Origin of the sequence: Enterococcus sp. SB12 (assembly GCF_030910025.2) — a bacterium.
Taxonomy (GTDB): Bacteria; Bacillota; Bacilli; order Lactobacillales; family Enterococcaceae; genus Enterococcus_B; species Enterococcus_B faecium.
The window spans coordinates 1,183,381-1,298,723 of sequence record NZ_CP175675.1; the positions used below are offsets into that span (position 1 = coordinate 1,183,381).

109 protein-coding genes, 1 tRNA gene, 18 pseudogenes and 1 riboswitch (2 of these 129 only partly in view) are annotated in these 115,343 nt (G+C 35.6%); of the genes and pseudogenes, 83 read left to right on the forward strand and 45 right to left on the reverse strand.

Annotated features, from left to right (window positions below; translation table 11 throughout):
- From RBL01_RS05800 to RBL01_RS05875, 16 genes and pseudogenes are all read left to right on the forward strand, one after another.
- Positions 1–68 carry the end of a minor capsid protein gene (locus RBL01_RS05800; RefSeq protein ID WP_125028458.1) on the forward strand. 325 nt of this gene lie to the left of the window's left edge, so 68 of the gene's 393 nt are visible here — the last part of the coding sequence; its start codon lies beyond the left edge, outside the window; the stop codon is at positions 66–68.
- Positions 69–80: 12 nt separating this feature from the next.
- On the forward strand, positions 81–548 hold the full coding sequence (locus RBL01_RS05805) for a phage tail tube protein (protein ID WP_307780990.1): 468 nt from the start codon (positions 81–83) through the stop codon (positions 546–548).
- Between the two features lie 20 nt (positions 549–568).
- On the forward strand, positions 569–805 hold the full coding sequence (locus RBL01_RS05810) for an Ig domain-containing protein (protein WP_307780991.1): 237 nt from the start codon (positions 569–571) through the stop codon (positions 803–805).
- A 61-nt stretch (positions 806–866) separates the two neighbouring features.
- The gene (locus RBL01_RS05815) at positions 867–1,301 is read left to right on the forward strand and encodes a hypothetical protein (protein ID WP_125028457.1); all 435 of its coding nucleotides are present in this window, start codon (positions 867–869) and stop codon (positions 1,299–1,301) included.
- A 4-nt stretch (positions 1,302–1,305) separates the two neighbouring features.
- Positions 1,306–1,926: a Gp15 family bacteriophage protein gene (locus tag RBL01_RS05820; RefSeq protein ID WP_002318698.1), complete on the forward strand. Its 621-nt coding sequence runs from the start codon at positions 1,306–1,308 to the stop codon at positions 1,924–1,926.
- A gap of 12 nt (positions 1,927–1,938) precedes the next feature.
- On the forward strand, positions 1,939–6,429 hold the full coding sequence (locus RBL01_RS05825; RefSeq protein WP_307780992.1) for a tape measure protein: 4,491 nt from the start codon (positions 1,939–1,941) through the stop codon (positions 6,427–6,429).
- Complete coding sequence (locus tag RBL01_RS05830) at positions 6,422–7,249, forward strand: phage tail domain-containing protein (RefSeq protein WP_307780993.1); 828 nt, start codon at positions 6,422–6,424, stop codon at positions 7,247–7,249. Before RBL01_RS05825 ends, RBL01_RS05830 begins: the two co-directional genes overlap by 8 nt.
- Positions 7,250–7,257: 8 nt before the next feature.
- Positions 7,258–8,277, forward strand: coding sequence for a phage tail protein (locus tag RBL01_RS05835; protein ID WP_138314842.1), 1,020 nt, complete (start codon positions 7,258–7,260; stop codon positions 8,275–8,277).
- Positions 8,278–9,309 carry a hypothetical protein gene (locus RBL01_RS05840; protein ID WP_307780994.1) on the forward strand — a complete coding sequence of 344 codons (1,032 nt, stop codon included), beginning with the start codon at positions 8,278–8,280 and terminating at the stop codon, positions 9,307–9,309. It abuts the gene before it with no gap.
- A pseudogene (locus tag RBL01_RS05845) lies at positions 9,309–9,947 on the forward strand (hypothetical protein); the annotation flags it as partial. The gene RBL01_RS05840 and the pseudogene RBL01_RS05845, both read left to right, overlap by 1 nt.
- 713 nt (positions 9,948–10,660) lie before the next feature.
- Entirely contained in the window at positions 10,661–10,993 is a 333-nt protein-coding gene (locus RBL01_RS05850; RefSeq protein WP_307780997.1) for a hypothetical protein, read from the forward strand.
- Positions 10,993–11,106, forward strand: a complete 114-nt coding sequence (locus RBL01_RS05855) for a CD1375 family protein (protein ID WP_265177199.1) — start codon at positions 10,993–10,995, stop codon at positions 11,104–11,106. The genes RBL01_RS05850 and RBL01_RS05855 overlap by 1 nt, the downstream gene beginning before the upstream one ends.
- A 37-nt stretch (positions 11,107–11,143) precedes the next feature.
- Positions 11,144–11,269, forward strand: coding sequence for a CD1375 family protein (locus tag RBL01_RS05860; RefSeq protein ID WP_253274951.1), 126 nt, complete (start codon positions 11,144–11,146; stop codon positions 11,267–11,269).
- A 50-nt stretch (positions 11,270–11,319) separates the two neighbouring features.
- Positions 11,320–11,613, forward strand: a complete 294-nt coding sequence (locus RBL01_RS05865) for a hypothetical protein (RefSeq protein ID WP_053109053.1) — start codon at positions 11,320–11,322, stop codon at positions 11,611–11,613.
- Positions 11,610–11,834 (forward strand): phage holin, encoded by a 225-nt coding sequence (locus tag RBL01_RS05870; protein ID WP_137022736.1) that lies wholly within the window; start codon positions 11,610–11,612, stop codon positions 11,832–11,834. Before RBL01_RS05865 ends, RBL01_RS05870 begins: the two co-directional genes overlap by 4 nt.
- Positions 11,831–12,847 (forward strand): N-acetylmuramoyl-L-alanine amidase, encoded by a 1,017-nt coding sequence (locus tag RBL01_RS05875; RefSeq protein WP_307780998.1) that lies wholly within the window; start codon positions 11,831–11,833, stop codon positions 12,845–12,847. The genes RBL01_RS05870 and RBL01_RS05875 overlap by 4 nt, the downstream gene beginning before the upstream one ends.
- Positions 12,848–12,927: 80 nt before the next feature.
- Here RBL01_RS05875 and RBL01_RS05880 read toward each other — a convergent pair whose 3' ends face one another.
- The 8 genes and pseudogenes from RBL01_RS05880 to RBL01_RS05915 all read right to left on the reverse strand — a co-directional run bounded on the left by RBL01_RS05880 (position 12,928) and on the right by RBL01_RS05915 (position 20,717).
- Positions 12,928–13,371 carry a preprotein translocase subunit SecB gene (locus RBL01_RS05880; protein ID WP_275399511.1) on the reverse strand — a complete coding sequence of 148 codons (444 nt, stop codon included), beginning with the start codon at positions 13,369–13,371 and terminating at the stop codon, positions 12,928–12,930.
- On the reverse strand, positions 13,371–13,658 hold the full coding sequence (locus RBL01_RS05885; RefSeq protein WP_307780999.1) for a hypothetical protein: 288 nt from the start codon (positions 13,656–13,658) through the stop codon (positions 13,371–13,373). The genes RBL01_RS05880 and RBL01_RS05885 overlap by 1 nt, the downstream gene beginning before the upstream one ends.
- Before the next feature lie 16 nt (positions 13,659–13,674).
- A complete protein-coding gene (locus tag RBL01_RS05890) occupies positions 13,675–14,223 on the reverse strand; it encodes a hypothetical protein (RefSeq protein ID WP_307781000.1) in 549 nt (182 codons plus the stop codon).
- A 791-nt stretch (positions 14,224–15,014) separates the two neighbouring features.
- The gene (locus tag RBL01_RS05895; RefSeq protein ID WP_025479954.1) at positions 15,015–15,317 is read right to left on the reverse strand and encodes a DUF5960 family protein; all 303 of its coding nucleotides are present in this window, start codon (positions 15,315–15,317) and stop codon (positions 15,015–15,017) included.
- 1,796 nt (positions 15,318–17,113) lie between these two features.
- Positions 17,114–17,416: a hypothetical protein gene (locus tag RBL01_RS05900; RefSeq protein ID WP_002326201.1), complete on the reverse strand. Its 303-nt coding sequence runs from the start codon at positions 17,414–17,416 to the stop codon at positions 17,114–17,116.
- A gap of 420 nt (positions 17,417–17,836) precedes the next feature.
- A complete protein-coding gene (locus RBL01_RS05905) occupies positions 17,837–18,016 on the reverse strand; it encodes a hypothetical protein (protein ID WP_002322938.1) in 180 nt (59 codons plus the stop codon).
- Positions 18,017–18,070: 54 nt separating this feature from the next.
- Positions 18,071–19,249, reverse strand: coding sequence for an IS256-like element ISEfm2 family transposase (locus RBL01_RS05910; RefSeq protein WP_410779646.1), 1,179 nt, complete (start codon positions 19,247–19,249; stop codon positions 18,071–18,073).
- Positions 19,250–19,591: 342 nt separating this feature from the next.
- Positions 19,592–20,717 (reverse strand): annotated as a pseudogene (locus RBL01_RS05915) (IS3 family transposase).
- A gap of 139 nt (positions 20,718–20,856) precedes the next feature.
- Here RBL01_RS05915 and RBL01_RS05920 point away from each other — a divergent pair.
- Positions 20,857–21,072, forward strand: a complete 216-nt coding sequence (locus RBL01_RS05920; RefSeq protein WP_002298666.1) for a hypothetical protein — start codon at positions 20,857–20,859, stop codon at positions 21,070–21,072.
- Between the two features lie 262 nt (positions 21,073–21,334).
- Entirely contained in the window at positions 21,335–21,532 is a 198-nt protein-coding gene (locus tag RBL01_RS05925; protein ID WP_002293041.1) for a cold-shock protein, read from the forward strand.
- A gap of 391 nt (positions 21,533–21,923) precedes the next feature.
- On the opposite strand, the gene RBL01_RS05930 is transcribed toward RBL01_RS05925, so the two are convergent.
- The gene (locus tag RBL01_RS05930) at positions 21,924–22,715 is read right to left on the reverse strand and encodes a MurR/RpiR family transcriptional regulator (protein ID WP_002319174.1); all 792 of its coding nucleotides are present in this window, start codon (positions 22,713–22,715) and stop codon (positions 21,924–21,926) included.
- 126 nt (positions 22,716–22,841) lie between these two features.
- On the opposite strand from RBL01_RS05930, the gene RBL01_RS05935 reads away from it, so the two are divergent.
- The 5 genes from RBL01_RS05935 to RBL01_RS05955 all read left to right on the forward strand — a co-directional run bounded on the left by RBL01_RS05935 (position 22,842) and on the right by RBL01_RS05955 (position 29,283).
- Complete coding sequence (locus RBL01_RS05935) at positions 22,842–24,341, forward strand: fructose-specific PTS transporter subunit EIIC (RefSeq protein ID WP_307781008.1); 1,500 nt, start codon at positions 22,842–22,844, stop codon at positions 24,339–24,341.
- Between the two features lie 21 nt (positions 24,342–24,362).
- Positions 24,363–24,812 (forward strand): PTS sugar transporter subunit IIA, encoded by a 450-nt coding sequence (locus RBL01_RS05940; RefSeq protein WP_025477638.1) that lies wholly within the window; start codon positions 24,363–24,365, stop codon positions 24,810–24,812.
- Positions 24,813–24,814: 2 nt separating this feature from the next.
- Positions 24,815–27,421 carry a glycoside hydrolase family 38 C-terminal domain-containing protein gene (locus tag RBL01_RS05945; RefSeq protein WP_058128822.1) on the forward strand — a complete coding sequence of 869 codons (2,607 nt, stop codon included), beginning with the start codon at positions 24,815–24,817 and terminating at the stop codon, positions 27,419–27,421.
- Between the two features lie 139 nt (positions 27,422–27,560).
- Positions 27,561–28,574, forward strand: a complete 1,014-nt coding sequence (locus RBL01_RS05950; RefSeq protein WP_374047759.1) for an MFS transporter — start codon at positions 27,561–27,563, stop codon at positions 28,572–28,574.
- Complete coding sequence (locus tag RBL01_RS05955) at positions 28,555–29,283, forward strand: ROK family protein (protein ID WP_002327871.1); 729 nt, start codon at positions 28,555–28,557, stop codon at positions 29,281–29,283. Before RBL01_RS05950 ends, RBL01_RS05955 begins: the two co-directional genes overlap by 20 nt.
- 285 nt (positions 29,284–29,568) lie before the next feature.
- Here the strand turns inward: RBL01_RS05955 and RBL01_RS05960 are convergent, their stop codons facing one another.
- From RBL01_RS05960 to RBL01_RS05980, 5 genes and pseudogenes are all read right to left on the reverse strand, one after another.
- The gene (locus tag RBL01_RS05960) at positions 29,569–29,829 is read right to left on the reverse strand and encodes a hypothetical protein (protein WP_002322258.1); all 261 of its coding nucleotides are present in this window, start codon (positions 29,827–29,829) and stop codon (positions 29,569–29,571) included.
- Positions 29,830–29,965: 136 nt separating this feature from the next.
- Complete coding sequence (locus RBL01_RS05965; RefSeq protein ID WP_002299276.1) at positions 29,966–30,379, reverse strand: Hsp20/alpha crystallin family protein; 414 nt, start codon at positions 30,377–30,379, stop codon at positions 29,966–29,968.
- A 456-nt stretch (positions 30,380–30,835) separates the two neighbouring features.
- A pseudogene (locus RBL01_RS05970) lies at positions 30,836–31,237 on the reverse strand (hypothetical protein); the annotation flags it as partial.
- A 51-nt stretch (positions 31,238–31,288) separates the two neighbouring features.
- Positions 31,289–32,458, reverse strand: coding sequence for an IS256 family transposase (locus RBL01_RS05975; protein ID WP_002300314.1), 1,170 nt, complete (start codon positions 32,456–32,458; stop codon positions 31,289–31,291).
- A gap of 337 nt (positions 32,459–32,795) precedes the next feature.
- Positions 32,796–33,011: a DUF378 domain-containing protein gene (locus RBL01_RS05980; protein WP_002289418.1), complete on the reverse strand. Its 216-nt coding sequence runs from the start codon at positions 33,009–33,011 to the stop codon at positions 32,796–32,798.
- Between the two features lie 222 nt (positions 33,012–33,233).
- On the opposite strand from RBL01_RS05980, the pseudogene RBL01_RS05985 reads away from it, so the two are divergent.
- Positions 33,234–33,626, forward strand: a pseudogene (locus tag RBL01_RS05985) (SDR family NAD(P)-dependent oxidoreductase); the annotation flags it as partial.
- A gap of 41 nt (positions 33,627–33,667) precedes the next feature.
- On the opposite strand, the pseudogene RBL01_RS05990 reads toward RBL01_RS05985, so the two are convergent.
- Positions 33,668–34,793: pseudogene (locus tag RBL01_RS05990) on the reverse strand (IS3 family transposase).
- A gap of 179 nt (positions 34,794–34,972) precedes the next feature.
- On the opposite strand from RBL01_RS05990, the gene RBL01_RS05995 reads away from it, so the two are divergent.
- The 11 genes and pseudogenes from RBL01_RS05995 (at position 34,973) to RBL01_RS06045 (ending at position 42,414) form a co-directional block, all read left to right on the forward strand.
- On the forward strand, positions 34,973–35,530 hold the full coding sequence (locus tag RBL01_RS05995) for a PRD domain-containing protein (protein ID WP_410779647.1): 558 nt from the start codon (positions 34,973–34,975) through the stop codon (positions 35,528–35,530).
- A 35-nt stretch (positions 35,531–35,565) separates the two neighbouring features.
- Positions 35,566–35,787, forward strand: coding sequence for a hypothetical protein (locus RBL01_RS06000; protein ID WP_002319294.1), 222 nt, complete (start codon positions 35,566–35,568; stop codon positions 35,785–35,787).
- Between the two features lie 104 nt (positions 35,788–35,891).
- The gene (locus tag RBL01_RS06005) at positions 35,892–36,242 is read left to right on the forward strand and encodes a PTS sugar transporter subunit IIA (protein ID WP_229205521.1); all 351 of its coding nucleotides are present in this window, start codon (positions 35,892–35,894) and stop codon (positions 36,240–36,242) included.
- Entirely contained in the window at positions 36,235–36,726 is a 492-nt protein-coding gene (locus RBL01_RS06010) for a transcriptional regulator GutM (protein WP_002299268.1), read from the forward strand. Before RBL01_RS06005 ends, RBL01_RS06010 begins: the two co-directional genes overlap by 8 nt.
- Positions 36,714–37,268: a PTS glucitol/sorbitol transporter subunit IIC gene (locus RBL01_RS06015; RefSeq protein ID WP_002319296.1), complete on the forward strand. Its 555-nt coding sequence runs from the start codon at positions 36,714–36,716 to the stop codon at positions 37,266–37,268. Before RBL01_RS06010 ends, RBL01_RS06015 begins: the two co-directional genes overlap by 13 nt.
- Positions 37,269–37,285: 17 nt before the next feature.
- Positions 37,286–38,281, forward strand: coding sequence for a PTS glucitol/sorbitol transporter subunit IIB (locus RBL01_RS06020; RefSeq protein ID WP_058128848.1), 996 nt, complete (start codon positions 37,286–37,288; stop codon positions 38,279–38,281).
- Positions 38,282–38,298: 17 nt separating this feature from the next.
- Positions 38,299–38,664: pseudogene (locus RBL01_RS06025) on the forward strand (PTS glucitol/sorbitol transporter subunit IIA).
- The gene (locus tag RBL01_RS06030) at positions 38,648–39,343 is read left to right on the forward strand and encodes a fructose-6-phosphate aldolase (protein ID WP_002299263.1); all 696 of its coding nucleotides are present in this window, start codon (positions 38,648–38,650) and stop codon (positions 39,341–39,343) included. The pseudogene RBL01_RS06025 and the gene RBL01_RS06030 overlap by 17 nt, the downstream one beginning before the upstream one ends.
- Before the next feature lie 715 nt (positions 39,344–40,058).
- Positions 40,059–41,184: pseudogene (locus RBL01_RS06035) on the forward strand (IS3 family transposase).
- 42 nt (positions 41,185–41,226) lie between these two features.
- Positions 41,227–41,408, forward strand: a pseudogene (locus RBL01_RS06040) (LPXTG cell wall anchor domain-containing protein); the annotation flags it as partial.
- Positions 41,409–41,412: 4 nt separating this feature from the next.
- Positions 41,413–42,414, forward strand: a complete 1,002-nt coding sequence (locus RBL01_RS06045; protein WP_002376576.1) for an alpha/beta hydrolase — start codon at positions 41,413–41,415, stop codon at positions 42,412–42,414.
- 201 nt (positions 42,415–42,615) lie between these two features.
- On the opposite strand, the gene RBL01_RS06050 is transcribed toward RBL01_RS06045, so the two are convergent.
- Both RBL01_RS06050 and RBL01_RS06055 read right to left on the reverse strand, forming a co-directional pair.
- A complete protein-coding gene (locus RBL01_RS06050; RefSeq protein WP_058128731.1) occupies positions 42,616–42,822 on the reverse strand; it encodes a DUF3955 domain-containing protein in 207 nt (68 codons plus the stop codon).
- A gap of 644 nt (positions 42,823–43,466) precedes the next feature.
- On the reverse strand, positions 43,467–44,315 hold the full coding sequence (locus RBL01_RS06055) for a MurR/RpiR family transcriptional regulator (RefSeq protein ID WP_002298689.1): 849 nt from the start codon (positions 44,313–44,315) through the stop codon (positions 43,467–43,469).
- A 136-nt stretch (positions 44,316–44,451) separates the two neighbouring features.
- On the opposite strand from RBL01_RS06055, the gene gnd reads away from it, so the two are divergent.
- From gnd to RBL01_RS06070, 3 genes are read left to right on the forward strand one after another with little or no spacing between them, the layout of a single operon-like run.
- Positions 44,452–45,354, forward strand: coding sequence for a phosphogluconate dehydrogenase (NAD(+)-dependent, decarboxylating) (gene gnd, locus RBL01_RS06060; RefSeq protein WP_002298688.1), 903 nt, complete (start codon positions 44,452–44,454; stop codon positions 45,352–45,354).
- Between the two features lies 1 nt (position 45,355).
- Positions 45,356–46,357, forward strand: coding sequence for a D-isomer specific 2-hydroxyacid dehydrogenase family protein (locus RBL01_RS06065; protein WP_002325732.1), 1,002 nt, complete (start codon positions 45,356–45,358; stop codon positions 46,355–46,357).
- Positions 46,358–46,365: 8 nt separating this feature from the next.
- Positions 46,366–47,133 (forward strand): HAD family hydrolase, encoded by a 768-nt coding sequence (locus tag RBL01_RS06070; protein ID WP_002298686.1) that lies wholly within the window; start codon positions 46,366–46,368, stop codon positions 47,131–47,133.
- Between the two features lie 206 nt (positions 47,134–47,339).
- Here RBL01_RS06070 and RBL01_RS06075 read toward each other — a convergent pair whose 3' ends face one another.
- On the reverse strand, positions 47,340–47,489 hold the full coding sequence (locus RBL01_RS06075) for a hypothetical protein (RefSeq protein WP_307780929.1): 150 nt from the start codon (positions 47,487–47,489) through the stop codon (positions 47,340–47,342).
- Between the two features lie 383 nt (positions 47,490–47,872).
- On the opposite strand from RBL01_RS06075, the gene RBL01_RS06080 reads away from it, so the two are divergent.
- A complete protein-coding gene (locus RBL01_RS06080; protein ID WP_002293303.1) occupies positions 47,873–48,073 on the forward strand; it encodes a cold-shock protein in 201 nt (66 codons plus the stop codon).
- A gap of 1,192 nt (positions 48,074–49,265) precedes the next feature.
- Here the strand turns inward: RBL01_RS06080 and RBL01_RS06085 are convergent.
- The 4 genes and pseudogenes from RBL01_RS06085 to RBL01_RS06100 form a co-directional block, all read right to left on the reverse strand.
- Entirely contained in the window at positions 49,266–49,631 is a 366-nt protein-coding gene (locus tag RBL01_RS06085; RefSeq protein ID WP_058128729.1) for a TIGR02328 family protein, read from the reverse strand.
- 75 nt (positions 49,632–49,706) lie between these two features.
- A complete protein-coding gene (locus RBL01_RS06090; RefSeq protein ID WP_002298680.1) occupies positions 49,707–49,952 on the reverse strand; it encodes a helix-turn-helix domain-containing protein in 246 nt (81 codons plus the stop codon).
- A 69-nt stretch (positions 49,953–50,021) separates the two neighbouring features.
- Positions 50,022–50,275, reverse strand: a pseudogene (locus tag RBL01_RS06095) (hypothetical protein).
- 163 nt (positions 50,276–50,438) lie between these two features.
- Positions 50,439–50,762 (reverse strand): annotated as a pseudogene (locus RBL01_RS06100) (hypothetical protein).
- A gap of 186 nt (positions 50,763–50,948) precedes the next feature.
- Here RBL01_RS06100 and RBL01_RS06105 point away from each other — a divergent pair.
- Positions 50,949–51,022, forward strand: a tRNA-Ile gene (locus RBL01_RS06105).
- A 264-nt stretch (positions 51,023–51,286) separates the two neighbouring features.
- Here the strand turns inward: RBL01_RS06105 and RBL01_RS06110 are convergent.
- Entirely contained in the window at positions 51,287–51,784 is a 498-nt protein-coding gene (locus RBL01_RS06110) for an isochorismatase family cysteine hydrolase (protein WP_307780928.1), read from the reverse strand.
- A gap of 39 nt (positions 51,785–51,823) precedes the next feature.
- Positions 51,824–52,633 (reverse strand): Cof-type HAD-IIB family hydrolase, encoded by an 810-nt coding sequence (locus tag RBL01_RS06115; protein WP_058128727.1) that lies wholly within the window; start codon positions 52,631–52,633, stop codon positions 51,824–51,826.
- A gap of 333 nt (positions 52,634–52,966) precedes the next feature.
- On the opposite strand from RBL01_RS06115, the gene RBL01_RS06120 reads away from it, so the two are divergent.
- The 9 genes from RBL01_RS06120 to RBL01_RS06160 all read left to right on the forward strand — a co-directional run bounded on the left by RBL01_RS06120 (position 52,967) and on the right by RBL01_RS06160 (position 59,035).
- Positions 52,967–53,824, forward strand: coding sequence for a glycosyltransferase family 8 protein (locus RBL01_RS06120; protein ID WP_002298675.1), 858 nt, complete (start codon positions 52,967–52,969; stop codon positions 53,822–53,824).
- Positions 53,817–54,719: a glycosyltransferase family 8 protein gene (locus tag RBL01_RS06125; RefSeq protein WP_307780927.1), complete on the forward strand. Its 903-nt coding sequence runs from the start codon at positions 53,817–53,819 to the stop codon at positions 54,717–54,719. The genes RBL01_RS06120 and RBL01_RS06125 overlap by 8 nt, the downstream gene beginning before the upstream one ends.
- 31 nt (positions 54,720–54,750) lie before the next feature.
- Complete coding sequence (locus RBL01_RS06130; protein ID WP_002298673.1) at positions 54,751–55,101, forward strand: iron-sulfur cluster biosynthesis family protein; 351 nt, start codon at positions 54,751–54,753, stop codon at positions 55,099–55,101.
- A 48-nt stretch (positions 55,102–55,149) separates the two neighbouring features.
- Positions 55,150–56,073 carry a magnesium transporter CorA family protein gene (locus RBL01_RS06135; protein WP_002376595.1) on the forward strand — a complete coding sequence of 308 codons (924 nt, stop codon included), beginning with the start codon at positions 55,150–55,152 and terminating at the stop codon, positions 56,071–56,073.
- A gap of 77 nt (positions 56,074–56,150) precedes the next feature.
- Positions 56,151–57,044, forward strand: coding sequence for an SDR family oxidoreductase (locus tag RBL01_RS06140; RefSeq protein WP_002298671.1), 894 nt, complete (start codon positions 56,151–56,153; stop codon positions 57,042–57,044).
- Positions 57,045–57,081: 37 nt separating this feature from the next.
- Positions 57,082–57,645: an alkaline shock response membrane anchor protein AmaP gene (gene amaP, locus RBL01_RS06145; RefSeq protein WP_307780926.1), complete on the forward strand. Its 564-nt coding sequence runs from the start codon at positions 57,082–57,084 to the stop codon at positions 57,643–57,645.
- 12 nt (positions 57,646–57,657) lie between these two features.
- Complete coding sequence (locus RBL01_RS06150; RefSeq protein ID WP_002291274.1) at positions 57,658–57,846, forward strand: DUF2273 domain-containing protein; 189 nt, start codon at positions 57,658–57,660, stop codon at positions 57,844–57,846.
- Positions 57,847–57,858: 12 nt separating this feature from the next.
- Complete coding sequence (locus tag RBL01_RS06155; protein WP_002298670.1) at positions 57,859–58,761, forward strand: Asp23/Gls24 family envelope stress response protein; 903 nt, start codon at positions 57,859–57,861, stop codon at positions 58,759–58,761.
- Between the two features lie 31 nt (positions 58,762–58,792).
- Positions 58,793–59,035 carry a GlsB/YeaQ/YmgE family stress response membrane protein gene (locus tag RBL01_RS06160; protein WP_002291278.1) on the forward strand — a complete coding sequence of 81 codons (243 nt, stop codon included), beginning with the start codon at positions 58,793–58,795 and terminating at the stop codon, positions 59,033–59,035.
- Between the two features lie 268 nt (positions 59,036–59,303).
- Here the strand turns inward: RBL01_RS06160 and RBL01_RS06165 are convergent.
- From RBL01_RS06165 to RBL01_RS06180, 4 genes and pseudogenes are all read right to left on the reverse strand, one after another.
- A pseudogene (locus RBL01_RS06165) lies at positions 59,304–59,674 on the reverse strand (hypothetical protein).
- A gap of 635 nt (positions 59,675–60,309) precedes the next feature.
- The gene (locus RBL01_RS06170) at positions 60,310–60,537 is read right to left on the reverse strand and encodes a helix-turn-helix domain-containing protein (protein ID WP_002295139.1); all 228 of its coding nucleotides are present in this window, start codon (positions 60,535–60,537) and stop codon (positions 60,310–60,312) included.
- Between the two features lie 8 nt (positions 60,538–60,545).
- Complete coding sequence (locus RBL01_RS06175; protein WP_002295138.1) at positions 60,546–61,019, reverse strand: DUF2975 domain-containing protein; 474 nt, start codon at positions 61,017–61,019, stop codon at positions 60,546–60,548.
- Between the two features lie 641 nt (positions 61,020–61,660).
- Complete coding sequence (locus RBL01_RS06180; protein ID WP_002291299.1) at positions 61,661–61,834, reverse strand: hypothetical protein; 174 nt, start codon at positions 61,832–61,834, stop codon at positions 61,661–61,663.
- Positions 61,835–61,960: 126 nt separating this feature from the next.
- Between RBL01_RS06180 and RBL01_RS06185 the strand changes: the two genes are divergently transcribed.
- From RBL01_RS06185 to RBL01_RS06205, 5 genes are all read left to right on the forward strand, one after another.
- A protein-coding gene (locus RBL01_RS06185; protein WP_410779648.1) for an IS3 family transposase occupies positions 61,961–63,087 on the forward strand; the annotation gives its coding sequence in 2 pieces (ribosomal slippage) (positions 61,961–62,189 and positions 62,189–63,087; 1,128 coding nt in all).
- Between the two features lie 414 nt (positions 63,088–63,501).
- Positions 63,502–64,068 (forward strand): alkaline shock response membrane anchor protein AmaP, encoded by a 567-nt coding sequence (amaP, locus tag RBL01_RS06190; protein WP_002297459.1) that lies wholly within the window; start codon positions 63,502–63,504, stop codon positions 64,066–64,068.
- Between the two features lie 12 nt (positions 64,069–64,080).
- Complete coding sequence (locus tag RBL01_RS06195) at positions 64,081–64,269, forward strand: DUF2273 domain-containing protein (RefSeq protein ID WP_002290682.1); 189 nt, start codon at positions 64,081–64,083, stop codon at positions 64,267–64,269.
- Between the two features lie 12 nt (positions 64,270–64,281).
- Positions 64,282–64,839: an Asp23/Gls24 family envelope stress response protein gene (locus RBL01_RS06200; protein WP_002295944.1), complete on the forward strand. Its 558-nt coding sequence runs from the start codon at positions 64,282–64,284 to the stop codon at positions 64,837–64,839.
- Between the two features lie 31 nt (positions 64,840–64,870).
- A complete protein-coding gene (locus RBL01_RS06205; RefSeq protein ID WP_002290686.1) occupies positions 64,871–65,113 on the forward strand; it encodes a GlsB/YeaQ/YmgE family stress response membrane protein in 243 nt (80 codons plus the stop codon).
- Between the two features lie 244 nt (positions 65,114–65,357).
- Here RBL01_RS06205 and RBL01_RS06210 read toward each other — a convergent pair.
- A pseudogene (locus tag RBL01_RS06210) lies at positions 65,358–66,536 on the reverse strand (IS256-like element ISEf1 family transposase).
- Positions 66,537–66,799: 263 nt separating this feature from the next.
- On the opposite strand from RBL01_RS06210, the gene RBL01_RS06215 reads away from it, so the two are divergent.
- The 12 genes and pseudogenes from RBL01_RS06215 (at position 66,800) to RBL01_RS06270 (ending at position 81,205) form a co-directional block, all read left to right on the forward strand.
- Positions 66,800–68,014 carry an ammonium transporter gene (locus tag RBL01_RS06215; RefSeq protein ID WP_307780966.1) on the forward strand — a complete coding sequence of 405 codons (1,215 nt, stop codon included), beginning with the start codon at positions 66,800–66,802 and terminating at the stop codon, positions 68,012–68,014.
- Between the two features lie 30 nt (positions 68,015–68,044).
- Positions 68,045–69,472, forward strand: a complete 1,428-nt coding sequence (locus tag RBL01_RS06220) for an amino acid permease (RefSeq protein WP_002297463.1) — start codon at positions 68,045–68,047, stop codon at positions 69,470–69,472.
- 22 nt (positions 69,473–69,494) lie between these two features.
- Positions 69,495–70,421 carry a glutaminase A gene (gene glsA / locus RBL01_RS06225; RefSeq protein ID WP_002297464.1) on the forward strand — a complete coding sequence of 309 codons (927 nt, stop codon included), beginning with the start codon at positions 69,495–69,497 and terminating at the stop codon, positions 70,419–70,421.
- A 207-nt stretch (positions 70,422–70,628) separates the two neighbouring features.
- On the forward strand, positions 70,629–72,089 hold the full coding sequence (locus tag RBL01_RS06230; RefSeq protein WP_002297465.1) for a hypothetical protein: 1,461 nt from the start codon (positions 70,629–70,631) through the stop codon (positions 72,087–72,089).
- Positions 72,090–72,309: 220 nt separating this feature from the next.
- Positions 72,310–74,073, forward strand: a complete 1,764-nt coding sequence (locus RBL01_RS06235) for a 1-deoxy-D-xylulose-5-phosphate synthase (protein ID WP_307780965.1) — start codon at positions 72,310–72,312, stop codon at positions 74,071–74,073.
- 83 nt (positions 74,074–74,156) lie between these two features.
- A complete protein-coding gene (locus tag RBL01_RS06240; protein WP_002297467.1) occupies positions 74,157–74,615 on the forward strand; it encodes an ASCH domain-containing protein in 459 nt (152 codons plus the stop codon).
- A gap of 108 nt (positions 74,616–74,723) precedes the next feature.
- Positions 74,724–75,407: an N-acetylmannosamine-6-phosphate 2-epimerase gene (locus tag RBL01_RS06245; RefSeq protein WP_002287767.1), complete on the forward strand. Its 684-nt coding sequence runs from the start codon at positions 74,724–74,726 to the stop codon at positions 75,405–75,407.
- Between the two features lie 146 nt (positions 75,408–75,553).
- Positions 75,554–76,168, forward strand: coding sequence for a flavin reductase family protein (locus RBL01_RS06250; protein ID WP_038809934.1), 615 nt, complete (start codon positions 75,554–75,556; stop codon positions 76,166–76,168).
- Between the two features lie 14 nt (positions 76,169–76,182).
- Positions 76,183–76,389 (forward strand): hypothetical protein, encoded by a 207-nt coding sequence (locus RBL01_RS06255; RefSeq protein ID WP_002287763.1) that lies wholly within the window; start codon positions 76,183–76,185, stop codon positions 76,387–76,389.
- A 223-nt stretch (positions 76,390–76,612) separates the two neighbouring features.
- Positions 76,613–76,779, forward strand: a riboswitch (M-box (ykoK) riboswitch).
- A gap of 124 nt (positions 76,780–76,903) precedes the next feature.
- Entirely contained in the window at positions 76,904–78,067 is a 1,164-nt protein-coding gene (locus tag RBL01_RS06260; RefSeq protein ID WP_038809584.1) for an FtsW/RodA/SpoVE family cell cycle protein, read from the forward strand.
- Between the two features lie 91 nt (positions 78,068–78,158).
- Positions 78,159–79,043 (forward strand): annotated as a pseudogene (locus RBL01_RS06265) (LCP family protein).
- A 125-nt stretch (positions 79,044–79,168) separates the two neighbouring features.
- Positions 79,169–81,205 (forward strand): penicillin-binding transpeptidase domain-containing protein, encoded by a 2,037-nt coding sequence (locus tag RBL01_RS06270; protein ID WP_002298470.1) that lies wholly within the window; start codon positions 79,169–79,171, stop codon positions 81,203–81,205.
- Positions 81,206–81,313: 108 nt separating this feature from the next.
- Here RBL01_RS06270 and RBL01_RS06275 read toward each other — a convergent pair whose 3' ends face one another.
- The 8 genes and pseudogenes from RBL01_RS06275 to RBL01_RS06310 all read right to left on the reverse strand — a co-directional run bounded on the left by RBL01_RS06275 (position 81,314) and on the right by RBL01_RS06310 (position 89,353).
- A complete protein-coding gene (locus tag RBL01_RS06275) occupies positions 81,314–82,465 on the reverse strand; it encodes a cation:proton antiporter (RefSeq protein WP_002298469.1) in 1,152 nt (383 codons plus the stop codon).
- 24 nt (positions 82,466–82,489) lie between these two features.
- On the reverse strand, positions 82,490–83,449 hold the full coding sequence (locus RBL01_RS06280; protein ID WP_002293280.1) for an IS30-like element IS6770 family transposase: 960 nt from the start codon (positions 83,447–83,449) through the stop codon (positions 82,490–82,492).
- A 274-nt stretch (positions 83,450–83,723) separates the two neighbouring features.
- A pseudogene (locus RBL01_RS06285) lies at positions 83,724–85,015 on the reverse strand (ISL3-like element IS1251 family transposase).
- Between the two features lie 177 nt (positions 85,016–85,192).
- Positions 85,193–85,720: a DUF308 domain-containing protein gene (locus RBL01_RS06290; RefSeq protein ID WP_002298468.1), complete on the reverse strand. Its 528-nt coding sequence runs from the start codon at positions 85,718–85,720 to the stop codon at positions 85,193–85,195.
- 98 nt (positions 85,721–85,818) lie between these two features.
- Positions 85,819–86,169: pseudogene (locus tag RBL01_RS06295) on the reverse strand (DUF2200 domain-containing protein).
- A gap of 275 nt (positions 86,170–86,444) precedes the next feature.
- Positions 86,445–87,974 (reverse strand): annotated as a pseudogene (gene ahpF, locus RBL01_RS06300) (alkyl hydroperoxide reductase subunit F).
- A gap of 9 nt (positions 87,975–87,983) precedes the next feature.
- Positions 87,984–88,547, reverse strand: a pseudogene (gene ahpC / locus RBL01_RS06305) (alkyl hydroperoxide reductase subunit C).
- A gap of 143 nt (positions 88,548–88,690) precedes the next feature.
- The gene (locus tag RBL01_RS06310) at positions 88,691–89,353 is read right to left on the reverse strand and encodes a GntR family transcriptional regulator (protein ID WP_002298465.1); all 663 of its coding nucleotides are present in this window, start codon (positions 89,351–89,353) and stop codon (positions 88,691–88,693) included.
- 183 nt (positions 89,354–89,536) lie between these two features.
- Here RBL01_RS06310 and RBL01_RS06315 point away from each other — a divergent pair, with 183 nt between their 5' ends.
- A complete protein-coding gene (locus RBL01_RS06315; protein ID WP_002324065.1) occupies positions 89,537–91,183 on the forward strand; it encodes a mannitol dehydrogenase family protein in 1,647 nt (548 codons plus the stop codon).
- Positions 91,174–92,256, forward strand: a complete 1,083-nt coding sequence (gene uxuA, locus RBL01_RS06320) for a mannonate dehydratase (protein ID WP_002327896.1) — start codon at positions 91,174–91,176, stop codon at positions 92,254–92,256. The genes RBL01_RS06315 and uxuA overlap by 10 nt, the downstream gene beginning before the upstream one ends.
- A gap of 107 nt (positions 92,257–92,363) precedes the next feature.
- Here the strand turns inward: uxuA and RBL01_RS06325 are convergent.
- Positions 92,364–93,917 (reverse strand): annotated as a pseudogene (locus RBL01_RS06325) (helix-turn-helix domain-containing protein).
- Between the two features lie 147 nt (positions 93,918–94,064).
- Here RBL01_RS06325 and RBL01_RS06330 point away from each other — a divergent pair.
- On the forward strand, positions 94,065–95,090 hold the full coding sequence (locus RBL01_RS06330; protein WP_047629366.1) for an LPXTG cell wall anchor domain-containing protein: 1,026 nt from the start codon (positions 94,065–94,067) through the stop codon (positions 95,088–95,090).
- Between the two features lie 125 nt (positions 95,091–95,215).
- Here the strand turns inward: RBL01_RS06330 and RBL01_RS06335 are convergent, their stop codons facing one another.
- From RBL01_RS06335 to RBL01_RS06355, 5 genes are all read right to left on the reverse strand, one after another.
- Positions 95,216–96,295: an AI-2E family transporter gene (locus tag RBL01_RS06335; protein ID WP_073984784.1), complete on the reverse strand. Its 1,080-nt coding sequence runs from the start codon at positions 96,293–96,295 to the stop codon at positions 95,216–95,218.
- A gap of 108 nt (positions 96,296–96,403) precedes the next feature.
- A complete protein-coding gene (locus RBL01_RS06340; RefSeq protein ID WP_002301992.1) occupies positions 96,404–96,844 on the reverse strand; it encodes a MarR family winged helix-turn-helix transcriptional regulator in 441 nt (146 codons plus the stop codon).
- A 56-nt stretch (positions 96,845–96,900) separates the two neighbouring features.
- Entirely contained in the window at positions 96,901–97,311 is a 411-nt protein-coding gene (locus RBL01_RS06345) for an organic hydroperoxide resistance protein (protein ID WP_002288163.1), read from the reverse strand.
- Positions 97,312–97,490: 179 nt separating this feature from the next.
- Complete coding sequence (locus RBL01_RS06350) at positions 97,491–97,925, reverse strand: VOC family protein (protein ID WP_002301993.1); 435 nt, start codon at positions 97,923–97,925, stop codon at positions 97,491–97,493.
- 99 nt (positions 97,926–98,024) lie between these two features.
- Complete coding sequence (locus tag RBL01_RS06355; RefSeq protein WP_002303243.1) at positions 98,025–98,873, reverse strand: YitT family protein; 849 nt, start codon at positions 98,871–98,873, stop codon at positions 98,025–98,027.
- Positions 98,874–99,260: 387 nt separating this feature from the next.
- On the opposite strand from RBL01_RS06355, the gene RBL01_RS06360 reads away from it, so the two are divergent.
- The 14 genes from RBL01_RS06360 to RBL01_RS06425 all read left to right on the forward strand — a co-directional run bounded on the left by RBL01_RS06360 (position 99,261) and on the right by RBL01_RS06425 (position 114,175).
- A complete protein-coding gene (locus RBL01_RS06360) occupies positions 99,261–101,027 on the forward strand; it encodes a glycoside hydrolase family 13 protein (RefSeq protein ID WP_002318366.1) in 1,767 nt (588 codons plus the stop codon).
- Positions 101,028–101,128: 101 nt separating this feature from the next.
- Positions 101,129–102,388: an extracellular solute-binding protein gene (locus tag RBL01_RS06365; RefSeq protein ID WP_038809376.1), complete on the forward strand. Its 1,260-nt coding sequence runs from the start codon at positions 101,129–101,131 to the stop codon at positions 102,386–102,388.
- Positions 102,389–102,534: 146 nt separating this feature from the next.
- Positions 102,535–103,836 carry a carbohydrate ABC transporter permease gene (locus RBL01_RS06370; RefSeq protein WP_002318365.1) on the forward strand — a complete coding sequence of 434 codons (1,302 nt, stop codon included), beginning with the start codon at positions 102,535–102,537 and terminating at the stop codon, positions 103,834–103,836.
- Between the two features lie 2 nt (positions 103,837–103,838).
- Positions 103,839–104,690 (forward strand): sugar ABC transporter permease, encoded by an 852-nt coding sequence (locus RBL01_RS06375; protein ID WP_307780918.1) that lies wholly within the window; start codon positions 103,839–103,841, stop codon positions 104,688–104,690.
- A 12-nt stretch (positions 104,691–104,702) separates the two neighbouring features.
- Complete coding sequence (locus RBL01_RS06380; protein WP_002301999.1) at positions 104,703–105,518, forward strand: maltodextrose utilization protein MalA; 816 nt, start codon at positions 104,703–104,705, stop codon at positions 105,516–105,518.
- Positions 105,519–105,668: 150 nt separating this feature from the next.
- Positions 105,669–106,835: an SAM-dependent methyltransferase gene (locus RBL01_RS06385; protein WP_002302000.1), complete on the forward strand. Its 1,167-nt coding sequence runs from the start codon at positions 105,669–105,671 to the stop codon at positions 106,833–106,835.
- A 229-nt stretch (positions 106,836–107,064) separates the two neighbouring features.
- Complete coding sequence (locus RBL01_RS06390; protein ID WP_002298449.1) at positions 107,065–107,712, forward strand: PepSY domain-containing protein; 648 nt, start codon at positions 107,065–107,067, stop codon at positions 107,710–107,712.
- A gap of 83 nt (positions 107,713–107,795) precedes the next feature.
- Positions 107,796–108,740 (forward strand): dihydroorotate oxidase, encoded by a 945-nt coding sequence (locus RBL01_RS06395; protein ID WP_002295918.1) that lies wholly within the window; start codon positions 107,796–107,798, stop codon positions 108,738–108,740.
- Positions 108,741–108,874: 134 nt separating this feature from the next.
- A complete protein-coding gene (locus RBL01_RS06400; RefSeq protein ID WP_058128501.1) occupies positions 108,875–110,326 on the forward strand; it encodes an amidase in 1,452 nt (483 codons plus the stop codon).
- A 20-nt stretch (positions 110,327–110,346) separates the two neighbouring features.
- A complete protein-coding gene (locus tag RBL01_RS06405) occupies positions 110,347–111,183 on the forward strand; it encodes a transporter substrate-binding domain-containing protein (RefSeq protein ID WP_002298445.1) in 837 nt (278 codons plus the stop codon).
- Positions 111,183–111,842 carry an amino acid ABC transporter permease gene (locus RBL01_RS06410; RefSeq protein WP_002321153.1) on the forward strand — a complete coding sequence of 220 codons (660 nt, stop codon included), beginning with the start codon at positions 111,183–111,185 and terminating at the stop codon, positions 111,840–111,842. Before RBL01_RS06405 ends, RBL01_RS06410 begins: the two co-directional genes overlap by 1 nt.
- A 125-nt stretch (positions 111,843–111,967) precedes the next feature.
- Positions 111,968–112,657, forward strand: a complete 690-nt coding sequence (locus tag RBL01_RS06415) for a hypothetical protein (RefSeq protein WP_002325714.1) — start codon at positions 111,968–111,970, stop codon at positions 112,655–112,657.
- A gap of 5 nt (positions 112,658–112,662) precedes the next feature.
- Positions 112,663–113,619 (forward strand): sce7725 family protein, encoded by a 957-nt coding sequence (locus RBL01_RS06420; RefSeq protein ID WP_002302005.1) that lies wholly within the window; start codon positions 112,663–112,665, stop codon positions 113,617–113,619.
- Between the two features lie 43 nt (positions 113,620–113,662).
- Positions 113,663–114,175, forward strand: coding sequence for a GNAT family N-acetyltransferase (locus RBL01_RS06425; protein WP_002318361.1), 513 nt, complete (start codon positions 113,663–113,665; stop codon positions 114,173–114,175).
- Between the two features lie 255 nt (positions 114,176–114,430).
- On the opposite strand, the gene RBL01_RS06430 is transcribed toward RBL01_RS06425, so the two are convergent.
- Together RBL01_RS06430 and RBL01_RS06435 are read right to left on the reverse strand one after the other, a co-directional pair.
- Entirely contained in the window at positions 114,431–114,979 is a 549-nt protein-coding gene (locus RBL01_RS06430) for a guanylate kinase (protein WP_002318360.1), read from the reverse strand.
- An 88-nt stretch (positions 114,980–115,067) separates the two neighbouring features.
- A protein-coding gene (locus tag RBL01_RS06435) for a NupC/NupG family nucleoside CNT transporter (protein WP_002302011.1) crosses the window boundary here: on the reverse strand, positions 115,068–115,343 show its end. 906 nt of this gene lie beyond the right edge of the window; the window shows 276 of its 1,182 coding nt (coding positions 907–1,182); its start codon lies beyond the right edge, outside the window; the stop codon is at positions 115,068–115,070.

Consider the following 115,343-nt stretch of genomic DNA (forward strand, 5'->3'; position numbering starts at 1 on the left):
AGGACGTGCAAGGGAACTCAACTTATTTATTAGGTATCAAAATCACCATTCATCAATTCAAAAATTAGGAGGAAATTTAAATGGCAGAAAATAGTAAAGAATTTTTACTAAACTTTAAAAACAAATTGGAAATCGATACTTCAGGAAGTACAGATTTAGATAAAATCGCATCGGCTAAATTCGCACCATTAGCAGCAGGGATCACAACTATTACTCCGGCTGCAGCGGACACTACTGATGCTGCTGCTTACTACGATAATGAAGGATTCACTGATTCAACTGTAACTGGTAAAAATATCACGTTCCAAGTTGCGGGACACCGTGTATTTGGAGATCCAGCTCAAGATTATGTAGCGTCTAAATTCTTGTCAATCGGAGATGAATTACGCACGTTAGCACAATGGACTGATGCCAAAGGGAATAAGGTTCAAGCGGTCGTTACACTGACTTCTATTGTACCGTTTGGCGGTGCAGCCAATGCTAAACAAACCTTCAGCTTCACAATGGCATTCAATGGGAAACCTAAAATGGTGAAAGCGGGGGAGTAATTAGCCCTACCAGTGTAGCGTTGAATAAAACAACGTTATCGCTTGCAATTGGGGCAAACGAAACCTTAACAGCTACCGTTTTACCGGCAGACGCAACAGATAAAACAGTGACATGGAAATCAAGCGATGCAACTATTGCAGGTGTTGATTCAACAGGGAAAGTAACTGGTGTGAAAGCTGGAACAGCTGATATCACAGTGACTACTAAAGATGGTAGCAAGACTGCTAAATGCACAGTAACCGTTACAGCTGCATAAAAAAAGATTGAGAATGTATAACTAGAGGCTATGAAGCCTCTGGTTATTAGGAGGAAAACAAATGGCTATTAACAATATTATCGACTTAGATGCTAAATTATCGCTAACAAAATCTATGAAAATCGCAGGGAAAGTATATGAAGTTCAAATTTCAGATGAAATTGACAAAACTTTAACCGATTTAACGAGTATTGATATTCCAGATCAATTAAAAAATATGACTTCAAAACTTGAAAAAATGGATGAAGATGATAATGGAGCTAAAGAATTCAAAGAATTTACTCAATCTGAAATGGATGAATTAAAAGATAAAGCTGTAACTACTCTAGATGTGATTCTTGGGAGTGGTGAAGGTAATCGCGTTTATAATTTTTACAACAAAAGTACAAAAGCCCTTTTCACAATTATTGGATTGCTTGAAAAAGAGTTGGGGGAAGTTATTTCTGAACGTAGTAAAACAGCAAAAAAACATTACAAAAATAATCGTAAGAAGTGATTAGATGTTTGATCTAACGAGAAAACCAGAAACAACAGTGATTATTTCAGGTAATGAGTATCAAATTGATTTGTCTTTTGACACTGTTATTCGATTCTATGAACTAATTGACGATAAAAATTTGGAGTCTATAGAAAAAATAATTCTTGGGTTCAAATTGTTTTATATCGATTCAAAAAAAGCAGAAGATACATTCACTTTTGAAGAAATGCAACAAGCTATTAACGACATAGTTGACTATATTCAATCGAATCCATATGGAAGCATTGGAAGTGAAGGAGAATCGACTGGTCAGGATTCAAATATGAATTATTCGTATTCTCAAGACGCTGGAGCTATTTATTCTTCGTTTATGGCAGATTACAAAATCGATTTGTTAAATGAGCAAGGTTCAATGCATTATCTAACTTTCAAAGCGTTGATGTCTGGTTTAAGCGAAGACACTCAATTTCAGCGGATACTAGCGATTCGGTCAAGAAGCATAGCTGGTTTAGAAGGCGAAGAACTAAATAGCTTATTAGAACTGAAAAATTATTATGCTCTTGATTCTGAAAAAACAGTTAACAGTCTTGATGATCAACTAGGCGATATGTTTTCTATGTTAGCAGCACAAGCCAAATCATAAGGAGGTGAGTGTTTGAGCGCAGATGCAACAATAAATATTGATGTGATGCTGTCGAATTTACCTAAATTTAAAACAGACGTTAGTTTTGTTGATGACGTATTAACAAAATTGGGAATGAATACAGGATCAAAAATTGATGATTCATTTAAAGCCGAGACAGCAAAAGTTACAACAATTGCCAAATCAACAAAAAAAGATGTCGATCAAACTTTTGATAAACCAGTTAAGTTCACAATCAAGGCTGATAATTCGGATGCTGAAAAAGATGTCAAAGAGACAAAGGCTTTTTTAAAAGGCATACCGAAAAGCAAAATAACTGAACTGAAGGCGGATAATGACGGAGCATCACTGAAAATAAAAGCTACAAAAGAGGGTATAAGCAAGATACCTAACAGGAAAGAAACAAAACTTAACGCAGATGCTTCACAAGCAAAAACAGAAACAAAAGACCTCGGTGATACTGCTGAAAAAACCGAATCTAAGTTTATCAGCTTGAAAGATAAACTATCCATTGGTGCGATTGCTGGTGCTTCTTCACAAGCACTGCAGATTTTAACAGGTAGTTTTTCAGATTTAATCGGTGAAACTACTCAATCATCTGACGCAATGGATAAATTCAAATCTACGATGCAGTTTGCTGGCTTTACAGAAAAAGAAACAAAAGAAGCTGCTAAATTTGTAAAAAAATATGCAGATGACACAGTATATGAATTGTCCGATATCTCGAATACTACAGCACAACTAGCAGCAAATGGTATTGGGAATTATCAAGAGTTAACAGAAGCAGCAGGGAACTTAAACGCTGTAGCAGGTGGTAATGCTGAAACATTTAAATCAGTAGCAATGATGCTTACCCAAACGGCTGGTGCAGGGAAACTAACTACAGAAAACTGGAATCAATTGGCTGATGCCATTCCCGGTGCATCAGGTAAAATGCAAGAAGCGATGAAAAACAACGGTGCTTTCACTGGAAACTTTCGTGATGCGATGGAAGAAGGTCAAATATCAGCTGAAGAATTTAGTAAAGCGATTGTTGACTTAGGTATGACTGATGTAGCTGAAGAAGCTGCAAAATCTACCAAGACTTTTGAGGGCGCAATGGGCAACCTTCAAGCGAATATCGTTACTAAAATGAACGAGATTGTTGACGGGATTGGTAAAGATAAGCTTACAGATATCATCAGCTTCATATCAGACAATACTACTAAACTATTTGATTCTATTTTGAAAGGCATAGATTATTTAAACGATAATCAGGATAAATTATCGAGTATCTTTGATAATTTGAAAAAGATTTCTAAAATATTTTTCGGTGCTGCATGGGATGCGGTTCTTGATATTATTAAAAAACTCACTGATAATTTTAGTTTACTTTCAAAAGAAACTGGCAAAACGAAAGACCCCTTACAACGATTTGATAATGTCTTAAGTGCTTTGTCAAAACATAAAAAGGGAATAGCACTTCTAGGTAAAGCATTAGCTACTTTATTTATTGCTAAAAAAATTGTTGGTGTAGTTACAGCTTTTGGGAAATTACTTGATATATTTGGTGGAACGGCATTACTTGCTAGTCCAATTTTTCTTATACCTGCAGCAATTGCAGGAATTGGATTTGCGTTTTATAAAGCATATAAAACAAGCAAGCCATTTCGCGAGTTCATAGATGGAATTGTTGATGCAGTAAAAAACTTTGTAGAGGTATCTTTGAAGAAAATAAAATCATTTTTTAAAAATGTATCAGAAGGATTTATTGAATTTAAAGAGTCGGTTACAGAGAAAGTTACTAGCATCAAAAAAAGTATCAAAAAGGTTTTTAATTCCATTATCGATTTCTTCAAAGAAGACTGGAAAGAAGTATTAACATTCATTCTAAATCCAATTGCAGGTACAGTTGCTCTATTGTACAAACACAATAAGAAGTTTAAAAAGTGGGTAGATGATTTACTTGATACTATCAAAGATGGATTGAAAGCTTTTAAAAAGAAAGTTCTTGATCCACCATACGATGCAATTACAGATTTGATTGATAAAATAGCTAAAACTTTTTCAAAATGGATGGGCAAAATAGAAAAAGCCCTAGAAAAAGCGGGTAAGAACCTTGGAAAAGCTGCAGAGGTAATTTTTTGGCTTATCTATGGTCCAATACGACTAGTCGGCAGAAAAATAAAAAAAGGGTTCGATGAAGTTGTTGAATGGGTAGAAGACAAACTTGAAAAAGCAGGGAAAGCAGTTGGAAAGGTTGTCGATAAAATCTCTTCAACAATAAAAAAAATCTTTAATTCTTTATCAAAATCAGTAAAAAAATCAATGGAATTATTTACTGAATATGTTATTGAGCCTGTGGATTCAGTTCGAAAAAAAGTCGTTAAAACAATTAGTAACTTAGTAGATAAAGTGGTCGATTTCTTTGTTGATTTAGTCAATATTACAAAGCACAAATGGAGAGAAATAAAATCCTCGATGGAGAAACCGGTTGATGATGCTAAAGAAAATGTCTCTAAAACCATCAGCAAATTAAAAGAAAAAATAGCTGAAATTTTTGACCGTATCAAATCAACAACTAAGAGTGCGTGGAATACAATTAAACGCTATACAATTGAACCGATAGAGGATGCCTATGAAAAGGTAGTAAAAAAAGTTGGAGAGATTTACTCTGGTGTAACAAAATATTGGAATGATCTAAAGGACAAAACCAAAGAAAAATTCGATGAAATCGTTGATTATGTTAAAAAAGTTCCTGGTCGAATTGGTGATGCTTTTAGAGATGGAAAAGAAGCAATCGGCGATGGTATTAAAGCTGCAGCGCAATACATGGTTGATATTTTAGGTAAGGGAGTCAATGGCGTAATTAAAGGTATCAACTGGGTACTGGAAAAAGTTGATGCACCAGATTCTGTTCGAGTTGATAAATGGGATGTTCCTAAATTTGCTACAGGTGGTATTCACCAAGGTGGATTGATGCTTGTTAACGATGGCGAAGGAGATGAATTGGTTCGACATCCTGATGGAAGAATGGAAATTCCAAAAGGGAAAAATGTTTTGATGCATGCGGAAGCTGGTACTCAAGTATTGAATCATAGCCAAACAAAATCGTTTGCTGAAGCTTTTGGTATTCCAATGTACGCAAAAGGAAACGTAAGCAATCTAGGTGATTTCTTCAAGTCTGCGTGGAATGGAATAAAAGACATTGGTTCTGATATTTTAGATGCAGTTCAACATCCAGTGGAGTTTGTTAAAAAAGCTATTTCGGAACATGTGAATTTTGATGCTACTCATCCAGTATTTGATATTGCAACAGGTGGTGTCAAGAAAGTAACGAATGGCGTTATGGATTGGATCAAAGATAAAATAGCAAGTTTTGGCTCTATTGGTGGAAGTTTTGATGGAGCAATGGCTGATAATGTTTATAAATATTTAGTCGATATTGCAAATCAGACCGTAAGTAAATTTGGTATGAGTGGAATAACTTCGGGGTATCGACCAGGAGACCCTTACTACCATGGAAAACACCAAGCGATTGATATTGCTTATCCTGCTGGAATGAATGGTTCAAGCAAGTATTTTGACCCTGCAAACTGGGTATTTGAACACTTTGCTGATAAGGTTGGCTATGTTATTACTCAAGGTAAAGTTCGAGATAGAACTGGACAATCGGGTCAACCAGCAACTGGTTCATGGGAACCATGGCCAGATAACGATCACTACGACCATTTGCATATTACAGGTAAGCTTGGCTCTGGTGATATTTATAAAGCAGGCGAAGGTGGCGGAAAAGGTTCGCCTACAGGTTCTGGCGTTGCAAGGTGGACTAGCCAATTAAAAGAAGCCTTGCGAATGAATGGATTACCAACCACTGCTTCGTATGTCAATGCTTGGTTAAGGCAAATCGAAACTGAATCAGGAGGCAATGAGCGTGCTGTTCAGCCTGGAATAGACCCAGATGGTGATGGCTCTGGTCCAGCAATGGGACTAATACAAGCTAAGAAAGGAACATTTTTAGCAAATGCGTTTCCTGGCCACGGAAATATTTTTAATGGTTTTGATAGCATGCTTGCTGGTATTAGATATGCACTGAAAAGATATGGTCCTGATATGCTCGCAGTCATTGGTCATGGTCATGGTTACTCAAATGGGGGAGAAGTATTTGGACCAGAGTTAGCTATGTTTGGTGAAGACCCTGCTTATCCATATGAAATCAACATCAATCCTGCAAAACCAAGTGCAGATATGCTGATTCAAAAAGCGATTGTTGCAAGAGAGAGATACAAACCAGCCGTACAAACAAATCAAGCAGTTTATTCAAATCAACATCCAAGTGGCGGAAATGAGCACAAAACGATGAGTAAAAAAGATATTGAAACAATCGTTCAAGCGTTAAATGAAAGACCAGTGCGTGTCGAAAGTATTCTAGACGGTAAGAAAGTCAGCAAAAGTGTAGATGAATATACTGGTTCATCATTAGCAAGAAAACTATATATGAGAGGAAAGAATTTCAATGGATGATAAAACATCAGTATTTCTCCAATTTAGTACAGGTAAATTTGACTTACTAGCAAATTACCGAATAAAAATCATTGATATAAAAATTGGGATGCCAGTACCTAAAAATGAATTATCTTCTTATGCAGGTTCAGTAGGAAAAAAGCTGCTGACACACTCATTTGATTCTTTTCCTATTACTTTTGAATTTGATTATTTTGCAGACAATCTAAATGATCTTATTTTGACTGAAACAGAATTGAGAGAACTATTTAATAAAGAAGCTGAATACTACTTTATCTATACGAAAGAACCTGGTAAAAGATACCCAGTGATCGTTGAGAGTATGACTGTAACCAAAAAGGCATATTTTAAAGGAAATTGCGTTGTATCATTTTCTGCCTATAAAGGATATTCTGAATCGATGGCAACGACTTTATCTGATTTCAGTTTGGATGAGGATTGGCAGTTTTCTCAAGGTCTAGTTTCTGAAGATTTTAGTTATACACACAATACTAGTTTCTTTAAGATTTTTAATGCTGGCAGTTTTGAAATTGATCCGAGAGAGTCAGATTTACGTATTACCCTCGAAGGAGAATCAGAAGGAAATGTGACTATTTTCAATAAGACCACAGGCGATCGTTTCATTTATCATCCTTCTCTCTCAACTAATTTAGGGCAGACGTTAGTTTTGGATGGTGTATACCCAAAATTGAATGGTGTAAGTTGTGGTATTGATACAAACCATGGACTAATCACTTTAGCTGAAGGGGTCAATGAAATCGAAATTCAAAATATTACTAGAGTGAAATCTTCTTGGGATTTCCGTTTCTTGTATAAGTAGGTGATACTTTGAAAAACATATTAATACGTAATTATGAAGAAACGAAAGAGGAAATCCTTATTAACTACGATAAGGATTCTTTTTCTGTCTCGTGGCAACAAAATGAAACGTGGGAGTTATCTGTGACTGTACCAGAAACAAAAAGGAATCAAATAACCTTTGATTTAATTGACTATGAAAACTATGTTGTTTTTGATGGTCAGCAGTATTCAATCAAGCAGATGAGACCATATGCTTCTGGTAGCCAAATCTATAAAGATGTAGTAGCAACTCATGTCTATTACACTATTCAAGATGGATGGCAATATGACACCATATCTGGAACAAAATCAATCAATGATCTTCTGACTCATATTTTTAAAGCAGGAAATCGTGGATTCAGTTGGGAAGTTGTAGATCCCAACAATGTATTTTTAAAAAAGGAACAGGAGAACTTTGGAAATGATAATTATTTAAATCTTATTAATGAAATTTTGGAAGATTACGGTGCCGTTGTGATACCAAACAATAAGCACTTAGTATTTTATCCCATTTCAGAATATGGAAATATAACTGAGCAACAAATCCGATATAAATATAATACGGATGAAGTGTCGTTTGATATTGATACTTATGCTTTGAAAACACAAATTAAAGGATTTGGTAAGAAAAAAGAAGACGACTCATATTATTTTAATCCAGTTACTTATACTAGTCCCGAATCACAGAAATGGGGAATCAGGATACAAGACCCAATAGAAGACGAACGTTACACTATCCAAAATAATATGATTGAATATCTAAAACAGCAGTTACACGACTATCCAGATGTTTCAGGATCCGTAACACTAAAATGGTCCGTATCTCTTAACAAAGGGGATAAGGTCCTTTTTGTTTATGAACCTTTGAATATAAGTACCTACATTCAAGTTGTGGGAATTACTGATTATCCAGCTATCCCTAATAAAGCGCCAGAGATTGTATTATCAAATACCAAGAAAACAATCACTTCAATACTGGCAAATCTTGCTAAGAAAGGACTGATGTAGATGGGGCTTGTTAAACTAATATCAAATAATATCGCTTTAAAGTGGAAACAAACATTCAATGACAATGTGGACTACTTAGAAAATTTGGAAAAAAATTTAGACGAGCAGCACAAATCAACGAATAGTCGTATTGATAATCTCGTGCTTCATTCAGGAGGCGAATCGCCGAATGAAGTGGTTGATGCACGAGTTAACAACAAAGGGGAAGTTTTTGACACACTGCATGGCAGACTATTAGAACATGAAAATCTGTCGGATGAACAAATTAGCGAACTGAATACAAACATGGATAGTCAAAAAGAGCAAGTTCAACAATTGAACAAGTCTGTCCAACAGATTATTGGTGGGTATAGTGAGCCAATAAATATGTACGTTTCAAAAAACGGTAGCGATATTTCTGGTGATGGATCTGAAGAAAAGCCATTTCTTACCATCCAAACAGCAGTCAATAATATTCCTCTGATTACAACAGGTTCTATTACGGTTTGGATTGATAGCGGAGTTTACTTGGAGGATGTGATGATTCAGAATCTAAATTTTACATCCTTTTTGATTCGTCCCATAGATAATTTCAATGCTGTTGATCCCTCAAAAACAGATTTACCTGTCAAAGTTCGATCCATTTGTTTCACTGCTTGCAAAGGTTATTGTCAAGTTGCTGGAATGCAAATTGTGGATACAGCAAACGGAGCAGACTATGGAATCAAAAATGAGCAAAGTGGCTATATGGCAATCAATAGATGTAAATTCGCAGAGAACACAAAAACACTTGCAAGATATAATGCAGTTTATGTCGGCGGAACATCAAAGATTAATATGTACGGAGACACGACGTTGATTAACCAGAAAGTGGCAATTTACGCTGTATTGATGGGGGAAATTTTTGTCAGTGCGTTTGGTTCAGGAAATGACGTAGGAATTTTGTGTGAGAATGGCACTGTACGAGGAACTGTATCAACTTCTTTTGCGACTACACCAACCAAAATTTCTGGTTATGGACTAGTTATCACGAAAGGCACGGTGTTGTCTTAATGGTATACAAAACAAATGAATCGATCATTGTGATTCAAGCAGAAGGCATTAATCCAAACAGGACAGATGTTGTTTTTTGGTCGCATGATCGAGGAACAGCTAAGCTTAGAATGAAGTTAGTTCGGAAAAACGGAATCCCTCAAAGCTTGCCCGAAGGAACAACCGTTCCAATTCGTCTGATGTTCCGTTCTGCAACAGCAGAAGGCGGATATGGGAAACATGACTATCTCGCCGCCATTGAAGATCGTGTAAATGGTATTGTGTCCATTGTGCTGGAAGATAATATTTTAGGCTATGTTGGAATAGTCGAGGGTAGTGTTTATATTGATTTCCCAAATGATCAGTCGTTAGACACGGCTGGTCGTTTTACTTTTGACATCAAACGCAGTCCAATCGATGATAGTACTCCAGAACTAGAAAATTATTATTTCAATGGTTTTAGCCAGACAATTGATAAAGTTGAAAAAATTATTTCTGATGCAAAGACAGAAATTGATACTAAAGTGGCTGGGACAAAAAAAGAGTTTGATACAGAAGTTGAAAAAATTAAAACGTCAATCGGAGAAGCAAACCAATCTCTTACAACTCTGAATGGCGATATGACTGCACTTAGCGAAAAGATTACAGAAGCGGATCAACACTTTATAAATAAGGAAAGCGTTGAAGTAGGTCCTTTGATTTTCAAAAATACAACGATAACTACTCAAGATTGGAATAATATCACTGAAAGTGGTGTTTATTATTGTGCAGGTTCTTCGGGAATTAATGCACCATACACGGGCAAACTTTATGGATTACTAACTGTTTATAGTGAACAAGCAGTCACTATACAAAAATACGAATTTCAGAATTCTATTTACATGCGTACGTTTGCTGGTAATCCCGCAGCATGGGGAAATTGGAAAAAAGTTGCTTTGTCTAGTGAGGTGATGAATCTTACAGATCCGCAGACCGCACTTGGAGTAAAGAATTTTACGGATGGGATTCAAATAGACGGTGATCAAGTAGTTAGTGAAAATGAACATACTATATATAAACTAGATAAGTCAAATAGCAACTCTTTTATTGATGGCTACGCTACATTCATCAAACATGGGAAAATAGTAATCGTTAATGGAACAGTAAAGTTCAAAAAAGCTTATGCCTATGGTGTACCACTTGATGATGAGGTTCCCGAAGAATTTATTGCAAGAGGAGTTAATGGAATGATAATCGGAGCATCCGGTACTTCCAATAGCGCAAAAATGTTATACGTAAAGCAAGGCTTTAAATCGATAATGACCAATAGTGAATTTGCCATTAATGAGTGGTTTACATTTAATGGTATTTACTGGGTTGGGGAGGAATAACTATGAAAACAATTTGGCAGTACGGTCGGACAGGTGGAAAAGAACTAGAGGTATCAGATGATTTTCCTATCCAAGTCCCATTTACAGATGTAGCACCGCTAAAAGATATTAAATTGGAAGATCAATTCTTTATTCCATCAGAAAATCGATGGAAAGAAATCATCAACGGACTTGATCGAGAAAAAATAGATAATATTGATTCGCTTTTTGCTGTTTTAGAAAAACAAAATTCAGTGTTAGAAGAGCGGACGAATAGCTATAGCACACAATTAACTGATACTCAGTTAGCTTTGACAGAAGTATATGAAACGGTGATCGGAGGTGAAAAAAAATAATGGGTCATATCTACGCAGATTTAATTATCAAGGGGCTGAAAACGATTGATGATGTTCCTGAAAGGCACAAAGAAGAAGTCCAAGCAATCTTGTCTCAATCAAACGAGGGATAAGATTGCTTTTTATTTATTAAGAAAGGAGGTCAAAACGATGGTAGTAGTTTATGCAACTTTGATTATTAAAGGAAAGAAAACAATTGGAGATATACCAAGCGTGATCCAGCAACAAGTAAAAGATGTTCTTATCGATATGGACTTGCCAGAATTAGCGGAATAGGTGAAGCGTACTCGGACGAGTTTTTTTATTTTAGGTAAAGGAGTTGTCACATGATTAATTTAGGGGAATGGGGAACAATCGCAGGATCAATCACTGCGATTGTTTCTTTGATTTTATTAGTAATAAGACCAGTCACTGCATCTTTCTCGAAGATTACTGAAACTCTTTCAAAAGTAAGCCACAATTTAGATTTGCTAACAAAAGATTTAGAAGCCAGCAAAAATGATCGACTTACGCTACACGAAGAACTGAAAAGTCACGATGAAAGATTAGATAAGCATGCAGAAAAATTGGCGGAACACACGCAACAAATCAAAACTTTGTTTAGGGAGAGAAGAAAATGAATAATAAAACGTTCGAAGTACTAAAATGGTTCGCACTGGTAATTATTCCCGCACTAGCTACTTTCGTGGGGTTAGTTGGTAAAGCGCTCAATTGGCAGTACACAGATATCTGTGTTGTCATCATTACTGGTTTTGGCACGTTTTTAGGGAGTGTGTTGGGTGTATCAAATCGAACCTACAAAATGTTCTCGGCTGAAAGCGAAGAAGGAGTGACCAAATGAAAAAGAAAATAGTATTGTCATTGAGCCTTTTAATGGCTCTTTTTTTGTTGCCAGTAAATGGATTTGCCTACACGATTAATAATGAGTTTAACTTGGCATCTAACCAGGGCGATTCTCGATTAGCTTATCAAAACTATATTCTGATCCATGAAACTGCGACACTTGCTCCTGCGCGTAATGTAGCAACTAATATGAAGAATAATTATAATGGTATTAGGCCTTATACAACTGATGTTGTTGGAGACGGAGGGATTGTTTACCGAGTAGGAGAACCAGGCTATGTTTCTTGGGGTGCACTGAATGCGAATCCATATGCTCCTGCACAAATTGAATTACAGCATACTTACGATCGTAACCTGTTTGAAAAGAATTATCGTGCTTACGTAGAATTAATTCGTGATTACTGTAATCAGTTTAATATTCCTAAAACTTTAGATACTCCATATCCAAATAAAGGTGTTAAATCACATTTATGGGTAACGAACACTTATGGTGGAGATCACACCGACCCTTATGGTTATCTTTCTGAAATGGGCGTAAGTAAAGAAAAATTAGCATATGATTTAGCTCATGGATTTACCGATGAAAATCCGACAACTTCAGATGATAAACCAGTCATTGATACAACAAGAGCAGGCGCTGCAAATCCTACGTTGACAGATGGAACAAATTACGCCCACATTGATCAGTTTGGAGAAATAGAAAACGCAAACTTGCACGTTGCTGGTTGGCATATTGCTAACTACCAATATGAGTATATCTTCATCATGGACTATAATACTGGCAAAGAGTTAGCACGAGTAAATGCTAATGGCGTTTCACGTCCAGATGTAAACCAATCTTATAGTACTTCTGGAAACGTTGGCTATCATGTATCTTTCAATATGCGTAATTTTCCTAATAAGAAAGTCTATGTAATGATGCGTGCGACGAATGATCCAGAAGGGAACACTAAAGGTGGAGCACAAGATTTTCATGATAAACGCTGGTATTTAAATATTCCGAAACGATAAAAAATAGCCCCCTCTTTGAGGGGCGGTACATATAATATAACGTATAATAAAAAAATAAGATCATTTTTAGTGAAATGATCTTACTCTTCATTTTCATATTCAATTTGAATATTATTTTCTTTAACTAATTTCGCAACATTTACTACAGGAAGGATATAGTTAGGAAACTTATTTCCGCGGGAAATTATATCAGATACTGTAGGCCGTATAAATGACCACAGGATAGATATAGTACTCTCCTTTATAAAAGTTTCAAATTCAATTCCATAACTATTGATTTCATCTTCATCGTACGTAAATGTACCTACTATTTCAATAGAAAGTATAAATCCAGCATCTTCAGATTCTAAATTTCCTAATGTAATTCCTAACTTAGTATAAATCTCAGATGAAATTTTAGAAATTTTAATTCCAAAATCCAAGGTAGGTGTAATATCAATTTTAGTTGTTTCTGGATTAAAGTGTGGATTTAGTTCATACTTTAATTTATTGATAGAATAATCTTCAAATCTGATACTAGTCATTAAGCAACTAACCCCCGAGAATCAGAATAAAGAATACTTTGACTTGATTTTGATTTGTAATTAGAAGTATAACTTCTTGCTGATAAACTTTCTGTGATTGGCAATTTTTTTATAGATGAAGTTTTAACTTTGGTTACTTTAGATTCTTCAATATCATTTAAATATAAATCGGATGTCCATTCTACGACTAATTCTTCTACACATAAGCCCGGAGTGGTTGAATCAAATTCAACTTCGTATCCCATATCATCGAAAATATTTTTTAGTAATTCTCTATTTAATGACATACATATCACGCCCTTTCTAAATATATTCTACACTTAAATTATCAAAATTAATAATAGATTGATCTATAATGTTTAATTGTATCCCATTATTTTGGATTTTATCTGGATAAGTATCATCTTTATTTAAATTCTTATACTGTATTTTATCGTCTGTAAATGTATATTTAACTGCTTGTTTACTGAAATATTTTACATACACATCTATTAATAAACATCTTAATTCTCTACTATCAGAAGCTCCGTTAATTTTTTTTACTTGAATACCTTCTTTTTTTAGATCTCTAGCAAAATCATTTAGAAGCTTTCTATCTTCTTCTTTGTCCAAGTTTAAAAGTTTATCAGTTTCTATATTAACACTAATCTGTATGATACATTTATTTTTGTCCTTATTTCTTCGATCCGCTGATGTAAACCACCTAGCTTTTTCTTTATCTTCTATAAAAAAATATACACCCTGTCCAAGCCAGTGGTTTTCTCGTTTGGTATAAGTGAATTTTTTTTGTGTTTGTATAAGATTATAGTTGTCTACCGTAGTTCCATGATAACATTCATTGTAAATTAACAAGATTTATTCTCCTTGTTGTTAATTTTATTATTTCATTGCTTTAAAAATTAATCAATAGGGAACTTTCGTTCGATGATGTTTTGATTTTTATAATATTAAATTTCATGCCATTATTACAAAGTATTCTAACCAACTAAAATATTATCATTTAGTGCAATCCACGTAAAGTTTTTTTATATTTTTACTATTATTTATGCAATAATAAATTGGTCATCACAACATGAAGAATGAAACCCATTATTATCTAGTCTATGTCCATTCTTTTTGTTTGCAGTAGTTGTGATAGCTTTCCGTAACCTTAGCTCAGTTGGTTAGAGCAGACGGCTCATAACCGTCCGGAGCTTTTCTCCATTGTCACTCAAATGAGTGGCTTTTCTATGTATTCTTTTATGGATTAATGAAAGGATGTTTCACATAGTTATACTTCTGTATATTTGAAAAGTTTTACTTTGACTTTTAAAATAGAAAGACATTTGGGTTAAATTGTGAGATAATAATAAAGAAGAGTTTAAAGCGCACCCCAAACCACTTCCCCATAAGTGTGTTACGCTTTAAACTCTTTTATATTTGAAGCTATTAAAAAGTATACCATATAACTGTAAAAAATAACGGGAAAAAGGCTTACAATTGGAGTGGTAGTTAATTAGTGACTTATTTTTGATTTTATAGCACTGATACTATAAAATATAGATATCATCATATTACACAATCTTAATACTAACTTAAAAATATCTCCTTTTATAAGTATGGTGATAAAATCCGTTCCGGGCTACCTTTTTAGGTAGCCTACTTTAATCTTTATACCTTTCTGGATCAACGAAAGTATACTTTATATAGTCATAACGCCGATGATCGCTACGTGCGTCCGGCACGTCAGTCACCACATCAAACAAAAAGTATACATCCTTCTTCATTCTCGTTTTCGCAGCAGGAATTTTAAAGTAGTTCTTATTGGAATAGTAGAGATTAATTAATAAGCTATCTTCGATTGCTAAAAAGAAAACTTCTGAATCCCATACTTTATAAAAATCTTTGACAAATCTATTCGAAGGATCAAATTTAAACCATAATTGTGTCTTTCCTTCTATTAAAATATCTTGGTTATACGCATCTTCTTTGAAATTTAAGGTAATTGATATGTATCCCGACCAAATATTAGGGTTGTTAGAAATTAAAGATCCTAGTCCTAGTGATAATAAAATACCAGATAATTATACAGCGCAACAGTATATTGAAGATATTTACAATGTTAGATCTGAAATACAAAGAGTTCTAGATAGAATTGAAAATGAAATTGGTAAGATAATGATGGAAATGGAAAGATCGTGATAAAGTTTTTGTTACTATTTTTAATAATGCAGCAAAAAAATATTGCCACCATTTTGCCACCGATGACTGAGGTTTTCTCAGGTGTTTTGAAATGACCTAAAGATAGAAGGGATTATTTAGTTCCTTTATAACCTTTAATACTAGAAGCTTAGAGACTATCTTAGATTAATAGAGAATAGTACAGTTAGATTATTGCGAAAAGAAGCCTTCATGGCCGTTCTGAAGATGGATGAGGAAGAAAGTAAGAAGTAGCAAGGAATTTAGGAGTTTCTTAGCTTTCAAAATTTGTGAAATTCAAAAATATTCGCCCTATGTTCGCCCAAGTTTTTACTTGGGCGATTTTTTTGCATTTTAAATCAAAGATCTTTTCAGACGTTGGGCGAAAATATCAACAGCTTCATTTTTCATTTTTTTGGTTACATGTGCGTAAGCATCCATAGTAGTAACTAATCTAGAATTACCAACTCGAGCCTGGATTTCTTTTGGGTTTGCCACCGGATTGTTACCGGTGGCTTTTTTTGGTAAAATTCAAGAATTTTTTCTTAAATTCTCCATGATATCTATCGTTTCAGTTTTTATCTTATTTGTCACATGAGAATAGGTGTACATCTAATAATGCTTTGGATACCTTGGAATCAGTGGATGAGTTGGAAACAACTTTGGATTAATCAAAAGAATCCATGTATAAACTGAGTTATGCCGTTTAAGTTAGCGCAGAATCCCTAGCTATTTAAAAAATGGTTTGGCTAAGATCTCTCAAAAAGAGTATTTATTCAAATAACTTTTTAGAAAAATAATTAGGCTAGAAACAAAAGAAGCCAGCTACAAGAGCTGGAAAAGTTAATTTTTTGTATTCAGATGAATTAATATACAAATAAAAAATACTATCGAAAACACTAACCCAACTAAATAATTGGATAAAAAAAGGGGATCAGAATCTGAATCATCCCAAATCTTGATCATGAAATAGATAAATGGGAGGAATGAGACGACCAATAAACAATCTTTTTTACGCCATATTTTCAAACAACTTAGAACAATAATTTTATATGCACAAGTAACCCAGAATAAGATTTTACTAATAAATAATAAAGTTATATCCCCTTTATTTTTTCTCTTTCCCAATATATTTATTTTATCACTATTTATTTATTATGATAAAAAAATGAGACTAAGGGGAGAAGTCACAACAAAGTTTCTGAAGAAGAAGTATATAAAATGGCAAATCGGCGTGTTGTTAATGCGAGTGAGGCTATTCGTAAGTTTGGATTTCTATATTAGATAATGATCGTCAATGGGAGGGAACGGAATAAAAATAAAAGGCAGATTTTACGATAGTAGTCATGGTATTGATGGTTAAATACTAGATATGCCGATAAAGTACCCTAATTAATTCGGATTGAAAGAATGATGAAATGCGATAGACAGCAACGGTTGAAAAATAGTAAGAACAATTAGGAAGAGTTGAAATTCACATCCTTGTTTTTACTATTTCCGTTGCTGTCTATCAATTTATAAACATCAAAGTTATGTTTACTTAAAATATATCAATTGCTTATTGTCAAAGATAAATATAATACGCATCAGCTTTCGAAGTAACAGAATTTACCTTATGGAGTCCTTCTAATTTGATGTGGAGTTCATTGGCAACTTCTTCAATATATTTGTTAAATATCCTATTTTCTAATTTTAAACAATTAGCAATCTCTATAGAAATAACTTTTTTACGTTCTTTTCCTATAAACTGAATATTAAAATTCCTTATAACGTTGTTTCTATCACTTTCATTAGGAAAGCTACTTCTCATTGATACATATTCTTTTATAGATGCAAGAGTGCTTTTTATCATTTGAAATTCATCCATAACTTCACCTTCTCTAATTATTTTAATTTTAATTTAATTATACATGATACTTCTGTTTTTAGCCATTTTTTTGCTGAAGAGAAGATTGAGGTCATTATGCAGGAGAAGAATGAAGAGGCAGCTAATTAGTCAAATGAAAAATTTGATAAAACAAATCAAACACAGATTACAATAAATGGTCGTTTTTGCAGTTTGATCGTGTAAGATTTGTAAAATAATAAAGCTAAGATAAGCACAGCGGTTTCTAGTAAGGCGTATTATGAATTGATCCACAACAAGATAAATCAGAATTTTATTTAAATGAGTAAAAAAAGAGAAAATAAGGCACTTAAAGTCTAGCGACTACCGTTAGGGGAAAAGATAAACAGATTCTTTTCATATTTTTTAGTTACATAGACATTCAGAAAAAAAGACAATCAACTAGTGATTGTCTTTTAGAAAATTTCCAATTATTTTTGTGATATTACTAGAAAATGAGACAAGAGCAAGACCTAAAATATTTATGAAAAAATTGAAATCTAAAAAAATAGCATTAAGTATAACAAGAATCATTCCGGTGTATAAAAATATATTAGCATTAAGTTTGTTGATAAGCGTCATTTGGGAGCGTCAATAATTTTGTGTAAATAACTCGTCCTTCTGCAAAATAATGGGTTACTCAGTAAACATTGAAGCTAATGTATCCGTCACTTGTTGGAAGCCTTTATGGCTTCTATTTAAGAATTTTTGATTGTATGTATCAAAGATGGATACTAGGAAACGCTCTAGTGATTCTTCATTTTGAAACTGATCTTTTCTGCGGCTGTATTTCTTGATTTGTTTATTGAAAGATTCGATTAAATTAGTTGAGTAAATGCTTCGGCGGATACCAGGCGGAAACTCATAAAAAGTCAATAAATCTTGATTTTTTATCAGTGACTGCGTCACTTTAGGATAAGTTTTCTGCCACTTCTCAATCATACTCCCTAAAAAGGTATTTGCCTCTTCCTTTGAGCTAGCTTGATAAACAGCCTTAAAATCATCACAGATTTCTTTTCGATCTTTGACACGTGCTTTATGAGCAATATTACGGGAAATGTGAACACAGCAATGTTGGTATTTAGCTTTAGGATAAATCTGGTGAATCGTATCTTTCATGCCTTTTAAGCCATCGGTAATAAACAGTAAGACATCATGAACCCCTCTGGAGTAAATGTCCTGTAACAACTCATTCCAAACGTAGGTCGATTCAGTCGGAGCAATCGCATAACTTAGTACTTCTTTAGTGCCGTCTTCTCGTATACCAATGGCAATATAGATTGCTTCTTTGGAGACGGTTTGCCGTTTTAAAGGAATATAAGTAGCATCCATGAAAATAGCGACATACTTATCATTTAGAGTTCTAACTTTAAATGCATTTACTTCTTCAGTCAGCACTTTAGTCATGTTGGACATGGTTTGGGGCGTGTAGTGATGCCCATACATTTTCTCAATCAAGTCTGCGATTTCCGACATGGTAATACCTTTTCGGAAGAGGTGAATGACGGTCTCCTCTAAGGTATCATTCGTCCGTCTATAAGCAGGAACAGTCTGTTGCTTGAACTCGCCGTTGCGGTCGCGCGGAATCTGGAGATGAAGTTCCCCGTACTCGGTCTTGACCGTACGGTCATAGGAGCCGTTACGAGAATTACCCGTGTTAAAACCAATACGATCGTACTTTTCGTAATCGAGGAAAGCCGTTAACTCCGTTTTGAGAAGCGTATTGACAGCTTTTTCCAAATGGACACGGAATAATTCATTCAAATCGCCTTTGTTCGCTAGAGTCTTTAGAATTTCTGTAGTAAAATCGTTCATATGGAAGTCCTCTTTTCTGTGAATGTGTTGTGGTAACTCTATTCTACAGAAGGGACTTCCTTTTTTCTATTTACACAAAATATTTTACACTCTCCGTCATTTTTCTTCCTCCTATCACTTTTAGATAAGAGTATCTCTTATTTATTTTATAGTCAATACCTTAATAATAAGTCGACAGAAACAAGAATTAAGGAGAAACAGTTGGATGTCAAGTGATAGTACTAGTATAAAGACAAAAACAACAAGTGAGAAAATTTATAGTTATAAAAGCAGAAAAATTAATAATTCTTATAAAGATATTGGATTTGAGTCAATATCTTGGACACATTTTAGTAGAGACGGTTAAGCCATTTTTTCTTTTGCTAATTCTTCAAATTCCTGTGGGGTTAGATAGTGAATCGAGCTATGGATTCGATTTCGGTTATAAAATCCTTCAATGTAGCTAAATAGCGCTCGATTTGCTTCTTCAAAATCTGAGTAGCTAGTCGTGTAGACTTCTTCTTTTTTTAATGAGGCATGGAAAGATTCGATTCCAGCATTATCATAAGGTGTTCCTTTTCTACTATAAGAATGCCTTATTTTGTTGGTTTTAAGCCATTGTTCCACTTCTCTTGCTGTGTATTGGCTGCCCAAGTCAGTGTGTAGAATCATTCCTTCTGGAATGTGATAATGTATTTTTGCTTTATTCAATGTTTGAATGACACAATCCACAGTCATTCGTTTTGAAAATGTATAACTAATAATTTTTTTCGTGTGTAAATCCATGATTGAAGATAAGTAACACCAACCATTTTTCTTAGTAGGAATGTACGTAATGTCAGCTGCCCATTTCTCACAGATCGTTTCAGTAGAAAAGTCCTGATTTAAGAGATTCTCTTTTGAAATGATCGGTTTATTAGACCTTTGAGGTCTATATTTTTTAACTACAATCGACCTTAAATTTAATTGTTTCATTAGCTTTTGGACATGTTTAAGAGATACTGAAATCCCTTCTTTTAATAAAACTTGATGGATCTTTGTGGCACCATAGCGTTGTTTATTCGTAAAAAAATTGTTGAAATCTTCTTTTTCAACTTATTATTTCTGATTTCTGTAGCTGTCAACGGTTTATTCTTATAAAAATAATAGACACTTCTAGGGATTTCTAATAACCGACACAACAAAGAAACAGTGTAATCCTTACACCATTTTTCAATAAATTGAACAAGCGAATTTAGGTTTTCCGAGAGAATATGGCTGCGGCTTTTTTTAAGATTTCAAGTTCCTCATTTAAACGAGCATTTTCTTTTCTCAGTTCAGCTACTTCTTTTCCAGTCAGTCCTGTGGACTGATCAGGTAAATATAAATTCTTCCATTTGTAAATCGTTGCTTCAGATAAGCCATATTCTTTCGCTAACCCTCGAACAGAACGTCCAGTTTGATTCAGTTCAACAATCATTTGTTTAAAATTTTCTTCATATCGGGTCATAAAAATTCATCCTCTCGTAGATAAGTTTAATTTATTCTTGTCTCTACGAAAAGCTGTCTAAGATTTGATACTAACACCAAATAGCATTTTATCAACTAATAGCCAACTAATAACCAAATAATAAGAAGAATAGTTTCGAATGAATCACAGATACCTCAAATTAACAAAATTAAGAAAACACGAACTAACTGCAGCGAAAGCAAAATTAAAAAAAGAATACGGAGCTTCTGCAGAAGAAACATATAAAGTTGCGAAAAATTGTATTGCTAATATAATCACACTGCAAACATTTTGTTTAAAAACGGAAGTAGTTAACGAAGAACAAAAAGAAACTAGATATTACTCGATTAATTGATAGAGAGATCATTCATTGAAGGTCTTTCTCGTTGGTTAATCAATTATTGTGATTTTCTGAAATTTCACATCTTTTTTATTTATATTTAAACCGTATATCGAGTGATTATCCTTGTGTTAGCATTACATCCGTGTTATAGTAAATAAGTAATCTAATTTGAAACGTAATCTGAGCGATATATTCACACTATAAAAACTCCTTTTACCAAGTAATATTAATTGCAATAAAACACGTATTATATACGTATCAGGAGGAAATATATATGAATAACGGTACAGTAAAATGGTTTAACTCAGATAAAGGTTTTGGTTTCATCACTGGTGAAGATGGAAATGACGTATTCGCTCATTTCTCAGCAATCCAAGGAGAAGGCTTTAAGTCTTTAGATGAAGGACAAGCAGTTACTTATGATATTGAAGAAGGACAACGTGGTCCTCAAGCAGTAAATATCGTAAAATAATGTTGAACGTTAACCGCCTCATATGAGGTGGTTTTTTTGTTTATATGGGTAGAAAATTTTTCTCTCACATTTATCCCACGGTGATTGGATAAGCTACGAAAAATTTGAAATAATACGAAATAGTATGAAAAACAATCGAGCATATACCAATTGCAAAGACTTCTATATAAAGCAATTTAAACCTTATTGGAAATGTATGTAATACTTTTAGAATACAAGAATATAGGTAGCTTTCATGGCTGCTTTGTAAATGGACGAGGAAGAAAGCAAGAAGTAGCAAGGTTTTTGAGGATTTATACTGTGTATACATGCATTTGCCACCGGATTGCCACCGGTGGCTTTTTTATTGTGGGGCTATTTTAGATGAATTTTGGGTAGATATTTTCTTAATTCAGATGTTTGAAAAGAAGAGACTAGATTTTTTTATTTTTTCTAGGGCGTCATCATAATTTTGTTTGATCATATCTTTAAATAGTCTATCCATCAAATAAAGTAGTGCATTTCTAGAGTCTGTAGGAATCTCTTTGAATGTTAAGATATTTTTTTCAAAACAGCCTATGCTGAGTTCATGGGTACAAAATTCAGATAGTGTACTCTCTATTCCGTTTGTTACTAAAATCTTTTTGATCCCTTCAGGAAGATATTTTTGACAATCAATTATTTCTTGGCATTCTCCGCTATTGGATATCATTAATACAACATCATCTTTATTGAGTAAAGGAATACTTCTTACCTGTTCATCAAATGAGCGAAAAAACATAATTTTAGTTGGGTCTACCTTGTGAACTTTTAAGTAAAAATCAAGTGCAGTGACCTGAGACATCTGAAAAGCTAATATATAAATTCGGTTAGCGTTAATTAAGATATTCACTGTATCGTTATAAACTTTGGTATTCAATAATTTGTTCACTAATTGAAAAGGTCGAAGAAAATCTCGTTCCTTATTATCACAATCAAACGGTGAATTACCATAATTAAACTTCATTTCTTGAAATCCTGAATATCCAATTTTTTTTGAGAAGGAAATTATTGAGCTTGGAACACTATAAGTTTTTTCTGCAAGCTCTCTAGCGGTACATGTTTCAAGGCAGTCAGGATTTTCTAATATATATTTTGCTATTTCTTGATGATTAGCTGAGAAGTCCTCCATACCTTGTTTTATTCGTATTAACACATCATTCATTCTTTATTCTCCTTTCGCGAACAAATTTCCAAAATGATTAAATACATTGAAATTTTGTATTCTTGTGGTTATTCTCTATCAAGAAAGCGCTTTTTAATCAATAAAAATATTTTAGGAGGGTAACAAATGAAAATAGTCGGAATCACAGCATGTGCTGCGGGAATCGCTCATACTTATATGGCACAGGCAGCAATTGAAGAAGCTGCCAAAGAACTCGGCATAGAAGCTAAAGTTGAGGCTCAAGGGACAATAGGAACAGAAAATGAGTTGACATCAAAGGAAATTGACGAAGCTGATCTCGTAATAATTGCGGCAGATATCAATATTGATAAAGGGCGCTTTGGTGGAAAAAAACTTGTGGAAATTGATACGAATACTGTATTGAAAGATCCGCAAAAAGTGATTCAAGATGGTTTGCAAAATGCGACTGTATTTGGTGCAAAGGGTACAAAAATTAACGGAAACATAGAGATTGGTACTTCTTCTAATAAGTTTGTCCGCTATTTAATGTCAGGGCTTACAGATATGATTCCAGTTACAATTTCTGCCGGGCTTCTTCTGGCAATTGCAAATGCAATGGCGTTTCATCCAGATCCAAATAACGCTGATCTAGTTGTCTGGGGATTCCAAGAAACCACTTCCGGAGAATTTTTCTCAAAACTTTTTGATTTAGGTAAAGTAGGATTTACCTTGATGATCCCTATTTTTGCGGCAGGAGTAGCTCGAGCAATTGGAGATAAGCCAGCTGTAGCACCTACTTTTATTGCTGGATATATTATTAATGATCCAACTTTTTTAAAAACGGAAACCGGAGCAGGTTTTATTGGAGCGATTTTAGTTGGATTTGGAGTAGGCTACCTTGTTAAAATGTTGAAGAAAATTCCTTATCCACATCTCTTAAAACCAGTAGTTCCAATTTTGATCATTCCTCTGATTGCAACATTTATTTCTTTTGTAATAATTTACTATTTGATTGGTAGACCAATTGCAGCCGGAATGAATGGTTTGTATGACGTAATCAACCATGTCACAGTAGCTTATGCAGCTGCTCCAATTTTATATGGAGCAATTCTTGGAGGCATGATGGGTGTAGATATGGGAGGGCCGATTAATAAAACAGCTATGCTTGTTTCCTCCGCTATTTTTGTAGATACGATGAATCAATTTGGACCGCAAGGAGTAAATGCAATTCCTCAGGCAGCGACTGGTGCAGCTATTGCAGTAGCTCCATTAGGTGCAGGTATTGCTACTTTGCTATTTAAGAAATACTTTACTACAGAAGAACGAGCGTTAGGATCTTCTGCTCTTGTAATGGGAATGGTCGGTGTAACAGAAGGTGACATTCCATTCGCAGCTGCTAATCCATCACTGATTATCGCAAATACGATTTCTTCGGCAATCTCAGGTGGGTTAGTTGCCAGCATGGGGATTCAGTTTTATGGTGGTGTAGGATCTCCGCTAGGCGCATTTGTAGGATATACAACTGGTCCAAAACTGTCTTGGTTGTTATGGATTGTGGCTATTCTATTTGCCTCACTGGTCAACGCATTTTTGTATAGATTCTTTTTGAGAAAACGAACTATTACTCCAAAAGAAGTAGAATATGAAGTTGTAACTGAAAAATAATAAAAGTTAGGATTGAAAATGATGACTGATTCTGTATTTGTAAAAGAAAATATTTTTATTAATGAAGAACCTATCTCTGATAAAATGGCTTTATTTAAATACATTTCAGAGAATGCCAAACATCTAAATTATGTATTGTCAGAACAAGATTGTTTTGATGGGTTGGTGGATCGAGAAAGTCAGCAAACTACAGGGTTTCAGGATGGTTTTGCGATTCCACATTGCAAAAACGATACGGTTGTTTCGCCCAAAATGCTCTATGTAAAAACAGAACCAATTCCTTGGGATAGTCTTGATTGCAAAGATATTACTGATTCTTTTGTATTACTGATTCCAGAAAAAGGTGCTGAAGAACATCTTAAAATCTTAGCTAAGATTGCTCGATCATTAATTGATGGTGGATATAGAGATAGTTTAAAAAAAACGAAACCAGAAATCTTTGAATTGATTTCAAATAAGTTGGAGGTTTAAGAATGAAAAAAGTACATGTAGTTAATCACACTCATTGGGATAGAGAATGGTACTTTACCACAATGGATGCAATTTTATTAAGTGATAATACCTTCAGCTCTGTTATCGATGAATTACTAAACAATAAAAAAGCGAAATTTTGTTTAGACGGTCAGTCTTCTATTTTAGATGATTTTATCGCTCGACGACCAGACCAGTTAGATAATGTTAAAAAGCTTGTCGAGAATAAACAACTATCTATTGGTCCGTGGTATACCCAAACAGATGCATTTTTTGTTGATGAAGAATCTTTTATACGCAATTTAATTATTGGGATCAGAGATTCAAGAAAATACGGAGATGAAATGAAGATTGGATATTTGCCTGATACATTTGGTTTTAACGCACAAATGCCCACCATCTTAGCTAATTGTGGACTAGATAATATTATTTTCTGGAGAGGAATTAACTTTAAGAAACATGTCTCTGGTCCATACTTTACCTGGAAGGGGTTAGGAGATAAAGAAATTACCGCAATGAATCTTGTCGATGGATATGGAACAGCTGCGTTTTTAAAAAATACCCCAGAGTATTTAAATGAGCGATTATATCCAGCGGTTGAAAAAGTTGAATCATTAACAGACGATAATAATCTATTGATTCCTGCGGGGGGAGACCAACTGGAGATAATCCATGATTTACCAGAAGTTCTTGAAGAAATCAGTAAAGAGAGTAAGTATGAATTTGTAGAAAGTTCATATGAAGATTTTCGAGAGCTGCTTCGTAAAAAAAACGATTTGCCAGAATATCGTGGTGAGTTTCGTGAGCCATGTACAACACGTACGCATAAGTCGATTGGTTCAGTCCGCTATGATATAAAGAGATCAAACTTTATAGTTGAACAAAAATTATTAAGAAGGATTGAACCGTTGCTCGCAATTGCCGAGGCTTTTCAGATCACAGTCAGTCATGAACTAATTATTGATGCTTGGAAAAAGCTCATGGAAGGCCATGCACATGATAGTATGGGAGGGTGCGTAAGTGATGATGTAGCAATCGATATTCTGCATCGAATGAAAGAAGCAAATGAAATTGCGGATGGAGTCGAGAATTATATTGTCAAACGTTTTACTGAGAAATTGCAGCTGACAAGTAATCAAGTAATTGTATTCAATACTACATCAAAGGATTACAAAGGATATAAGATAATCGATTTTCTTGCCGCTGATAAAAATTTAAGAATCGCTGGAATTGATGATGCTGTTTTAGTTAGAGCAGATTATTTTGAAGGGAAAGATAATCTGTTGTTAGAAACACCAGAAGGTCCCAAGTATATTAATGAGGACCCATACTATCGGTTGTATGTATTAACAAATGTAGAAATTCCAAGTATGGGTTTCAAAATTTTTAACATTGAAAAATCAGAACAAGAGATCGAATCCTTGGCAAATAGTGAAGCTACAAGTATTCAAAATGAGTTTTATACCATTAGATCTGAGAATGGCAATCTTTCTATAGAAACAAAAGATGGTAAAAAGCTTAATTACTTTATCGAGTTTGAAGATATGGGGAATGCGGGTGATACGTATGACTTTTCTCCAGTTGAAGGAGACGATCCGATCCTTCTACATCCTGACTTGGTTCAGGTTAAGAAATCCACGTTGATTGAAGAAATGATTTTATCAGGAAATTTCCAATTACCAAAAAATCTTGAAGCAAGAGTGGGGCAATCTAATGAAAATGGAAGCTTGAATATTGCGTTAACCATCACTTTAGCAAAAAAATCTCCTCTGATCGATTGTAAAGTGAAAGTTGACAATCAAGTACTAAGCCATCGTCTCCGAGTAAAATTGAATCCTGATATAGAAACAACCAAAACAATTGCTTCCGTACCTTTTGGGTTTATTGAGCGCGAAGAGTTGGTTGAGGATATCCCCAATTGGCATAAACAATATGTTGAATACCCAATTGATTTGGAACCATTTGATAAAAGCGTCTCAATGATTGGTAAACAGAGCTACCTTACTGCATTCGGTAAGGGAATCAAAGAATATCAATTGCGTAATAATACGCTTTATTTAACATTATTTGCATCTACTAGTCAGTTAGGGAAACCTAATTTAGCGTATCGACCAGGTAGAGCCTCTGGGGATCCAATCAAAAAGGGGCATGTTATGATGCCGACGCCTATGGCTGAGTTGATAGGAGAGTTAACTTTTGAATTTGCTTTACAAATTTCAGATGGAACTTTTGATGAGTATGAGGTTTCCAAATCTTGGAAGCAATTTTCTGATCAATCAATTTGTTATCAGAACCAGTCATTAAATAAGTTTATTCATAGGCTGGACAACAAAATTCAAAAGATTGATATGGAGAATGTCAATTTACGCGAGTGTTCACTTCTTGGGGTAGACACAAAAGCCTTTGACAGTTCTTTTGGGTTCTCTATGTACCATAAAAATGCCTATCTATTACGTTTTTGCAATCCAACAAAAGTCTCTATGCCATTAGAAAGAATCGATTTAAAGCAGTTCTCAAAATACGAATTTGTAAATTGTCAGGAACAACTAACTGAACCAGTTACTGAAATACCACCGTATGATATGGTGACGATTAAAGTGTGGAGATAAAGAATGCAACGAGCACAATTGTTTTTATTTTCAATTGTCTCAGCTATGCTCATATTTCAATACGAACCACTAATGTTTAGTAAAGGAGTTTCTAGAGATATAAGTATAAAGACTCTGACAGCCGTACAGATATTGATTGTTGTTTCAGTATATTTATATCGCTTCTTATTCAAAAAATATTCAAAAAAATACTATTATTCGTTTATCATTAATACTCAGAATAGTGGTATCTTTGTTTATGTATGCTACGCAATCAAGTGGTTTGTTTGTAGTAATGTTCGTTCTTCTACAAAATGTATCTACAGGTTTAGATATATATTTTGAGAGTTCGATAATGAGTTGGATAACGGCTGAGAAAAAAGATTTCGGAAAATACAGGATGTTTGGTTCACTGGGGTATGCAACTAGTGGATTTTGGATTTCCCTATTTTTAGTGTTACTACGAAACGTATCTTATATGCTCCTGTTAGCTTGTGCAATAAATCTCGTCTTATTGTTTTCGAATATAACTAAACCAATTCCAAATACAATCGAGAAAATTACAACTGAAAAAATCCAAGGCAAAAAGGTACCGAGAATCTATTATTTATTTTTTGCATTTTGTACCTTAATAATTACACTACCAAATTCATTTGGCTATATACTAAATAGTCACTTGAGAAATGAATATGATCTTGATCTGAATAAAGCTACTTTTTACGCAAGTATTGCAGTATTCATCGGTTCCTGTATATCAGAAATGTTTGGATTTTTTGCTGTCGATTCTGTGATTCGAAGATTTTCACCGTTAAAGGTGGTTTTTATAGGCTTTATTTTTTCGGGTCTTAGGTGGTTCTTTGCGCTTGTAAGTACTTCTGAAGAAATGTTTATTTCGACATATCTCCTCCATGGAATCAGTTTTGCTTTCATTTTTATAGGTAGCATACATTTTATTGCTAGTGTATCAGATACTATTGAAATGGGGGAGTTATCAATGAGATTTTCTTTTTTTGCAAATATCATGGGAATCATTTTAGCACAGCTATATTCAATTATGTTGCCATATATTGGTACTCAAGGGATAATTTGGGTATTTTTATTTGTCTGCATTGCTAGCTTCCCTATGGTTATTTTGATTTTAAGGAGACAACACAATGAAATACTTAGCAATTGATATAGGTGGTACCAATTTGAAGTACGGGTACGTATCTCAAGATGGCCATCTGTTACAACATTGGACTATCCCTGTACCAACGAATTATAATGATTTGCTTCAGAAGATAACAGCAATATATCTTTCCTCTGAGAATATCCTTGGGGTAGGGATAAGTTCACCTGGTATATATGATATGAAAAGCAATAGAATTACTGGATCTTCAGCTTTGAAATATTTAATCGGGAGACCACTAAAAGCGGACATATCTTGGGCATTAAATACTACAGTTGCTATCGAAAATGATGGAAACTGCGCTCTGCTAGGGGAGTATTGGCAAGGGAATTGTCAATATTCACGTTCATCTGCAATCTATGTGATTGGTTCTGCAGTTGGAGGGAGTATTCAAATTAGTGGTGAGATTCTTCGTGGTGCGAATAATAATGCTGGCGAACTAGGTTATAGTTTGGTAGATAATCTGCCTACAACAGATAAGTATAGTTCGTTGGGAGGAAAGATTGGATTTAATGCATTATTGAAAAAAATCAATCAACAAGGATATAAATTTGAAAATGGAAAAGACTTATTTTTAAAATCTCAAACTGATAGAAAATTAGAAAAGCTGATAATTGATGAATTAAAGTATCTAGCTTCATCACTTATAACCTTGCAATACGTCATTGATCCTGAGGTAATATTGATTGGCGGAGGAGTAAGTCAGAATACCTAAATAAATAAGCGGGAAAAAGGGAAGGAATAGTAGAACATCGATCCAGCACCATTTTTTTCTTCTTTTGAAATAACATAAAACAATAAACATGAACGTGCAGGGAAGTAAAAACAAAGCTTTACTCATAACTAACAAAATACCAGCTCCTTTTATTTTTTTCTCCCCCACATTCAAAGAGTAACAATGGTATGTACTTAATAATAGAAAAATGGATCAACTTGTATGAATATCAGCTGAAAAGATCTGCACCAAATAAAAAACTTCCAGCCAAAACTGACTGGAAGTTTATTTTTTTCTGAAATATTCTAACACAAATATGAAAAAGATGGCCGAAGCTAATAAGCCGATTTCGTAGCAAAACAATGAGATACCAGAGTCGTAATAATAAAATCCTCTAATCTTATGGATAAAATAGATCATCGGACAAGCAGATAAGAGTAAGTATTTATTAGGCCTTTTGAATAAGTAAAAGAAAGCACTGGTCATTATGATAAATGGTATCCAAAACAAAAGTTTACTTAAGACAATCAAATGATCAACTCCCATATTTTTTACCAAGAGAGATCATAACATCTTTATCGTAAAAACAAAATATTTTTTTGCTCATTTTGAAAATTTAAACATACTCGTTCTTATCCAAATATATAAAAATCGCCCCTCATCCATCGAGAGGCGATAAGTTCTAATTTAACTCAATTTTTTTTGTTTCTTTTGGCTGATGAGCTGTTTTAGGTAATACTAATTTCAGCACACCGTTTTTAAAGGTTCCAGTGATTTTTTCTTCATCAACATTAGGAAGATAGAATGAACGTTTGTAAGAGACCGAATGTCTTTCTTTCCGTACATAGTTGCCATCTTCTTTATCTTCTGTATGGGACTCATGATTGGCGGAGATCGTCAAAGTATTATCTGAATATTCAACTGTCGTGTCTTCTTTGTCACAGCCAGGCATATCAGCAGTTAGTTTGTATTCTTTTTCATTTTCGACTAAATCCACTTTTGGATAACTTGAAACACCTAAAAAATCATTGAATGCTGGACTAAACACGTCATTGAAATCAGGGAACATGTCGCGAATGCTAGGTACATTTGCCATTTTTGATCATCCTTTCAATAAGTATTTTTTATTTATCCCTATTTACGTAATAACTCTATTTTGAAAAAAATGCAAGTATAATGGTTAGCTTTGTGAATATTTCATCTAATACGATACAAAGGCTATCTTTCTAATTTGAAAAAGGGATCATTAAAATAATAAGAAGAAAATATGTCAAAAGGTAAAAAAAGTAAATTCTTCTATCCAAATATAGAAAAATTGAATCTAGAAAACCGTCCGACAATAAATTTCATTAACTCAGTTGACCGAAAATGAAGTACATACCAAAAATTTATCAAGAGAGCAAGTAGAGAAGTGAGTATATTCATAAGAGAAATAGCTGTAACGAATTATTAGGTTAATGCAAATGCTTATTTATACTCCGTATAACTTTCTCAGAAAAAATGATACCGATAATGACTTGCTAGTACTGTAAATCCGTATAATATCATCTAATCAAAATGGTGTTCCATTTGCATCTGTCATCGTAATCGATCCTTCGGGTGACACTCGATAAAAACCAACGCTTCCAGATCCCCCTTGGGAACGGATTTGTTTGCTGGAAGCTGTGAACAAATAATCTCGATCAATTTTTTGATAAAAGCTAATAACAATATCGTCACTTTGTAATTCGGAACGGTGGGCAATAAGAAATAGAAGTGCTTTGTCAGAGTTTTCTAATGGAAGAGAAGGTACAGTGCTTTCTTGCATTTCAGATGTTGAAGAAATGCTAGACGACTGAATACTTGATTGGCTATGTTGCGAATCTACATTACCAGTAGAAGTATTAGTAATGGAAGTAGTAGAAGTACTTTTAGTTGAACCAACCTCAGTTGTTGAAATGGCTGCTGAATATTCGGTTGCGTCAAGAATTATGTGTAAATGGAAAAGCCCATTCTGTTGATCAAGTTAAAACATTGATTCTAATGTATCATGTATTTCTTTAAAACCTTTATGAACTCGGCATAGAAACTTTTGATTATAGTTGTTGAATTGAGATACTAGAAATCTCTCCAGAGATTCTTCATTAGGAAATTGCTCTTTTCTTTTGGTATATTTCTTTAATTGTTTGTTAAAACCTTCAATCAAATTAGTTGAATAAATAGTTCTTCTGATTGACGGAGGGAAATTATAAAAGGTTAATATAGCAGGATTCATGAGCAATTTAACCACTCGTGGATACTGCTTTTTCCATTTATCTATCATAAACCTTATTTGATTATTTGCTTCTTCTTTTGAACTTGCTTGATAAACTAATTTGAAATCGCTACAGATTTCTTGTCGATCACTAACACGAACCTTATGAGCGATATTTCTAGATATATGGACACAACATTGTTGAAATTGAGCATTTGGATAAACACTATGAATACTATCGTTAATGCCACTTAAACCATCAGTTACGACTAATAAAACCTCTTTTAAACCACGGTCTTTTAGGTCTTGAAGAATCTCTTTCCAAACATAAGCAGATTCAGTTGGAGCAAGACTAAACCCAAGAACCTCTTTGGTTCCATCTAATCGAATGCCAATTACAATATAAACTGCTTCTTTTGAAACAGTTTGTCTTTTTAAAGGAATGTGAGTAGCATCCATAAAAATGACAGAGTATCTGGATTCTAAGGACCTTTCTTTAAAGGCAATAATATCTTCAGAAACTATTTTAGTCATATTTGAAATGGTTTGTGGCGTATAGTGATGCCCGTACATTTTTTCAATCAATTCAGAGATTTCAGACATAGTAATTCCTTTTTGAAATAGCTGAATAATAGTGGTTTCTAAAGAGTCATTGGTTCTTTTATAAGCAGGCAAAGTTTGTTGAGAAAACTTACCATTTCTATCTCTAGGAATCACCAAATTTAATTCTCCATACTCTGTTCTGAATGAACGTGAATAATTCCCATTACGGGAATTACCTGAATTGAACCCAGCACGATCATATTTTTCATAATCAAGAAAAGCTGTTAATTCAGCCTGCAATAATGAATTAACAGCTAATTCTAAATGACATCGAAATAATTCATCTAAATCACCTTTATTGATTAGTGTTTCCATAATTTCTGTAGTAAAATTGGGCATGAGAAAGTCCTCCTATAAAATTTCGGTTGTGGTAACTTTAATTTTACAGAATGGACTTTCTTTTTTTCTACCCTAAATATCTATTTACACAAAATATTTTACGCTATCGAATATTCTTTAACAGAATTCTTTTTTTATATCCACAGGCAGAAAAAAGTATTACAGTTCCCAACAAGCCTGCGTAAATCCCTTTATGCATGATAGCTCCTCCTAAAATAGATTATCTTTATTCAGTATATCACTTAAACAAAGAAAAGCAGATGGTTTAAAATGAAAAAACCTTCCCAATAAAGAGAAGGTTCATGAAGATAATAACTTTTTTAATAATTATAGCTTTCTAATATCTTTCATCAACTTTTCTAGTAATCATTGGGAAAAATTTCAAGCAGTAGATCGCACAAATACCTACGACGATATAAATGATCTTCGCAAAAATAGTTGTTGAACCACCAGCAATCATAGCTACTAAATCAAGTTCGAACAAGCCTACCAACAGCCAGTTCAACCCTCCCACAATCAATAAAGTTAATGCAATAGCATCTAAAGTTTTCATTAGAATTATCCTTCCTTAAATGATAAAACAATTATATATCAAAAAGAGAAACATTGCTTATATAACGCTCAGGAATTTTAGCAATCTATGCAAAAAGATGAAAATTTTTTTTGCTCTTCCATTAGTACACATTTTTAGCTGAAGCTGTAAATTTCATGTCTTAATTTTTTTTAGTGAGCTTTTATACTGGATTTGTAAGAAAAAAGAAGGAGAGGATCACATATGCCGGATTGGTTGGATATTGCAGGAAAAGTAGTAATTGTAACTGGAGGTTCCTCAGGAATTGGAAGAAGTATCGTCGAAAATTTGTTGAAGCAGAATGCACAAGTAGCGAATTTTGATGTAACTGAATGCCGTATACAGCATGAAAACCTACTATCTTTAAAAGTCGATGTGTCTTCTAAAACGGACATAGAAGAAGGGATATATAAAGTAATGAAACATTTCAAGACGATCGATGGTCTAGTCAATAATGCAGGAATAAATATTCCTTCTCTTCTAATAGATAGAAATCATCCAAAAAGCAAGTATGAATTATCAGAACAAGTTTTTGATAAGATGATCGCTGTCAATCAAAAAAGTGTATATTTGATGAGCCAAGCAGTTGGAAGAATTGGATTTGAGTCAATATCTTGGACACATTTTAGTAGAGACGGTTAAGCCATTTTTTCTTTTGCTAATTCTTCAAATTCCTGTGGGGTTAGATAGTGAATCGAGCTATGGATTCGATTTCGGTTATAAAATCCTTCAATGTAGCTAAATAGCGCTCGATTTGCTTCTTCAAAATCTGAGTAGCTAGTCGTGTAGACTTCTTCTTTTTTCAATGAGGCATGGAAAGATTCGATTCCAGCATTATCATAAGGTGTTCCTTTTCTACTATAAGAATGCCTTATTTTGTTGGTTTTAAGCCATTGTTCCACTTCTCTTGCTGTGTATTGGCTGCCCAAGTCAGTGTGTAGAATCATTCCTTCTGGAATGTGATAATGTATTTTTGCTTTATTCAATGTTTGAATGACACAATCCACAGTCATTCGTTTTGAAAATGTATAACTAATAATTTTTTTCGTGTGTAAATCCATGATTGAAGATAAGTAACACCAACCATTTTTCTTAGTAGGAATGTACGTAATGTCAGCTGCCCATTTCTCACAGATCGTTTCAGTAGAAAAGTCCTGATTTAAGAGATTCTCTTTTGAAATGATCGGTTTATTAGACCTTTGAGGTCTATATTTTTTAACTACAATCGACCTTAAATTTAATTGTTTCATTAGCTTTTGGACATGTTTAAGAGATACTGAAATCCCTTCTTTTAATAAAACTTGATGGATCTTTGTGGCACCATAGCGTTGTTTATTCGTAAAAAAATTGTTGAAATCTTCTTTTTCAACTTATTATTTCTGATTTCTGTAGCTGTCAACGGTTTATTCTTATAAAAATAATAGACACTTCTAGGGATTTCTAATAACCGACACAACAAAGAAACAGTGTAATCCTTACACCATTTTTCAATAAATTGAACAAGCGAATTTAGGTTTTCCGAGAGAATATGGCTGCGGCTTTTTTTAAGATTTCAAGTTCCTCATTTAAACGAGCATTTTCTTTTCTCAGTTCAGCTACTTCTTTTCCAGTCAGTCCTGTGGACTGATCAGGTAAATATAAATTCTTCCATTTGTAAATCGTTGCTTCAGATAAGCCATATTCTTTCGCTAACCCTCGAACAGAACGTCCAGTTTGATTCAGTTCAACAATCATTTGTTTAAAATTTTCTTCATATCGGGTCATAAAAATTCATCCTCTCGTAGATAAGTTTAATTTATTCTTGTCTCTACGAAAAGCTGTCTAAGATTTGATACTAACACCACTACTTTTCAGAGACGAAAACAGAATAGGTTCTAGAAGAAAAACAAGCAATCAAACATTTTCAGAAGAAGACGAATGCTAGTAAACAAGAAATCACCCTTTTGACGAAAGTTATCGGTATTTCTTTGAATAGAATCTCTAGTAACTATCTGTTGAAGAAGCCCATCAATCGTTACAGTGGGTGTTTTGAATATATCCAAGAATTCAATGAACTGATCAATCGGTTGGAAGAAATCTATGAACTAACTTTGAGCCAATATGAAAAAGATTTTATCAGTTTTCCTTTGAACATCATCAACACAAGTATAACGATGATAAGAAAAGCTAACTCTGATTTGCGCTTATATTTCGACCCCATGATGATGCGTATTCGACGATTAGATCTCATTGATCTGGATGAGTCCTTCTTATATCAAGAGATGAAACAGCACCTCTCTTTATTGATAAATCGGGTAATTTTTCGTTATCGATTGACTGATTTATTTTATGGTGAGATAGAAAAAAAGTATCCTTTTTCTTACCAAATCGCTAGCGAATGCATACAAGCATTAGAAGCTATCTTGCAACATAAGATCTCTAAAGTAGAGATCAGCTACCTAACGTTGTATTTGGAGTTAGCATTTCGATATCAAAAGAGCATTTTTCCTCTAAAAAAGTAGCCATTGTTCATACGACAGGAAAAGGAACAGCATTAATGATCCAAAGACAAATCAAAAGGATATTGGGGACGGATATACAAATAACACATGTTTCAGAAGAACAATATGAAAAAGTAGATCTAAACAAATATTTCGCTGTTTTTACAACGATTCCGTTAAAAAATGTAAATGAAGAGACACCGGTGATCCATTTGACTAATCTTTTCGATGACTCTTGGTTAAGGGCACAATGGCAAAAAGCAAAAAAAAGCGATTAGTCGGGTTTCATTCTACTGTTTTTTTCTATCAAATATGGAAAGAAAAAAAGACGTATCAAGAATATTTAAACAAATTAGTCGCTCCTTTGATCAGAGGCTATTATGTGGATGAAGAATTTGAAAAAAGGATCTTGAAAAGAGAATCTCAGCAAAGCACATTTGTTAACAAAGAATTTGCTTTTCCTCACACAACCAACCAGCTATCTCAACACATTGTTTTATCAGTAGGGCTAATAACTGATCAAGGTTTAGCAGAAACAGGAGGAAATGGAGTTATTTTTTTATTTGCCATACCTGAAGAAATGACGGCTGAAGTTGAAAATGAATTATTTGAGCTATACGATATCCTATTTGAACTCATAAAAATGGGAATAGATGAGTTTATTGAATTAGCACCGACACAGGAATCATTTTTAAAACTAATCAAAAGTAAAGGAGAGAGACTTCATGAATGATATGTATCTATTCATAGTTTTCGCAGCTTCAGCTTATGTGCTGCAAGCAGTTATCAGTTGGAAGCAACTAAAGCATTTCAATCAAACATATAGCGAACTGCGAAGAAAAGGAAAAGTAGCGATTGGTAAACGACCTGGGAAAATCCGTTCAGGCACGATTGTTATGCTAGCTATAGACGATCATGATCAAGTTTTAGAAGTCAGAAAAATGCAAGGGGTTACATCTTTGGCAAAATTTCATTCATTACCTGTCTATGCGGGTGAAGATATCCATTACATCGATCGTTACCATCCCTCAGTTCGAGCGGAAGATCGTTTGACACAAGCAGCTTTAGAAAATGCCAGAGAAGTATACTTACGAATAGAGGCAGGAAATGAAAAAAGTGAACAACCTACATTGCCTTTTATTGCTATGCTCAATAATTTTCGGATATGGAAAAGTACGATCAAAGAAAAAAGGAGTGACAAACGATGGATATCATAACAAAATTTGCTGAGAGATTTATGAGGCTGTTCCAAACAGGTGCAGAAACATTCATAAGCTGGATGACAGGAATCGTACCAGTTGTCTTGATGCTGATGGTTGCAATGAATACGCTGATTGCTTTTTTAGGTGAAGACCGAGTAACGAAAGTAGCCAAATTATCAGCGAAAAATCCGCTTACTCGTTACCTTGTGTTACCGTTCTTATCTGCTTTTATGTTGGGAAATCCTATGTCATTTACAATGGCTCGTTTCCTTCCAGAATACTACAAACCAAGCTATTATGCTGCTCAAGCTCAATTTTGTCATACGAGCAATGGTGTATTCCCCCATATTAATCCTGGAGAATTGTTTGTATGGATTGGGATTGCTCAAGGGATCGAAACCTTAGGGCTAAATTCGATGGAGCTGGCTATCCGATACTTGCTTGTGGGACTGCTGATGAACTTTATTGGTGGTTGGATAACTGATTTTACTACTGGATTTGTATGCAGACAGCAAGGAATCGTTCTTAGCAAAAAAGTAGAGCTTTCAGTTGATTAGAGAAAGGAGTGTTTTAAATGTATAGTGATATCAAGATCGTAAAAGGAAACGGCGGGTATGGAGGTCCTTTGATTATTAGGCCGACAAAAGTTAAACACAAGTTCATCTATGTCACAGGTGGAGGTGAGAGGCCAATGATCGTAGATAAAATAGAAGAACTGACAGGTATGGAGTCTATCAATGGATTCAAAACATCGATACCTGATAGTGAAATCGCGCTTGCAATCGTTGACTGTGGAGGGACTCTTAGATGTGGAATTTATCCTAAAAAAGGGATACCAACCATCAATATCGTTCCCACAGGAAAAAGTGGCCCATTAGCACAATATATCACTGAAGATATTTATGTTTCAGCAGTAGGATTAGAACAAATACAGCCACTAATGGAAACTAGTGATAACAAAGAAACAGTAAATACTACATCTCCAGATAAAAAGTACAAATATGATACTTCTAAAAAGATAACCGAGCAAAAAGCAGAGCAGCAAAACTGGATAGCAAAAATTGGAATGGGCGCGGGAAAAGTAGTTGCTACATTCAATCAATCAGCAAGAGAAGCAGTAGATACGATGATCCGGACAGTGATCCCTTTTATGGCTTTCGTTTCCCTTTTGATTGGTGTGATACAAGGTTCTGGGATCGGTAATGTATTTGCTAACATTATGGCACCTTTAGCAGGAAATGCAGTTGGATTAACAATCATTGGCTTTATTTGTTCACTGCCATTTTTATCTCCTTTGCTTGGTCCAGGGGCAGTTATTAGCCAAGTGATTGGAACATTGGTCGGTGTAGAGATTGGAAAAGGAAATATTCCTCCCCAATTAGCATTACCGGCACTATTTGCTATCAATACTCAAAATGCATGTGATTTTATTCCAGTCGGTCTAGGTTTGGAAGAAGCAAAAGCTGAGACAGTAGAAGTAGGTGTACCATCAGTTCTTTATTCAAGATTTCTTAACGGCATCCCACGAGTTATCATTGCTTGGGTAGCAAGTTTTGGATTATATAGCTGAGTTTAGGAGGAACAGAGATGACGATCTTTGAAACGGTTGTAACAGATGTTGGTATAGAAGCAGAAGTATTCAGGAAAAAAAATAATGATTTTATTTGGAGATGAAGCACCGGAAACATTAACAGATTATTGTTATAAGATTGAATTGAATCAGGTAAGAAAAGAAATAACTTGTGATATGAAGCTCTGCTTTGATAAACAAATGTATGTAATCACAGCAGTAGGAGATGTTGTCCAAACTAATTTGAATGAATTAGGACATATCACGATAAAATTTGATGGATCTCATGAGCCGGAACTTCCAGGAACAATGTATGTAGAAGATAAGGAAATGCCGTACAAGAGGATCAGAATGGGGGAAAGCTATATGGAAATCATGCTTGATACAGCAAATACAAAAAGTATTTATTCTTGTCAACAGTTTTTGAATTTAACAGGCGTAACAACAAATCCTACTATTCTGAAAAAAGAAGGAGCGTCAAACTTCTTCTCGCATATGAAAGAAATCAAAAAAATAATCGGACAGATTCCTATCCATATTCAGACAATAGGAAGAACGGAAGAAGAAATGATAGAGGATGCTCGAGTTATCATAGAAGAACTGGGAAAAGATACGTTTATCAAGGTGCCGGTGAATCAAGCAGGCCTTCAAGCGAGCAAAAAGTTGAAAAAAGAAGGTTATTTGATTACCGGTACAGCTATTTACACAGAATTACAAGGGTATTTAGCTATTAATAATGGAGCAGATTATATTGCACCTTATTATAACAGGATGCAAAATCAAGGCATTGATGCTATGAAAGTGATTGATTCGTTGCGGACTGAGATCGAACGTACGCAAAGTCCAACAAAAATATTAGCAGCTAGTTTCAAAAATTGTGAACAAGTCACTACAGCCATTCGATCTGGAGCTCATGCGATAACGTTAAGTAAAGAGCTACTAGATCAAGTATTAGAGATGCCCTCGATTGATAAAGCAGTGAGGGGCTTCCAAGAAGATTGGGTGCAAACTTTCCAAGCAGAAACGATTGGTGAACTAAAAAAGGTCGCTGATTACTTCTGAATCAATTTCTCCATAAAATAAACGATAGCCTTCTCGAAAACTCGAGAAGGCTATCTGACGATTCAATATTCATTAATTTAAAGTTTGGGTGACTATTACTAACTATTACTTATTTCTCATTTAAACGATGTATTCCCTAACCTCTAATACATCCTTGTAACTCTGAAGTTACGCCAGTTTTGAATAAATTTCATAAAAACAAATGAAAAGTGTCGCATAAAAATATCTTTCGTGTTTCTCTAGTATAACAGAATAAGAAGAACAAGTCCAGAAGGGATATTTTCAGTCTTTTTTTAAATAACTTTTCAGTCGAGTTTGAGTTTATGATAGTTGTTTTTGAAGCGATACGGCAAGTGAAAAAATAGGGGAGCATGAAAGAATCTACTTAATGGCGCATTGATTCATGTAATAGAAATAAAAAACTTTTTTAAATTTATATCCTCATGATTGTAACAAATAAAAAAAGACCCCAATGAAGTTGTGGCAAAAGTGGTTTGCCTCAAAAATAAGAAGGAATTTCCAAAAATCACTTCTCAAATTTCATCCCCAATTGGGTCAAATTTGTTTATTTGAATATATTTTTTACATAAGGATCTTTAATAGTTACATTGTCTTTTTTCATCACTTTACGGATTGTGGTGTTAGTATCAAATCTTAGACAGCTTTTCGTAGAGACAAGAATAAATTAAACTTATCTACGAGAGGATGAATTTTTATGACCCGATATGAAGAAAATTTTAAACAAATGATTGTTGAACTGAATCAAACTGGACGTTCTGTTCGAGGGTTAGCGAAAGAATATGGCTTATCTGAAGCAACGATTTACAAATGGAAGAATTTATATTTACCTGATCAGTCCACAGGACTGACTGGAAAAGAAGTAGCTGAACTGAGAAAAGAAAATGCTCGTTTAAATGAGGAACTTGAAATCTTAAAAAAAGCCGCAGCCATATTCTCTCGGAAAACCTAAATTCGCTTGTTCAATTTATTGAAAAATGGTGTAAGGATTACACTGTTTCTTTGTTGTGTCGGTTATTAGAAATCCCTAGAAGTGTCTATTATTTTTATAAGAATAAACCGTTGACAGCTACAGAAATCAGAAATAATAAGTTGAAAAAGAAGATTTCAACAATTTTTTTACGAATAAACAACGCTATGGTGCCACAAAGATCCATCAAGTTTTATTAAAAGAAGGGATTTCAGTATCTCTTAAACATGTCCAAAAGCTAATGAAACAATTAAATTTAAGGTCGATTGTAGTTAAAAAATATAGACCTCAAAGGTCTAATAAACCGATCATTTCAAAAGAGAATCTCTTAAATCAGGACTTTTCTACTGAAACGATCTGTGAGAAATGGGCAGCTGACATTACGTACATTCCTACTAAGAAAAATGGTTGGTGTTACTTATCTTCAATCATGGATTTACACACGAAAAAAATTATTAGTTATACATTTTCAAAACGAATGACTGTGGATTGTGTCATTCAAACATTGAATAAAGCAAAAATACATTATCACATTCCAGAAGGAATGATTCTACACACTGACTTGGGCAGCCAATACACAGCAAGAGAAGTGGAACAATGGCTTAAAACCAACAAAATAAGGCATTCTTATAGTAGAAAAGGAACACCTTATGATAATGCTGGAATCGAATCTTTCCATGCCTCATTGAAAAAAGAAGAAGTCTACACGACTAGCTACTCAGATTTTGAAGAAGCAAATCGAGCGCTATTTAGCTACATTGAAGGATTTTATAACCGAAATCGAATCCATAGCTCGATTCACTATCTAACCCCACAGGAATTTGAAGAATTAGCAAAAGAAAAAATGGCTTAACCGTCTCTACTAAAATGTGTCCAAGATATTGACTCAAATCCAGATCAATCAAGTGATGATACGCAACCGATTCAGATGACAGTGAAAGTACAAAAAAAGACAGATGCAAAAAAAGAATGTTGCCGAAAACTGGAGAAAAGAAACATTCGCTTCTCATTTATTCAGGTGGATTTTTATCTGTTAGCACGATTATCACATGGATTTGGCGAAGAAAGAGAGGGTAAATGAATGAAATGGTTCAAGCGAATAGTGATTGCAGTACCAGTTATCATCGTAGTTATTTTAGTCACTGTATTTTTGATTAATCAAATCACACCAAAGCCGATTAGCTTGCTTGTTAGAAAACAATTTGACACAAGTGAAAAAGAACAAGTATATGCCCGACCAGATGATTTCCAGCAAAAAATTGAACAAATCGATATAAAAAAAGAAATATCCTATCCTTCAAAATACAAAAATAATAATATGGATATCTACACACCGAAAGTGGAAAAGAAAAAGTCACCGATTCTTTTCTGGATGCATGGAGGCGCATATGTAGGAGGGGATAAAAATGATTGTCGTGATTATTTGGAATATCTATGTTCAGACACGCAGCAAATCATCGTAAATATAGATTATGAACGATCACCGGAAGCAAAACATCCTACACCAGTTATCCAATTGAACGAAGCCATTCAAGCAGCTAAAAAAGAGATAAAAGATCAAGCAGATTGGTCGAATATTTCGATTGGTGGAGATTCGGCAGGTGCACAAATTAGTGGAGAATATTTGTTAGCACTTCAAAATGAAGAAATTAAAAAAGCTGATCATCTTGATCCGACTTTGGAGAACAAGCAGATTACGAAGTTTATTTCTTTGTCTGGTCTGTTGGATCCTTCTGCATTTACTCAAGTAAGTGATAAAATCTCTAGCTTTCTTTATGAAAAATGTGGATGGGCTTACTTTGATAATAAGGACTTTGAACAATCAGAGAAGGTCAAAAGTTTAGCCTTGGTCAGACATGCGGATCGTTGGACGCAAAACACATTCTTAACGGATGGAAATACAAATACGTTTACGAAACAAATGGAAGAAGTAACTTCTGTATTTGAGAAAGCGGGGGTGAAAGTCACAAAAGTAGATTATGCGGAGAAAAATGCTGTTTTGAACCATGAATATCAGTTTGATTTCAGCAATAAACAAGCGCAAGAAACATATAAAAAGTTAGTAATGTTTTTCAAGGAGTAAAGTCTTATGATGCAAAAGAGGTTGTAATCTGTCACTTAGCTCCAAGTCACAAGGAGCAATTTCAATAAACAAGCTTTTCATGGTTTATGAATATTGTAACTTGTGACTGAGGAGTTAGAGATGGCAAGGGGCACCTTTTATTCGAAATTTGGGAATATCACACGGTTATTGTCACGATCTCTTTTACGTAAATTTTATAAGTCAGATTTTTTGTTTTGATCGTTTAAAAAAAGCAACAAATCCGAAGCCTGCGGAGGCAAGAAGGGACAAAAAGCCGAGTGGTAAGCAAAAGAATGCTGTTTCCACTAATATTCCGTTGTTATTGATATAAGGCTGGGAACAAAGATGAATAGCAAATAAAATCAATGCACTAGCGAAAAAAAGCAAAGAAATATGGATAGCTTTCATAAGCAGCACCTCCTTTTTTATAATTGTATGATAAATAGATTAAGAATCTATAAATGTGACAAGTTTGTTAGGATGTGAATAAAATGATCATCCAGCGAACTTGAAACAAAGATGGCTAATGATAAGCAATTAATGATTCAGCAATCAGATAGTTACAAAGTTTACCATCATACGTATAGACCAATAATAGAAAATATGGGAATATAATAGAAAAGATTTAGGATACCCCCAAAAGAATTTCCCCAAAAATTCGATGTATCCTAAACTTTTTTATTTTACATAACAATCATATCAACTGTGAAATAAAATTACAAATGATAACCTAAAATGAGGCCAAAAGCCAGTGTTATCAAGGAAATACTTAATTTACCAAAATTTTTTTTAATTTTTTAGAAAATAAGAAACAAAAATAATAAAAAAAGAAAAGATAAATTTTTTACTACTGTGTACTAACTTTGTTATCGCATCTAACAAGTAACTCGAATAATACCAATACAACCTTCTCCAAAGATGCGATGACATACGTTCTAACCCACCGACTATTGATGTTCTGTACCACCCTTGCAGAACCAAAAAAGCCACTACCAAATATTTGGTAGTGGCTTTTTTTGTTTTATGGATTTTTCGCTTTTTATGTTATGGTGCTATTCTTTGATTTCAGAAATCGTATGTCGAACTTTAGCGATAGAACGACGTGATTCTTTTTCGTTGTAAAACATCAAAATCACATATAGAGAGTCCAAAATGCTTAGTTGAGAAATACGGGAAGCTAAAGCTTCAGATCGGAATTCTGTTTCTTCAGAAATAGAAATAAAAACGACATCGCCAAGTTTAGCAAGGGAAGAATTAGCTTGGCTAGTAATAACGATTGTTTTTGCTCCAGTTTTTCTTACGGTTTCAGCAATATGGATTGTTTCTTTTGATTGCCCTGTGTGAGAAATCAAAACAGCACAGTTTTTTTCCGTCAATAAAGAAGCTTCCATCAATTGAATATGGTAATCCGTGCTGTGAGAAGTTGCAATAGGGGAACGCAAAAATTTATGATAAGCGTCAGTTGCTACAATCTCTGAACCGCCAACACCGAAAAAATAGACACGTTTAGATTCATTGATAATAGTAGCCGCTTTTTTTAGATCCTTTTGTTGTAACAACTTTTTTGTGTCATTTAAAGTTGAAATACTAGACTCGAACACCTTTTGCGCCATAGTGAGCTCAGTATCTGTTTTCTGAATATTTTCGTGGATAGAAATAGCAGATAGATCATTTTCTTGGATCAACATGGCCATTTTAAAATCTTTAAATCCATTATAACCAAGTTTTTTTGTAAATTGAAAAAAAGTAGAGTCAGCAATACCTAGTTCACTTGCTAAATTGCTAATCGGACTATGACTTACTTTGCTTGGATTTTCTAAAATATAATCGGCGATAGCCTGTTCTTTTGGGCTGAAGTCGTTGTACATTGTTTTGATTTGTAGTCTTATGGAGACGCTCATGAGAATTCCTCCTTTTCATAATAAGATTATCATTTTTTCCGTTCTCGTTAATGTTAAAAATACAAGGAGAGTAGGAAAAAATCAAACAAAAAATATTTTTTTGTATAATGAGGGTATAAGAAATGGAGGCGCTATCATGGAAATTGGTGTAATTGGTTTGGGAAAAATGGGATTGAATTTAGCTTTAAACTTAAAAGAGCACCATCACAAAGTACAAGGACTCGACATTTCTAGTACAGCTGTTAGTCAGGCAAGAGAAAATGACATTCCTGCTTATCAAGAGATCTCTGAATTTCTAGCTACTTTTGAGCAGAAAAAAATCATCTGGTTAATGCTTCCTGCTGGAGAGATAACCGAAAACATGTTAAGAAAACTTTTTCCAAAACTCGGACCAGGAGACATTATTATTGAAGGCGGAAACTTTTATTATAAAGATTCAATCCGTCGAGCAGAAGAGTTTCAGAAAAATGAAATCGGTTACTTGGATTGTGGGACTTCTGGAGGAATCGAAGGAGCACGACATCAAGCCTGCTTAATGATTGGAGGAGATAAAGAAACTTTTCTATCCGTGGAACAATTATTCAAAGATGTAGCAATTGAAAGAGGATATCTGTATGCTGGTGCATCCGGAAGCGGACACTTCTTGAAAATGATCCATAATGGAATCGAATATGGAATGATGCAAGCAATCGGTAAAGGATTCCAACTTGTACAAAAAAGTGAGTATGCTTTTGACTTGGAACAAGTCGCACGTGTTTGGAATCATGGTTCGGTGATTCGCGGCTGGCTTATGGAAATCATGGAAGATCAGTTAAACGAACATCCCAATTTAAGTAATTATCGGGGAATCGTTTCTGCATCAGGTGAAGCAAAATGGACGGTTGAAACAGCGCTAGAAATGGCTGTTCCAGTTCCAGTAATTGCAACTAGTTTGTTCATGAGGAATCTTTCACAGGAAGAAGATAGTTTTTCAGCAAAAGTAGTTTCAGCACTAAGAAATGGGTTTGGCGGACATGAAATAGTTGAAAAGGGTGAGTAAAATGCCAGATTATCATATAGCAATCGTTAATTCCAGCAGTTTCGGAAGAGTTTTTCCACACCACTTGGAAAGATTAAAGTCAGTTGGAGACGTTCATTTCTTTACTGTTGATCAAGAGATTCCAGGAAAAGAACTAGCGGAGTTACTTAAAGGATTCAATATCATTATTGCAAGTGTTACGCCATTTTTTCGACGAGATTTTTTTGAAAACAAAGATGAACTGCTATTGATTTCCCGACATGGTATTGGTTACAACAATATTGATTTAAAAGCAGCAAAAGAACACCAGACAATCGTATCTATCATACCTGCTTTAGTTGAACGAAATGCTGTAGCAGAAAATAATATAACTAATTTGTTGTCTATGCTTCGACGCACGACACAAGCACAAGCAAGAGTCAAGGACGATCGATGGGAAGATCGGGCGGAGTTCGTCGGTAGGACGCTGTTTAACAAAACAGTTGGTGTGATTGGTGCAGGAAATACCGGAAGCGGAGTAATCGAAATTTTGCGTAACGGTTTTCGCTGTGATGTTCTAGCTTATGATCCTTACAAATCAGATTTATACATCGAAAGCTTTGGTGCAAAAAAAGTAGAACTTCAAGAATTACTGGAACATCCAGATATCATTTGTTTATGTGCGAATTTGACAGAAGAGAACTATCACATGATTTCTGCTAAAGAAGTCGATCAGATGAAAGAAAATGTTTATCTATCTAATAGTGCAAGAGGCGCTCTAGTTGATGAAGAAGCGATGATTAATGGTCTGAAAAGCGGAAAGATCGCAGGATATGCCACAGATGTTTTAGAAGAAGAACCGGGACGTCAAGATCATCCGTATTTAGCGTTTGAACAAGTAGTGATTACGCCACATATATCGGCCTACACAAGGGAATGTTTAGAAGCAATGGGTGAAAAATGTGTCAGAGATGTCGAACAGATCAGTCAGCACCTTCTTCCTGAACGTTCTGTCCAGACAAAGAGCAACTATATAAAAGGATGATGAAGAAAATGGTGAACGGTTTAAAAGTGAAAATAGGCCCTCAATTTTATTTATATGAAGAAGGTGGTATTTCAAAGCTCTTCATCTTTGATATGGATGGCCTTTTATTAGAAACTGGACGTTTAGCTTATCGTGCTTATGTAAAATCAGCACAAAAGTATGATTATGAAATGCGTAAGGAAGTCTATTATTTACTAACTGGCCAAACAGAAATGGCGATAAGAGAACAAATGGGCATTTTGTACGGAGAAGATGTTCCATATATCAAATGGCGAGAAGCAATCAATCAATATAAAGAAAAAATCGTGAAAGAAGATAAGAGAGTATATACGAAAAAAGGAGCAGAAGAAATTTTATCTTTTGCAAAAGAAAGAGGAATCCATACAATCGTGGCCTCGTCTAATACACGCGAGAAAATAGAAATGTATTTAAGAATGGAAAATCTATACGATTTTTTTGAACAAATCATTTCGGGAGATGACGTGGAAAAAGGAAAACCGGAACCAGAAATCTTTTTGAAAGCTTGTTCAAAAATGAATATTCCTCCAAGTGAAGCACTTGTATTTGAAGACTCGATTGCAGGGATCGAAGCAGCAAGGCGAGCGGGCATTTTGTCTTTTCTCATCAAAGATCATTTGATAGGGTTGCCCGATCATAATGGGAAGCATAAGTTGAAAGTAGATGTAAGTTTATATGAATCCAATAAAGCAGACTATGAATTTTATGACCTGCATCAAGCAAAACGATTTTTAGAAAGTAAAGGGTTGTATCTCTAATAAAGAGGACTATTTTCTAGTCCTCTTTATTTATTGTCCTGCACGACTGAGGGAACAGATGAAAAAGAAGTAATTTTTTATTTTGAAGTATCTACCTTATTTGTAGTGAACAATTTAGAACAAACACAAAACGCATCTACTATTATCTACCAGTAGATGCGTTTAAAGAGAAGAACGAGAATCGTCCATATGAGGGTTTCCACTCCTTATGCAAATTTTTTTAATTCTTGCACTGCTTGTTCGATCGTAACACCTGTCGCTACATGATTGGTATTTTCTTTGTCAAAAACGAAAAATAGATTCAAATCTGTATCCAAGGTTACTCGATATTGTATATCTTTGTTATAGAATGTCATAGCCATTCTCCTTTCTTTAAATACTTGCTGAAAGGCAACGAACGCGTTGATAACGAAATTCCATTTATAAGTATACCACCAATTGAAAGGTTTTCATAGTTAAGAAATTTTAAAGTCAAAAAGCAAATAAACAAGAAAACAAAAAATGAATCAAACGCGGTTGTTCAACTTTTTCTTCGATTCGAAGACAATAGAAGACAATGAATTTTATATTTCATTGCATTATCCTTGTGTTATTAGAAAAAGCATGATATATTAAATGAGTAATCTATTTTGAAACGTAATTTGAGCGATATATCTACATAGATAAAACTCCTTTTGCCTATCAAATATTTATTGCAACGAAAAAACGTACATTGATACGTATCAGGAGGAATTTATTTATGAATAACGGTACAGTAAAATGGTTCAACGCAGACAAAGGTTTTGGCTTTATCACTGGTGAAGATGGAAATGATGTATTTGCACATTTCTCAGCTATTCAAGGTGACGGCTTCAAAACTTTAGAAGAAGGCCAAGCAGTGTCTTACGATGTTGAAGATGGTCAACGTGGCCCACAAGCAACAAACATTGTTAAAGCTTAATAAAAATTGACTTTTAACCGTCTTTTCGAAAGAAAAGACGGTTTTTTTTGTACGAAAAAATTCATTGGTCGTTGAATGGGCTGAATAGTAGTGTATAAAACAATTTTGTGGAGCGTGAAGCTTTTATGGTAGAGGAAAATACGAATAAAGTGATGTTGATAAAAAGATTCCTATCTTGAATATGAAACGAGATGTCTTGAAAATGAATGAGTTTGACCAATCATTATCCTATCGAAATTTACAGTTTCGTTCGATTGGTCTGTCAATTAATGAAAAAGTAAAAAAGAATATGTTCTAGGAAGAGGGCGGCACATCTAAATTTTTAAGTAACGGACAGTTCAAATATCAAGCATTGAAAGAGGCTATCCTACTGTTTGAAGGAATACGAGTATATAAAAACGACAAAGAGGAAAAAGTAGTTCATTAAATCCCTTCAAGTGATGAAAGAATGAGATCTAATAAAACCTGATCTTTCATCTGTTTTTTAAATAACGTAATAATTTTTTGTTTTTTTGTGCTTTCTCCGTTATTGTAAAGTGATTTAGCATTCTTATTTTTTAAAAATAACTGTGTTATATATTAAAAAAGACATAATAGTTATTAATTTTTTTAAAGAATATTTAGAAATTATTAATTTTCGTCTGAAAACAAAAAAGAAAGCGTTATTATTTTAGTCTATTTTCAGGGGGGTAACCTTATGATAAAAAAACTATTTTTACTATCAATATTAACGCTAGCAATGGCAGGTTGTTCTGACTCTGGCTTAGCAACTGAACTGATCACAAAATCAACTGAAGCCACGACAGAGGAGTTAAAATGTGGAAACGATCACAGTGACTATAGAGGCTTAAATCGTCGATGCATGGGAATATTAGGCAGAAGCAATTGTAAGCATCGATGTAGTAATCGAAGAAGGTGTAGAAGAAGCAACAGAAAAATCAAAAGAAAGATCAAAAGAAGCAAACTGTGCTGTGCATCGTATGCAGACGTCGAAGATGCGGTACCTTTAAACCACGTCAGGAGATGTTCATTTATGTCTAGGAAAGCTGGCGATGAACCAAAACTAGAGTACGCTTTTAGTTTTGCACGTGAGGATGAAGATAACCCTAAAACTTACGACATTTTAGCTTGATCTAAGATGGTTAAAGCTTTTTAATGAAGTAAGAGGAGATAGAAGGCTTTTCTAGTTATATTAGGTAAGATAAATTCCTTTTTGCTCCAAATTTGCTAAACATTCTGCTAGATAAACTTCATCGTGTTCCGGATAAATCGGCACGTTGCGCTCTACAGTAGGTAAATCAAAAAATGCTTCGCATGATTTGCCACGATACATAGGATTTTTCCACTCTGGTGCTGGGCTGTAACCACGTTTTTCCATTTCATCCATGACAAGCCGATGATATTGGAATAATCTATAAGGAGAATAGTGAAAAACATAATCCACAGTAGCATGTTTCTTTCCCCAGCCATTTCCTCTTAATGCACAGCATTCCCGATGTTGTCCTAAAAGCTGTTGACGAGGAAGCTTTGAAATCAATTTTTCATGCCATAATCGCATAGAAATATCTCCTTTATATATAGATTGTTAACTTTAGACGTTAAATGAAAAAACCAGCACCAAGGCTGGAAAAAATCACTTAAGTCTGCTTGCTGTTTCTGAGCGACCAATTAGGTAATCAACGGAAATATCGTAAAAGTCAGCGATATAGATTAATTCAATGATGCTTGGAATTTCTTCTCCTTCTTCGTACTTACGATATTTGAATAAAGGAATACTTAACGCGTTAGAAACAGCTACTTGAGATAAAGATCGGCCAGTTCTTAAGAAATTCAGACGACAACGTAAAGTATCCAGTAAAATAGTTTCTTCGATACTCATTTAATCACCTTTCATTATAGTAGAATAGTTATAATGACTATAGAAAGCTACACATGCAATCAATAGTACTCAATGTTTTTTATTTAAACGTATCAAATAAAGAATGACGATCAATAAAGACAAAACCAGTCCTGATAATTCTTCTATAAAAACACTATCGGGTTCAAAGTAGTTGTAATTAAAAACTTTCCACATAAAGTAGATAGCCGGAAGAGTCAAAATAGCTAAATAAAACCGTTCTTTGTTCAATTCATAAGATAAACAATACTTGCGACCAGTGCGACCGCAGGCACCCAAAACAAAACTCTCACCAACGTAATCATGTAACGGACTCCTCAACGATTCATATAATAAAAGATAACATGTTATTGCATACATCACAAATGAAATGCTAGGAAAATAAAAGAAGAATAGATCAATGAAAAATGAAAAAGCAGAACAGTTTTCTGCTGATAAGCAGGAACTGTTCCGCTGAATGTGTCTTATCTATCGAGAAAAAATCAATGGATTGATATCTAAGTAATTCAATACATATAAAAAGAGGACGATCGCATTCACTAAAAAGGAAAGAATGATGATCCCATAGCGAATGGAAACATATTTAACAAATACTTTTGTTTGAATACGGGCATATCTTTTTCCTTTATAGCTGAGCATCATGACAAGAAGCAAAAGGGTAATCACACCTTGAAAAACCATTCCAATAAACAGAATTCCTTAGGTTTGATAATTTAATTGGAGAAAATAAGCTGCTGTCGCAACTAAATCGAATAAAATCGCAATAAATGGCAAAATAATCACTCCTAACATTGAGAATAAATAAAAGAATAACATTTTTTCTAAAATAAGCAAGTAAAAATTAAAGTAACAAAATAGTTATGAAACAAGTAAAAGAAATAAGAATAACAATATTATTTTACTTATATTTTGAAACTTGTGAGAGTTTGTCATTCGTACTATAGTTGAAAAGTAACAAAAATAAATTTTATTTATGATGTACCTTTAGCTCAGTTGGTTAGAGCAGACGGCTCATAACCGTCCGGTCGTAGGTTCGAGTCCTACAAGGTACATAAGAGGTTGTGAAAAAGCTGCCCTGCATCAAGTAATAAGAACAGCCAAGTAAAAAACAGCTTCTTATGTTTTTTACTTGGCTGGACTTATTACTGCAGATGCAAGCTTTTGAACACCATTTAAGAAAGAGGTCGTGAGCCTGCCGTTTAACTCTGTGTCATAAAAAAGCCAATCTACTTTGATAAAAAAAGCACGTAGGACTAAAACAGTTCTGCGTGCTTTTTTTATTGTGTGCTAAATATCGTAAATGAAGATAGATATTTTTATGATTCGACGATAGAGACGTTGAAATCTTTCAACAGCTCTAAAGCGGATTCTCCGTGTTTTCTACTGGAGACTAACATTGGATCAACAAAAAAGTCTGCTTCAGGAAAAGCACTCTGCAGGCCTATCAGATTAGAGAGTGCACACAAGTTTGTTTCAATCCCGACTACTTCGATCTCTTTTTGTTCTTCTTTGCTTTCAAATAAAGTTTCCTGGATTTCAGCTAAAGTTTCAGGTGGAATCGTAAAGTAATACTTTTTAATCACTCGTTCATTTTCTTGTGGAGAAAGAAGAGGGATCAATTGCAAATCTTCTCGTTCTTCTTCTTTGTCCTTCAGTTCAACTGGAATATCCCGTGTGAAGAGAATATATTCATTATTTTGGCGTGCTTTAGCTAATCTTTGAGAAATACGTTCTGCCAATTGATCTGACTCTGGAATATAAAATTCGCTGTTTGGATCAAGAATATGATTTTGCATATCAATAATAACTAACATTTTCTTTCCTCCTACATTCATATCGTCATTTTTTTATTTTCAATAGAAGTTTTTTAAAATATAAGCAACACCAGCTTCTTCATTCGTCAGCGTTACTTGGTTTGCAATTTCTTTTACTTGCCGCTGTGCATTCCCCATCGCAATACTCAACCCGCTGTAATTCAACATAGCAATGTCGTTTTCTTGATCGCCAAAAGCCATGATGTCACCCGATTCGATTCCAAGGTAATCCGCCAGAAAAACAAGTGAATGAGCTTTAGTGATACCTGTAGGCGTGATTTCTAAGAAATGCGGATCAGAGAATACTGATTGGATACCATCTGCTTGCAGATCTCTTTGTAGCTTCTGTAGTTTTTCTTCACTCTTATCTGTTAATGCTAATTTAAGATAGCTAAGAGAAGGATCTTCCAACATATTTAAAATTTGATCAAAAGTATGGTTCTGCAAATTGAAATGTTCATAATAAGGGTCATCTTTGACTAGATTTGATTCATCGAATGTCAGCTGATCATCTTGGGTTTCTCGGCTAGCAATGATGGATATTTTCGCTTCTTGAGCATAGAAGAAGGCTTTTCTCAGTGTATCGCTATCTATTTTTGAACGTCTGAGAACTTTCGCCATTTTTCCATCCTTCATTTCAGCAATCAGTGAACCATTGGAAGAAATCAAATAGCCACCGATTCCTAATTCGGAAAAAATATCTTTAGCAGAAATGCTGTTCCTTCCGGTAGCGACGGTTACGATTCCGCCATTTTCATCAAATTTCCGAAGTGCTTGGATATTTTCTTCTGGTATCTTTCCATTTCGATCAAGTAAGGTACCGTCTAAATCAATCGCTGCTAGTTTCATTTTATCTTCCTACTTTCTTTTTACATATCTAAATTCCTGTTACCTTAAGATTAAATGAGAATTTAAAAAAATGAAACTAACTTGCTTTGTCATTATGAATTTTTTCAAAAAACATTCTTAAGAAAAAGGTGGCTATATATAGTAGTTTTTGGTCAATACCTTTGAATAAAAAGCCATGAAAAACGAATAGTTAGCGCTTACCAATGCGTTTTGTGATAAAAAAATTTTAAAATATTCAATGAAAACAAAGCATATATTTTGCTTTAAAACCAAATGAGGAATATTCTAGATGTATAAAAGGTTAGAAAAAGATTAGAAAAAGGAGTGATTTTGATGGAGAAGAGATACGGCGTAGTTCCTGTGGTAACTGCTTCAGACGAAAATTATGCTCCTTACTTGAGCGTGATGATCGCAACTGCATTAGAAAATTGCAATAAAACAAGACGCATAAAATTTTATGTGATTGACGATGGTCTATCAGAATATAGTAAAGAAGGATTGGAAGAAACGGTAAATAAATATTCAAGTAATGCAAGTATCCAATTCCTGACAGTGGAAAAAGATATCTACGAAGACTTCCTAGTCAGTGACCATATCACAACTACCGCTTACTTAAGAATTTCTTTACCAAACTTATTAGCTAAAGAGGATTATAAGAAAGTCCTTTACTTAGATTCAGATGTGTTAGTACTAGACGATATCGTAAAACTATATGATGAGCCGTTAAATGGAAAAACAATCGGCGCTATTATCGATCCAGGCCAAGTGAAAGCTTTGGAAAGATTAGGAATCGATTCCGATGACTTGTACTTCAATTCAGGAGTGATGGTGATTGACATTGATCAATGGAATAAAAAAGAAATTACAGAAAAAACTATCCATTACCTCAGTGAAAATAGCGATCGAATCATCTATCACGACCAAGATGCTTTGAATGCTGTACTTTATGAAGATTGGGAACAACTTCATCCAAAATGGAACATGCAGACTTCGCTGATTTTTGAACGTCATCCAGCACCAAATGAAAAATATGAACGTCAGTATAAAGAAGGAAATGAAAAACCTTCGATCGTTCACTTTACAGGACATGATAAACCTTGGAATACGTTGAAAGATCATCCGTATACCAATTTATACTTAAAAAAATTAGCACACAGTACTCTAACGAAAGTAGGCGAGATCAATGAATAAAAAAGAAATAGCAGTAGTCGCAAGTTGTAACACAAAATTCGTACCACATTTAGCTGCATTATTTGTCTCAGTATTAGATAATTGCAACCCGTCTAAATTTGTTCGGTTCTATGTGATTGACGATGATATCGATTTTGAAAGTAAACAGCTTTTACGCTTCTCAGTGAAAAACGCACGAATGAACTCAGATGTGGAATTCTTGAAAATCAATAAAGAATTCTTTACAAATGTGGTAATCAGCGATCGTATTCCGGAAACAGCTTATTATCGTATTGCGATTCCGGAATTGTTCCGCGGCACAGAAGTTGAACGTATCTTATATATGGATTGCGACATGATCGCTTTACAAGATATCTCTAAATTATGGCGTCTTGACTTCGGTGATTCAATCGTAGCAGCTGTTGAAGACGCTGGGTTCCATCAACGACTGGAAAAAATGGAAATTTCAGCTAAATCAATGCGTTATTTCAACTCAGGTTTGATGCTGATCAATGTGAAAAAATGGTTAGATGAAAATATTACGCAAAAAGTATTAGATTTCATCGAACATAATCCAGAAAAATTACGATTCCATGACCAAGATGCATTAAATGCTATCTTACATGACCGTTGGTTACCACTTCATCCGCGTTGGAATGCACAAGGCTATATCATGGCAAAAGCAAAAAAACATCCAACAGCAGCAGGCGAACGTGAATACGAAGAAACTCGCAACAATCCTTACATTATCCATTTTTCAGGACATGTGAAACCGTGGAGCAAGGATTTTGAATGGCCAACGAAGAAATATTACGAAAAATATGCAGGGATGACGGCTTTCCGCTGTGTAGCTAAATTCCCTAAATATCCGAAATACGCAAAAGTTCAACCAAAAACAGATGTAGTTGTTAAATAATAGAAGACAACAACTGAAGAGGGGAGTAGGAATGGAAATTACAATGTCTAAAAATGCAGTAGAGACGTTAATTGAAAAGGTTGGGGAAAATACAAAAATCGCACTCGCGCTCATCAATGATTCCGATCCATTTTTAAGGGACAAATGTGCTTTTGCAAAAGGCAGCTTTTTTCAAATCATTCCTTTTGTTTCGGAATTTGGAGAATATGCGACTAAAATCGAGCATCCATTATTGGACATCTATACATCTAAATTAGAGCAAAATTATTTCGGTAAACGATTGAACATGGACTTTAACAAACAGCTTGACAGCTTTTCATTAGAAAATGAAATCGCAGTACTCGATTATAATATCAAATTAAAGAACTGCTTCTTCAGCTAATAGTTTCGAGAAAGTCCAAAAAGGAGGTATACATTGAGATACTACTTTGTGGATGAAGAAAAGAATGTAACAGAAACAGATGAAAAAAAATATAATTGGCTCGTACTTGATAGTGCAAAGCCCGAAGAGATTGAGCAAGCAATCGAAGAATTCGAGCTTCCTGATGATATTTTCGTAGGAACCGAATATCCGGAAGAAGTTTCTCGGATGGAGCGCCTTTATGAGACGAAACTAGAGCATCCATTTTCTTTGGTAGTGATTAATCTAGATCAGTCAGATAATCGTATCGAAAAAAAATTAACGCCAATATCTTTTGTACTTTCCGATAATCTCTTGATTACTTGTATCGATAGAAAAACCGAATTTGTGGATCGGCTGCTGACAAAGCATGGAAATCATTTAAACTCGTTTGAAAAGATCATCACGTATACATTACTAGATATTTACACCCATTACGTGAAAGAACTAAGAGAGATGAAAAAGCGAATTGACGCTTTGGATAAAGCAGCTCGTAAAACAACGGAAAATGAAGAACTGTATAAACAGGCAGATCTTGAAAGAGACATCGTATATATCGATCATACCTTAAGAGATCAACGGGAAACGATGGATCAATTATGGAATTCTGAAACTTTCATCAAACGTTTAGATGATGAACAGCTACTCTATGATGTCCATTTGAGACAGCGACAAACAGAAAAAATGATCGAGATCTATCGAGATTTATTAGAGAGTATTGGTGATCTATTCAACGGGATGATGGACAATAATCTAAATCATATCATGAAATATCTAGATTCAGCTGCATTAATCATTTCCGTTCCGGCGTTGTTCGCAGGGATTTGGGGAATGAATACAGGAGGATTACCGGGTAAAAGTTCTGCTCTAGGCTTTATACTCGTAGTCTTTGGCTCTTTGATAGCAGCAGTAGTTTTAGGTTACCATTTATACCGGAAAGATTATACAAATTAAAGAATCTATTTAAAACAGGTATCAAACAAAGAAATTTGTTTTGGCAATACAACTTAAAAACTAGGAGGAATACAGCAATGACAGAACCAAAATTAATCGACCCGCGAAACTTGTACCATACGGAGAAATTTCCTAAACAAGATCAGGATACACCCGCTTTACAGCAGAATATGATTCCTGTTCCTGATTGTGGAGAAGAATCCTATGAAGGCAATAATCAACTAGAAAACCGCCGTGTACTAATCACTGGTGGAGATTCAGGGATCGGTCGTGCAGCAGCGATTGCATTTGCTAGAGAAGGGGCAGATATCGCTCTTCAATTCTTCCCAGGAGAAGAAAAAGATGCAGAGAAAGTAGCAAAATACGTGAAAGATGCAGGACGTAAGATTGTCTTACTACCTTTTGATCTTCGTGACGAACAAGCACCTAAAGAAATCATAGATAAAGCCGTGAGTGAACTTGGCGGGCTAGATACGATGGTACTAAACGCAGGACAGCAAATTTCTTGTCAGTCTATTGCTGAGTTACCACTTGAGCAAGTCAAAGACACATTTATGATAAACATCATCGCTATGTTTGCTTTAGTGAAAGAAGCTGTTCCGCATATCCCAGCAGGAGGAGCAATCGTAACAACAACTTCTGTTCAAGCATTCAATCCAAGCGAACATTTATTAGATTACGCAGCAACAAAAGCTTCAATCGCTAACTTTACGATCGGTTTAGCAAAACAGCTTGCACCTAAAGGAATCCGTGTAAATGGTGTAGCACCTGGTCCAATCTGGACACCATTACAACTAGACGAAGGACAACCTTCTGATTCGATCCCTGAATTTGGTCAGCAAAGTTTACTAGAACGTGCAGGTCAGCCAGGAGAATTAGCACCAGTTTATGTTTTCTTAGCATCGAATAAAGCAAGTTATGTTACAGCCCAAATTTACGGAGTAACTGGTGGAGAAGCGATCAACTTATAAGAAGTTGATCGTTTCACCCCTATGAGGAGGTGCGAAAATGAATAAAGGTGTAAAAACGATCGGAGTGATCGGAACGTTACTTTTGCTATCTGTGCTTTTGTTTGCGATACTATTAAGTGCAACCTATCCATTGCCTTTTCAGCTAGAGAAGTTTCGATTCTTTTCCATCACTAATTCATACGTGCAACAATATGTATTTTGGCTTGCCGTTGCATTTGCTATTTTGACAATTATCACGTTACTTGTTTTCCTGTTTTATCCAAAAACAATCGGAAACTTTCTACTGAAACATGGTGATGGGGAGTTGACGTTGGATAAAAAAGCAATTGAAGGAATGGTTCGTTCTCACTTGCATGAAGATGAATTCATCCATTCACCAAAAGTAAATGTCAAAGCAACGAAAAACAAGATCGCCGTCAATGTAAAAGGAGAGTTGAAACGAACTTCAGCACTCATTGGTAAAACAGGAACATTGATGAAAGAAATCGAAAATGAAGTACAACACATATTGGGAACAAAAGAGCCAGTGAAAGTATCGGTGAAATACACAGGCTTTGAAAAACCAGCTAAACGAAGCAATGACCGCAAACGAGTAGAATAGGGGGGACCAAAAATGAAAGAACTATTTTCGACATACAAGCTCCCTATCATCTTTGGGGTACTTGGATTGATATTAGCCGTTTTATGGATCACCGTGGGCTTTTTCAAGACCTTATTGATCTTGATCATGGCAGCGATCGGCGTCGCTATCGGTTTTTATCTGAAACAAACGAAAATCTTAGATCACTATTTTAAATCTTAGGAGGAAACATCCATGAATAACAATAACAAAAATAATAACAATAAAATGAACAACCAAAAACCAGTGTCTGCACATCCAGACCCAACGACACCAAACCAATCAAATGGTGTGAACGATGAAAAGAACAAAACAGCACCAGTATCTGCACATCCAGATCCAGTAGTCCCTAACGTTCAACAAGGAGTAGAAGAGAAGAAACATGATGCAGAAAAGCATGCACCTCGTCATCCAGGAACTCCAGAATCTAAAGTTCCAGAACAACATGATGCAATCGATCCTTCTAAACCTGTGGAAGAGCAAAAACATCCTTCTGACCATGCGAAAGCACAAGAAAAACTTAGTTCTGACCACACAAACGGACAAGGAAAACTTGGTTCTGATCATACAAATAACCAAGGAAAGCATGATTCTGAACAGGAAGATTCAATGCGCGGTGAGCTGAATTATGAAGATAAAGTTGTGCAAAAAATCATCGGAATCGCAATCGAACAAGTAGACGGTTTATTATCTGCAAACGGTGGTTTCTTCTCTAATGTGGCAGGAAAACTTGTGAATACAGATAATGTAACGGCTGGGATCGAAACAGAAGTCGGTAAAAAACAAGTAGCAGTTGATATGGATGTCATTGTGGAATATGGCAAAGATATCGAAAAAATCTTTGAAGAAATGCAAGAAATAATCGGCAAAGAAGTAAAAAATATGACACACTTAGAAGTGATCGAAGTTAACGCTAACGTAGTGGACATCAAAACAAAAGAAGAATTTGAAAAAGATCAAGAAACGGTGCAAGACAAAGTAACTGACGCAGCGAAAAAAACCGGTGAATTTGCTTCGAATCAAACAGATAAAGTAAAATCAGCAGCTGGAAGCGGCGCACAAAAAGTAAAAGAAAATACAGAACCACGGGTTCAGTAATAAGGAAGTAAAACATTAGGAGGAACGAAACATGGGATTTATTTGGTCACTTATCGTCGGAGGAATTATCGGAGCAATTGCAGGAGCAATCACGAATAAAGGTTCTTCGATGGGGATTATTGCAAATGTCGTAGCAGGTTTAGTTGGATCAGCACTTGGTCAAGCATTATTAGGTTCTTGGGGACCAAGTATTGCAGGAATGGCAATCGTGCCATCATTGATTGGTGCCATCATTTTAGTACTAATCGTATCATTCTTTGCTCGAAAACTGTAAAAAGACTTTTAAAAGAGGTCGTGAAAAAGCTGTTCTTCATCAAGTAATAAGAACAGCCAAACAAAAATAGCTTCTCATATTTTTCATTTGGTTGGGCTTATTATCGAAGATGCAAGCTTTTGAACACTGTTTATTCGGAATAAGAGGCTGTGACAAGACTTTTGTCACAGCCTCTTATTTATGCGGGCAAATTCCCAATTAGATTTTTAAAAGTTTTTCCTTAAATGTGTCCTTGTTGATTGCTATAAGACAGCTTTTTCACAACCTTTTAATAAAACAATGCCTCCCTAAATTTTCTTGAGATAGGAAAGGTGAACATACAAAATAATACGACCACTTGGAAAACCCAGATGATCCACAAATGGATCGTATGATACTGATGAAGTAAAAAGCAATGGATCAGAAACTCAAAGAGATTGAAAAAGACAAGGAAGAAATATATCTCTTTTTTACTCTTGTCTGTTTTAGCCAATAATAGCTCGTAAAGTAATCTAGACAAACAAATAGAAGTAAACAAAGTTTCGTAAGAGCCGTAATCGCATCATGTTGCTTTGCTAGACGATTGACGAGCAGGAAAAATGTTGGTAATGGAATATAGATCACGAGTAATGAAAGAAAAAAGTAAACAATAAATGGCATACTATTCCTCCTAATTGTGTGAGTTCGCCCTCATTTTAAAATAACGATATTTATTTGTGAAGCTTTTTCGTGTCGTAACAAATGTTATCTAATGTATTTTTAAATAAATAATCATTATTATCAAAATAATGTTAAAAATAAAAAAGAATAGTCCATCACTGTTATTCAAATCATTTTATCAAAACTACATAGTAAATGGTAAAAAGCAACATGACATAATATATAGAAGGCTTTACAGTATATATGGGAGTTTACTAAAAAAGAATGGAGTAAGAGTTAACACAATGGGCCATTAGCTGAAGTTTTAAGCACTTCAAGGTATGAAACAGAATGGCCTGTAATACTACATGATTATTTAGACTGCTCAAACTGCTATCAGTCTGGTGGAATGAATAAAGTATTATACTAAAAGCAGATCCAACTACAACGTAACAGGAAACCTGTTGTATCAGGAAAAGTGATAGTACATGGAGAAGAAAAGGCCCCCTTTGTATGAGTCAGTACATATCTTATTTATAGATAAAACGGTATTCAATCGAAATAAAAAATCTGAATAATAGACGTAAATAACTTCTAAAAGTCTCACACATCTATCATTCAGATTATTTTTTATTTACTGTTTGTTCTACTTTATTTTATTCTTCTGGTATAGTATTCGAGTCATTTTTATAGGTCAACAAATCACCCGGTTGACACTCCAAAACTTGGCAGATTTTTTCGAGAGTGGAAAAACGGATGGCTTTTGCTTTTCCATTTTTTAGAATAGAGATGTTTGCCATCGTAATGCCCACTTTCTCACTCAATTCAGTCACACTCATTTTTTTTTGAGCTAATACTACATCTAAATTAACGATAATTGCCATGTCGCACCTCACACTGTCAAATCATGATCTGTCTTAAGTAAAATCGCATGTTCAAGCAGTTTTTCCAGCACGCTTGTTAATGTGTATACTGCAAAAGGAATGAATACGACAGCGATTCCTACCAACATCAAACCTGGAGCATCGTCTAAATCCGCTACTTTCATAAATTTAGGAAGTAAGCCAAAAAAAGCGAAACCAATAAACAAAATGGTTCGTTCGATTTTTTTTAGTATGTTTAAGCTTTGAGTGGAAAAAGCTTGGTTATCTTCGATTTTTTTCAATAGTTTCAATAAGAAATAAGCAATAACGATTCCTAGGAGAAGGGCAAAGTAAATGACAGAAACAAATAATGTGGTCTGCCAATCAAAATTGAATCCTTTTTCGCTTGTAGCGATCTGAGTGTAAAAAAGTACGCCGAACAAAATAAATACGGCACTTATACCTAAAACGACAAATTTTAATAGCAATGTTTTAAATTTCATTTTTATCCCTCTTTTATCTTTGATAGCTAAAATATAGCAGAATAATTATTGTAAAACAACTATTTTTTATCGAAAAACAATAAAAATATATCGTTTATAAAAAATGATAGAGTATGAGGGTGTGGAGTGCATTTAACAGCTTTTTTTGATTGTAAGAAACATTTAAAACCAGTTATTTTAGATTCTATGTGTGTCTCTTCTATAATGCTAGTTTAGATGCCTGGGATTATATTGGACAATACAGTTGGAGGATTTTTTATTCTCTAGCGAAGAGAAGTGTAAGTTAACAGAACTGTATGAGAAAAAAGACAACTACGTAGTAGCTAACCGATTCATTAATTTTTTCAAGTTCATGTTTATTTACGTATCAGAATTTTTCTTATTCAATGGTTTGGTGTAATCATCACTTATTTGTCCTTTATTGCTTATACAATGTTATACAAAAGGAAAATCAAGCATTGACGCATGGGGTGTGGTACTATCTAGCTGAAATAGCTTAATAAGCGCAAGTAGATGCATTGGATTAGTTTATAAATCAAAAGTGTTAGAGGTATTAAGAAGAAGTAGAAAAATAAAATGGATTGCCGAATAAAAAGTACCATAAATCCTAAAACATGTGCCAACAGATAGATGGTAGATGTTTATTTTTTTCGATAATTTTGTAACAAAAATACGAAGATGAAAAAGAATAGAGATTCCCATAATGTAGTAGTCCAACTGAATTCTTTACTGATACCAAATACCATATTTCCTAGATTTGATACAATCAAATAGCCAATCGTTATGATCAATGAATAGTACAATCTTTTCATCATAGGACATACCTCGTTTTTATTTATAAGAATAGTATAAACCAAAGAAGTGGTGTTAGTATCAAATCTTAGACAGCTTTTCGTAGAGACAAGAATAAATTAAACTTATCTACGAGAGGATGAATTTTTATGACCCGATATGAAGAAAATTTTAAACAAATGATTGTTGAACTGAATCAAACTGGACGTTCTGTTCGAGGGTTAGCGAAAGAATATGGCTTATCTGAAGCAACGATTTACAAATGGAAGAATTTATATTTACCTGATCAGTCCACAGGACTGACTGGAAAAGAAGTAGCTGAACTGAGAAAAGAAAATGCTCGTTTAAATGAGGAACTTGAAATCTTAAAAAAAGCCGCAGCCATATTCTCTCGGAAAACCTAAATTCGCTTGTTCAATTTATTGAAAAATGGTGTAAGGATTACACTGTTTCTTTGTTGTGTCGGTTATTAGAAATCCCTAGAAGTGTCTATTATTTTTATAAGAATAAACCGTTGACAGCTACAGAAATCAGAAATAATAAGTTGAAAAAGAAGATTTCAACAATTTTTTTTACGAATAAACAACGCTATGGTCCCACAAAGATCCATCAAGTTTTATTAAAAGAAGGGATTTCAGTATCTCTTAAACATGTCCAAAAGCTAATGAAACAATTAAATTTAAGGTCGATTGTAGTTAAAAAATATAGACCTCAAAGGTCTAATAAACCGATCATTTCAAAAGAGAATCTCTTAAATCAGGACTTTTCTACTGAAACGATCTGTGAGAAATGGGCAGCTGACATTACGTACATTCCTACTAAGAAAAATGGTTGGTGTTACTTATCTTCAATCATGGATTTACACACGAAAAAAATTATTAGTTATACATTTTCAAAACGAATGACTGTGGATTGTGTCATTCAAACATTGAATAAAGCAAAAATACATTATCACATTCCAGAAGGAATGATTCTACACACTGACTTGGGCAGCCAATACACAGCAAGAGAAGTGGAACAATGGCTTAAAACCAACAAAATAAGGCATTCTTATAGTAGAAAAGGAACACCTTATGATAATGCTGGAATCGAATCTTTCCATGCCTCATTGAAAAAAGAAGAAGTCTACACGACTAGCTACTCAGATTTTGAAGAAGCAAATCGAGCGCTATTTAGCTACATTGAAGGATTTTATAACCGAAATCGAATCCATAGCTCGATTCACTATCTAACCCCACAGGAATTTGAAGAATTAGCAAAAGAAAAAATGGCTTAACCGTCTCTACTAAAATGTGTCCAAGATATTGACTCAAATCCAAAGTGAATAAGAAAAATGATAATATAAAAATAAAGTAAGAACGCATTAAAGTAACTAAAGTTATTTATTGTATTTTTTAATTCTCCGAAAAAATTTAATAAATAAATAGAATCTTGTAATAATAACTGAGCATAATCTTTGCAATTTTTAATCTTGAATAATATCCTTTAAGTATAGCCAGCAATCAAAAGTAAATAGAGAATAAGTAAGCAATTGTTATTTCAGTATCAGACTGGCAATAAAACGCCGTTATGATCCAGCAATGTTTGGTAGCGATTTATTTACTGGTGCTATGCTAACTGTTCGCTATCTATACTGTGATTGTCGGTAGAGTTATTTACAGGGTAAAAATAAGTTTATAGGAGGTGGAAAATGAATAAGGGGTTAAAAATAATCGGTGTTATCATGAGTTTACTGCTACTTTCAGTATTTCTAGCGATTGCGTTGATCAATGCGCCGTATATTATGCCTGAACAATTGGAACGATTTCGCTTCTTTACTTTAACGAATTACTACATGCAACAATATATTTTCTGGGCAGCTGTAGTATTTGCCGTTCTTGCTATTATCATCTTGCTAGTCGTTCTTTTCTATCCAAAGTCAAGAGGAACTTTCGTTATGAAACGGGAAGATGGCAAACTAACAATCGACAAAAAAGCGATCGAAGGGTTGGTACGTTCCCATTTACACGAAGAAGAGTTCATTCATTCACCTAAAGTACGGATACGTTCAACGAAAAATCGAATCCATATCCATGTCAACGGAGACTTGAAACGAACTTCTTCATTAGTAGGGAAAACAGGTGTATTGATGCAAGACATCGAAGAAGAAGTGACTAGAGTACTTGGAACAAAAGAAACGGTCAAAGTGGCAGTCACATACAGCGGTTATGAAGAACAAGAAGATACAAGAGACTACAAGCACTCTCGAGTGGAATAGGAGGGCCAAATAATGAAAGAACTATTTTCAGCATACAAGCTCCCTATTATCTTTGGGGGGCTTGGACTACTGCTAGCTGTTTTATGGTTAACGATTGGATTTTTCAAGACATTGTTGATCATAATCATGACAGCAATTGGCGCAGGAATCGGTTTTTATTTGAAACAGACAGGAATAGTTGATCAATTTTTTAAATCATAGGAGGAAACAAAGATGGAAAACAAAAACATGAATACAACAAATGGATCAGTTTTGGCAAATGAAAAAGGAGAAAACCGCATGATGAATGGTGAATTGACTTATGAAGACAAAGTCATCCAAAAAATCATCGGTTATGCATTGAAAGATGTAGATGGTCTATTGACATTAGATGGCGGATTTTTCTCAAATATGGCTGAAAAATTAGTCAACACAGATAACGTAACAGCAGGTATCAATACAGAAGTAGGTAAGAAACAAGTAGCTGTGGATCTAGATGTGATCGTAGAATACGGTAAAGACATCGAAGATATTTACAACCAAATCAAAGAATTAATCAGTACTGAAGTAAACAATATGACACATTTAGATGTTATCGAAGTGAATGTGAATGTTGCAGATATCAAAACACAAGAAGAATACCAAAAAGATCAAGAAACAGTACAAGACAAAGTAACAGAAGCAGCAAAATCAACAGGACAATTTGCTTCACGCCAAACAGATAAAGCAAAATCTGCTGTAGGCAAAGGTGCACAAAAAGTCAAAGAAAATAACGAACCACGTGTACAATAAGAAGTAAGAAGTCAGTTAGGAGGAATTTAAAATGGGATTTATTTGGGCATTAATCGTCGGCGGTATCATTGGAGCAATTGCAGGAGCAATCACGAATAAAGGATCATCAATGGGAATCATCGCAAACATCATTGCTGGTTTAGTAGGTTCAGCAATTGGACAAGCTTTACTAGGGACTTGGGGACCAACAATTGCAGGAATGGCTATCATTCCATCATTGATCGGTGCAATCATTTTAGTATTAGTCGTTTCATTCTTTGCACGTAAATTATAAGCAAATTGAAGAAAAACTTATGTTGAAATGAAGAACAAATTTGAGAACCGTAGCGAAACTCGCTGCGGTTCTTTTTTATATATTTTATATGAAGTATTCTTTATTCCTTATGAAAAAATATCTTTAAAAATAAAAAAAGACGAAAATAAACGGTTTTCTATAAAAAGAAGACCGATTATTTTTTGTCTTTATGGGAGCGTCAATAATTTTGTGTAAATAAATTGTCCTCCTGCAAAATAATTAGTTACTCAGTAAACATTGAAACTAATGTATCGGTTACCTGTTGAAAACCTTTATGGCTTCTGTTTAGAAATTTTTGATTGTATGTATCAAAAATGCTGACTAGAAAGCGTTATAGTGATTCTTCATTTTGAAACTGCTCTTTTCTACGGCTGTATCTTTTAATTTGCTTATTGAAAGACTCGATTAGATTGGTTGAGTAAATGGTTCTACGAATGCTAGGTGGAAAATCATAAAAAGTTAATAAGTCTTGGTTTTCTATGAGTGACTGCGTCACTTTAGGATAGTTTTTCTTCCATTTCTCAATCATGCCGGATAAGAAGGTATTCGCTTCTTCTTTTGAGTTAGCTTGATAAACAGCCTTAAAGTCATCACAGATTTCTTTTCGGTCTTTGACACGTACTTTATGAGCGATATTACGAGATACATGGATACAACAATGCTGATATTTTGCTTTAGGATAAATTTGATGGATAGTATCTTTCATGCCTTTTAAGCCGTCCGTAATAAAAAGCAAGACTTCTTGAACTCCTCTGGAGTTAATATCCTGTAGCAGCTCATTCCAAACGTATGTTGATTCAGTTGGAGCAATCGCATAACTCAGTACTTCTTTAGTGCCGTCTTCTCGTATACCAATGGCAATATAAATCGCTTCTTTGGATACAGTTTGACGTTTTAGTGGAATGTAAGTAGCGTCCATAAAAATAGCGACATACTTATCATTTAAGGCTCTGGATTTAAAGGCATTTACTTCTTCAGTCAGAACTTTAGTCATGTTGGACATGGTTTGTGGAGTATAGTGATGACCGTACATTTTTTCGATCAAATCAGCAATTTCAGACATCGTAACACCTTTTTCGAATAAATGGATAATAGTGGTTTCCAATGTATCGTTTGTTCTTTTGTAGGCTGGTAAAGTTTGTTGTTTAAACTCACCATTACGATCTCTAGGTATTTCCAATGTTAATTCACCATATTCGGTTTTGATTGATCGAAAGTAAGAACCGTTTCTCGAATTACCTGAATTAAAACCAGTGCGATCATATTTTTCGTAATCTAAAAAAGCCGTTAATTCAGTCCGTAGGAGTGTGTTTATCGCTTTTTCTAAGTGCGAACGGAATAATTCATTTAAATCGCCTTTAGTGACTAGAGTTTGCACAATTTCTGTAGTAAAATCATTCATAGGGAAGTCCTCTTTTCTGTGAATTGGTTGTCGTTAACTTTATTCTACAGAAGGGACTTCCTTTTTTGTATGGATTTTTTCATTTACACAAAATATTTTATACTCTCGTCTTTATTTGTGTGAAAAACGAAAAAGAGCACAACACATCAAGCTTTTATTAATTGTCTGTCTTTTATAAATGCAAGTATTAATTCAAAAAAACAGAAGAAAAAAACAACTACACCTTCTTTTATACTCGTAATCGTAGAAAGGAGGCGAAAAAAATGAATACATTACCTATCAATACAGGAGATACAGCATTCATGATTTTATGTACAGCAATGGTTTGCCTGATGACTCCTGGTCTAGCATTTTTTTACGGCGGATTAGCACGGAAGAATAATATACTAACGATCATGTCTCAATCTTTTCTCTCCGTTGGGATAACAACGATTATGTGGGTATTTGGTGGATTCGGATTGGCCTTTGGACGGGATATCGGCGGTGTTATTGGAAACCCGGCAGATTTCTTTTTGATGAGACATGTTACAAGCTTCCCCAACATGTTTCATGGTGCAACGATTCCATTTTTAATGTTCTTTCTTTACCAACTGATGTTTATCGTGATTACCGTTCCTTTGATGACAGGAGCTTTTGCAGGAAGATTGAATTTAAAAGGCTATATTATACTTGTTATTTTTTGGAATCTGCTGATTTATTTCCCTGTTTGCCACTGGATATGGGGCGGCGGATTTTTGGATCAGATGGGATTTAGAGATTTCGCTGGTGGAGCAGTCATCCACACGACAGCTGGATTCGGCTCTTTAGCATGTATCCTCACACTTGGTCAAAGAAAGATTCCTTTAGGAGAAAGAAGTCAGCATAGCAGTCTTATGGCAGCTGCTATCGGTACAGGACTGCTTTGGTTTGGCTGGTTCGGTTTTAATTCCGGTGGTGCACTTCGAGCAGATGAACAAGCAGTCAATGCATTTGGTTCAACATTCATCGCTCTTGCATTTGCGATGATTACTTGGCTGATCATTGCAAAAGTAAAAGGAAATGGCTTTGATTTTGTCGACGTACTAACAGGATCCGTTGCTGGATTGGCAGACATTACGCCTTGTGCCGGTTATGTAGAAGCAAAAAGTGCCATGCTGATTGGGATCATTGCGGGTATCGTCTGTCATGCTGCTGTTGATTTTCGTAAAAAGAAACAATGGGATGATGCACTTGATGTGTGGGGTGTTCATGGCATGGGCGGATCCACAGGTACGATTCTGATAGGGATCTTTGCATCTAACAGCCATCTACTAACGAATCCAAGCAGCTGGTACTTCTTAGGGATTCAAGTGATTGGTGTCATCATTACTGCCGTGTATGCCTATGTGCTGACAACAGTGATTTTAAAATCGGCGATGCACTTTACAACGATCACTACTACAAAAGAAGAACAAGAAGAAGGATTGGACTTTTTCTTCTTTGGCAACAAACTCAATTGAAACAAATTCAAATAGAAAAGAGGAAGATTCATGCAACAAAGCAAAACGAAAATTCCTGCAAAAAAATTAACGTTCTTTGGCTTTTTGGCTATGACCATCTCAATGGTCGTTTCATTATATGAATATCCCACATTCGCGACCTCAGGCTTCAGCTTAGTATTTTTCTTGTTATTAGGCGGTTTGCTATGGTTTATCCCTGTGGCATTGTGCGCAGCAGAGATGGCAACGGTGAAAGGATGGGAAAAAGGCGGTGTCTATACTTGGGTCAGTCGCACATTGGGAAAACGATTCGGTTTTGCCGCAATCTTTTTCCAATGGTTTGAGATAACAGTTGGCTACTTGACCATGCTGTATTTCTTAACTGGTGCATTATCCTATGCAACGGGTATTGGTGCTATACAAAACAATAAATATCTGAAATTGGCAATCCTATTGATTATTTTCTGGGCTATTTTACTCTCACAGTTAAAAGGAACCAAATACACTTCATTGATTGCTCGGATCGGTTTTGTAGCTGGTATCTTGTTGCCAGCATTAGTCCTGTTTGGCTTAGGGATCCATTATGTCGCTTCAGGCGCTCCACTACAAACGACACTGTCTATGAAAACATTGATTCCTGATTTTTCGAAATTGCCTACGCTGGTTGTTTTTGTTTCCTTTATTTTAGCATATATGGGCGTAGAAACATCTGCCAGTCATGCAAATGAAATGGAAAACCCTAAAAAGGATTATCCATTAGCAATGTTTGTATTGGTTATTCTGGCAATCATTTTAGATACTTTTGGCGGATTGACCGTCGCTACTACAGTACCTCAACATGGTTTGTCTCTTAATACAGGGGTGATTCAATCGTTAGAATTCCTATTAAGACACATTGATCCAAATCTTGCATGGATTGCGAAAATTCTTGCGATTCTTGTTTGTTTAGGTGTCATCGGAGAAATTGCTTCTTGGGTAACCTCTCCTTCAAAAGCACTTCACGTAGCAGCAGAAGAAGGATTACTTCCTGAATATTTTGCAAAAGAAAACACACACGGTGTTCCTGCTCATTTGATGATCGCCAATGGGATCGTTGCAACAATCTGGGCAGCCGTCTTTACATTAAGCGGCGGGGGGAATAATCTTTCATTTCTTGCAGCGATGTCATTGACTGTTGTAATCTACCTGATGTTGTACTTTATGTTTTTCGCGGGCTATTTGAAGCTGGTTTTTAAAGATGACAGTCTTGAAAGAGCCTATCAGGTTCCAGGCGGAAAAGTTGTAAAAGTAATCGTTGCTTGTTTAGGTCTTTTGACTTCACTTTTTGCTTTTTGTATCTCATTTGTTCCACCTGCTAGTATCGCAGCTGGACAGCATGGGATTTATGAAACGATTCTGATTGTTTCTTATCTTATCGTCTTAGTTATTCCATTTACGATCTACGCATGCCGTCATAAATTCCAGCATGCAGAAAAATAAAAAATGAAAGCTGGTTATTCAAATGGAAGTAAAAGAATTAGAACAATTGATTGGAAAAAATTTCCACTATTATCAAACAGGACAAGTGGCGGATTACATTCCAGCATTAGCTGAAGTGGATCCTAAACAATTAGGTATGGCGATTTATGATTTGGATACAAAACAACTGATTGAGGGAGGAGATGCCGATGTGCGCTTTGCCATCGAAAGCATGTCAAAAGTTCCCGTATTGTTATTAGCAATCAAAGACAACGGAATAGAAAAAGTCTTTCAAACAATCAACACGGAACCAACCGGTTTTGCCTTCAATTCTATCATGAATATGGAAATCAATCATCGCAAACATCCAATGAATCCTTTTGTTAATGCAGGAGCGATTGCAACAACCTCGTTGATTGCCGGTAAAGATGCAGATGAAAAATTTGAGCGAATCTTGTCATTTATGAAAGAGATCTGTGATGATCCTAATATCACATTGAATGAAGAAATCTATCATTCTGAATCAAGAACAGGTGATATCAATCGCTCTCTTGCTTACTATATGAAAGGTAATCAAATGATCGAAGGAGACGTACCGGAGATACTCGATGCTTATTTCAGACAATGCTCCCTCAATGTCACCGCTACAGGCATAGCAAAATTAGCTGCTGTGCTGGCAAATAAAGGAATTGCTCCTTGGGATGGCAAACAAATCATTACTGAAGAAAGTGCTACAATCGTCAAATCAATTATGACAACTGCTGGTTTGTATGATGAATCAGGAGAGTTTTCCGTCCATGTTGGTGTACCTGCAAAAAGCGGTGTAGGCGGCGGGTTGATGGCAGCTGTGCCAAATCGTTACGGCATAGGTGTCTTCAGCCCGGCACTAGATCCATTTGGTAACAGCGCAGCTGGTATCCAATTGTTGAAAGATGTAGTCAAAGAACTAGATGCTGACATCTTTGAATAACCATTCTTGAAAGAGGCTGGGGTAAAAGTCCAAACGGTTCAAAGTTACCTACAATGAGGCTGAAATTGTGAGCTTGTTTGACTTTTGTCCCAGTTTCTTTTTTTATTGGTTTTTGAAAGGGCTTTTCTAAATAAAAAGGAAACAAAAATATGATTTACAGATATGATTAAATAAACTCATAAGAAAAACTGGAGGCGTGTATCAGGAATGCTGGAAAATTACATCGAGCGAAATATATTTAGAAAAGTGTATCTGTGTGAACAATTATTTGAATTCCAAGAAATAGATATCGAACAAACAGCTATTTCTCTAAGGGTGACTACACCAACGATCCTTCACGATCTAGAAAGTCTAGCCGAGTGTCTAGAATATTGTATAAAAGAACAAGTAAGAGAGAAGCATAAGTATAAACTCGTATTCAAACATGGTATTGCTCTTTCTGAGCTCACACAGTTTCTGTACGGTCAATCTTATTTTTTAAAGTTTTTAAGTTATTATTTTGATGGTATATTCACGAGTACAGAACTGGCTGATCTTGAATTTATTTCTTTGAGCAAAGTATATACAATCAAAAAAATCGTATTGGATTTTTTTAAAGAAAATGATTATTTGAAAAATAAAGAAATCATTATCCCAGAATTTGACTCGCGGAACATCTTGCTAGCTTTAGTACGCTATGTCAATTGGGAAGGCTATGAAAATAAAAATCCGTATGTAGAAGAAGCTTGTAACGAGTTGATTGATTATGTAGAGACTCATTTTTTTAAAAGAAGATATTCGGAAGATGAAAAGTCCTTTATCATACGAGGAATAGAGATCGCAATCGGAAGAAAGGCATTTCCCCTTGGACTGAAAGAAGAAGATAAGAAAAGCGCAGAAACGAAGCCGTTATTTCAATTAGTTTGTCAAGGATTGGAAGAGCAAAAAGGAATTCTAGACTTACAAGAAGAAGATATCTATTATATTTTTTCCTTGTTCAACAGTAGAAATTATACCAATGAGAACATGGAGCTGTTAAGAAAAGATTTCGAAGTTGTTTATAAAAATTTTGTTCTCAATGACCTATCACTGAATGAATTGATTTTACAGATTATTAGTATCGCTGAAATCGACGATGCAGAAAATTTTATTTTCAAGCAATCCTTTTTACAATTTGTCCGTACGTTGTGGGCAGATGGACAAGTATTTTTACCGGAAAGGATCTATCTTCTATCAGAAAAAGAACAACTTCTGTACGGAAAAATTGTAGAAATATTGGAAGAGTGGAAAAAGAAAAATCAAATCCAACTAAGATGGAATGAAAATTTCATTCGAAAATTCGTCAAAAGTCTTTCTTTGATCAACAGTGAACAAGCGGGGAGGCAGGAAATAGAAATTTTTGTTGTTTCAGAAAGTTCAGTCAAACAATTTTTTTATCGAACCCAATTTCATTTGTATGCGGAAGAAGGCATCGCCGAAATAAATCCTATTTTATTTCGTTCATTAGAAGAATTGCCTGATGAATGTCTATGTGCGAAAAAAAGAGTGGTTTTGTGCGATGCTGCTAGCTATCAAAATGGATTAGAAACTGAAAAGACAAAGATCTATCCAATCTCATTAAAAGGTGCAAACATCCATTTGTATCATATTGCTCAGGAACTTCACCTATTAAAAAAACATATTTCTTGATGAGACCTTAATTAGGAGACCTTCTACAAAGCTTTTTAATTGTCTGTAGAAGGTTTTTATTTGAGTCCTGATTCGTGCGAAGATCTACTTATATAACAAGCTTTCTCTGAAATTTTTTTAAAATGCTATTGACTTAGAGTCAACTCTAAGTAGTAGAATAGATAAAGTGTAACAAATCTATTTTCATTAAAAGAAGATAGTACGGAGGAGAGAATGTATTATGAGTACAGTATTACATGTATTGGATGCAATCAATAGCCCCGCAGATGTCAAAAAATTATTTGTTGAGGAAATGAAACAGTTGGCAGAAGAGATGCGCCAAAAAATCTTGCAAAAGGACAGCGATGTAGGTGGGCACGTTGGTCCGAATCTAGGTGTAGTAGAATTAACGATTGCGTTTCATTATGTATTTGATTCACCAAAGGATAAAATCGTTTGGGATGTTTCCCATCAGTCTTATGGTCATAAGCTTTTAACTGGTCGAAAAAATGGTTTTGAAAAAGGACATTACCGTGAAGTGAGCGGATATTCCAACCAACATGAAAGTAAACATGACTATTTTACAGTGGGGCACACATCTACATCTATCAGCTTAGCAACAGGTTTAGCTAAAGCGAGAGGTCTGAAGAAAGAATCAGGAAATGTGGTAGCATTTATCGGTGACGGCTCCCTAAGTGGTGGCTTAGCTTTTGAAGGATTGAACAATGGTGGTGTTTTACAATCCAATCTAATCGTATTAGTAAACGATAATGAGATGTCTATTGATGAGAACCATGGCAGTTTATATAAAAACTTAGCTGAGCTTCGTCAAACCAACGGTAAAAGCAGCAATAACCTATTTAAAGCAATGGGATTTGATTATCGTTACGTGGATAATGGAAACGATCTGGAAACGGTGATCCGTTTATTTGAAGAAGTAAAAGATATTGATCATCCGATTGTACTTCACGTACATACGGAAAAAGGTCGCGGTTATCAGCCGGCAATCGATAATAAAATGAAATATCATTGGCATGTACCATTTGATCTGTCCACCGGGGAGGCAAAGCAAGTAACTTCTGGAGAAACATTTAATATGATCATCATGGATTATTTGGATAAGAAAATGCAAACAAGTACAGCTCCTATTGCCGCAGTCAATGCAGCGATACCAGGCGCCTTTGGACTGAAAACATTCCAAGAAAAACATCCAGATCATTATTTTGACGTGGGGATCGCTGAACAGCACTCTATCACTTTCGCTTCTGCTTTGGCTTCTCAGGGAGTACGTCCAGTCGTCTTCCAATCAAGTACTTTCTTGCAACGGGCATATGATCAATTATCACATGATTTAGCGATCAACGAGAATCCAGTGATTATTTTAGTCGGTGGCGGAACGATCTCAGCTAGTGACCGAACACACCAAGGAACATTTGACATTCCTTACTTATCAAGTATCCCGAACATCAAATATCTTGCTCCAGCAACAAAAGAGGATATGATCTCTATGCTAGATTGGGCGTTCGAACAAACAGCGCAGCCTGTAGCAATCCGGATTCCTACACATGGTGTAGAACATGGTACAGCTATCGCAAATGATTATAGTATTCCAGCCTATCAAACAGTAAATAATGGAGGAAAAGTAGCAATTTTAGCTTTAGGCGGTTTTCTTGAATTAGGAAAAGAAACAGTAAAAGCTTTTAGAAAAAAAGGAATCGAAGCAACGTTGATCAATCCAGGAACGATCACAGAAAATGACGTAGAAACATTAGATAAATTAAAAGAAACACATGAATTAGTCATCACATTAGAAGATGGTAGTTTGTCAGGAGGATTTGGCGAAAATATCAGTCGTTATTATGGTAATTCTTCAATGAACGTATTAAATTTTGGTGCAGAGAAAGAATTCACGGATAGCGTTCCTGTAGGGCAGCTTTATGAACGTTATCATTTAACACCAAAACAAATCGTTGAAGATAGTCTGCGTGTCTTGAATATTCAATAATTCATTATGCTCACCATCCAGATAATTGTTTATACTAGTATCTGGATGGTTTTTTCATTATAAAAAGCAAAGGTGTGGATGTTATGTATCAGCAAGTAGAAGAATATGTCAAAAAGTTCCAAAAAAAATATCCTAGTTATCAATCAGAAAAATTAGGTTTCTTTTCATTTGAGGATACAGAAAAAATGGCAGACGAGTTGAGCGAACTAGTTGTAAAAAAGATAAAGACTGGTACATCAAGTGGTTACGATCTGTATAAACAAGAGAATGAGCCTTTACCAAAAGTTGGTCAATTAGACGTGGTCCTGAATGGAAAAAATGAACCAGTTTGTATCATCAAAAATATAAATGTGACCATCTTGCCTTTTAGTGAAGTCACGAAAGAGCATGCTTGGAAAGAAGGAGAAGGGGATCGGACATTAGTTTATTGGCGGAAAGTCCATGCTGAGTTTTTTAAACATGCTTATAAAGAAGCGTTGAACATAGAATTTACAGAAGAGAAGCTGGTCGTATACGAAGAATTTGAAGTAATTTTCTTTTAGTAAGAAAGGTCTGCTGAAAGAAATAGCTCATTATTGACTCCTGAATAGAAAAGGGTTACATTTTTATATGAAGCTGTATTTTTATATAACATTACTGGAGGAGATATTGTGGATACACTGGAACAAATCAAAGGCGGAGTCGTCGTTTCTTGTCAAGCTTTGGAAAACGAGCCGCTACACAGTTCTTTTATTATGGGGAGAATGGCTTTGGCTGCAAAAGAAGGCGGAGCAGTTGGTATTCGAGCAAATACGACAGAAGATATCAATGAAATCAAGCGAATCGTTGATTTACCGGTAATAGGGATTATCAAAAGAGATTACGATGGGTCAGAAGTGTTTATTACTGCGACAGAAAAAGAAGTGGAAGAACTTTTGGAGACGCAAGCAGAAATCATTGCACTGGATGCAACTTCTCGTAAACGTCCGACAGAAAAAACAACTGCTGAACTTGTCCAAATGATTCACGAACACGGTCGGTTAGCTATGGCAGATATTTCGACTTTTGAGGAAGCGCTTCAAGCGCAAGAAGATGGTTTTGATCTTTTGTCTACGACTTTAGCAGGCTATACAGAATATTCACGAAAGACGCAGACACCTGATTTTGATTTATTGAATCAAATCATAGAACAAGTCGATATCCCAGTAATTATGGAAGGACATACTGACTCTCCTGAACAAGTAGAGAAAGCATATGAATTAGGTGCTTTTTCAGTCGTAGTTGGATCTATTATCACCCGTCCGCAATTGATCACTAAAAGATATGTCGAAGCCGCAAGTAAAGCAAATAACTAAAAAACACGCACGGTACAGATTCTTGACAAAAAAGAAAAATTGATAGATAGTTTAAAGCAGATTCTAAGAAGACGAAAAAAGCATTACTTTTCATTTTGTCTTCAAGATCTGCTTTTTAACGAATTTTATAGAAAGAAGGCGAAACCATGTTTGAACGGAGTCCTTCAGAATTGACAGAACGTGAAAATTACAAGTTGCTGATTGGTTCAGTCATCCCTAGACCAGTAGCAGTAGTAACGACTAAATCAGCAAAAGATATAGTGAATATCGCACCCTTCAGTTACTTCAATATCGTCAGTTCGAATCCACCCATCTTATCCTTGGCGATCCAGAGAAAACAAGATGCAGTAAAAGACACAGCAAAGAATATTCTTGAGACAAGAGAAGCTGTTATCCATATCCTTGATGAGGACAACGTAGAAGAAGTAAATAAAACAGCAGCCAATCTGCCTAATGAGGAAAGCGAACTGTACCTGACTGACTTGACTTTAACTGATTCAGTAATCATTTCAGTACCAGCATTGACAGAAGCAAAAGTTCGTTTTGAAACATCCTTGTATGAACATGTCGAGATACGGAATAAAAATAAAGTAACAGCTGATTTATTTTTGCTAGAAGTACAGAAATATCATTTAAATGAAACAGTCTATGATGATAAGACAGGAAGGATCGATCCAAGAAAATTGAATGCTGTAAGCCGTTTGGCAGGAAATGATTATGCAGCAATAGGAGAAATTTTCACGATTGCACGTCTCGAATAAAAAGGACACTAGTTATGTTAAAAATAAGCTATAAACCATCGACAGATTCAAAAGAAATGAAAAAAGAATATGAAACAGTGAATGATTTTCTGCAAGGGCAGTACTTAGAAGTTCCGCCATTGCAAGACCATTTTGTCGTTACTACTGTTACTTTAGATGGTAAGGAAATAGAAATGCCAGATCAAACGATTAGCGGATTGTTTAATTACTTTAACAAATAAATATTTATTCCGAAAAGTGAAAAAATACATAAAAAAACACATAAAACTAAAAATTATCAAAGAATCCTGGTGCAACTGAAAGAATTTGCAACGGGATTCTTTCAACTTATTTGTTATTTTTTTCTAAAAAATAGTAAAGATTGTTAAATTTCACTATTTCATTTCAAATTCCATTGCCTAATCATTAGGAAAAGTCTATCATGAAATCGTAAATAGAATATAGTAATAACCTTGTTAGGTGAGGCTCCTATACAAACATAGGCTGTTGCCCAGAAACGTCGAAAGTCGCCAATGGGTAAAACAGAAACTGTCGGATTAAGGCTTTTTCCAATAGCTAAGAATGTTTTCTTTACGTTGTATAGTGCTAAAACTCGGACGATGAGATGATGCTAGGTCAGAATTCTTGTTCGAAAAGGTTTCTGACCTTTTCTTTATATTTTTGTGACTGACTTATTTGATGAGACAAACTCGCTCCTCACCTGACAAATGGATTGCTGTGTGAGGAGGAGATGCGGTGAAAAAAAGAAAAAAGATCGATTGGTGGATTTTGGGTCCTTATTTGACTTTGTCCATGATCGGTCTTTTAGAAGTATACAGTGCCAGTTCTTATCGTTTATTGCAAGCCGATGAAAATACAAAAAGTCTATTATTGCGTCAACTAATTTTCATATTTTTGAGTTGGAGCGTGATCTTCTTAGCTCGTTCAGTCAAACTACACTATTTACTTCACCCTAAAATAGCAGGATACGGTTTAGCCTTATCGATTTTCTTTTTAGTATTAGTAAGAATAGGGATATTCGGTGTCACTGTCAATGGCGCACAACGTTGGATCTCTCTGTTTGGCATTCAATTCCAGCCTTCTGAACTGGCAAATCTTTTTTTGATTTTTTATTTAAGCTGGTTTTTTCGTGACGGAAATAGTAGCCCAAAAGATCTAAAAAGACCATTCCTGATTACAGTAGGTATAACTTTTCTGATTTTATTCCAGCCAAAGATTGCTGGAGCATTGATGATCCTTTCGATTGCGTGGATCATATTTTGGGCAGCGGCGGTTCCATTTAAAAAAGGGATCTATCTAATCGTTACTTTTTCTGCATTGCTGATTGGAGCAGCAGGCGGGGTATTATATTTAGGAAATAAAGGTTGGCTTCCACAGATGTTTAATCATGCTTATGAAAGGATCGCGACTTTAAGAGATCCTTTTATCGATAGTCATGGTGCGGGCTATCAAATGACCCATTCGTTTTATGCACTATATAATGGTGGCATATTTGGGCGGGGATTAGGAAATAGTATCACAAAAAAAGGGTATCTTCCAGAGACAGAAACAGATTTTATTTTTTCGATTATTACAGAAGAGCTTGGGCTAATCGGTGCATTGTGTGTGCTTTTCTTATTGTTCTCATTATGCATGAGAATCTTTTGTTTAAGCAGTCGCTGTAAAAATCAGCAAGCTGGATTGTTTCTTTTAGGATTCGGAACTTTGCTATTCGTTCAGACGATAATGAACGTGGGAAGTATCGCGGGGCTGATGCCAATGACTGGTGTGCCATTGCCATTTGTTAGCTACGGAGGAACAAGTTATCTGATCCTTTCTTTAGGAATCGGAATCACGTTGAATATTTCTTCAAAGATACAGGCCGAAGAGTTGCCGCTCTATCGAACTGAAAAACAATAAAGAGAAACTGAGAAACTCTCAGTTTGAATTATCATAAAGTACAATCTTTTATTTTTCAAGCGAGAGGTTCTTTTAGAAAGAGGAATTCGCAATGAAAGTATCTCAAAAAATCATATTATCTATTTTGTTACTGCTTACATTAGTAGTTGGCTATTTTTCGATTGAGTTTATCCATGGATTTTCGTCTGCAAAACAGAGTTCAACTGTGAAAAAGGTAGAGCCGAAAAGTGTCCCTACCACACTAAATGTGGCTTTGATTGGTTCAGATGCTCGTTCGAAAGACGAAAACGGTCGCTCGGATTCACTTCTGGTTGCACAATACAACCAGAAAACACAACAAGCAAAACTGATCTCTACCATGAGAGATTCATATGTCGATATTCCAGGTTACGGAATGAATAAGATAAATGCAGCTTACTCTTATGGGGGAGTTGATTTATTAAATCAAACATTAAAGGAAAATTTCAAATTTTAAGCTCCCTATTATGCAAGTATCACATTTCAAGATTTTATCGATTGCGTTAATGAACTGTTTCCTGGTGGAGTCAAGATCGATGCAGAAAAATCTCTAGATTTAGATGGCGTATATATAAACAAAGGAGAGCAAGTGATGGATGGTAATACTTTACTCCAGTATGCTCGATTTCGGGAAGACAAAGAAGGAGACTTCGGGAGGATCAGAAGGCAGCAGCAAGTGATCAAAGCTATCTCTCAGCAGCTGAAAGACGTAACTTCAATATTCAAGCTACCCAAAGCGGTTGGGAAATTACTTGGTAGTATCCAAACGAACCTTCCAGAAAGTGTGCTTCTGGATTGTGGTATGGATTTCCTCAAAAACAATAATAAAAAGATCGATACATTATCCGTACCAGTAGACGGCAGTTGGGACTTCAACGACAATACGCCTTCCGGAAGTGTTCTGGAATTAGATTTGACCAAAAACCAAGAAGCAATCAAAAAATTTCTGAATAATTAAGTAAAGAAAATAAAAGAAGTTAGAAATAACAATCTATGTTATGTTCTGACTTCTTTTATTATGTTAGAATAAACAGTTATAAATAGTGAAAATAAAGGAATGACAAGCAAGAGAAGGAGGAAAAAATGAAAAGAAGTGACAAGCACGGCAAAAATCGAACAGGCGCTTATATTGCCGGCGCAGTGATCTTAATAGCAGCTGCGGGTGGCGGTTATTTTTACTACCAGCACTATCAAGAAACCCAAGCAGTAGAAGCTGGAGAAAAGACAGTTGAGCAATTTGTCCAAGCTTTGAACAAGGGAGATTATAACAAAGCTGCAGAAATGGCATCAAAAAAGGCGGCAAATAAAAGTGCATTATCTGAAAAAGAGATCTTAGAGAAATACCAGAATATATACGGTGCTGCTGATGTCAAAGGACTTCAGATATCGAATCTAAAAGTAGATAAAAAAGACGATTCTACTTACAGTTTTTCATATAAAGCAAAGATGAATACCTCATTAGGTGAATTGAAAGATCTTTCTTATAAAGGAACATTAGACAGAAATGATGGTCAAACCACGATCAACTGGCAACCCAACTTGGTTTTTCCAGAAATGGAAGGAAATGACAAAGTAAGCCTGACCACACAAGAAGCAGCAAGAGGGAATATTATAGATCGAAATGGTGAACCATTAGCAACAACAGGCAAACTAAAACAATTAGGAGTCGTTCCAAGTAAACTTGGAGATGGAGACGAAAAAACAGCCAATATCAAAGCGATTGCTTCCTCCTTCGACTTAACAGAAGATGCTATCAATCAGGCAATTTCACAAAGCTGGGTACAACCCGATTACTTTGTCCCATTGAAAATCATTGATGGAGCAACGCCAGAACTTCCAGCTGGAGCTACCATTCAAGAAGTAGACGGCAGATATTATCCTTTGGGTGAAGCAGCTGCTCAGCTGATTGGTTACGTGGGAGATATCACAGCAGAAGATATTGATAAGAATCCAGAATTAAGCAGTAATGGAAAAATCGGTCGCTCAGGTTTGGAGATGGCTTTTGATAAGGATCTTCGTGGGACAACAGGTGGGAAATTAAGCATTACAGATGCAGACGGTGTAGAGAAAAAAGTTCTGATCGAACATGAAGTTCAAAATGGCAAAGATATCAAATTGACAATCGATGCGAAGGCACAAAAAACAGCTTTTGACAGTCTAGGAGGAAAAGCTGGATCAACTGTTGCGACAACGCCAAAAACCGGTGATCTTCTTGCGCTTGCTAGCTCTCCAAGCTATGATCCAAACAAAATGACAAACGGGATCTCACAAGAAGATTACAAATCTTATGAAGAAAATCCTGAACAGCCATTCATCAGCCGATTTGCGACAGGTTATGCTCCTGGATCTACGTTTAAAATGATTACAGCAGCAATCGGTCTTGACAACGGCACTATCGATCCAAATGAAGTGTTGACGATCAACGGGCTTAAATGGCAAAAAGACAGTTCTTGGGGATCTTATCAAGTAACGCGTGTCAGTGATGTATCACAAGTAGACTTAAAAACTGCTTTGATCTATTCCGATAATATATATATGGCACAAGAAACGTTGAAAATGGGTGAGAAAAAATTTCGTATAGGCTTAGATAAATTCATTTTTGGTGAAGACCTTGATTTGCCAATTAGTATGAATCCAGCACAAATTTCTAATGAAGATAGCTTTAACTCAGATATCTTGCTAGCTGATACTGGATATGGACAGGGCGAACTTCTAATTAATCCTATCCAGCAAGCAGCAATGTATTCTGTTTTTGCCAACAATGGCACACTTGTCTATCCTAAATTGATTGCAGATAAAGAGACAAAAGATAAGAAGAATGTCATCGGCGAAACAGCAGTACAAACGATCGTGCCAGATCTGAGAGAAGTTGTGCAAGATGTAAATGGTACAGCACATTCTCTTTCTGCTTTAGGGATTCCGTTGGCAGCGAAAACTGGTACAGCGGAAATCAAAGAAAAACAGGATGAAAAAGGGAAAGAGAACAGTTTCTTGTTTGCTTTCAATCCTGATAACCAAGGTTATATGATGGTCAGCATGTTGGAAAATAAAGAAGATGATGATTCAGCAACCAAACGAGCACCGGAACTATTGCAATACCTCAACCAAAATTATCAATAAAAAATTGCTTTTTAAGTACAGTAAAAGGACTGTGGCGTTATCGTCACAGTCCTTTTTTCAAATAAACGGTTTTCACGATGTCTCTTTCACAACTTCTTTTTGATTTACTCACACTTCATAAACTTTTTTTGTAAAATATTTTAGAACAAGTGGAGAAATAAGTGTACTTAATAAAATCACGATAACTAAAGGTGAATAGTACTGTGGTTCGATCAATTGACTTTGCTGTCCAATTTGTAAAATGATCAAAGCCATTTCTCCACGAGAGATCATACCAGCACCGACCATCAATGAACTATGTTGAGAAAAACCGGCAATCTGAGCACCAAAATACCCTCCAAGCAATTTGGTCAAAATCGCTACAAGCGTCAATATAGAAATAAAGAGTAGTTGTTCACTAAAGTCAGAAAAATCAACTTCTAATCCTACACTGACAAAAAATACTGGTATAAATACTGCATATCCTAAAGCCTCTACATTGTGGTATACTTCTTCTTTAACCTTTGTCTGACTGACAGCTATCCCTGCAAAAAAAGCACCAATGACAGAGCTAAGCCCAACAAGATCCGCTACGTAAGACATTCCTAAACAAATAACTAGCGATACGATGATAATAGAAGAATTTGCGTACACTTTTTCTGCAAATGAAAGTAGGAAAGGCGCAATCCATTTGACTAATAAGAAAATAAAAACAAAATAAATTAGCTGTTCAATCAAAACAAGCGGTAAAGAAGCATTGCTAGAAGCTTCCCCCGTTAGAAAAGATAGGCTGAAACTTAGAACTAAAACGACTAAAATGTCATCTACCACAGAAGCACCCAAAATTGTTGATCCTTCTTTTGTATTCACTACGTTTAGTTCTTTTAATACTTCTACTGAAATACTGACAGAAGTTGCCGCAAGAATAATCCCAAAGAAAATCGCTTCATTTCCCGAAACTTGGAATGCTTCGCCTGTCAACCAGCCAAAAACAACCGGGAAGATGATCCCAAGCAAAGCAACGAACATACCAGGTCGGAAATATTTTTTCAAAAGAGATAAATCACTTTCCAGACCAGCTAAAAACATTAATAAGATCACACCAATCTCCGAAAAGTCATGGACTAGAATATCAGGTTTGACCCAATTCAATCCAGCTTGGCCTAGCAAAACACCAACAAGTAATTGTCCAATCACTGCTGGGATACCTAATCTCCGCGAGATATGTGAGCCAATCGTTGTTGAAATCAATATCAGGCATAAAATACCAATAAATTCCATTCTCATCATTCCTTTTATGATTTGTCAAATTAAGCTAGAATAAAATGCTTCTTGTACATAGCTCAAAAATATTTCGATTGGTGTTCTGTAATTCAATGATTTTCTTGGAATATGATTACGTTGATTGCTGACACTGGAAATAAATGTCTGATTCACTTCTCTAAAATCCATTGATTTCGGCAGTCCATTACGACGCAGAATCCCGTTAGAATTCTCGTTTAATGGGCGTTGAGAAGGTGTTCCAGGGTCCGCAAAATATATATCAATATCATGTTGGTTACTAATGGCTTTCCAGTTAGAAAATTCTTTTCCACAGTCAAACGTAATAGATTTAAAGAAGTTTTTAGGGAAGCGAGAAAACCATTGATTAAGGGCAGTTTCAATATCTAATGCCTTACGGCCGTTGGGTTTAATCGTGATAATGACTTTAGATAACCTTTCAACTAAAGTAATGACGGCACTTTTATGATGAATGCCAACGATCGTATCACCTTCAAGGTGACCAAACTCAGAATTGAAATCAGGATAATTATCAGGTCGATCATGGATTGAGCGCTGATACTGTTGTTTTCCCCGTTTTTCCTGATGGCCATTGGGTTTTCTTTTACCTTTCATCGGTAGTGTGTCAATATCAAATATTCCTTTAGAAAATAAACGATAAAGTGTTCTCATACCGCATGAAACAGGCCTTTCTTTTCGCCCGATAATGACGTCAGGCGTCCAACCAAGAGTGACTTTCTCTTTAATGTAATCTACTTCATGAGCAGGTAATTGAATGACTTTTCTCCCACATTTTTTCTTATTTTCTTTATACTGGTGCCAATAATCAAGAGCAGTCTTGCCTTGCTTGAACTTATTGACTACATTATAAATAGTTTGTATAGCACGTCCCATTCGGTTAGCGATTTCAACCGGCTTATTATGTTGAAGATAATATGATTCTATCATTGTCAGTTCGTCTATGGTAAGATGTTTGTAGGTCATTTATGGTTACACTCCTTTGTTTTCTTTCGTCGGAAATACAATTTGAGTGTACCATAAATGCCTTTTTATTTTTCTAACTTAATTTTACAATTCGCGTTTGTATAAAATATAGCCTGAACTTAGCATAACATACATTATTGAAAAAATAGGAAAATATACTCACAAAAAAACCAACAATCCAAAAGATTTTTTTGGGCTCTTTGTCAAATGATGTTGGTAAAGAGAAATCTTAGAATAATTGGAGATCAAGTGGATCAGTTCCTCTTGATCTTTTTTAGTTGAAAATCAATGCGTTGCCATGACGAATCATGATGCGCAATTTGAAATTATAAAAGCTACGAAAGCCATATGCATTTCGTTTTAACACTTTGATATGGTTGTTCAGACATTCAAGTGGGCCATTTGAATAACTTTGTTGTAAAGCATTTTTGATTTGTGGCAGAAATTTCTGGAACGTTCTCAAGGTCGTCTGATAGCCTTCGGGAAGCATGATATTATTGGTAAGTAGTTCTTCAAACGATACGTAGTCTCGTTCCTTTACAGCGTAAAGAAAGTCTTGATATAACTGATAGCCTACACGCAAAGCAGGGCTCCCTTTCAGTAAGCGATCCACAATATCGGTCTCTGTTAAATGAGCTTTGAAGCCAGGTCGCCAAAGGCGTCGAGTATAATCAAGCTTGCGTTCATCTTTTTGAAGAAGTTTCCAGTATCTTTTTAATTGCTTACCTAATTGATAGTGTTTTTGTTCTTTGCTTTTTAATAGTTGGTTCGTTTCTTTGATTCGATGATTGCGAAAGGTACGACCAATATGTTGGACGATGTGAAACCGGTCAATAATCAGCTGTGCTTTTGGAAACAGCTTTTTAACGAGCGATACATAAGGAGCGTACATATCAATCACGATCCATTCGACCGCTTCACGAATTTCTCGTGAAAAATGACTAAAATAACGTTTTAAAAAAGGCAGTTGTCGGTTCTCGACAATGTCCAATAAGCGCTGTGTTTGTCCATCCATCATGATGAAACTCATAGCACCTGAAACACCCCGAACTGATTTGAATTCATCAAAACAAAGTACCTTAGGTAACGGTGTCCGAAAAGGATTCAACGGACGATAAAATCGCTTCATAATACGGTAAACAGAAGAGACCGATAGATTTTTCTGAGCGGCGATCTCTGTCATTGAGGTATTTTTTTTCAGACGAGTCACGACAGACCAGCGGACTTTCTCACTGATGAAACAATGTTTTTCGCAACAGAAGTATCTGCGACAAAGGTCCGCTGACAAGCTTTGCATTTGAAGCGTTGCTTTTTCAATTCGAGGTAGGTACGGTATTCAGAAACATCGTTCATTAACAACCGGACGGTTGTTGTACCCCAACGCACAATATCTGAAGCAATCTGGTGTTTACAGTGGATGCATTCTTGGGCTGTATAAATCAAGTTTCCACGATAAATATGACAGATTTGCCCTTTGTATTTTTCTTTTGTGAGACAATTTTCGTTAAAAGTAACTGATAAGTCTAGAATATCTAATGTTTCTTTGATAAGGTGAGTGTAAGACATCTTGATTCCTCCTTTTGGGTTGGTTCGCCAAATTAATTCTAAAGGATTTCAAGGTGTCTTTTCTATATGTTTTGGAAAATAAAAAAGATGCTGGTGTCATCCACCAACATCAAAAAGTATAGAGCCTTTTTTTGGATTGTTGGTTTTTATACGGTCTATTTTAATAACTAAAAATGATTAACGTATAGTCATTTTTCTTATTCTGATGAAATTGATAATCTCCTGGATGCCCATGAAAATCAAAATAAAGCCGAATATTTGGAATAGAAGCATCAAACTTTTGAATGGATTGAACAATAAGACGAATCCGCCAATCAACAACAGAATACTATAAACACTCCAACTTTTAGCTTTTGTATTCATGCTGAAGAACAACTGGAACAAGCTGTTGATGATAACAGCTAATCCAAGAAGAATCGGCAGGATAGAAACGATTGCAGGTGCAAAAGCATAGACGATCAGCGCTAAGATCAGGAAAAAAAGACCACTGAACAGACCGATACTCCAAGAACCTGTTTTTCTTTTAAAACGGTAAGCCTCAAAAAGATTCAACAATCCAAGTAAAACAAGATAGGCAGTGATCAGATAACCGATAAAATGAAAAACTGCCGATGGAGCAATTACGATCGCAATCCCAGAAATAATATAAACAGCAGCTCTTAATAAGGCGTATTTTTGAATATTTTGTTTAATCGTCTCAAACATATAAGAAAACCTCCTTTGACTTATTTTAACGTGAACTAGTCATTTTACCAAATTAAATGTTACAAAATGAGCGAAGGAGAAGAATATCTCTGGAAAAATCAACTTCTGAGGATCTTTTCCATTTTTTTGCCTTTTGCTAGCTCATCGATCATTTTATCTAAATAACGAATTTCTTTCATCAAGTTATCCTCGATGTCTTCTACTCGTACACCACAAACAACACCTGTAATCTAGGAACGTGAAGGATTGGGGACAGGGGCTTCCGCAAAAAATTGTTCGAAAGTCACTTGTTTTTGTAGTTGATATTCTAGTTCTGTTTGGGAATAACCCGTCAGCCAACAAATGATTTCATCTATTTCCTCTTTTATACGATCTTTTCTCTCCGCTTTTGCTACATACATAGGATAAACGCTTGCAAAACTTGTCGTAAAAATACGATTTTGTGCCATAATCAGTCACCTTTCTTTTTTTCAAATTATTTACTACTTATAGTATATAAGAAAAAGAGAAGAAAAAGCGATTATTCAAAAAAACAAAAAGGATTGTGACAAAATTCTTGTCACAATCCTTTTTTCCGAGTAAACGGTGTTGTCCTGTCAACTCCTCGGTCACAAGTCACAATATTCAACAAACATGAGAAACTGTTTATTAAATTGTTCCTTGTGACTCGGAGCGAAACGGCAGGCTTACAACCTCTATCTGTCTTTTGTATAATCTTCATCGCTCAAGTGCGCATCAAATAATCGAAGGCTCCTAAAGCTGCAGTAGCTCCTGAACCCATTGAAACAATGATTTGTTTGTATGGACTATCTGTACAATCACCAGCTGCGAAAACACCGGGGATATTCGTCGCGCCATTTTTCTCAGTCACTATTTCATTTCTTGGGTTCATTTCGATTGTTCCATCTAGCCAATCCGTGTTAGGAAGTAAACCGACTAAAATGAATACACCTGAAACAGCTAGAGTATGCAACTCTTTCGTATGTTGATCGATATAGGAGAGAGATTCGACCTGATTCGACCCGCTGATTTCTTTCGTCGCTGCATTTTTGATAACAGTGACATTCGCAAGAGAAACTAGTTTATCCTGTAAAACTTGATCTGCTTTTAATTCGGGTAAGAATTCTAGAACATAAACATGTTTTGCTAACCCAGCTAGATCAATCGCTGCTTCAACACCAGAATTACCACCATCGATTACAGCAATCTCTTTTCCTTTAAATAAAGGGCCGTCACAGTGTGGGCAATAAGCAATTCCTTTATTTTTAAACTCTTTTTCGCCTGGTACATTGATAGAACGCCAGTGCGCACCTGTCGCGATGATTGCGGTTTTTGCTTTAAGTGATATACCGTTAGCTAAGCCAATATTAATAAAATGTTGCTCTTTATTTAAGGAAACGGCCTGTTGATTCATCATAATGTCGATAGGGTAACTACGCACATGACTTTCTACTTGCTGCATCAATTTTGGACCTTCTGTGTAAGGGGGACCAATCATATTTTCAATCCCGAGTGTTTCAACGATTTGTCCGCCGAAAGAATCAGCGACAAGTCCTGTACGGATTCCTTTACGTGCTGCATAGATAGCTGCACTACTAGCTGCTGGTCCACCGCCAATCACTAATACATCATAAGGTTCTTTTTCAAACAACTCTTCTTCAATCAAAGGGCCAGTGATTTTTTCAACAATTTGTTCGATCGTCATGCGTCCGCTACTAAATTCTTCTCCATTTAAAAACACAGTTGGCACTGCCATGATTTTTTTATCATCGATTTCTTTTTGGAACATCCCGCCTTCAATCATCGTATGAGTAATATTTGGATTTAATACAGCTAATATATTCAATGCCTGTACAACGTCGGGGCAATTATGACAAGTCAAGCTAACATAACTGTCAAAATGCAATGTTTGTGTTATTTTTTTGATTTTAAGACTCAAAGATTCACTGATTTTCGGTGCCCGTCCACTAATTTGTAACATAGCCAGTAAAAAAGAGGAAAATTCATGACCGAGGGGGATACCAGAGAAAACGATTCCATTTTCTTTGCCAACTGGATTGATAGAAAAACTAGGTGTTCGCATCGAATCTCTTTTTTCTCAAGAGATTTTAGGAGACATTTCTGCTATTTCCTTCGTAAATTCAGCTAGTTTTTGACTCTTTTCACTAGTATCCAAACTAACAGAAAAAACAATAGGAGATTCAATCAGTGCTAAATATTGTTCGAGATTTTGTTTAGTTTCTTTGTCTAACATATCCACCACCTAAATCTTTCCAACAAGATCAAAACTTGGTTTCAATGTTTCGCCACTTTCTTTCCATTTTGCCGGACAAACTTCACCTGGGTGGGTACGTACATATTGAGCAGCGCGAATCTTATCAATCAGTGCACTAGCGTCACGACCGATTCCATCTGCATTGATTTCCATAGCTTGAACGATTCCGTCTGGATCAATAATAAATGTTCCTCGCTGAGCTAATCCTTGCTCTTCATCCAAAACATCAAAAATACGAGAAATCTGATGAGACGGATCACCGATCATCACGTATTCGATTTTACCGATAGCATCTGATGTATCATGCCATGCTTTGTGAGTAAAGTGGGTATCGGTAGAGCAAGAAAAGACTTAAACACCTAAAGATTTCAATGTACTGTATTGTTCTTGTAAGTCTTCTAATTCAGTAGGACAAACAAAAGTAAAATCAGCTGGATAGAAGCAAAGAATACTCCAGTTCCCCATAAGATCTTTTTCACTGACTTCTAAAAATTCTCCTTGATGATAAGCATGTGCATTAAATTCTTCGATTTTTTTCCCAATCAATGACATAGTAAAACCTCCAATAATAATTATTTATTTATAATTATTGTAATTTAGCTGGAGTTGCAAAGTCAATGGATATTTTGTTATTTAATAAAGATTACTCAAAAACGAAGGTTAATTATAAAAATAGAAGAGGTCGCAAGAAAATGCTACTGCTGGAAATACTCGGGATAACGTTGAGTAACAGTTTCCTGTTCTTTCAGCATCATGTGTAAGTGCAATCCCGTTTGAAATCGAGCTTCTTCTGGTTTTTTATCAACTAAAGCCTTGAGTAAATCATAATGTTGTTCCATGATCATTTCCCATGGAAGCCCCTGAATGGTCACTCGTAACCAGCGGAAACGTTCTAAATGGGTATTATGGTCATCTAACCAGTTCCAAACTTCTTTTCTTCCTGCAATTTCGAAACAAGCTTCATGAAATAAATTATCTGCACGGAAAAAAGCGCGTTCGTCATTTATTTTGACTGCTTTTTCTTGTTCTTCTAAAATCGTTTCTAGCACTATTCGTGTTTGTGTGTCCAATTTGGAACAACATTCAATCATGATTTGTTCTTCCAACTGTTCTCGGACAAAGCGAGCATTTTCTGCAGAAACAAGATTAATTTTTGAAACATACGTACCACTTTGAGGTATCGTATACACGAGTTCTTGCTGACGTAGTTGAATCAATGCTTCGCGAATGGGAGTCCGGCCGATAGCAAGATGTTCCTCCAGTGCCTTTTCAGATATTTTCCTTCCAGGTTCTAAGTCAGCATAGATAATTTGTTTACGAATCGCTTGATAAGCTTGAGATTGCAAGCTGCTTTTCATTTTTATACCTCCAAAATCATTTCTATGAACGTAGTATAACAGAAGAGGTCTGAAAAATAATCTGATATGTCACATTAACCAGGAAATTTGTATAAATAGTAAAATTTTGGTTGAAATAGCGATTTTTATTGCATAAAATTCACTTGAATACAAAAACTAATATGTTAGTTTAGGAGGGTAAAAATGATTGATTTAAACAACTGGAGGAACTTTATTCCTGAATTATCTCAAAAAGAAGTAGAAATACCTCATTTTGACCGTGCATCATTAAGAGAAAATAGACAAAAAAATCCTGTCTGGATCCATTTCGGTGGCGGAAATCTTTATCGAGGATTTCATGCAGAAATCGCTCAACGTTTAGCGGATCTAGGCGAATTGTCCACTGGTGTCATTGTTTGTGAAACATTCGATGAAGAAATAATTGAAAGGGCTTACCAAGATTTTGATGATTTGATTCTTGAAGTGGTCATGCCAAGCAGTGGAGAGTTCGTCAAACGTATATTAGCTGCGACAGCTGACAGTCTGTATTGTCATCCAGATTGTTCTGAACACTTTGATAAGATGATTCGACACTTTGAAAATCCTAGTTTACAATTAGTTACTTTTGCTATTACTGAAAAAGGTTATCGATTGAAAGATACAAATAATAAATATATAGGACCGATTGCAGTCGATATAAAAAATGGTCCAAAGAAGCCATCACATACAATGAGTATTCTTGCTGTGCTACTTTATAAACGTTTTCTATCTGGAGCTTGGCCGATTGCACTTGTCTCTACAGATAATTTTTCACAAAACGGTAGTCAATTACGTACTTCTTTGCTAACGATCGCAAAAGAATGGCAAAAGGAAGGTTATGTACAAAATACATTTATCCAATACTTATCGAATGAAGAAATTGTTGCGTTTCCATGGACGATGATTGATCGTATCACCCCGAATCCTTCCTTGTCAGTTAGCAAAATGTTGGCAAAAGAAGGCTTTTCAAATATGTCGATTTTCCAAACCGCAAAAGGAAATAATATTGCTCCATTTGTCAATACAGAGGACATCCATTATTTAATCATGGAAGATCATTTTCCCAATGGACGTCCGAAATTCGAAAAAGCTGGGGTATTCTTGACTGATCGTGCAACGGTAGATAAAGCAGATACGATGAAGGTGACGACTTGCCTTAATCCTTTGCATACGTCTTTAGCTATTATGGGTTGTTTACTGGGGTATAGGAGCATAGCTGAGGAGATGAAAGATCCAGATTTATCGCTGCTAGTTTCTGAAATCGGGTACAATGAAGGCCTCCCAGTTGTGGAGTCTCCAGGTATCATTGATCCAAAGATCTTTCTGGAAGAAGTAATTACTGTGCGCTTTTCTAATCCAAATATTCCTGATATGCCTCAGCGAATCGCCACGGATACCTCTCAAAAGGTGGCGATTCGTTATGGTGAGACGATTAAAAAATATATGGAAATAGAAGTTAAAGACCCGCAGACACTTGTATTCATACCATTGACTCTCGCTGCTTGGCTTCGATACCTTATTGGCATTGATGATCAAGGAAAACCATTCATCCCGAGTCCAGACCCACTATTGACAGACCTTCAGCATAAGCTTTCCGATATTCAACTGGGTACGCAAGATACATCACATATTCATGAGAAAATGGCTCCTATTTTGTCAAATAAAGAAATTTTTGGTGTAGATCTTTACCAAGCAGAGCTTGGCAGAAAAATAGAAGAAATGTTCATCAAGATGGTAGCAGGACCAAATGCCGTACGAAAAACATTACAGGATTACTTACAAGAACATGGAGGAAATTTATCATGGAAATGACTTTTAGATGGTACGGATCACAGGAAGAAAAGATTACCTTAGATGAAATCAGACAGATTCCTGCGGTCAAAGGGATTGTAGGCACATTGATGGATATACCAGTAGGAGAGGTATGGCCTAGGGAGAGGATCAAAGAACTAAAAGAAGAAATTGAGTCTCGTGGGTTAACACTAAAAGTAATTGAAAGCGTCAATGTGCATGATGCCATTAAAATTGGATTACCTTCCCGTGAGCAGTATATCGAAAACTATAAGCAGACAATCCGAAACTTGGCAGAATATGGAATAGAAGTCATCTGCTATAATTTTATGCCTGTATTTGACTGGGTGAAATCTGACCTTGACTACCGCTTAGAAGACGGCTCATCCACGTTAGCTTTTATATCTGATGATATTCCAGATGATCCAAGAGAAATCGTCGCGCGCATCGAACATTCCAGCAATGAATTTGAATTGCCGGGATGGGAACCTGAGCGCTTAGCTCCTATCAAATCCTTGCTTGAAGCCTATGCATCAGTAGACGAAGAAAAACTTCGAGAAAATTTTGCCTATTTTCTCCAATCAATCATCCCAACATGTGAAGAGGTAGGGGTCAAAATGGCTGTACATCCAGATGATCCGCCATACTCGATTTTTGGATTAGCTCGAATCGTAAAGAATCGAGAAGATTTAGATTGGTTGTGTCGCATAGTAGACAGCCCTTATAACGGAATCACTCTTTGTACAGGGAGTATTGCAGAAGATCCAGAAAATGATGTATATGGGATTTTAGCAGAATTTTGTCAAAGAGATCGAATCCCATTTGCACATGTTCGAAATATTAAATTTTTAGCTAATCGAGATTTCTATGAGGCACCACATAAATCCGAATACGGTTCATTAGACATGTACCGCATACTAAAAACAATGTATGACAACGGATTTAACGGATACATCCGTCCTGATCATGGAAGAATGATCTGGAATGAGACAGGAAGACCAGGATACGGCTTATATGATCGAGCATTAGGTGCTGTTTATCTAAATGGATTATGGGAAGCAATCGAAAAAGGAAACAAAAGTAAAGATAATTAGTGAAAAAAACTGTAATTTTATTATGTAAATAAGAAGGATGTTCAAATTCTTGATACATAAATCCGGAGGTTGTTAATAAGCATTCGGATTTATGTATCTTATTTGGTCTAGGAAGTAACTTGATTTTCTTTTTTCGATTGATCCATGAGTGCTTCTTCTTTTAATTCAAAGATATATTCTGAGATCCTCATAATCACTTTTTTCCAGTCTTCTGGTGTGATGATTCCTTTTAAAATATAGATTTTTTTGATATGAGAAGGCAATTGTTTCAAAGGGCAGTCGCTGATAACGATGTTGCAGTTCTCCATAAAATCATTTTGTATTTTGATCGATTCATTTGAAAAAATTTGTTCTATCTTAACGATCAGATCTTTACTGATATAAAAATCACGCGTATAGTTCACACCAATCACAATTCGCGGCTGTTTTTTGTAGCGATCATACAAATGTACTAGGTCTTCAACCATCCATTGCACATTTTCCTTTTCTAAAATAACTGGTAACAAGTGTTGATTTTGTTCTCTGAAATCCATATAAAATTGTTCAATGGCGGTTTGGACTTCTTTCAATACGCTATGTTCTTGATAAAGCATGAAAGTAGGAAGGGGCGTATTTGGTTGATTGAAGTTAAGAAATCCATTATAAAGTTTATTTCGTGCGAATGCCAATGAGTAAAGAATCTTTTCTTTTTCAGGTATAAACAAATCAAATACAGTACAAAGGGACTCCACCATTTCTCTTGAATAAAGAACATGAGGAACGTTTGCTTTTTTTAAAAGTTTGTATTGCTCCAAGCTTGTTTCTTCCGATTCGATTTTCGTGATAGAAAGTCGAGCTAAAATATTCACTAAGATGCGTTGTTCGCGATAAATTGGCAGATTAGGTCGCAAAATATCTACAGAGAGATCAATAAAAAAGTCAATATATTCATACTCTGTGAATTCTTTTTGTACGTCTTTCACAGAAGTTGCAGGAAAATTCTCTTTACATATTTTTAATAGAAAATATAATTTATCTATCATACCGCTATTTAGTCGGTCAAGTACTTCTTTTTTAAAAAAAGTATTCATCATAAAAGCCACTACTTGCGGATCTTCATCATAAAATTCTGTAGCAGTACTTGAAAAGATGTTCCAATAAATATCTAATGCTGCATATTGAATTTGTACCTCTTTTCCAGAAAAAGACTTTCTGCCATTATTAGAAAAGGAGATAGACAAACCGTACTATGCTAAAAATGCATTAATCTTTTTCATTTTCGTATACAAATAAGAGGCACTATAGTTTGTTTGCTGACTGAAACTGATAATCGAATTTGTCTGACAGCTGAACAAAGAAGTCAAGATCTGATAACTGACTGATTCGTTGCAGTATCTTCCAAATAGACGATAATAGCAGTAAGCCGGATCAATTCCTTCAAAATTCAACTTTAAAAAAGGTTTTTGCTTATCAATATGCAGTTCTGTTAGATTGAGACGCTCAAAGTCTTGTTCTAATTCTTTGATGTATAGTAAAAAATTTGATTCAGACATATGGAAATGATCTGCTAAATATTGTGTAGTAATAAAGAAACGATGTTCAGATAGGAAAAGAAAAATATCTAATTTTGTATTGCTTTTTTTCTTCAAGATAAACGTTTTAATCGCTTCTTGAGTTTGCATGAAAGAGGCTCCTTTTTACTTAAATTGTTAAAACTTGAAAATATTACTGTTTTTTTCATAAATTTAGACAAAAAAACAGTAAACATATAGGTAGAATCTCTACTATCTTATTTCTTGCATACAAAAAAATCAAGGAGTGAGAGAGTTATGAGATATTCAACCATCTTAATATCAACATTTGCAGCCTTAAGCTTATCGCTTACTATAAATCAGACAGTCCACACAGAGGAGACAGAAACAGCCAAATGGACAGAAACCAAGTGGGCCAACGTCAATCGAATTACCTTTCAGGATGAATTTTCATCCTTCAATTCAGGAGTCGCAAAATTAAGAAAAGGACAAACAGCGACCATCAAAGCAAAAATTGACTATTCGGGAGACTTAGCACCTATACTACAATCAGCTGTTACATTTGAGAATGTTGATCCCACTTTGTCGATTGGCTATGACGAGAACACTTTGACTATCCAACACAAGCAAGCGATATTTACCTTCACCGTTACATTAAATCAGGACTTGTTAAAACCAGCGCTTTTTACTTTCAAGGTATCAGATGGACTACCGAACGATCATCATCATTTAACGCCGTATAGTCAGCGGCAGACAATTGAGCAAGATTCAGCCATCGACTCAGGAGGAGATCTTGTTGAAGAACCAACAGATAAACCAGAAAATGAAAATAAGCCAGAAGTACCGCCTACAGAAAATCCAGACGGAGAACAGAAACCGGAAATAGAACCTGGAGAAGAACCCGATACAGAAACTCAACCAGAGCCAGACAATAAATCAAAACCTGAAATAACCCCTGGAGAAAAACCAGATGTAACTCCAGAACCAGATACGGACGCAAGAGACCAAGGAATACCAGAAAAAATAAACAAAAAAACAATTCAAGAGGATGGAAAAAAAGAGAGTAAAAAATCAAATCTAGCAATTCTAAAAATAAATGAAGAGCAGCTGAATAAAAAATCACGAATATTTGATAGCGCCCAATCAGCTGAAACCTTAAAAAGTAGCAAGGATACAACCTTTGCTAGTCCTGAAACGAAAAATAAACAGCTACCAAAATCCGGAGAGTCACAAAACAAAGTTATACTGTGGAGCGGAATCATTCTATTAAGTATAGCAACAATGCTTTCTGCAAAAAGATTTAAACAAAACAGATCTCTCTAACATTTGAATAATGTCTGTGAACGCATTTTTCAAATAAAAAGAAATATCCAGAAAATGCCCCCAAAATACCAGATTGAAATCTGATATTTGGGGGCGTTCATACTTTATCTTTCTTCATATTTATTTTAAGGGATATCTGTTTCTTTTGGAAGATGGTTCGGGATCTTTTTCACTTTCAATACATCTAAAAAGAAGGTAAAGATCGGAATGCCGACAATCAAGCCCCAAACGCCAAAGAACCGTTCGCTAACAAGTAAGACCACAAATGTATAAAAAATCGGCAGTTCTGTTTTGCTGGACATCAACTTCGGATTCAGCACATAAGACTCAATTAGATGGACAATCAAAATCGTAATCAGGATATAAACAACATCTCGGATGCCTCCTTGGGAATAAGCTATGAAAGATAGAGGAATACAAGAAATGATAACACCTGCTACTGGGATCAGACTTAAAATGAAAATCATGATCGCTAAACTCAGCAGCTGATGAAAGCCAAATACAGCCAAGGCGATTGTAGTGAGCAACGTATTTAAAAGAGCGACAACAAATTGAGATTCTAATACCAAACCAAATGTATTGACAAACTTATCGGCAAAATAGTAAATATCTTGAAAGAACCAAGAAAATTCACTTTTTAAAAACAATCTTGAGAATACAATTGTTTTTTTCTTTTCAATCATAAAAAAGAAACTTAAGATGAATGACATAGCAAACGCCACTGCCATTTTTCCTATATCCTGTAAATAGCCAAGCGCAATCGAAGCGCCATTTTGAAGCTGTTCAAAAAAATCGTTTCGCTCAATATAAGTATGGATATATTGTAAAACAGGATCTGCATCTTTTGGCTGATGCTCGTAAAAATTAATAACGGACTGGATCATGTCAAATGTTTGATGAATAAGCATCGGGATATACTTTGTGAATGCCAGATAGATAAGGTAAACGATCAGTGTATAAATCATGATAGCTAAAACACCTGTAGGGATTCGGACAAATCGCTGAATGATTTGAACAAGATGAATCATCAAATAAGTAAAGATAAATGTGAGCAAAATGGTTGTAATCATACTTCTAACTAAGAAAAGAACAAAAACGACAAATAATAAAACAGTGAGACGGCGTATTTTTTCATTCGCCAAAAAACGCTGATAAACGGTCAAATCGACAACCTCCAAATAACAAAAAATAAACACGTTATTCATTATATGATGGAATATGAAAATAAGAAAGAGAAAGAGCAAAAAGAAAAACCGCTAAATGACGTTATCTTATGAGTTGGTTTTCCTCATAAAATCGTTCATCTAGCAGTTTCAGCCCTTTTTCTGGTCTTGATGAAAATTATCTAGCATTTTTCGGGTCAGATGTTGCAGTGTATCCAATTCTTCCTGTTCAAGTGGAAGATAAGACTTGATCTTTTGTGGAATACCTTCTGCTTGTTTTTGCAACGCAGCACCTTGAGCAGTCAGCGTAACATTTACGATTCTTTCATCACCCGTTTCACGCTGACGATTAATATAATTTTTTTCTGCTAACTTTTTTAGTAAGGGAGTCAGCGTACCAGAATCCAGACACAAATCATTTCCTAGCTCTTTCACTGAAGTCTTTTTCTTTTCCCATAAAACTAACATCACAAGATACTGGGTATAGGTAAGATTCAGCGGCTTGAGGAGGGGAGTGTAGTGTCTAATGATTTCCTTAGAGGCGGCATATAAAGGAAAACATACTTGATTAACTAAATATAGATCTTCCATTTTTCCACCTCCGCTGTTTTACTATAGTGTATCATAGCGGATTTACACAAAAAAGTCTATTCACTAACTGCTTTCAGAGTAACTTCTATATTTCCAGCTGTAGCTTTTGAATACGGACACACTTTATGCGCTGCCTCTAATAATTCTTGCGTTTCTTCCAGAGAAAGACCTTCGATAGATCCTTCAATCTCTACACCTAAGACAAAGCTCGTTTCACTTTCTGAATAAAGGGAAACTTGTGCACTGACAGTAGAAGCCCCAGAGATATTTTTTTGCTGTTTGATCAATTCTAATGCACTGTTAAAACATGCACTGAAACCAGCTGCAAACAATTGTTCAGGGTTGGTTGCATTTTCGACGCGTTTACCAGGAGCTGCAATATTCAATTCGAATGTACGATCGGGATTATGCACTTCTCCAGAGCGTCCGCCTGTGTTGATCATTTTCGTAGAATACATTTTTTTCATAAAATTACCACCTTTAATTATATTTTATACAATTGAATTTTACACAATATAATTGTGGAAAGCAAAGAAATGGATTGGCATAAGATAAATAAGAGAAAGCACATGAAACAGACGCGCTTTCTCGAATAGCAAACATATACAAAAAATATCAGAGACAAAAAATAATCTCATCATAAACATTACATATATTTCTCAAAAAGTTGTTTTCTTTCTTCAAAAATTACTTCACGATGGACCTGATGAAGCATCCATAAATAACCAAAAGGATCTCTGAACATTGAGTTAGTCACACCAAAGTCCATCATTTCTGTCATTTCTTGAATCTCTACACAGCCATTTCGTAATGCTTTATTATGTGTGTCCTCGATATCAGAGACGATGATATTGAACCAGATCGTATTTGGATGTTCAGCAGTAGGAGCAGTCAAACCAAGAGACGTGTTTTCATCCAGCATATGGAATCTCGTGCCATACAAGGTAAAAATGACTTCATTATTGCCTCTAGGGTAATCTGTTGCCTCAATCAGTTGTATTTCATCAAAGATTGTTTGATACAGTTCTAGTGCTTTCAAACTATCATTTAATACAAAATCGATTTCCGTTCCTTTATGCATAAAGATCTCCTCTCCTTTTCAGTCGAACAGTTACTAGATTCTTTTATTATACCAGCTAAAGAAAACGCATTCAAAAAAATAGCGGATTTACTTACCAACTCATTCGATTGGATGATAAGTAAATCCGCGTCCCATTACTTCTGCTACGCTGCTGACAATGACAAAGGCACTTGGATCGATTTCTTCTATCAATGGTTTCATTCGGGAAAATTCATGATCAGTCACAACGATCAATAAAACCTCTTTTGACTTTCGATTATACCCGCCTTTTGCCTCTAGCAGGGTAAGGCCACGTCCAATCTCAGCACTTAAGCGAAGGCGGATGTCTTCCAAATAATGTTCACTCATGACCATAACAGATTTCTTTCGATTGATACCTGTTTCGATATAAGTCATGACAATTGAAGTGATTGCAATAGATAAAATAGCATAAAGAAACTCTTCTATTCCAAAAATAAACAGATTAAGAGAAACAACGAATGCGTCTGTAAAAAATAAGCCAATCGAAGTATTCAAGTGGAAATATTTTTTAAAAATGAGGGGAGGGATCGTCGTACCGCCGCTAGAAGAGTTGTTTTTATATAAAATCGCAACTCCTAAAGCAAAAATCGCACTTCCAAAAATGACAGACAACAACCGATCTGAAGTAATCATTGTTTCTGGAACTATTGCAATGATTAAAGGAAAAACCAAGCTTCCGAAAAGTACTTTAAAAAAGGGTTTTTTACCTAAAAATAGAAGAGCTAGTACCAACATAACGATATTCAACACTAAAATAACTATAGCTCGGTCAAAGCCTAAAGCAGCTTCCAGTAATATTCCTAGACCGCTGACACCTCCAGCAGCAATATGGTGAGGCCCTAAAAACATATTGATAGCGACTCCTAATATGAAGAGGGCAAAAATAATCTTAATGTATGTCCATATAAATTGTCTCGTTTCTTTCATTTATCCACTTCCTTAATTCATTAATAATACTCTTATCTTATTATAACTTACTTTTCACCTTAAGTTAGCTTTAATTAATAAAAAATTAGGATAGTCTAAATTATTATGTTTCATTCTTCTAGAATATACTTCTACGTTAAAAACTGTTAAAAAACTTTTACTTTAGAAAATTGGAGAAATTGATCACTTAAGATAAATTCAGGACACTAAATAGTACAGGAAGTAGACTAAAACTTTTAAAAGTTTTAAGTCTATCTATTTGGCAAGTTTAAAAAATAAAAATTCGGTATCAAAAAACTGTTACCGATAACATTTTTGAAAGCGTTGTCTTTTGCTTCTCTATCACTTATAGTGATGACGTCATATTAAAACACAAGGAGGAAATCAATGGATACAGCTGCAACTTATCATCGACCGGAAAGTGAATATGCATTTCTATATACGAATACAAGATTTCGTATTCGGCTTCGTACTAGGAAAAATGATATCAAAAAAGTATATGTGCTATGTGGAGATCCATATACCATAACAACTGAAAAATGGTATCAAAAACAACGACCAATGAAAAAATGTCTAAGTACCAATGTTCATGATTATTGGGAAATTGAAGTGACGAGCGAAACAAGGCGCTTACAGTATGCGTTCCATGTTGTTGGGGAAGATAACACGGACTGTTTTTACGGTGATCAAGGAATTTTTCCTTATCGAGAAAATGTGATTACTGAACCAAATTTTTATTTTCGAATACCTTATTTTCATCAAATCGATCGATTCACTATTCCAGAATGGGTAAAAGAAACAGTATGGTATCAAATTTTTCCCGAAAGATTTGCAAACGGGGACAAAGCAAATGACCCCGAACACACTTTACCTTGGGGAAGTAAAGATCCAGACCGAGAAGACTTCTTCGGGGGAGATTTGCAAGGTGTGATGGATCATTTGGATTACTTGACGGACCTTGGCATCAATGGCATCTATTTTTGTCCCATATTTAAAGCCACATCCAATCATAAATACGATACGATTGATTATTATGAGGTGGATCCCGCTTTTGGCGACAAAAAACTTTTAAAAAACTTGATTGATGAAGCACATAAAAGAGGGATACGTATCATGTTCGATGCTGTATTCAATCATATGGGTGTCCATTCACCACAGTGGCAAGACGTTCTCAAAAACGGAGAAAAATCGATCTATAAAGACTGGTTCCACATCCGTTTTTTCCCAGTAGATTCTTATCAGATGACTGACTTACCAGAAACTGCTGAAAATATCCCATATGATACTTTTGCTTTTACTCCATTCATGCCGAAACTAAATACAGCAAATCCAGAAGTGCAAAAATATTTGCTGGATATCGCAACTTATTGGATAAAAGAATTCGATATTGATGGATGGCGTCTTGATGTTGCTAATGAAGTCGATCATCATTTTTGGAAAAAATTCAGAGAAGCAGTTACAGAAATCAAACCAGACATCTATATCCTTGGAGAGATTTGGCATTCCTCTCAAGCTTGGCTGCAAGGGGATGAATTCCATGCAGTGATGAATTATGCATTTACAGATTCGATTAAAGATTATTTTGCAAAAAAGAAAATCACAGCTTCACAAATGGTCAGTGGAATGAATCATCAGCAAATGCTTTACAGAGATCAGGTGAACGAAGGAACATTCAACTTATTAGATTCTCATGATACTGCCAGGATCTTGACCCTTTGCCAAGGTAACAAAGAATTGATGAAGTCTGTGATGGCCTTTATGTTTCTTCAAAAAGGGTCTCCTTGTATCTATTACGGGACAGAAATAGGGATGACTGGTGAAGATGACCCGGATTGCCGCAAATGTATGATATGGGAGAAGGAGGAACAAGATCTAGAGCTATTCGGTTTTATAAAAGAACTTGTTTCTCTAAGAAAACAGTTGTCTAAGATTATTTCTGAAGGTTCTACTCAGTGGCTAATAGTAAATGATCGTGAAGATAAGCTCTATTTCACACGGGAACTAGAGGGACAGATCATCTATGTTTACTTTAATCAGTCAAAAGAACCTTGGGTAGTAGAACAGGAAAATGAGGTGATTCTTAGTCAAAATTGTCAGTTGTTAGAAGACGGGAAAGCAGAGATACGACAATACGGATTTTTGATCATGTGTTGAAAACTGTTACCGGTAACAACAAGAAAGCGTTTGCAAATGAAGATTTGTGCCCATTATAATAAGGGTGTAACAGCACGTTGAATACACAGGAGGAAATGAAGATGAAAAAAAGAAGTGTGAAACAGTTGGGTTTAGGGTTAATCTCTTTAGGAATCTTAGGCGGATTAGCGGCTTGTGGCAATGGTAACTCTTCAGCAGAAGGGGAAGCCGATGAAGGAAAAACGTTAACAGTTTCCGTTGATTCTGGATATAAAGATTATATAAACGAAATAAAAAACACTTTCGAAAAAGAAAACGATGTGAAAATCAAGCTAGTAGAAAAGGACATGTTCGATCAGTTGGAATCATTAGCGTTAGATGGGCCTGCTGGAAAGGGACCTGACGTTATGATGGCAGCATATGACCGGATCGGTGCGTTAGGACAGCAAGGACATCTGGCGGAAGTAAAACTGGGAAATGAAGCAGCTTACGATGAAACAGACAAAGCCCAAGTGACTTATGATGGAAAAATCTACGGAGAACCTGCGGTAATCGAGACCCTTGTTTTGTACTATAACAAAGATTTAGTCGATACAGCACCATCAACGTTTAAAGATTTGGAGAATCTATCCAAAGACAGTCGTTTTGCTTTTGAGTCAGAAGCAGGAAAAAATACAGGATTTTTAGCTAAATGGACTGACTTTTATTATTCCTATGGTTTAATTGCAGGTCACGGTGGCTATGTATTTGGTGATGATGGTACAAATCCTTCAGATATCGGTTTGAATAATGCAGGTGCTGTAGAAGGAATCTCTTATGCAACAGATTGGTTCAAAAATGTTTGGCCAAAGGGAATGCAAGACATAAAAAGTGCAGGAGACTTCGCCAGCCAGCAATTCATGTCCAATAAAACTGCAGCAATCATTGACGGTCCATGGCAAGCGCAAACATACAAAGAAAACAATATCAATTATGGTGTAGCCAAAATTCCTACTCTAAGTAATGGACAGCCTTATCAACCGTTTGGCGGAGGAAAAGGATGGGTAGTCAGCAATTATGCTAAAAACAAAGACCTCTCTCAAAAATGGCTTGATTATGTAACGAATCAGGAAAATCAAGAAAAATTCTTTGAAATGGTAAATGAAATCCCTGCAAACCAACAAGCTAGGGAAACAGCAAAGGCTAAAAACGATGAATTAACAACAGCTGTGATTGAACAATATGAAACAGCTCAAGCGATGCCAAACATCCCAGAAATGGGCGAAGTTTGGACAGGTGCAGAAAACTTGATGTTCGATGCAGCATCAGGTTCAAAAACACCAAAAGAATCCGCAGATGAAGCAGTAAAAACAATCAGTGAAGCCATAGAACAAAAATACTGATTAAAATGATAACCGTCCATTTTTATAAAAAATGGAACAGGTGCTTCAGATAAAAGTGGCAAGAGCGAGATGGAAAATTATCTTGCTCTTGTTGCCATTATCTTAAAAGTAGTTTGCGGTTTAGCAAGTTTAGAGGGGGCATTCAGATGCAGCAAGATAAAACAAGCAATATCAACGAAAAAAAAATCACGCTTTGTTCACTTATTCCAGGGATGGGGCAGTTTGTAAATGGCCAAGCTTTTAAAGGTATCGTTTTTTTCGCCATATTCGTCCTATTCATTGGTCAGATGCTTCTGGGCGGATTTCATGCATTGGTAGGATTGGTTACTTTGGGAAGTATACCAATGGAAGATCATTCATTATTTATTTTGATTGAAGGCACTTTGCAATTCATCATTACAATCATTTTCTTGATTTTTTACGGTTTGAATCTTTTAGACGCTTATCGAGTAGCGAAGATGCGTCAAGAGGGCAAAAAAATCAATCGGACGATGAAGGAAGTCATACATAATATAGGTGATGAAGGTTTTCCTTATCTATTGACACTTCCCGCTTATCTTCTCATGATTTTTACGATCATTTTCCCAGTCCTAGTTACATTGTTCACTGCATTTACTAATTATGACTTCAATCATATTCCACCAGCCAGTTTGATTGATTGGGTAGGGGCTAAAAACTTTTTTAGTATCTTCTTTTTAAGCTCATATCGTAATACTTTTTTTGCAGTCTTTTCGTGGACCGTGATTTGGACTTTATGTGCAACAACTTTGCAAATCACCCTTGGTATTCTCACAGCGGTTGTTGCTCACCAGAAATTTATTAAATTCAAACGTATTTTCGGTATCATTTTCTTATTACCATGGGCGGTCCCAGCTTTTATTACTATCATGAGTTTTTCGAATATATTCAACGACAGCGTAGGAGCCATCAATACTCAAGTGATTCCTTTCCTAAACCAGCTTCCTTTTGTAGATATCAGTGCAATCTCTTGGAAAACAGATCCCAACTGGACGAAAGTAGCAATTATCTTAGTGCAGGGCTGGTTAGGATTTCCCTATATCTATGTGATGGTTACAGGAATCTTACAATCGATTTCAGAAGACTTATATGAAGCAGCAAAAATCGACGGAGCAAATGCATGGCAGCGCTTTTCAAACATCACGCTTCCTGCTGTCTTCCTAGTGGCAGCGCCAACATTTATTACACAGTATACGGGGAATTTCAATAATTTCTCCATGATCTATCTGTTTAACAATGGTGGTCCCGGAAGCGTAGGCGGAGGAGCTGGTTCTACTGATATTCTTATTTCCTGGATCTATAAACTTACGACTGGAACTTCTCCGCAATATTCTATGGCTTCAGCAATCACGTTGATTATCTCCATCATCGTTATCTGTGTGTCATTGCTGGTATTTAAAAAGACAAATGCGTTCAATATGGGGGATTAACAATGAAAAAATTTCATTCGAGTGCTCGATTCCAAAAACGACTTTCTCACTTTTTTACTTACTTTTTTCTTTTAATACTGTCAGTCATTATCATCTATCCGCTTTTGATCACAGCAAGTACTGCCTTCAAGTCAGGAAATATTGCAGCTTTTAGTTTAGATCTTTCAAGTGACTGGACTTTAGGAAACTTTACTCGGCTATTCAGTGAAACACTTTACGGGACTTGGTATAAAAATACGTTAATCATCTCTGTCCTAACGATGATCGTACAAGTAACTATAGTAACTTTAGCTGGCTATACGTATAGCCGTTATCGTTTTATCGGCCGCAAATCAAGTTTGATGTTCTTTTTAGTGATTCAGATGGTACCGACTATGGCAGCATTGACTGCCTTTTATGTCATGGCTTTCCTATTAGAGGCGCTAGATAAGTACTGGTTCTTGACAATGATCTATATAGGCGGTGGAATTCCAATGAATACTTGGCTGATGAAAGGATACTTTGACACTGTACCAATAGATTTAGATGAATCTGCTAAACTTGATGGGGCAGGGCATTTCAGGATTTTTTTCCAGATTGTATTACCGCTTGTCAAACCGATGCTCGCCGTTCAAGCATTATGGGCTTTTATGGGACCTTTTGGGGATTTCATGTTAGCTAAGTTCCTGCTTCGAACACCTGAAAATCAGACTGTTGCTGTCGGCTTACAAACATTTATTTCTGATGTGACAAACCAAAGAGTCTCTCTTTTTGCTGCTGGGGCAATTTTGATTGCACTACCGATTTGTCTATTATTCTTCTTTTTACAAAAGAACTTTGTTACCGGCCTGACATCTGGCGGAACAAAAGGATAGGAGCAGAGTATCATGCAAACATTTCCGTTAAACTATTTTTCCGCATTACGTACGCCAACTCAAGTGTTTGCGGGACGCAAACTATTATCATGGCCTAAATTTTTCTTGATATTTGTATTTTTAGTTTCCTTGATGGTCATGCCTGTGACTCTTTTTTATGCCAATCAGATCCAAGCGATTCCATTAGAACAATTTCTATCCGTTCATTCGCTGATCGATGAACAAGGAACCAAAAAATTTTCTGAACTTGAATTATCTGAAACTGGGTTACAATCATCGCAACAAACGATAGCTGTGACCCCTGAAATTTTGGTAGGTGTGTCTTTATCTGAGAAACAACAATCCGATCATGGAACTTTTATTGATTTTGAGAAGGAACAATGGGTGATCCAACAAAAGGATAAATCTGGTATACGCCGCTATACGATGAATTATAGCCCATCTTTCCAACCAGATTCTGTACGTACGCCCGAAGATTTCCAACGATTTTTAGAAAGAGAATTTTATGCCAGTAATCGTCCAACAATCATTTTATCTTATAGTTTAAGTCTTGGTCTTGTCCTATTTGTCATGACGAGTCTCATTTTATTCGGGGCTTCCTTTTTCTTGTGGATGACAAGAAAAAGCCAACTTTCATCCATTCATACATTCAAAGAGAGTGCAAATTTGATGCTGAATGTTATGGGAATAGGTTCCATGGCAGCAGCAGTTGTAGGGTTTATCCACTTTGACTTTATCTTGATGCTAAGTGTCCAAACAACGATAACTGTCTTGCTGCTTTTATGGGTTTTTGTCAAAACAAGATTCAAAGATAAGCGTGTCGAATGACAAGTTTAAGCGATTTATGCGACAATGAATGTGAAAAAAATGAAAAATAAAGTAGTTTTTGAAAAATTTCTGAAAAAATTAAACTTCTTAGTTGATTCTTTTCTTTTTTAGTATTAACGTAATAGGGTAGTTTTTTTAAGGAGGAAAATCATGTTAGAGAAAACTTTATACAATCAATTATTTTCACGTTCTTTCTCGCTCCCTGTCGAAGTAAATTATTGGGACGGTACAACGAAACAATACGGAGATACGGACACTCCTCCCCAAATCAAAATCAATATCCATGAAGAAATCCCAATGAAAGAGATTACAAGTAACGCTTCTTTGGCACTAGGAGAAGCCTATATGGATCATCGAATCGAGATCGAGGGAAGTATCCAAGCATTGATCAACGATGCTTATCAGCAAGCAAACAGCTTTTTACGAGGAAAAGATTATCTAAAATGGCTGCCAAAGAAAGAAAAACATACGAAACAAAAAAACAAAGAAGATATCCATGCGCATTATGACTTAGGTAACGACTTTTATAAACTTTGGCTAGATCCAACTTTGACTTATTCTTGTGCCTATTTCAACACACCTGAAGATACGTTGGAACAAGCACAAATCAATAAAGTCCATCATATCTTAGACAAACTCTTTATCAAAGAAGGCGAAACGTTGCTTGATATCGGTTGTGGCTGGGGAACATTGATGTTCACTGCTGCCAAAGAGTATAATGTCAAGGCAACTGGGGTCACACTAAGTGAAGAACAATACGATTTGATTACCAAAAGAATAAAAGAAGAACATTTAGAAGATAAATGCCGTGTATTATTAATGGATTACCGCGAACTAAAAGGCGAAACATTTGATCATATCACAAGTGTGGGTATGTTCGAACATGTAGGTTCTGAAAACCTTGAAGGTTATTTCAAAGTTGTAAAAAATCTACTAAAACCAAAAGGAACAGCTTTGATCCATGGAATCAGCCGACAACAAGGTGGTGCGACAAATGCTTGGATCAATAAATATATTTTCCCTGGCGGTTATGTCCCTGGCGTTACTGAATTAGTTGATAACATTACAAAAAACGATTTGCAACTGATTGATTTGGAAAGCTTACGTCGTGACTACCAATTGACATTAGAACATTGGACAAAGAATTTTCATCAAGTCCAAGATCAAGTCACGAAAGAAATGGGAGATTCCTTCTATCGAATGTGGGATCTATACTTACAAGCTTGTGCAGCTTCATTTGAATCAAGTAATATCGATGTGATTCAATATTTGCTTGTTCAACCTGGAAACAATGACATCCCAATGCATCGGGCATAATTGAGGCAAAAGTACTGTTTAAAGACTATTTAAAAAGAAGCTAAGTTTTATGATGCTCCAGAAGTGAACTTTTTTGTCTAACTTCTAGGATTGTCTCTAAAGCTTAGTTTCTTTTTCTTTATATTTTCATAATAAAAGTTTGGTTCTTTAATTTTTAAACATGACAGAAAATTTTTTCTTCGTTATACTTGTAATAGAATACTATTTTATAACAAAGGGGATCGAATCAATGAAAAAAACTGTTATTTATACTAGTTTATTTGCAGCTTTGTTTTTAGCTGCTTGTCAATCAAATACCAATCAAGGCACATCTGGGAATACGTCTTCCAGTAGCGAACAGCGCTCTTCACAGGTATCGGACTCCTCAACAAAAGCAAGCACATCTTCGTCTAGCCAGACAAAAAGTTCTAGTGAAGCAAGTACTCAGTCAGATATCAAAGTGTCTGCAGCTCGTGCGATCGAATTGTTCCAAGATAAATACCCAGATACTGCAATTACTAGTTTGGAATTAGATAGTGATTGGGGATCTTACTTCTACAAGATAGAAGGTGTCGATGATCAAAAAGAATACGAAGCAAGAATTGATGCTCAAAATGAAAAAATGGAGACAGAGAATCCAGGAACTCTAGATCGAGATGAACAAAATGGTCAAAAGAAAAAAGAAGATGGTCTGGATGTTGATAAATTGATCACGATTGAGGAAGCAGCAAAAATCGCCGTCGACAAAGTAGGAAGCGGTACGGCAACAGATTGGGATTTGGATAAAGATTTAGGTACTACTTATTGGGAAGTCAAAGTAAAAGACGGCAATCAAAGTACATCAGTCAAGATCAATAGCCAAACAGGCGAAGTACTGTCAACTGAACAAGATGATTAAGAATTTCTTCGGAAAACAAGAGTTGATTTTTCTTTTAGTCATGATACACTAGATAAAATAACTTGTTTGAAGGAGCGATTTACTTGAGTTTAGAAACGACCTTTGCCAATCATATCTTTGCCAATCCTTTGATGAATGCATCTGGTGTCCACTGCATGACTACCCAGGAATTAGATGAACTGGCTCATTCAGAAGCAGGAGCATTTATCACTAAGAGCTGTACGATCAATGAACGAAAAGGAAATCCCGAACCACGCTATTTTGATGTTCCTTTAGGCAGTATCAATTCTATGGGACTTCCAAACCTAGGTTTTTCTTATTATCTAGAGTATGCTCTTGCGTATGAAAAAGTGCAGGAAAACCAAAATCAACCGTTATTTTTTTCCATTGCCGGGATGAGTGTCCAGGAAAACTTGGAAATGCTTGAGAAAATAGAAAAAAGTGGGTTTAATGGGATCACTGAATTAAATTTATCTTGTCCCAATGTGCCTGGAAAACCACAACTAGCTTACGATTTTGAGGCCACTTATGAAACACTGAAAGAAGTATTCAGCATCTTTTCTAAGCCGCTAGGAATCAAATTGCCTCCTTATTTTGATTTTGCTCATTTTGATCAGATGGCTGATATCTTGAATCAGTTTCCATTGACCTATGTCAATGCTATCAACAGTGTGGGCAATGGTTTGTATATCGATACAGAACAAGAAGCAGTAGTCATCAAACCAAAAGAAGGGTTCGGCGGCATTGGCGGAGAGTATATCAAGCCGACTGCTTTGGCAAATGTTCGCGCTTTTTATACACGTTTGAAACCAGAAATCCAAATCATTGGTACAGGTGGGATTCGGACAGGACAAGATGCATTTGAACATCTGCTATGTGGCGCAAGCATGTTACAGATTGGTACCGAGCTTCATAAAGAAGGGCCGGAAATTTTTTCTAGAATCATAAAAGAATTAACGCAGATTATGTCAGAAAAAGGATATACGTCAATTGACGAATTTAAAGGCAAATTACGCACCATTTCATAGCAAAGAGACGAAGGTCATGATTGATCTTCGTCTTTTTTTATAAAAAACACTCGTCTGTTCATTCCTGTGCAAGCGTACTCATTGTATGTTAGACGAACTTGTGGGAAAATAACAGAGGCAAAAAGGAGGATAATATGAATGATGCAACAGAATTAGCAAAAGAGCTTAAAGAAAAAGAATTTAGCTTTCAAGAACTAGTTACGGATATACAGAAAAAAATAAAGAAGCAAAATCATGAATTGAATGCGTTTGTCGCGCTTGAACCATTCGAGAGTAATTCCCACGAGCTATTGATTCCCCAGTCAGAAAAAGGGCCATTGGCTGGTATTCCATTTCCTTTAAAAATGCTCGGTCAAGAAAAAAAGGGATGGCTAGCTACTTCAGGATCTCGTTTATTTGAAACACACCGAGCTTCTCATACATCTAATTATGTGCGGCAAGCAGAAGCGATAGGTCTAGTTCCTTTTGGACAAACCAATGCGCCAGAGTTTGGTTTCAAAAATATTACAGACCCAGTCATCTATGGCCCAGCAAGAAACCCTTGGAACCTTGAATGTACACCGGGCGGATCAAGTGGAGGAGCTGCTGCTGCAGTTTCATCAGGAATCGTTCCTTTAGCTGGTGCTAGTGATGGCGGTGGTTCTATTAGAATACCTGCTTCGTTTTGCGGATTGATTGGGCTGAAACCTTCGCGAGGGACGATGCCAGTTGGTCCATATGCTTGGAGAGGATGGCAAGGAGCTGCTATTGATTTCGGCTTGACAGTTTCTATGAGAGACACGGAGGCTTTATTTTATGGGATGAGAAGTATCAATTCCGGTGCTCCATATCAAGTATCGCCAGTTGAGTGGCAAACACATCCAAGAAAAAAACGGTTGAAGATAGCTTTTTGTGTTGATTCACCGATCCACTCACAGATTAGTGAAGAGGCAGTACTTGCTGTAAAAAAAGCTGTAGATTTCCTTGGAAAAGAAGGGCATGATTTGACAGAGATTCCTTACCCACTAGATGGTAGTAAACTGATCACGTCTTATTATCAGATGAATGGCGCAGAAACAGCAGCAATGATCCGCTCGATTGAAACAGGCATCCAGCGAGCTGTCAGAAAAGAAGAACTTGAACCCATTTCTTGGACTTTGTTCCAATATGGTCAGAAGCTCTCTGCCGCTACTTACATCGATTCTCTGCATGTATGGGATGAAGCAGCAATTGTCATGGAAAACCTACATCAAGAATACGATCTATTCCTTTCACCAACGACTGCATTTACCGCCCCTAAAATCAGCGAAGATTTGCAAAGTGATGCGATAAGAGCACAGATGGAACACATCACTGATTGTTCTGAAGTAGAAGCTTTAGACGTTGTTTCTTCCATGTTTGAGGAGAGCTTGAAGATCACACCTTATACACAGTTGGCTAATCTGACTGGACAACCAGCAATCAGCTTGCCTACTCATTTGACAAAAGAAAACATGCCTCTAGGAATCCAATTTATGGCTGCCAGAGGAAGAGAAGATTTGCTATTTCAAATCGGCTATCTATTTGAAGCAAATCATCAGTTCCATTTACCAAACCCATGGAAATAGCAGAAACAAGGAGAAGAAGAATGAAGAAAAAAAGATTGTTTGCTCTAATAACTAGTGCCTTTTTTATTTTAAGCGCTTGCGGTACAGCTGCCGCTAATCAGGAAGATAACAGCTGGAGTAATGTAGAAAAAAAGAAAGAATTAGTAGTAGCGACTTCTGGCACACTGTTTCCCGCATCTTATTATAATGATCAAAATGAATTAGTTGGTTATGACGTAGATTTGGCAAAAGAGGTGGCTAAACGGTTAAATGTCAAAATCTCCTTTAAAGAATACAACGTGGATGGACAAATCACTTCTGTTTCAAAAGGAGAATCAGATTTTGCTGCGAACGATTTTGGTATCACAAAAGAAAGAGAAAAAAAATTCTCCCTTTCAGAGCCTTTCAAATATTCATTTGACAGTATGATCGTACGAAAAAAAGATGATTCAGGAATCCACTCACTTGAAGATCTTAAAGGGAAAAAAGCAGCTGGCGAACCCAATACTAGCTATATGCGTTTAGCGGAAAAACACGGAGCTAAATTAGTCACATATGACAATGCCACGAATGATCAGTATTTAAGCGATGTAGCAAATGGTCGAACAGATGTTATTCTAAATGATTATTATCTGCAGAAAATGGCCGTATCTGCTTTACCAGATATCCCTGTAAAAATACTGGAGAACGTTTATTTCAATGAAAACGAAAGTGGTTTTTTATTGAAAGAAGGAAATGATGCTCTGAAAAAGAAAATCGATGGCGTATTAAAAGAGATGAAAGAAGATGGGACGACAAAGAAAATATCTGAAAAATATTTTCAAACTGATGTTTCAGTCAAACCGAAAGAAACGATGGCTGAGTCGGTGAGTGAGTGATGTACTTTCCTCTAATTGATTTTTCCCTCATGTGGACTTCGCTTCCTTTCGTACTGCAAGGCTTGGTATACACATTAGGGATTGGCTTCGTGTCGTTTCTTTTAGGAAATTTGGTAGGGTTGCTTTTGACAGTTTTAGGTCTTTTGGATTGGCTGCCTCTGAATGTATTTATTCGTTTTTATTTATCGTTCTTTAGAGGCATTCCCGCACTAGTCCTGCTGTTTCTGTTATATTTCGGGTTACCTTATCAATTAAGTGCCTTAACGGCTTCAGTCATCTGCTTTACGATTACCAGCAGTGCATTTATTGGTGAAATCTATCGAGGATCACTAGCAGGCGTTTCTTCAGGTCAGTGGGACGCTGGTTTAGCTTCTGGTTTTTCTTTCTTTGGGGTATTGAAATATATCGTTTTGCCGCAAGCTTTTCGAATCTCGGTACCGGCACTCAGTAACGTAGCTATGGATCTAGTGAAAGGTACTTCGTTAGCAGCAACAATCACAGTGCCAGAAATATTTCAAAAAGCAAAGATCATAGGCGGTCGGACATTCGATTATTTTTCTCTCTATATTTTAGTTGCACTGATTTATTGGGTCATTTGTATCGGGATCGAAAAAGTGCAACAGTATTTAGAAAAACGTTCTATCCATCAGTCAATCTGAAAAATAGAAATGGTGCTAGCGTGGCTGGCACCATTTCTATTTTTTGTTTCTTGTATATTCTGCCTAGTATTTTAAAACCATTTCATGTAAAATGTAAATCGAAAATATGTTCGGAGGTAGAAAACATGAAGACCCCGCTAACCATCGAAATAGAATCCTCGTTATACCAATATTGCATCGAGCAAGGCGGCTTGGTTGTAGAAGAAGTCACGATGCCTGATGACCAAGGAATTGTAGATACGCTTAGCTGCTTGACAAAATTTGATGGAAGCCGAGAATGGCGATGCTATGAGCTGAAAGTGACAAAAGCAGATTTTCGCTCTACAGCCAAACTGTCATTTGTTGGACATTATAATTATTTTGTTTTACCAAGTAAACTATATGAAGAAGTAAAAACTGAAATCCCTACAGGAATAGGTGTTTTAGTGTATCGTCCGTACACGGTTGAAGAGGAGATGCCTGCCTCTGGTACATTTCTGATTGCGAAAAAAGCAGCAAAGAAAGAGCTTGCTGTACCGGAAGAAGCTTTGACAAACCGCTTCATGGCTTCTTTATTCAGGGAAGTAAGAAAAGCAAAGCAAATGGAGCGAGGCGTAAAATATTTTCCAACAGATCAATTGTACAAAGAATTGAAAAGACGTTCAGAAAACCAAAATCCATTTTCTAACGAACGATATTATGAACGGTTTTTAGAGGAAATAGCTAGTCAGGCAATCAATGAGTTGCAAGAAGAAGTTATCGCGCTTCAGCATGATTATGAATATTTGAGGCAACAACAGCAGATCCGTCGGTTGCCTACAGAGTCATTGGAGTGAAAAATATGTACTATCCTTATTTAAGAGGAAAACAATTTGACCTATTAGCATTAAAAGAAGCACTGTCGCGAGGATTGCTCTCCAATAAAATCCAACCAGTGATCGAACCAGTACGTGATTCCGCTACGCTTAAAAATGTGATCGAATTATTTCAAAAAAAGCACCATCCAATCGCTGTGATCCAAAATCCCCAAGTAGGACAATTCAAATTATTCGATCAGCATGTGCACAGTTGGAAAGTCAAAGAAAATAGCTCTGTCGTCCCTGCACAGATCTTAACGCCAGAAAATCTCAGTGAAGTACTGGATTCACCTCCAGCGTTTCTTGTTTTCGATGGACAGCACTACCCAAAAGATACAGAGGTGTGGAAACAGCTGGCAGGAGTTGATTCGAAATTTTTGATACCAGATACTAGTCGCTTTCGCATCTGGCTGCCCGAAAACAAAATTGTGATCCGTGACTCTTTTCAAACGAGAAAGCATGTTGAAAGTTATGCAGATAAAACAGATGACTTTTTTAGTGATGACTATCTTTTTTTCCACGCAGACGGATATATTGGATTTTCTGATTTCACGATCGAAGGTAGCCGTTATTTCGATAAAGGGTTCCCTAGCCGAGCGCTTGCTATCCATCTAACGTATATTGATGCTTACGGCAATATACGCGTGAAACATTTTGTCTCTGACAGTAACGACTCTGCTAAAGACCAAGCATTGAAGTTTCTTGAAGCAGGAGATAAAATGAAAAAATGGATCATGCGTCACCATCATCAACTCTTGATTACTTCAGGAATGATTGAATTATTGGCTCTTTACCAGCAACAAAAATTCCCTGGACTGGGAGTGTTGAAAAAGTGGTCACTTATGCATCATTTAGAACTTATTAGTCACCTGCTAGATCATCCAAAAGATTGGCTTAAATATTATTCAAAAGTTCAGGAACTATATGAAGTGATCCAATGATTAGATAATGTAAATGAAAAAGGAATAGAAAAGAGGAAACTGGATGTATATTCGGCAAACAAGGAAAGAAGAAGTAAAAGAAGTGGTAGAAATCATTAATGCCGCAGCAGATTTCATTGCTTCGCAAGGCTCTCCTCAATGGCAAAACGGGCAGAAACCAACAAAAGAAACGATTTTGAACGATATTGAAAGAAAAGAAAGCTATGTATTAATAGTGGAAGATCAAATTGCTGGAACAGCTGCATTAGTCTCAGGCGTGGATCCCGTTTACACAAAAATAGATGGTAGTTGGAAAGAATCAACTGGTCCTTATTTATCGATTCATCGTGTCGCTTTAGCAGAAAGTACTCGAGGAAAAAAACTAGCAAAACCGTTCTTAGAACATTTGTTGACGATTGCAGCCAGCAAAAATATCCAAGATATCCGTATCGATACTTATCCAGCTAATGAACCGATGGAAAAGACCATCTATTCTGCTGGATTCACTTATCAAGGGATGATTGAATTTCCTTTTGAACACGGCGAAAGAAAAGCATATCAAATAATCATCAATTGACTATAAAATCATCTGAGCAAAGATAAAGACATTAACACTACTGAAAAAAACAATCATATGATAGCCAAGAGGTTGTAACAGAAGTGGCCAGCTTCAAAAAACAAGAAAGAATTTCCGAAAATGCTTCTCAAATTTTTGTGGAATTTTAGCGTATTTTACGAAACAGCTGCTTTCTGAAACTCCCTTCATCGAGAGGTCGTGACATAGCTTTTGTCACGACCTCTCGGCTTATCCTACGAGTATTATTCGATACATTTATATCAATAATCCTTTTTTTATTTTATCTGCAGCTTCTTGGAACGTTCCATCGTTTGACACGACTAAAAGTGAGGGGATAGCTTTCAAACGTTTCAACTGTGCTAAATCTTCTACATAAACCGCCAGTCTGGCTGAAATCTGTTCAGATGAATCTCCACGTTTTTTCAGGCGCGATTGCAATATTTCTTTAGAGATCGTAATAAAGATAGGACGGACTACCGTCCCGAAATACTCATATAAATGCCAAAAACCATTTGCTGTCAAAACGGCGTAACAATTTCCTACTGTCAGTTTCTTTTTAATTTCTGCTTTACTGGAACCATATTTATGTTGAGCATATTGGTCCCACTCTGCAAACTCATTTCCCTTGATCATCTGATTGAATGTATTGTCAGAAACAAAATAATAATCCTCTTGATCTTTTTCCCCAGGTCTTGGTGATCGATTCGTGTAAGTAATGATCTTTTGTTCCGGCTGAAAAATAGCTTCTGCGAGTGAAGTTTTTCCAGAACCAGAAGGACCGATAAATACATAGCAATAATTCATTGTCATTTCTCCTTTGATGATTGAACAAGTGAAAAAGCTTTGGAAAATATTTCCAAAGCTTTTAAAAGCAACTTTGCTTTTTTGTATATTATACCAGCAAGCCAGTCACAATAGCACTTAAAAAGCTGACTAAAGTCGCTGTTAGCAAAATTTTCAATCCGTGTTTTGCGACAAGATTTCCTTTTTCTTCATTTAATCCCTTCATCGCACCAGAAATGATCCCGATAGAAGAGAAGTTGGCAAATGAAACGAGGAAGACAGATATAATTGCTGTTGTACGCTCAGTAAAATGGAAATTACCATTTGCTAATTCTGTCATAGCAACAAATTCATTTGTAACCAGTTTAGTCGCCATGATACTACC

Coding starts and splice junctions, on each gene's coding strand:
- RBL01_RS05805 (WP_307780990.1), top strand. CDS start 81: ATGGCAGAAAATAGTAAAGAATTTTTACTAAACTTTAAAAACAAATTG.
- RBL01_RS05815 (WP_125028457.1), top strand. CDS start 867: ATGGCTATTAACAATATTATCGACTTAGATGCTAAATTATCGCTAACA.
- RBL01_RS05820 (WP_002318698.1), top strand. CDS start 1,306: ATGTTTGATCTAACGAGAAAACCAGAAACAACAGTGATTATTTCAGGT.
- RBL01_RS05830 (WP_307780993.1), top strand. CDS start 6,422: ATGGATGATAAAACATCAGTATTTCTCCAATTTAGTACAGGTAAATTT.
- RBL01_RS05840 (WP_307780994.1), top strand. CDS start 8,278: ATGGGGCTTGTTAAACTAATATCAAATAATATCGCTTTAAAGTGGAAA.
- RBL01_RS05850 (WP_307780997.1), top strand. CDS start 10,661: ATGAAAACAATTTGGCAGTACGGTCGGACAGGTGGAAAAGAACTAGAG.
- RBL01_RS05855 (WP_265177199.1), top strand. CDS start 10,993: ATGGGTCATATCTACGCAGATTTAATTATCAAGGGGCTGAAAACGATT.
- RBL01_RS05860 (WP_253274951.1), top strand. CDS start 11,144: ATGGTAGTAGTTTATGCAACTTTGATTATTAAAGGAAAGAAAACAATT.
- RBL01_RS05865 (WP_053109053.1), top strand. CDS start 11,320: ATGATTAATTTAGGGGAATGGGGAACAATCGCAGGATCAATCACTGCG.
- RBL01_RS05870 (WP_137022736.1), top strand. CDS start 11,610: ATGAATAATAAAACGTTCGAAGTACTAAAATGGTTCGCACTGGTAATT.
- RBL01_RS05875 (WP_307780998.1), top strand. CDS start 11,831: ATGAAAAAGAAAATAGTATTGTCATTGAGCCTTTTAATGGCTCTTTTT.
- RBL01_RS05880 (WP_275399511.1), bottom strand. CDS start 13,371: ATGACTAGTATCAGATTTGAAGATTATTCTATCAATAAATTAAAGTAT.
- RBL01_RS05885 (WP_307780999.1), bottom strand. CDS start 13,658: ATGTCATTAAATAGAGAATTACTAAAAAATATTTTCGATGATATGGGA.
- RBL01_RS05900 (WP_002326201.1), bottom strand. CDS start 17,416: ATGGATGAATTTCAAATGATAAAAAGCACTCTTGCATCTATAAAAGAA.
- RBL01_RS05905 (WP_002322938.1), bottom strand. CDS start 18,016: ATGACGCTTATCAACAAACTTAATGCTAATATATTTTTATACACCGGA.
- RBL01_RS05910 (WP_410779646.1), bottom strand. CDS start 19,249: ATGAACGATTTTACTACAGAAATTCTAAAGACTCTAGCGAACAAAGGC.
- RBL01_RS05920 (WP_002298666.1), top strand. CDS start 20,857: ATGAATCACAGATACCTCAAATTAACAAAATTAAGAAAACACGAACTA.
- RBL01_RS05925 (WP_002293041.1), top strand. CDS start 21,335: ATGAATAACGGTACAGTAAAATGGTTTAACTCAGATAAAGGTTTTGGT.
- RBL01_RS05930 (WP_002319174.1), bottom strand. CDS start 22,715: ATGAATGATGTGTTAATACGAATAAAACAAGGTATGGAGGACTTCTCA.
- RBL01_RS05935 (WP_307781008.1), top strand. CDS start 22,842: ATGAAAATAGTCGGAATCACAGCATGTGCTGCGGGAATCGCTCATACT.
- RBL01_RS05940 (WP_025477638.1), top strand. CDS start 24,363: ATGACTGATTCTGTATTTGTAAAAGAAAATATTTTTATTAATGAAGAA.
- RBL01_RS05945 (WP_058128822.1), top strand. CDS start 24,815: ATGAAAAAAGTACATGTAGTTAATCACACTCATTGGGATAGAGAATGG.
- RBL01_RS05955 (WP_002327871.1), top strand. CDS start 28,555: ATGAAATACTTAGCAATTGATATAGGTGGTACCAATTTGAAGTACGGG.
- RBL01_RS05960 (WP_002322258.1), bottom strand. CDS start 29,829: ATGGGAGTTGATCATTTGATTGTCTTAAGTAAACTTTTGTTTTGGATA.
- RBL01_RS05965 (WP_002299276.1), bottom strand. CDS start 30,379: ATGGCAAATGTACCTAGCATTCGCGACATGTTCCCTGATTTCAATGAC.
- RBL01_RS05975 (WP_002300314.1), bottom strand. CDS start 32,458: ATGCCCAATTTTACTACAGAAATTATGGAAACACTAATCAATAAAGGT.
- RBL01_RS05980 (WP_002289418.1), bottom strand. CDS start 33,011: ATGAAAACTTTAGATGCTATTGCATTAACTTTATTGATTGTGGGAGGG.
- RBL01_RS06000 (WP_002319294.1), top strand. CDS start 35,566: ATGATCCAAAGACAAATCAAAAGGATATTGGGGACGGATATACAAATA.
- RBL01_RS06010 (WP_002299268.1), top strand. CDS start 36,235: ATGAATGATATGTATCTATTCATAGTTTTCGCAGCTTCAGCTTATGTG.
- RBL01_RS06015 (WP_002319296.1), top strand. CDS start 36,714: ATGGATATCATAACAAAATTTGCTGAGAGATTTATGAGGCTGTTCCAA.
- RBL01_RS06020 (WP_058128848.1), top strand. CDS start 37,286: ATGTATAGTGATATCAAGATCGTAAAAGGAAACGGCGGGTATGGAGGT.
- RBL01_RS06030 (WP_002299263.1), top strand. CDS start 38,648: ATGGAAATCATGCTTGATACAGCAAATACAAAAAGTATTTATTCTTGT.
- RBL01_RS06045 (WP_002376576.1), top strand. CDS start 41,413: ATGAAATGGTTCAAGCGAATAGTGATTGCAGTACCAGTTATCATCGTA.
- RBL01_RS06050 (WP_058128731.1), bottom strand. CDS start 42,822: ATGAAAGCTATCCATATTTCTTTGCTTTTTTTCGCTAGTGCATTGATT.
- RBL01_RS06055 (WP_002298689.1), bottom strand. CDS start 44,315: ATGAGCGTCTCCATAAGACTACAAATCAAAACAATGTACAACGACTTC.
- gnd (WP_002298688.1), top strand. CDS start 44,452: ATGGAAATTGGTGTAATTGGTTTGGGAAAAATGGGATTGAATTTAGCT.
- RBL01_RS06065 (WP_002325732.1), top strand. CDS start 45,356: ATGCCAGATTATCATATAGCAATCGTTAATTCCAGCAGTTTCGGAAGA.
- RBL01_RS06070 (WP_002298686.1), top strand. CDS start 46,366: ATGGTGAACGGTTTAAAAGTGAAAATAGGCCCTCAATTTTATTTATAT.
- RBL01_RS06075 (WP_307780929.1), bottom strand. CDS start 47,489: ATGACATTCTATAACAAAGATATACAATATCGAGTAACCTTGGATACA.
- RBL01_RS06080 (WP_002293303.1), top strand. CDS start 47,873: ATGAATAACGGTACAGTAAAATGGTTCAACGCAGACAAAGGTTTTGGC.
- RBL01_RS06085 (WP_058128729.1), bottom strand. CDS start 49,631: ATGCGATTATGGCATGAAAAATTGATTTCAAAGCTTCCTCGTCAACAG.
- RBL01_RS06090 (WP_002298680.1), bottom strand. CDS start 49,952: ATGAGTATCGAAGAAACTATTTTACTGGATACTTTACGTTGTCGTCTG.
- RBL01_RS06110 (WP_307780928.1), bottom strand. CDS start 51,784: ATGTTAGTTATTATTGATATGCAAAATCATATTCTTGATCCAAACAGC.
- RBL01_RS06115 (WP_058128727.1), bottom strand. CDS start 52,633: ATGAAACTAGCAGCGATTGATTTAGACGGTACCTTACTTGATCGAAAT.
- RBL01_RS06120 (WP_002298675.1), top strand. CDS start 52,967: ATGGAGAAGAGATACGGCGTAGTTCCTGTGGTAACTGCTTCAGACGAA.
- RBL01_RS06125 (WP_307780927.1), top strand. CDS start 53,817: ATGAATAAAAAAGAAATAGCAGTAGTCGCAAGTTGTAACACAAAATTC.
- RBL01_RS06130 (WP_002298673.1), top strand. CDS start 54,751: ATGGAAATTACAATGTCTAAAAATGCAGTAGAGACGTTAATTGAAAAG.
- RBL01_RS06140 (WP_002298671.1), top strand. CDS start 56,151: ATGACAGAACCAAAATTAATCGACCCGCGAAACTTGTACCATACGGAG.
- amaP (WP_307780926.1), top strand. CDS start 57,082: ATGAATAAAGGTGTAAAAACGATCGGAGTGATCGGAACGTTACTTTTG.
- RBL01_RS06150 (WP_002291274.1), top strand. CDS start 57,658: ATGAAAGAACTATTTTCGACATACAAGCTCCCTATCATCTTTGGGGTA.
- RBL01_RS06155 (WP_002298670.1), top strand. CDS start 57,859: ATGAATAACAATAACAAAAATAATAACAATAAAATGAACAACCAAAAA.
- RBL01_RS06160 (WP_002291278.1), top strand. CDS start 58,793: ATGGGATTTATTTGGTCACTTATCGTCGGAGGAATTATCGGAGCAATT.
- RBL01_RS06170 (WP_002295139.1), bottom strand. CDS start 60,537: ATGGCAATTATCGTTAATTTAGATGTAGTATTAGCTCAAAAAAAAATG.
- RBL01_RS06175 (WP_002295138.1), bottom strand. CDS start 61,019: ATGAAATTTAAAACATTGCTATTAAAATTTGTCGTTTTAGGTATAAGT.
- RBL01_RS06180 (WP_002291299.1), bottom strand. CDS start 61,834: ATGATGAAAAGATTGTACTATTCATTGATCATAACGATTGGCTATTTG.
- amaP (WP_002297459.1), top strand. CDS start 63,502: ATGAATAAGGGGTTAAAAATAATCGGTGTTATCATGAGTTTACTGCTA.
- RBL01_RS06195 (WP_002290682.1), top strand. CDS start 64,081: ATGAAAGAACTATTTTCAGCATACAAGCTCCCTATTATCTTTGGGGGG.
- RBL01_RS06200 (WP_002295944.1), top strand. CDS start 64,282: ATGGAAAACAAAAACATGAATACAACAAATGGATCAGTTTTGGCAAAT.
- RBL01_RS06205 (WP_002290686.1), top strand. CDS start 64,871: ATGGGATTTATTTGGGCATTAATCGTCGGCGGTATCATTGGAGCAATT.
- RBL01_RS06215 (WP_307780966.1), top strand. CDS start 66,800: ATGAATACATTACCTATCAATACAGGAGATACAGCATTCATGATTTTA.
- RBL01_RS06220 (WP_002297463.1), top strand. CDS start 68,045: ATGCAACAAAGCAAAACGAAAATTCCTGCAAAAAAATTAACGTTCTTT.
- glsA (WP_002297464.1), top strand. CDS start 69,495: ATGGAAGTAAAAGAATTAGAACAATTGATTGGAAAAAATTTCCACTAT.
- RBL01_RS06230 (WP_002297465.1), top strand. CDS start 70,629: ATGCTGGAAAATTACATCGAGCGAAATATATTTAGAAAAGTGTATCTG.
- RBL01_RS06235 (WP_307780965.1), top strand. CDS start 72,310: ATGAGTACAGTATTACATGTATTGGATGCAATCAATAGCCCCGCAGAT.
- RBL01_RS06240 (WP_002297467.1), top strand. CDS start 74,157: ATGTATCAGCAAGTAGAAGAATATGTCAAAAAGTTCCAAAAAAAATAT.
- RBL01_RS06250 (WP_038809934.1), top strand. CDS start 75,554: ATGTTTGAACGGAGTCCTTCAGAATTGACAGAACGTGAAAATTACAAG.
- RBL01_RS06255 (WP_002287763.1), top strand. CDS start 76,183: ATGTTAAAAATAAGCTATAAACCATCGACAGATTCAAAAGAAATGAAA.
- RBL01_RS06270 (WP_002298470.1), top strand. CDS start 79,169: ATGAAAAGAAGTGACAAGCACGGCAAAAATCGAACAGGCGCTTATATT.
- RBL01_RS06275 (WP_002298469.1), bottom strand. CDS start 82,465: ATGGAATTTATTGGTATTTTATGCCTGATATTGATTTCAACAACGATT.
- RBL01_RS06280 (WP_002293280.1), bottom strand. CDS start 83,449: ATGACCTACAAACATCTTACCATAGACGAACTGACAATGATAGAATCA.
- RBL01_RS06290 (WP_002298468.1), bottom strand. CDS start 85,720: ATGTTTGAGACGATTAAACAAAATATTCAAAAATACGCCTTATTAAGA.
- RBL01_RS06310 (WP_002298465.1), bottom strand. CDS start 89,353: ATGAAAAGCAGCTTGCAATCTCAAGCTTATCAAGCGATTCGTAAACAA.
- RBL01_RS06315 (WP_002324065.1), top strand. CDS start 89,537: ATGATTGATTTAAACAACTGGAGGAACTTTATTCCTGAATTATCTCAA.
- uxuA (WP_002327896.1), top strand. CDS start 91,174: ATGGAAATGACTTTTAGATGGTACGGATCACAGGAAGAAAAGATTACC.
- RBL01_RS06330 (WP_047629366.1), top strand. CDS start 94,065: ATGAGATATTCAACCATCTTAATATCAACATTTGCAGCCTTAAGCTTA.
- RBL01_RS06335 (WP_073984784.1), bottom strand. CDS start 96,295: ATGAATAACGTGTTTATTTTTTGTTATTTGGAGGTTGTCGATTTGACC.
- RBL01_RS06340 (WP_002301992.1), bottom strand. CDS start 96,844: ATGGAAGATCTATATTTAGTTAATCAAGTATGTTTTCCTTTATATGCC.
- RBL01_RS06345 (WP_002288163.1), bottom strand. CDS start 97,311: ATGAAAAAAATGTATTCTACGAAAATGATCAACACAGGCGGACGCTCT.
- RBL01_RS06350 (WP_002301993.1), bottom strand. CDS start 97,925: ATGCATAAAGGAACGGAAATCGATTTTGTATTAAATGATAGTTTGAAA.
- RBL01_RS06355 (WP_002303243.1), bottom strand. CDS start 98,873: ATGAAAGAAACGAGACAATTTATATGGACATACATTAAGATTATTTTT.
- RBL01_RS06360 (WP_002318366.1), top strand. CDS start 99,261: ATGGATACAGCTGCAACTTATCATCGACCGGAAAGTGAATATGCATTT.
- RBL01_RS06365 (WP_038809376.1), top strand. CDS start 101,129: ATGAAAAAAAGAAGTGTGAAACAGTTGGGTTTAGGGTTAATCTCTTTA.
- RBL01_RS06370 (WP_002318365.1), top strand. CDS start 102,535: ATGCAGCAAGATAAAACAAGCAATATCAACGAAAAAAAAATCACGCTT.
- RBL01_RS06375 (WP_307780918.1), top strand. CDS start 103,839: ATGAAAAAATTTCATTCGAGTGCTCGATTCCAAAAACGACTTTCTCAC.
- RBL01_RS06380 (WP_002301999.1), top strand. CDS start 104,703: ATGCAAACATTTCCGTTAAACTATTTTTCCGCATTACGTACGCCAACT.
- RBL01_RS06385 (WP_002302000.1), top strand. CDS start 105,669: ATGTTAGAGAAAACTTTATACAATCAATTATTTTCACGTTCTTTCTCG.
- RBL01_RS06390 (WP_002298449.1), top strand. CDS start 107,065: ATGAAAAAAACTGTTATTTATACTAGTTTATTTGCAGCTTTGTTTTTA.
- RBL01_RS06400 (WP_058128501.1), top strand. CDS start 108,875: ATGAATGATGCAACAGAATTAGCAAAAGAGCTTAAAGAAAAAGAATTT.
- RBL01_RS06405 (WP_002298445.1), top strand. CDS start 110,347: ATGAAGAAAAAAAGATTGTTTGCTCTAATAACTAGTGCCTTTTTTATT.
- RBL01_RS06410 (WP_002321153.1), top strand. CDS start 111,183: ATGTACTTTCCTCTAATTGATTTTTCCCTCATGTGGACTTCGCTTCCT.
- RBL01_RS06415 (WP_002325714.1), top strand. CDS start 111,968: ATGAAGACCCCGCTAACCATCGAAATAGAATCCTCGTTATACCAATAT.
- RBL01_RS06420 (WP_002302005.1), top strand. CDS start 112,663: ATGTACTATCCTTATTTAAGAGGAAAACAATTTGACCTATTAGCATTA.
- RBL01_RS06425 (WP_002318361.1), top strand. CDS start 113,663: ATGTATATTCGGCAAACAAGGAAAGAAGAAGTAAAAGAAGTGGTAGAA.
- RBL01_RS06430 (WP_002318360.1), bottom strand. CDS start 114,979: ATGAATTATTGCTATGTATTTATCGGTCCTTCTGGTTCTGGAAAAACT.